At 70.1% G+C, this 115343-nt stretch carries 106 protein-coding genes and 4 tRNA genes (2 of these 110 only partly in view); 32 read left to right on the top strand and 78 right to left on the bottom strand.

Features of this window, described 5'->3' with window-relative positions; genetic code table 11:
- Positions 1-239 carry the 5' end (the start) of an MFS transporter gene (locus tag ABD705_RS09330; protein ID WP_344782832.1) on the bottom strand. 991 nt of this gene lie to the left of the window's left edge, so only the first 239 of its 1230 coding nucleotides appear in the window; the start codon lies at positions 237-239; its stop codon lies beyond the left edge, outside the window.
- A gap of 210 nt (positions 240-449) precedes the next feature.
- On the opposite strand from ABD705_RS09330, the gene ABD705_RS09325 reads away from it, so the two are divergent.
- From ABD705_RS09325 to narI, 4 genes are read left to right on the top strand one after another with little or no spacing between them, the layout of a single operon-like run.
- Complete coding sequence (locus tag ABD705_RS09325) at positions 450-4190, top strand: nitrate reductase subunit alpha (RefSeq protein WP_344782830.1); 3741 nt, start codon at positions 450-452, stop codon at positions 4188-4190.
- Positions 4187-5830 (top strand): nitrate reductase subunit beta, encoded by a 1644-nt coding sequence (gene narH, locus ABD705_RS09320; protein ID WP_344782828.1) that lies wholly within the window; start codon positions 4187-4189, stop codon positions 5828-5830. The genes ABD705_RS09325 and narH overlap by 4 nt, the downstream gene beginning before the upstream one ends.
- Positions 5830-6528: a nitrate reductase molybdenum cofactor assembly chaperone gene (gene narJ / locus ABD705_RS09315; RefSeq protein ID WP_344782826.1), complete on the top strand. Its 699-nt coding sequence runs from the start codon at positions 5830-5832 to the stop codon at positions 6526-6528. Before narH ends, narJ begins: the two co-directional genes overlap by 1 nt.
- Positions 6525-7286: a respiratory nitrate reductase subunit gamma gene (narI, locus tag ABD705_RS09310; protein WP_344782824.1), complete on the top strand. Its 762-nt coding sequence runs from the start codon at positions 6525-6527 to the stop codon at positions 7284-7286. Before narJ ends, narI begins: the two co-directional genes overlap by 4 nt.
- Here the strand turns inward: narI and ABD705_RS09305 are convergent, their stop codons facing one another.
- The 4 genes from ABD705_RS09305 to ABD705_RS09290 are packed head-to-tail and all read right to left on the bottom strand — an operon-like array spanning position 7287 to position 10417.
- A complete protein-coding gene (locus ABD705_RS09305; protein WP_344782822.1) occupies positions 7287-8384 on the bottom strand; it encodes a sulfate/molybdate ABC transporter ATP-binding protein in 1098 nt (365 codons plus the stop codon). It abuts the gene before it with no gap.
- Entirely contained in the window at positions 8381-9190 is an 810-nt protein-coding gene (locus ABD705_RS09300) for an ABC transporter permease (RefSeq protein ID WP_344782820.1), read from the bottom strand. Before ABD705_RS09300 ends, ABD705_RS09305 begins: the two co-directional genes overlap by 4 nt.
- Positions 9187-9990, bottom strand: coding sequence for a molybdate ABC transporter substrate-binding protein (modA, locus tag ABD705_RS09295; RefSeq protein ID WP_344782818.1), 804 nt, complete (start codon positions 9988-9990; stop codon positions 9187-9189). The genes ABD705_RS09300 and modA overlap by 4 nt, the downstream gene beginning before the upstream one ends.
- Positions 9991-10021: 31 nt before the next feature.
- Positions 10022-10417, bottom strand: a complete 396-nt coding sequence (locus tag ABD705_RS09290; RefSeq protein ID WP_344782816.1) for a TOBE domain-containing protein — start codon at positions 10415-10417, stop codon at positions 10022-10024.
- Positions 10418-10788: 371 nt separating this feature from the next.
- Here ABD705_RS09290 and ABD705_RS09285 point away from each other — a divergent pair, with 371 nt between their 5' ends.
- From ABD705_RS09285 to mobA, 3 genes are read left to right on the top strand one after another with little or no spacing between them, the layout of a single operon-like run.
- Complete coding sequence (locus ABD705_RS09285; RefSeq protein ID WP_425562064.1) at positions 10789-11985, top strand: molybdopterin molybdotransferase MoeA; 1197 nt, start codon at positions 10789-10791, stop codon at positions 11983-11985.
- Entirely contained in the window at positions 11982-12467 is a 486-nt protein-coding gene (gene moaC, locus ABD705_RS09280; protein WP_344782812.1) for a cyclic pyranopterin monophosphate synthase MoaC, read from the top strand. The genes ABD705_RS09285 and moaC overlap by 4 nt, the downstream gene beginning before the upstream one ends.
- A complete protein-coding gene (mobA, locus tag ABD705_RS09275; protein ID WP_344782810.1) occupies positions 12464-13132 on the top strand; it encodes a molybdenum cofactor guanylyltransferase in 669 nt (222 codons plus the stop codon). The genes moaC and mobA overlap by 4 nt, the downstream gene beginning before the upstream one ends.
- Before the next feature lie 37 nt (positions 13133-13169).
- Here the strand turns inward: mobA and ABD705_RS09270 are convergent, their stop codons facing one another.
- The gene (locus ABD705_RS09270) at positions 13170-13649 is read right to left on the bottom strand and encodes a MogA/MoaB family molybdenum cofactor biosynthesis protein (protein ID WP_344782808.1); all 480 of its coding nucleotides are present in this window, start codon (positions 13647-13649) and stop codon (positions 13170-13172) included.
- 180 nt (positions 13650-13829) lie between these two features.
- Positions 13830-15722: a helicase HerA-like domain-containing protein gene (locus tag ABD705_RS09265; protein ID WP_344782806.1), complete on the bottom strand. Its 1893-nt coding sequence runs from the start codon at positions 15720-15722 to the stop codon at positions 13830-13832.
- A gap of 47 nt (positions 15723-15769) precedes the next feature.
- On the opposite strand from ABD705_RS09265, the gene ABD705_RS09260 reads away from it, so the two are divergent.
- On the top strand, positions 15770-16270 hold the full coding sequence (locus ABD705_RS09260) for a nitroreductase family deazaflavin-dependent oxidoreductase (RefSeq protein WP_344782805.1): 501 nt from the start codon (positions 15770-15772) through the stop codon (positions 16268-16270).
- Here the strand turns inward: ABD705_RS09260 and ABD705_RS09255 are convergent.
- From ABD705_RS09255 to ABD705_RS09225, 7 genes are all read right to left on the bottom strand, one after another.
- Positions 16267-17247 carry a carbohydrate ABC transporter permease gene (locus ABD705_RS09255; protein ID WP_344782804.1) on the bottom strand — a complete coding sequence of 327 codons (981 nt, stop codon included), beginning with the start codon at positions 17245-17247 and terminating at the stop codon, positions 16267-16269. The two genes, ABD705_RS09260 and ABD705_RS09255, sit on opposite strands and share 4 nt — an antisense overlap.
- Positions 17247-18566: a carbohydrate ABC transporter permease gene (locus ABD705_RS09250; protein ID WP_344782803.1), complete on the bottom strand. Its 1320-nt coding sequence runs from the start codon at positions 18564-18566 to the stop codon at positions 17247-17249. The genes ABD705_RS09255 and ABD705_RS09250 overlap by 1 nt, the downstream gene beginning before the upstream one ends.
- Before the next feature lie 93 nt (positions 18567-18659).
- Positions 18660-19997 (bottom strand): ABC transporter substrate-binding protein, encoded by a 1338-nt coding sequence (locus tag ABD705_RS09245; RefSeq protein ID WP_344782801.1) that lies wholly within the window; start codon positions 19995-19997, stop codon positions 18660-18662.
- Positions 19998-20150: 153 nt separating this feature from the next.
- Positions 20151-21380 carry a multidrug effflux MFS transporter gene (locus tag ABD705_RS09240; RefSeq protein WP_344782898.1) on the bottom strand — a complete coding sequence of 410 codons (1230 nt, stop codon included), beginning with the start codon at positions 21378-21380 and terminating at the stop codon, positions 20151-20153.
- Positions 21381-21615: 235 nt separating this feature from the next.
- Positions 21616-21999, bottom strand: coding sequence for a 50S ribosomal protein L7/L12 (gene rplL, locus ABD705_RS09235; RefSeq protein WP_344782799.1), 384 nt, complete (start codon positions 21997-21999; stop codon positions 21616-21618).
- A gap of 41 nt (positions 22000-22040) precedes the next feature.
- Complete coding sequence (gene rplJ / locus ABD705_RS09230; protein ID WP_344782797.1) at positions 22041-22556, bottom strand: 50S ribosomal protein L10; 516 nt, start codon at positions 22554-22556, stop codon at positions 22041-22043.
- 293 nt (positions 22557-22849) lie between these two features.
- Positions 22850-23155 carry a 4a-hydroxytetrahydrobiopterin dehydratase gene (locus ABD705_RS09225; RefSeq protein WP_344782795.1) on the bottom strand — a complete coding sequence of 102 codons (306 nt, stop codon included), beginning with the start codon at positions 23153-23155 and terminating at the stop codon, positions 22850-22852.
- Positions 23156-23254: 99 nt separating this feature from the next.
- On the opposite strand from ABD705_RS09225, the gene ABD705_RS09220 reads away from it, so the two are divergent.
- From ABD705_RS09220 to ABD705_RS09210, 3 genes are all read left to right on the top strand, one after another.
- Complete coding sequence (locus ABD705_RS09220) at positions 23255-23905, top strand: YqaJ viral recombinase family protein (RefSeq protein WP_344782793.1); 651 nt, start codon at positions 23255-23257, stop codon at positions 23903-23905.
- Between the two features lie 127 nt (positions 23906-24032).
- Positions 24033-25730, top strand: a complete 1698-nt coding sequence (locus tag ABD705_RS09215) for an MDR family MFS transporter (protein WP_344782791.1) — start codon at positions 24033-24035, stop codon at positions 25728-25730.
- Positions 25727-26230, top strand: a complete 504-nt coding sequence (locus ABD705_RS09210) for a MarR family winged helix-turn-helix transcriptional regulator (protein ID WP_344782789.1) — start codon at positions 25727-25729, stop codon at positions 26228-26230. Before ABD705_RS09215 ends, ABD705_RS09210 begins: the two co-directional genes overlap by 4 nt.
- A 15-nt stretch (positions 26231-26245) precedes the next feature.
- Here ABD705_RS09210 and ABD705_RS09205 read toward each other — a convergent pair whose 3' ends face one another.
- Positions 26246-27136 (bottom strand): LysR family transcriptional regulator ArgP, encoded by an 891-nt coding sequence (locus ABD705_RS09205; protein ID WP_344782787.1) that lies wholly within the window; start codon positions 27134-27136, stop codon positions 26246-26248.
- A 71-nt stretch (positions 27137-27207) separates the two neighbouring features.
- On the opposite strand from ABD705_RS09205, the gene ABD705_RS09200 reads away from it, so the two are divergent.
- Entirely contained in the window at positions 27208-27852 is a 645-nt protein-coding gene (locus ABD705_RS09200; RefSeq protein WP_344782785.1) for a LysE/ArgO family amino acid transporter, read from the top strand.
- Positions 27853-27922: 70 nt separating this feature from the next.
- The gene (locus tag ABD705_RS09195) at positions 27923-28198 is read left to right on the top strand and encodes an acylphosphatase (RefSeq protein ID WP_344782783.1); all 276 of its coding nucleotides are present in this window, start codon (positions 27923-27925) and stop codon (positions 28196-28198) included.
- Positions 28199-28263: 65 nt separating this feature from the next.
- Here the strand turns inward: ABD705_RS09195 and ABD705_RS09190 are convergent, their stop codons facing one another.
- From ABD705_RS09190 to gabT, 9 genes are all read right to left on the bottom strand, one after another.
- The gene (locus tag ABD705_RS09190) at positions 28264-29241 is read right to left on the bottom strand and encodes an aldo/keto reductase (RefSeq protein ID WP_344782781.1); all 978 of its coding nucleotides are present in this window, start codon (positions 29239-29241) and stop codon (positions 28264-28266) included.
- 126 nt (positions 29242-29367) lie between these two features.
- On the bottom strand, positions 29368-30057 hold the full coding sequence (rplA, locus tag ABD705_RS09185) for a 50S ribosomal protein L1 (RefSeq protein ID WP_344782779.1): 690 nt from the start codon (positions 30055-30057) through the stop codon (positions 29368-29370).
- Between the two features lie 13 nt (positions 30058-30070).
- Entirely contained in the window at positions 30071-30502 is a 432-nt protein-coding gene (gene rplK, locus ABD705_RS09180; RefSeq protein ID WP_344782777.1) for a 50S ribosomal protein L11, read from the bottom strand.
- Positions 30503-30704: 202 nt separating this feature from the next.
- Positions 30705-31745, bottom strand: coding sequence for a transcription termination/antitermination protein NusG (gene nusG / locus ABD705_RS09175; RefSeq protein WP_344782775.1), 1041 nt, complete (start codon positions 31743-31745; stop codon positions 30705-30707).
- 44 nt (positions 31746-31789) lie between these two features.
- Positions 31790-32059 (bottom strand): preprotein translocase subunit SecE, encoded by a 270-nt coding sequence (gene secE / locus ABD705_RS09170; protein WP_344782773.1) that lies wholly within the window; start codon positions 32057-32059, stop codon positions 31790-31792.
- 47 nt (positions 32060-32106) lie between these two features.
- Positions 32107-32179 (bottom strand) — tRNA-Trp (locus ABD705_RS09165).
- A 189-nt stretch (positions 32180-32368) separates the two neighbouring features.
- Positions 32369-33733, bottom strand: a complete 1365-nt coding sequence (locus ABD705_RS09160; protein WP_344782772.1) for an aldehyde dehydrogenase family protein — start codon at positions 33731-33733, stop codon at positions 32369-32371.
- 8 nt (positions 33734-33741) lie between these two features.
- The gene (locus ABD705_RS09155; RefSeq protein WP_344782770.1) at positions 33742-35211 is read right to left on the bottom strand and encodes an NAD-dependent succinate-semialdehyde dehydrogenase; all 1470 of its coding nucleotides are present in this window, start codon (positions 35209-35211) and stop codon (positions 33742-33744) included.
- A 36-nt stretch (positions 35212-35247) separates the two neighbouring features.
- Complete coding sequence (gene gabT, locus ABD705_RS09150; RefSeq protein WP_344782768.1) at positions 35248-36603, bottom strand: 4-aminobutyrate--2-oxoglutarate transaminase; 1356 nt, start codon at positions 36601-36603, stop codon at positions 35248-35250.
- Between the two features lie 91 nt (positions 36604-36694).
- On the opposite strand from gabT, the gene ABD705_RS09145 reads away from it, so the two are divergent.
- Positions 36695-38218, top strand: coding sequence for a PucR family transcriptional regulator (locus tag ABD705_RS09145; RefSeq protein WP_344782766.1), 1524 nt, complete (start codon positions 36695-36697; stop codon positions 38216-38218).
- Positions 38219-38260: 42 nt separating this feature from the next.
- On the opposite strand, the gene ABD705_RS09140 is transcribed toward ABD705_RS09145, so the two are convergent.
- Positions 38261-39739 (bottom strand): helix-turn-helix domain-containing protein, encoded by a 1479-nt coding sequence (locus ABD705_RS09140; protein WP_344782764.1) that lies wholly within the window; start codon positions 39737-39739, stop codon positions 38261-38263.
- A 133-nt stretch (positions 39740-39872) separates the two neighbouring features.
- Here ABD705_RS09140 and aceA point away from each other — a divergent pair, with 133 nt between their 5' ends.
- Both aceA and aceB read left to right on the top strand, forming a co-directional pair.
- The gene (aceA, locus tag ABD705_RS09135; RefSeq protein ID WP_344782762.1) at positions 39873-41183 is read left to right on the top strand and encodes an isocitrate lyase; all 1311 of its coding nucleotides are present in this window, start codon (positions 39873-39875) and stop codon (positions 41181-41183) included.
- Between the two features lie 80 nt (positions 41184-41263).
- Positions 41264-42949: a malate synthase A gene (aceB, locus tag ABD705_RS09130; protein WP_425562059.1), complete on the top strand. Its 1686-nt coding sequence runs from the start codon at positions 41264-41266 to the stop codon at positions 42947-42949.
- A gap of 124 nt (positions 42950-43073) precedes the next feature.
- On the opposite strand, the gene ABD705_RS09125 is transcribed toward aceB, so the two are convergent.
- Positions 43074-44120 carry a hypothetical protein gene (locus tag ABD705_RS09125; RefSeq protein ID WP_344782760.1) on the bottom strand — a complete coding sequence of 349 codons (1047 nt, stop codon included), beginning with the start codon at positions 44118-44120 and terminating at the stop codon, positions 43074-43076.
- A gap of 214 nt (positions 44121-44334) precedes the next feature.
- A complete protein-coding gene (locus ABD705_RS09120) occupies positions 44335-46047 on the bottom strand; it encodes an acyl-CoA dehydrogenase family protein (protein ID WP_344782758.1) in 1713 nt (570 codons plus the stop codon).
- 101 nt (positions 46048-46148) lie between these two features.
- Between ABD705_RS09120 and ABD705_RS09115 the strand changes: the two genes are divergently transcribed.
- Positions 46149-47348 carry a pyridoxal phosphate-dependent aminotransferase gene (locus tag ABD705_RS09115; protein WP_344782756.1) on the top strand — a complete coding sequence of 400 codons (1200 nt, stop codon included), beginning with the start codon at positions 46149-46151 and terminating at the stop codon, positions 47346-47348.
- A gap of 18 nt (positions 47349-47366) precedes the next feature.
- On the opposite strand, the gene ABD705_RS09110 is transcribed toward ABD705_RS09115, so the two are convergent.
- The gene (locus ABD705_RS09110; RefSeq protein WP_344782894.1) at positions 47367-48821 is read right to left on the bottom strand and encodes an aldehyde dehydrogenase; all 1455 of its coding nucleotides are present in this window, start codon (positions 48819-48821) and stop codon (positions 47367-47369) included.
- Between the two features lie 181 nt (positions 48822-49002).
- Positions 49003-49782, bottom strand: coding sequence for an IclR family transcriptional regulator (locus tag ABD705_RS09105; RefSeq protein WP_344782754.1), 780 nt, complete (start codon positions 49780-49782; stop codon positions 49003-49005).
- A 485-nt stretch (positions 49783-50267) separates the two neighbouring features.
- Here ABD705_RS09105 and ABD705_RS09100 point away from each other — a divergent pair, with 485 nt between their 5' ends.
- From ABD705_RS09100 to ABD705_RS09070, 7 genes are all read left to right on the top strand, one after another.
- Entirely contained in the window at positions 50268-51020 is a 753-nt protein-coding gene (locus ABD705_RS09100) for a CoA transferase subunit A (protein ID WP_344782753.1), read from the top strand.
- The gene (locus ABD705_RS09095) at positions 51017-51688 is read left to right on the top strand and encodes a 3-oxoacid CoA-transferase subunit B (RefSeq protein ID WP_344782751.1); all 672 of its coding nucleotides are present in this window, start codon (positions 51017-51019) and stop codon (positions 51686-51688) included. The genes ABD705_RS09100 and ABD705_RS09095 overlap by 4 nt, the downstream gene beginning before the upstream one ends.
- A 290-nt stretch (positions 51689-51978) precedes the next feature.
- Positions 51979-53763: an ABC transporter substrate-binding protein gene (locus ABD705_RS09090; protein ID WP_344782749.1), complete on the top strand. Its 1785-nt coding sequence runs from the start codon at positions 51979-51981 to the stop codon at positions 53761-53763.
- Positions 53764-53822: 59 nt separating this feature from the next.
- A complete protein-coding gene (locus tag ABD705_RS09085; protein ID WP_344782747.1) occupies positions 53823-54791 on the top strand; it encodes an ABC transporter permease in 969 nt (322 codons plus the stop codon).
- Positions 54778-55653, top strand: a complete 876-nt coding sequence (locus ABD705_RS09080; RefSeq protein ID WP_344782745.1) for an ABC transporter permease — start codon at positions 54778-54780, stop codon at positions 55651-55653. The genes ABD705_RS09085 and ABD705_RS09080 overlap by 14 nt, the downstream gene beginning before the upstream one ends.
- A gap of 110 nt (positions 55654-55763) precedes the next feature.
- Entirely contained in the window at positions 55764-56762 is a 999-nt protein-coding gene (locus ABD705_RS09075) for an ABC transporter ATP-binding protein (protein WP_344782743.1), read from the top strand.
- The gene (locus tag ABD705_RS09070) at positions 56759-57808 is read left to right on the top strand and encodes an ABC transporter ATP-binding protein (RefSeq protein WP_344782741.1); all 1050 of its coding nucleotides are present in this window, start codon (positions 56759-56761) and stop codon (positions 57806-57808) included. The genes ABD705_RS09075 and ABD705_RS09070 overlap by 4 nt, the downstream gene beginning before the upstream one ends.
- 67 nt (positions 57809-57875) lie before the next feature.
- Here ABD705_RS09070 and ABD705_RS09065 read toward each other — a convergent pair whose 3' ends face one another.
- From ABD705_RS09065 to ABD705_RS09035, 7 genes are read right to left on the bottom strand one after another with little or no spacing between them, the layout of a single operon-like run.
- On the bottom strand, positions 57876-58916 hold the full coding sequence (locus ABD705_RS09065) for an amidohydrolase family protein (protein ID WP_344782739.1): 1041 nt from the start codon (positions 58914-58916) through the stop codon (positions 57876-57878).
- A gap of 19 nt (positions 58917-58935) precedes the next feature.
- Complete coding sequence (locus tag ABD705_RS09060; protein ID WP_344782737.1) at positions 58936-60042, bottom strand: zinc-dependent alcohol dehydrogenase; 1107 nt, start codon at positions 60040-60042, stop codon at positions 58936-58938.
- A gap of 60 nt (positions 60043-60102) precedes the next feature.
- Complete coding sequence (locus tag ABD705_RS09055) at positions 60103-61188, bottom strand: hypothetical protein (RefSeq protein WP_344782735.1); 1086 nt, start codon at positions 61186-61188, stop codon at positions 60103-60105.
- Positions 61185-61736 (bottom strand): UGSC family (seleno)protein, encoded by a 552-nt coding sequence (locus ABD705_RS09050; RefSeq protein WP_344782733.1) that lies wholly within the window; start codon positions 61734-61736, stop codon positions 61185-61187. Before ABD705_RS09050 ends, ABD705_RS09055 begins: the two co-directional genes overlap by 4 nt.
- A gap of 37 nt (positions 61737-61773) precedes the next feature.
- Complete coding sequence (locus ABD705_RS09045) at positions 61774-62904, bottom strand: NDMA-dependent alcohol dehydrogenase (RefSeq protein WP_344782731.1); 1131 nt, start codon at positions 62902-62904, stop codon at positions 61774-61776.
- A 9-nt stretch (positions 62905-62913) separates the two neighbouring features.
- Complete coding sequence (locus tag ABD705_RS09040; RefSeq protein ID WP_344782729.1) at positions 62914-64401, bottom strand: aldehyde dehydrogenase family protein; 1488 nt, start codon at positions 64399-64401, stop codon at positions 62914-62916.
- 18 nt (positions 64402-64419) lie between these two features.
- Positions 64420-65586: an NDMA-dependent alcohol dehydrogenase gene (locus ABD705_RS09035; protein WP_344782727.1), complete on the bottom strand. Its 1167-nt coding sequence runs from the start codon at positions 65584-65586 to the stop codon at positions 64420-64422.
- A gap of 153 nt (positions 65587-65739) precedes the next feature.
- On the opposite strand from ABD705_RS09035, the gene ABD705_RS09030 reads away from it, so the two are divergent.
- Positions 65740-66678, top strand: coding sequence for an SDR family NAD(P)-dependent oxidoreductase (locus ABD705_RS09030; protein WP_344782725.1), 939 nt, complete (start codon positions 65740-65742; stop codon positions 66676-66678).
- Positions 66679-66729: 51 nt separating this feature from the next.
- Here the strand turns inward: ABD705_RS09030 and ABD705_RS09025 are convergent, their stop codons facing one another.
- Positions 66730-66969 carry a hypothetical protein gene (locus ABD705_RS09025; protein ID WP_344782723.1) on the bottom strand — a complete coding sequence of 80 codons (240 nt, stop codon included), beginning with the start codon at positions 66967-66969 and terminating at the stop codon, positions 66730-66732.
- A 232-nt stretch (positions 66970-67201) separates the two neighbouring features.
- On the opposite strand from ABD705_RS09025, the gene ABD705_RS09020 reads away from it, so the two are divergent.
- Positions 67202-68041, top strand: a complete 840-nt coding sequence (locus ABD705_RS09020) for an IclR family transcriptional regulator (protein ID WP_344782722.1) — start codon at positions 67202-67204, stop codon at positions 68039-68041.
- An 8-nt stretch (positions 68042-68049) separates the two neighbouring features.
- Here the strand turns inward: ABD705_RS09020 and ABD705_RS09015 are convergent, their stop codons facing one another.
- The 21 genes from ABD705_RS09015 to ABD705_RS08915 form a co-directional block, all read right to left on the bottom strand.
- Complete coding sequence (locus tag ABD705_RS09015) at positions 68050-68883, bottom strand: CmcJ/NvfI family oxidoreductase (protein ID WP_344782721.1); 834 nt, start codon at positions 68881-68883, stop codon at positions 68050-68052.
- Between the two features lie 115 nt (positions 68884-68998).
- A complete protein-coding gene (locus ABD705_RS09010; protein WP_344782719.1) occupies positions 68999-70477 on the bottom strand; it encodes a GMC family oxidoreductase in 1479 nt (492 codons plus the stop codon).
- Position 70478: 1 nt separating this feature from the next.
- Positions 70479-71612 carry a UDP-N-acetylmuramate dehydrogenase gene (locus ABD705_RS09005; protein WP_344782717.1) on the bottom strand — a complete coding sequence of 378 codons (1134 nt, stop codon included), beginning with the start codon at positions 71610-71612 and terminating at the stop codon, positions 70479-70481.
- 1 nt (position 71613) lies between these two features.
- Positions 71614-72021 (bottom strand): MaoC/PaaZ C-terminal domain-containing protein, encoded by a 408-nt coding sequence (locus tag ABD705_RS09000; protein WP_344782715.1) that lies wholly within the window; start codon positions 72019-72021, stop codon positions 71614-71616.
- A 53-nt stretch (positions 72022-72074) separates the two neighbouring features.
- Entirely contained in the window at positions 72075-72521 is a 447-nt protein-coding gene (locus ABD705_RS08995) for an FAS1-like dehydratase domain-containing protein (protein ID WP_344782713.1), read from the bottom strand.
- Positions 72522-72581: 60 nt separating this feature from the next.
- Positions 72582-74546 (bottom strand): acetate--CoA ligase, encoded by a 1965-nt coding sequence (acs, locus tag ABD705_RS08990; protein ID WP_344782711.1) that lies wholly within the window; start codon positions 74544-74546, stop codon positions 72582-72584.
- Positions 74547-74578: 32 nt separating this feature from the next.
- Positions 74579-75202 carry an acetate uptake transporter gene (locus ABD705_RS08985; protein ID WP_344782709.1) on the bottom strand — a complete coding sequence of 208 codons (624 nt, stop codon included), beginning with the start codon at positions 75200-75202 and terminating at the stop codon, positions 74579-74581.
- Between the two features lie 229 nt (positions 75203-75431).
- Entirely contained in the window at positions 75432-76229 is a 798-nt protein-coding gene (locus ABD705_RS08980; RefSeq protein ID WP_344782707.1) for a sulfite exporter TauE/SafE family protein, read from the bottom strand.
- Positions 76230-76241: 12 nt separating this feature from the next.
- On the bottom strand, positions 76242-77495 hold the full coding sequence (locus tag ABD705_RS08975) for an LCP family protein (protein ID WP_344782705.1): 1254 nt from the start codon (positions 77493-77495) through the stop codon (positions 76242-76244).
- Between the two features lie 104 nt (positions 77496-77599).
- A complete protein-coding gene (locus ABD705_RS08970; RefSeq protein WP_344782703.1) occupies positions 77600-79150 on the bottom strand; it encodes an ABC transporter permease in 1551 nt (516 codons plus the stop codon).
- Positions 79150-80199: an extracellular solute-binding protein gene (locus ABD705_RS08965; RefSeq protein ID WP_344782701.1), complete on the bottom strand. Its 1050-nt coding sequence runs from the start codon at positions 80197-80199 to the stop codon at positions 79150-79152. Before ABD705_RS08965 ends, ABD705_RS08970 begins: the two co-directional genes overlap by 1 nt.
- Before the next feature lie 68 nt (positions 80200-80267).
- On the bottom strand, positions 80268-81362 hold the full coding sequence (locus ABD705_RS08960) for an ABC transporter ATP-binding protein (protein ID WP_344782699.1): 1095 nt from the start codon (positions 81360-81362) through the stop codon (positions 80268-80270).
- Between the two features lie 92 nt (positions 81363-81454).
- Positions 81455-82636, bottom strand: coding sequence for a hydroxymethylglutaryl-CoA synthase (locus ABD705_RS08955; protein WP_344782697.1), 1182 nt, complete (start codon positions 82634-82636; stop codon positions 81455-81457).
- Positions 82633-83682 carry a hydroxymethylglutaryl-CoA reductase gene (locus tag ABD705_RS08950; RefSeq protein ID WP_344782696.1) on the bottom strand — a complete coding sequence of 350 codons (1050 nt, stop codon included), beginning with the start codon at positions 83680-83682 and terminating at the stop codon, positions 82633-82635. The genes ABD705_RS08955 and ABD705_RS08950 overlap by 4 nt, the downstream gene beginning before the upstream one ends.
- Entirely contained in the window at positions 83675-84802 is a 1128-nt protein-coding gene (gene fni / locus ABD705_RS08945; RefSeq protein WP_344782694.1) for a type 2 isopentenyl-diphosphate Delta-isomerase, read from the bottom strand. Before fni ends, ABD705_RS08950 begins: the two co-directional genes overlap by 8 nt.
- Positions 84792-85880 (bottom strand): phosphomevalonate kinase, encoded by a 1089-nt coding sequence (locus tag ABD705_RS08940; RefSeq protein WP_344782692.1) that lies wholly within the window; start codon positions 85878-85880, stop codon positions 84792-84794. Before ABD705_RS08940 ends, fni begins: the two co-directional genes overlap by 11 nt.
- Positions 85877-86875 carry a diphosphomevalonate decarboxylase gene (gene mvaD / locus ABD705_RS08935; protein ID WP_344782690.1) on the bottom strand — a complete coding sequence of 333 codons (999 nt, stop codon included), beginning with the start codon at positions 86873-86875 and terminating at the stop codon, positions 85877-85879. Before mvaD ends, ABD705_RS08940 begins: the two co-directional genes overlap by 4 nt.
- Positions 86872-87867 (bottom strand): mevalonate kinase, encoded by a 996-nt coding sequence (gene mvk / locus ABD705_RS08930; protein ID WP_344782688.1) that lies wholly within the window; start codon positions 87865-87867, stop codon positions 86872-86874. Before mvk ends, mvaD begins: the two co-directional genes overlap by 4 nt.
- Before the next feature lie 115 nt (positions 87868-87982).
- Complete coding sequence (locus tag ABD705_RS08925) at positions 87983-88945, bottom strand: SGNH/GDSL hydrolase family protein (RefSeq protein ID WP_344782685.1); 963 nt, start codon at positions 88943-88945, stop codon at positions 87983-87985.
- Between the two features lie 74 nt (positions 88946-89019).
- Positions 89020-90120: a fatty acid desaturase family protein gene (locus tag ABD705_RS08920; protein ID WP_425562063.1), complete on the bottom strand. Its 1101-nt coding sequence runs from the start codon at positions 90118-90120 to the stop codon at positions 89020-89022.
- A 132-nt stretch (positions 90121-90252) separates the two neighbouring features.
- Positions 90253-90486 carry a hypothetical protein gene (locus tag ABD705_RS08915; protein WP_344782683.1) on the bottom strand — a complete coding sequence of 78 codons (234 nt, stop codon included), beginning with the start codon at positions 90484-90486 and terminating at the stop codon, positions 90253-90255.
- A gap of 281 nt (positions 90487-90767) precedes the next feature.
- On the opposite strand from ABD705_RS08915, the gene ABD705_RS08910 reads away from it, so the two are divergent.
- On the top strand, positions 90768-91589 hold the full coding sequence (locus ABD705_RS08910; protein WP_344782681.1) for a DUF1206 domain-containing protein: 822 nt from the start codon (positions 90768-90770) through the stop codon (positions 91587-91589).
- 73 nt (positions 91590-91662) lie between these two features.
- Here ABD705_RS08910 and ABD705_RS08905 read toward each other — a convergent pair.
- The 8 genes from ABD705_RS08905 to ABD705_RS08870 form a co-directional block, all read right to left on the bottom strand.
- Positions 91663-91736 (bottom strand) — tRNA-Met (locus ABD705_RS08905).
- A gap of 32 nt (positions 91737-91768) precedes the next feature.
- A tRNA-Thr gene (locus tag ABD705_RS08900) sits at positions 91769-91840 on the bottom strand.
- A gap of 65 nt (positions 91841-91905) precedes the next feature.
- Entirely contained in the window at positions 91906-93288 is a 1383-nt protein-coding gene (locus ABD705_RS08895; protein WP_344782679.1) for a M23 family metallopeptidase, read from the bottom strand.
- Between the two features lie 261 nt (positions 93289-93549).
- The gene (locus ABD705_RS08890) at positions 93550-94359 is read right to left on the bottom strand and encodes an inositol monophosphatase family protein (RefSeq protein WP_344782677.1); all 810 of its coding nucleotides are present in this window, start codon (positions 94357-94359) and stop codon (positions 93550-93552) included.
- Positions 94360-94405: 46 nt separating this feature from the next.
- Positions 94406-95686: a hypothetical protein gene (locus ABD705_RS08885; RefSeq protein ID WP_344782675.1), complete on the bottom strand. Its 1281-nt coding sequence runs from the start codon at positions 95684-95686 to the stop codon at positions 94406-94408.
- A gap of 150 nt (positions 95687-95836) precedes the next feature.
- Positions 95837-95918: transfer RNA gene (locus tag ABD705_RS08880), tRNA-Tyr, on the bottom strand.
- A 326-nt stretch (positions 95919-96244) separates the two neighbouring features.
- On the bottom strand, positions 96245-97156 hold the full coding sequence (locus tag ABD705_RS08875; RefSeq protein WP_344782673.1) for a PfkB family carbohydrate kinase: 912 nt from the start codon (positions 97154-97156) through the stop codon (positions 96245-96247).
- 52 nt (positions 97157-97208) lie between these two features.
- A complete protein-coding gene (locus tag ABD705_RS08870) occupies positions 97209-99083 on the bottom strand; it encodes a glycoside hydrolase family 13 protein (RefSeq protein ID WP_425562058.1) in 1875 nt (624 codons plus the stop codon).
- A gap of 51 nt (positions 99084-99134) precedes the next feature.
- Between ABD705_RS08870 and ABD705_RS08865 the strand changes: the two genes are divergently transcribed.
- Positions 99135-99623 carry a YajQ family cyclic di-GMP-binding protein gene (locus ABD705_RS08865; protein ID WP_344782669.1) on the top strand — a complete coding sequence of 163 codons (489 nt, stop codon included), beginning with the start codon at positions 99135-99137 and terminating at the stop codon, positions 99621-99623.
- Here the strand turns inward: ABD705_RS08865 and ABD705_RS08860 are convergent.
- The 5 genes from ABD705_RS08860 to ABD705_RS08840 all read right to left on the bottom strand — a co-directional run bounded on the left by ABD705_RS08860 (position 99614) and on the right by ABD705_RS08840 (position 104665).
- Entirely contained in the window at positions 99614-100612 is a 999-nt protein-coding gene (locus ABD705_RS08860; protein WP_344782667.1) for an alpha/beta hydrolase, read from the bottom strand. The two genes, ABD705_RS08865 and ABD705_RS08860, sit on opposite strands and share 10 nt — an antisense overlap.
- Positions 100613-100749: 137 nt before the next feature.
- A complete protein-coding gene (locus ABD705_RS08855; RefSeq protein ID WP_344782665.1) occupies positions 100750-102123 on the bottom strand; it encodes an FAD-dependent oxidoreductase in 1374 nt (457 codons plus the stop codon).
- Positions 102124-102183: 60 nt separating this feature from the next.
- Complete coding sequence (locus ABD705_RS08850; RefSeq protein ID WP_344782663.1) at positions 102184-103245, bottom strand: polyprenyl synthetase family protein; 1062 nt, start codon at positions 103243-103245, stop codon at positions 102184-102186.
- A 42-nt stretch (positions 103246-103287) separates the two neighbouring features.
- Positions 103288-103977 (bottom strand): class I SAM-dependent methyltransferase, encoded by a 690-nt coding sequence (locus ABD705_RS08845; RefSeq protein ID WP_344782890.1) that lies wholly within the window; start codon positions 103975-103977, stop codon positions 103288-103290.
- Between the two features lie 154 nt (positions 103978-104131).
- Positions 104132-104665, bottom strand: coding sequence for a DUF402 domain-containing protein (locus ABD705_RS08840; protein WP_344782661.1), 534 nt, complete (start codon positions 104663-104665; stop codon positions 104132-104134).
- A 117-nt stretch (positions 104666-104782) separates the two neighbouring features.
- Between ABD705_RS08840 and ABD705_RS08835 the strand changes: the two genes are divergently transcribed.
- The gene (locus ABD705_RS08835) at positions 104783-106048 is read left to right on the top strand and encodes an isochorismate synthase (protein WP_344782888.1); all 1266 of its coding nucleotides are present in this window, start codon (positions 104783-104785) and stop codon (positions 106046-106048) included.
- Positions 106049-106075: 27 nt separating this feature from the next.
- Here the strand turns inward: ABD705_RS08835 and ABD705_RS08830 are convergent, their stop codons facing one another.
- Genes ABD705_RS08830 through ABD705_RS08820 form a run of 3 tightly spaced genes read right to left on the bottom strand, consistent with a single transcriptional unit; the run spans position 106076 to position 109133 of the window.
- Complete coding sequence (locus ABD705_RS08830; protein ID WP_344782659.1) at positions 106076-106939, bottom strand: PPK2 family polyphosphate kinase; 864 nt, start codon at positions 106937-106939, stop codon at positions 106076-106078.
- 33 nt (positions 106940-106972) lie between these two features.
- The gene (gene menD / locus ABD705_RS08825; protein ID WP_344782657.1) at positions 106973-108763 is read right to left on the bottom strand and encodes a 2-succinyl-5-enolpyruvyl-6-hydroxy-3-cyclohexene-1-carboxylic-acid synthase; all 1791 of its coding nucleotides are present in this window, start codon (positions 108761-108763) and stop codon (positions 106973-106975) included.
- Complete coding sequence (locus ABD705_RS08820) at positions 108753-109133, bottom strand: PLD nuclease N-terminal domain-containing protein (protein ID WP_344782655.1); 381 nt, start codon at positions 109131-109133, stop codon at positions 108753-108755. Before ABD705_RS08820 ends, menD begins: the two co-directional genes overlap by 11 nt.
- A 79-nt stretch (positions 109134-109212) precedes the next feature.
- Here ABD705_RS08820 and ABD705_RS08815 point away from each other — a divergent pair, with 79 nt between their 5' ends.
- Positions 109213-109638 carry a DUF4229 domain-containing protein gene (locus tag ABD705_RS08815; protein WP_344782653.1) on the top strand — a complete coding sequence of 142 codons (426 nt, stop codon included), beginning with the start codon at positions 109213-109215 and terminating at the stop codon, positions 109636-109638.
- A gap of 6 nt (positions 109639-109644) precedes the next feature.
- Here the strand turns inward: ABD705_RS08815 and ABD705_RS08810 are convergent, their stop codons facing one another.
- The 3 genes from ABD705_RS08810 to ABD705_RS08800 all read right to left on the bottom strand — a co-directional run bounded on the left by ABD705_RS08810 (position 109645) and on the right by ABD705_RS08800 (position 112809).
- Positions 109645-110613 carry a 1,4-dihydroxy-2-naphthoate polyprenyltransferase gene (locus tag ABD705_RS08810; RefSeq protein WP_344782651.1) on the bottom strand — a complete coding sequence of 323 codons (969 nt, stop codon included), beginning with the start codon at positions 110611-110613 and terminating at the stop codon, positions 109645-109647.
- Between the two features lie 23 nt (positions 110614-110636).
- Complete coding sequence (locus ABD705_RS08805; protein WP_344782649.1) at positions 110637-111791, bottom strand: AMP-binding protein; 1155 nt, start codon at positions 111789-111791, stop codon at positions 110637-110639.
- Positions 111792-111906: 115 nt separating this feature from the next.
- Positions 111907-112809, bottom strand: coding sequence for a 1,4-dihydroxy-2-naphthoyl-CoA synthase (locus ABD705_RS08800; protein WP_344782647.1), 903 nt, complete (start codon positions 112807-112809; stop codon positions 111907-111909).
- Between the two features lie 111 nt (positions 112810-112920).
- On the opposite strand from ABD705_RS08800, the gene ABD705_RS08795 reads away from it, so the two are divergent.
- Positions 112921-113316 (top strand): glucose-6-phosphate dehydrogenase, encoded by a 396-nt coding sequence (locus tag ABD705_RS08795; protein ID WP_344782645.1) that lies wholly within the window; start codon positions 112921-112923, stop codon positions 113314-113316.
- Positions 113317-113319: 3 nt separating this feature from the next.
- On the opposite strand, the gene ABD705_RS08790 is transcribed toward ABD705_RS08795, so the two are convergent.
- Positions 113320-114102 (bottom strand): LLM class F420-dependent oxidoreductase, encoded by a 783-nt coding sequence (locus ABD705_RS08790; protein WP_344782643.1) that lies wholly within the window; start codon positions 114100-114102, stop codon positions 113320-113322.
- A 279-nt stretch (positions 114103-114381) separates the two neighbouring features.
- On the opposite strand from ABD705_RS08790, the gene ABD705_RS08785 reads away from it, so the two are divergent.
- On the top strand, positions 114382-115343 hold the 5' portion of the coding sequence (locus ABD705_RS08785) for an o-succinylbenzoate synthase (protein WP_344782642.1). The gene runs 37 nt beyond the window's last position; the window shows 962 of its 999 coding nt (coding positions 1-962); it begins with the start codon at positions 114382-114384; its stop codon lies beyond the right edge, outside the window.

Below are 115343 nucleotides of genomic sequence, written 5' to 3'. Positions count from 1 at the left end.
AGCGCCCCCACCGCGATCCGGCCCAGGGCGCCGACCAGCACCGGCATGGCCAGCAGTATCGAGACCTGCCCCTGGTTCAAGCCCATCGTGGTCGTGTAGATGTTCTGCAGCGGCGCGATCAGCATCCACGCCCAGAACCCCACCGTCGAGGCGACGGTGGCCAGCAGCACCTGGCCCAGCCCACCGCGCAGGTCGGGGACCGCCGACGTCGCCGACGCCGTCTTCATCGCCTCAGCCATGTCGGCTCCTCTCGCTGGCGACAACGCTAATGGGCTTTCCGGCGCCGATTCCACCCCCTCGCCGTGTTTATTCCGGCACCGCGATCGGGCCCCGCCGCGGGCGGACCGGCCCGCCCGTCGCATCCGAGGTATTAAACACGGCGCGGGCGGTAGCGCCGCCGCACGCCCCGTCCCATACTGAGGGGACACCGCGACGCCCGAGGAGTTGAGATGACACCGCGCATCCATACCGATCCTGCTACCGATGGGCCGCTCGCCGACACGCTGCTGTCGCTGAGCCGGTTCGTCAGACCGGGCGAGACCTCATCCGACCTGCGCTCGCTGTTTCTGGAGGGCGGCCGTGCCGGCGACGTGTTCTACCGCGACCGCTGGTCGCACGACAAGGTGGTCCGCTCCACGCACGGCGTGAACTGCACCGGCTCGTGCTCGTGGAAGGTGTATGTCAAGGACGGCATCATCACCTGGGAGACCCAGCAGACCGACTACCCGTCGGTGGGGCCGGACTCCCCCGAGTACGAACCGCGCGGCTGCCCGCGCGGTGCCGCGTTCAGCTGGTACACCTACTCGCCCACGCGCGTGCGCTACCCGTACATCCGCGACACGCTGCTGGAGCTGTACCGTGCAGCCAAACAGGTCCACCCCGATCCGGTGGATGCCTGGGCCTCGATCGTCGAGGACCCCGAGGCATCCCGCTCCTACAAGAGCGTGCGCGGCAAGGGCGGGCTGGTGCGCGTGAACTGGGCCGAAGCCGTCGAGATCGTCGCGGCCGCGCAGGTGCACACCGTGAAGAAGTACGGTCCCGACCGGGTGGCCGGCTTCTCGCCGATCCCGGCGATGTCGATGGTCTCGCACGGCGCCGGCTCCCGCTACATGAACCTGCTCGGCGGCACGATGCTGTCGTTCTACGACTGGTATGCCGACCTGCCGGTGGCCAGCCCCCAGGTGTTCGGCGACCAGACCGACGTGCCCGAGTCCGCGGACTGGTGGAACGCGGGCTACCTGATGATGTGGGGCTCGAACGTGCCGGTCACCCGCACGCCCGACGCGCACTTCATGACCGAGGCGCGCTATCGCGGTCAGAAGGTGATCGTGGTGTCGCCGGACTACACCGACAACACCAAGTTCGCCGACGAGTGGGTCGCCCCGCATCCCGGCACCGACGCCGCGCTGGCCATCGCGATGGGGCATGTCATCCTCACCGAGTTCTTCGTGCGGCAGCGCACGGCGCAGTTCGAGGACTACCTGCGCCGGTACACCGACGCGCCCTACCTGGTCACCCTCGAGGACAACGACGGGCGGCTGGTGCCGGGCAAGTTCGTCACGGCCAGCGATCTGGGCGCACAGGCGGCCACGCCGCGCGGCGAGTTCAAGCCGGTGCTGCTGGATGCCGACGGCACGGTCGTCGTGCCGAACGGCTCGCTCGGGCACCGGTTCACCCCCGAGGACCTGGGCAACTGGAACCTCGACCTCGGCGACGTGGTGCCGCCGCTGTCGATCGCCGATGTCCCGGACTGGGACGGCGCGAGTGCCGAGATCGCGCTGCCGCGCTTCGATGTGGCGCCCGAGCCGGGCCAGGAGCACACCGGCGGCGGCGACGTCGTCAGCCGCGGCGTGCCGGTGCGCACCGTGGCCGGCAAGACCGTGACCACGGTGTTCGATCTGATGCTGGCCCGCTACGGCGCGGCCCGCGAGGGGATGCCGGGGCAATGGCCCACCGGCTACGACGACGCATCCAGCCCGGGCACGCCCGCCTGGCAGGAGGAGATCACCTCGGTCCCCGCCGCCCAGGCCGCCCGGATCGGCCGCGAGTTCGCCGACAACGCGCTGCGCAGCGGCGGGCGCTCGATGATCCTGATGGGCGCCGGCACCAACCACTGGTTCCACTCCGACACGATCTACCGCACGTTCCTGGCGCTGACCATGATGACCGGCTGCCAGGGGGTCAACGGCGGCGGCTGGGCGCACTACGTCGGACAGGAGAAGGTGCGGCCGCTGACCGGCTACAACCAGTACGCCGGCGCGCTGGACTGGACCCGCCCGCCGCGGCAGGCCATCGGCACGGCGTTCTTCTACCTGGCCACCGACCAGTGGCGCTATGACGGGCTGCCCGCCAACCAGCTGGCGTCGCCGCTGGCGCGCGGCGCGTTCGACGGGCGCACGACCGCGGACTGCCTGGTCGAATCGGTCAAACGCGGCTGGATGCCCAGCTACCCGACCTTCTCGCGCAACCCGCTGGATCTGTGCGACGAGGCCGAGGCAGCCGGCAAGGAGCCCGCACAGTACATCGTCGACTCGCTGCAAGACGGCTCGCTGCGCTATGCCTGCGAAGACCCGGATGCTCCGGAGAACTTCCCGCGCGTGATGCTGATGTGGCGCGCCAACGTGCTGGGCTCGTCGGGCAAGGGCAACGAGTACTTCCTCAAGCACCTGCTCGGCACCGACTCGTCGGTGCGGGTCGGCGAGACGCCGGCCGGCTCCCGCCCGCGCGACGTGCGCTGGCGCGACGACGCCCCACTGGGCAAGCTCGATCTGCTGATGACGAGCGATTTCCGGATGACCAGCACGACGCTGTTCAGCGACATCGTGCTGCCGACGGCGACCTGGTACGAGAAGTACGATCTGTCCTCGACCGACATGCACCCGTTCGTGCACTCGTTCAGTCCGGCCATCGACCCGCCCTGGCAGACCCGCACCGACTTCGAGACGTTCAAGGTGCTCGGCGAGCGCTTCAGCGAGATGGCGCGCACGCACCTGGGTGTGCGGCGCGACATCGTCGCGGCCCCGCTGCAGCACGACACGCCCGATGCGATGGCGACCCCGCACGGCCGCGTGCAGGATCTGCCGCTGGTGCCGGGCGTGACGATGCCGCGGCTCGTCGTCGTCGAGCGGGACTATCCCGCCCTGGCCGCGCAGTGGGGCTCGCTGGGCCCGCTGACCGAGAAGCTCGGCATGACCACGAAGGGCGTCACCTTCCACCCCGAGCGCGACGTCGAGATGCTCAAGCGGCTGACCGGCACGGTGGCCGGCGGTCCGATGGCTGGGCGCGTGCTGCTGGACACCGACAAGCGCGCCTGCGAGATGATCCTGGCGCTGTCGGGCACCACCAATGGGCGTCTGGCGGTGCAGGGCTTCCAGCAGCTGGAGGCGCAGACCGGCCAGAAGCTGGCGTTCCTGGCCGCCGAGCACGAGGGCACGCACATCACCTTCGCCGACGTGCAGGTGCAGCCGCGCAGCGTCATCACCTCGCCGGAGTGGTCCGGATCCGAGCACGGCGGGCGCCGCTACACCGCGTTCGCGGTCAACGTCGAGCAGCTCAAGCCCTGGCACACGCTCACCGGGCGCCAGCACTTCTTCCTCGACCACGACTGGATGGAAGAGCTCGGCGAGAACATGCCGATCTACCGCCCGCCGCTGGACATGCACCGGCTGTTCGGCGATGCCCAGCTCGGCGAGCGCACGCGCATCGCCGGGCCGGGTGCAGACGGCCAGACCGAGGTGTCGGTGCGGTACCTGACGCCGCATTCGAAGTGGTCGATCCACTCCGAGTACCAGGACAACCTGTTCATGCTCTCGCTCAGCCGCGGCGGCCCCACGATCTGGATGAGCCTGGAGGATGCCGGCAAGATCGGCGTGCGCGACAACGAGTGGATCGAGGCCTACAACCGCAACGGCGTCGTGGTGGCCCGCGCGATCGTGTCGCACCGGATGCCGGAGGGCACCGTGTACATGTACCACGCGAAGGATCGCACGATCGACGTGCCGCTGGCCGAGACCAGCGGCAAGCGCGGCGGCATCCACAATTCGCTGACCCGCATCCTGCTCAAGCCCAGTCACCTGATCGGCGGCTATGCGCAGCTGACGTGGGCGTTCAACTATCTCGGGCCGACCGGCAATCAGCGGGATGAAGTCACGACGATCCGTCGTCGCAGCCAGGAGGTGCAGTACCGATGAAGGTCATGGCGCAGATGTCGATGGTGATGAACCTCGACAAGTGCATCGGATGCCACACGTGCTCGGTCACGTGCAAGCAGGCGTGGACGAACCGGACCGGCGTCGAGTACGTGTGGTTCAACAATGTCGAGACCCGGCCCGGCGTCGGCTATCCGCGCGGCTACGAGGATCAGGAGCGCTGGGGCGGCGGCTGGGTGCGCACCAAGCGCGGCCGGCTCAAGCTGCGCAGCGGCGGGCGGCTGGCCAAGCTCGCGCACATCTTCTCGAACCCGAACCTGCCGTCCATCCACGACTACTACGAGCCGTGGACGTACGACTACGACATGCTGCTGAACTCACCCAAGGGCGAGCACACCCCGGTGGCGCGGCCCAAGAGCCTGCTCACCGGCAAGGACATGAAGATCTCGTGGTCGGCGAACTGGGACGACGATCTGGGGGGTTCGGCCGAGACGATGGCCGACGACCCGATCCTGAAGAAGATGAGCGAGCAGGTGCACGCCGACTTCGAGCAGGCGTTCATGTTCTATCTGCCGCGGATCTGCGAACACTGCCTGAACCCGTCGTGCGCGGCATCCTGCCCCTCCGGCGCGATCTACAAGCGCGCCGAGGACGGCATCGTGCTGGTCGACCAGGACAAGTGCCGCGGCTGGCGGATGTGCGTGTCCGGATGCCCGTACAAGAAGGTCTACTTCAACCACAAGACCGGCAAGGCCGAGAAGTGCACGATGTGCTACCCGCGCATCGAGGTGGGCCTGCCCACCGTCTGCTCGGAGACCTGCGTCGGCCGGCTGCGCTACCTCGGCCTGGTGCTGTACGACGTCGACCGGGTCGCCGAGGCCGCCTCCGTCGAGGACGAGCACGACCTGCTGGACGCGCAGCGCAGCATCATCCTGGACCCGAACGATCCCGAGGTGGTCGAAGCGGCGCGCCGCGACGGCATCCCCCAGGACTGGATCGAGGCCGCGCAGAACAGTCCGATCTACCGGCTGATCAAGGATTACCAGGTGGCCCTGCCGCTGCACCCGGAGTATCGCACGCTGCCGATGGTCTGGTACGTGCCGCCGCTGTCGCCGGTCGTGGACGTGGTCAGCGGATCGGGCAACGACGGCGAAGACGCGCGGACCCTGTTCGCCGCGATCGACAAGCTGCGCATCCCGATCTCGTACCTGGCGGAGCTGTTCACCGCCGGCGACCCCGCTCCGGTGGATCTGTCGCTGCGCAAGATGGCCGCGATGCGCTCGTACATGCGGGGCGTGAACCTGGGCGACGAGCGCGACGAGTCGATCGCCGCGGCGGTGGGCATGACCGGCACCGAGATCGAGGAGATGTACCGGCTGCTGGCGATCGCCAAGTACAACGACCGATACGTGATCCCGGCCGCGCACGCCGAGCAGGCGCGCGAGCTGGAGGAGCTGGCGTGCTCGCTGGACTACGACGGCGGCCCCGGTATGGGCGGACCGGGCAAGTTCGGCACCTCCAGCGGTCACCCGGTGCCGGTGGCGGTGGAGAACTTCCACGCGCTGGCCAACCGGCAGACCGCCGACAAGGTGCCCGCCCCCGGCCGGGTGAACCTGCTGAACTGGGACGGCAACGGGTCGCCGGACGGCCTGTTTCCGCCCGAAGCATCGAAGGAGAAGTGATGGTCGCCCTGCCCCGGCTGCGGGTCACGCCGCGGCGCAAGCTGCCGCCCGCCCTGGCCGCGCTGCGGCTGGACGGCGCGCAGCGGCGCCGCGTGCAGATGGCCGCGTCGGTGCTGCTGGACTACCCCGACGCCGAGTGGTTCGCCCGGCTGCCGACGGTGCGCGAGCTGGTCGCACCGCTGCCGGAGGCGCTGCGCGATCCGCTCGTGGGGTTCATGGATGCCGCCCTCGCGGCGCAGCCGCACGAGTGGGAGCGCCGGTACGTGGTCACCTTCGACCTGAAGCGCAAGTGCAGCCTGTATCTGACTTACTTCGCCACCGGCGACACCCGCAAGCGCGGCACGGCGCTCGTGACGATCCTGGAGGCCTACCGGGCGGCCGGGTACGAGTTCGCCGCCGCCGAACTGCCGGACTACCTGCCGGCGGTGCTGGAGTTCGCGGCGCTGAGCGATTCCGAGATCGCCGGGGCGCTGCTGGCCAGCCACCGCGAGGGCATCGAGGTGCTGCGCGCCGCCCTGGAGGGCATGTCCAGCGAGTGGGCCGCCGTGGTGCGCACCGTCACGCTGTCGCTGCCGCCGATCGACGAGGCCACCCGCGAGCGGTACCTCGATCTGGTCAGTGAGGGCCCGCCCACCGAGACCGTGGGGCTGAGCTTTCTGGGCAACCTGCCCCCGTATCGTATGAGGGAGGACGCATGAACGCCCTGGACATGCTGCTGTGGGTGGCATTCCCGTACATCGCCATCGCCGTGTTCATCGTCGGGCACATCTGGCGCTACCGCTACGACAAGTTCGGCTGGACCACCCGCTCCAGCCAGACGTATGAGAACGGCCTGCTGCGGTGGGGATCGCCGATGTTCCACTTCGGCATCCTGTTCGTGCTCGTCGGCCACCTGGTGGGCCTGCTCATCCCCCGCGAATGGCTGTACGCGATCGGCATCACCGAGCACCTGTACCATATCGGCGCGACTGCGCTCGGCACGGCGGCGGCCGTGCTCACCCTGGTGGGGCTGACGATCCTGATCTATCGTCGGCGCACCGTCGGACCGGTGTTCCTGGCCACCACGACCATGGACAAGGTGATGTACGTGTTCCTGGGTGCGACGCTCGTGTTCGGCACCCTGGCCACGTTCATGCACCAGCTGTTCGGGCCCGGGTACAACTATCGCGAGACGATCAGTCCGTGGGTGCGCAGCATCATCCTGTTCCAGCCGCAGCCGGACCTGATGGCGAGCGCGCCGTTGATGTTCCAGATACATGCGCTGACGGCGACGGCCCTGTTCATCCTGTGGCCGTTCACGCGGCTCGTGCACGTCTTCTCGGCGCCGGTGCAGTACCTGTTCCGCCCCTACATCGTGTATCGCTCGCGCGACGAGCACCGCAGCGGCGCGCGGCCCACCCGGCGCGGCTGGGACCCGGTCAGCGCTCCCGACCCGCAGCGGCTGCGCCGGCCCTGATCACGCCCGCCCGGCCGGTGTGAAGCGCACCTCGGCCGGATCCACCTGCAGCGCCACGATCCGGCCCGGCGCCAGCCCTGCGGCTGCCACCGCGTCCACCGACACGTCGGCGGCCACCTCGGGGGCACCGGTGTGCACGCGCACGCCGGTCAGGGTCTGCTCGAGCCGGGTGACCCGCGCCGTCCAGCGCCCGGGCTCGGATGCCGGTGCCAGTGCCGCGGCGGGCCTCAGGCGCACGTCGGCCGCGTGCACCAGCGCCACCAGTGGGGCACCGGCAACCTGCGCCGCCCGCAGCGACGCGGCATCGTGCGAGGCCAGGTGCACGGCGGCGCCGTCGGCGCGCCAGAGGCCGGCCTCGGCGGTGCCGGGCAGCCGCTGGATGCCTGCGATCGCCGCGGCGAAACCGGTCTGCGGCAACCGGAGCACTTCGCGCACGGGCCCTTCCTGCGTTACGCGGCCCTGCTCGACGATCACCAGGCGCTCGGCCAGTGAGACGGCGTCCACCGCGTCGTGGGTGGCGATCAGGGTCGTGGTGCCGGTCTCGTCCAGCTGCTCGCGCAGCAGGGTGCGGATCTCGCCGGCCGTGTCGGGATCGAGCGAGGTCAGCGGTTCGTCCAGCAGCAGCACCCGCGGGCCGATCGCGAGTGCCCGAGCCAGCGCGACCCGCTGCTGCTGCCCGCCGGACAGCTGCGCGGGCCGGCGCCGGCCGAGTCCCGCAAGGCCCACGCGCTGCAGCCACCGATCGGCGTCGACCCGGGACTGCTGCCGCGGCATGCGGCGGGCCCGCAGGCCGAACGCGACGTTCTCGCGGGCGGTGAGGTGCGGGAACAGCCGCGGCTCCTGCCCGAGCAGCACGATGCCGCGCCGGTTCGGCGGCACATGCGGACCGGCCGGGGCATCCAGCACCTGCTCATCCAGGCGCACGTGACCGCCGCGCAGCGGCACCATCCCGGTGATCGCGCCGAACAGCGTCGACTTGCCGGCCCCGGACGGGCCCATCACGGCGACGACCTCACCGGGCGCCACCTGCAGGTCGGCCGACAGCGTGTAGCCGCCGCGGTCCACCAGGATGCGCGCGTCGAGCCCGGCGGATATCACCGCACCCCCTCGACGGCGCGCGGGCCCTGACCGGCCGGGCGCCAGGCGCGCACCAGCAGCAGCACGGCGACGGCGGTGATCAGCAGCAGCAGCGACAGCGCGACGGCCGCGCCCTGGCTGACCCCGGCGCCGTTGAAGGCCGTGTAGATCGCCAGCGGCATCGTCTGTGTGACGCCCGGGGCGTTGCCGGCGAACAGCGCCGTGGCGCCGAACTCGCCGATCGCGCGGGCGAAGCACAGCACGACGCCCGACAGCAGCCCGGGCGCGGCCAGCGGCAGCGTGACGCGCCACAGGATCGTCCACCGCCCGGCGCCCAGCTGCGCCGCCGCGCTCTCGTATTCGACACCGGAGGTGCGCAGCGCGCCTTCCAGGGCCAGCACCAGGAACGGCATCGCGACGAAGGTCTGCGCGAGGATGACGGCGGTCGTCGTGAACGGAATCTGCAGACCCAGCCCGCCCCACCATCCGGTGCGTCCGAACAGGAACAGCAGCGACAGGCCGCCGACCATCGGCGGCAGCACCAGCGGCACGGTCACGGCGGCGCGCAGCACCGCGGCGGCGCGGGGCCGGGACCGGGCGATCAGCATGGCCAGCGGCACGCCGAACAGCAGGCACAGCGCGGTGGCGACCAGGCCTGTGGCCACCGACAACCGCAGCGCGTCCATCGCCTCGACCGAGGTGATGTCGCTCCACAGCGTCGGCCACTGCACCCGACCGACCAGCGCGGCCAGCGGGACGACGAGGAAGGCGACGCCGATCACTGCCGGCACGAGCAGCACCGGCGGGGCGAATCCGCGCGTGTTCACGGCCGCCGAAACCCGAACGACGCGAGGATCTGCTGGCCCTGCGGCCCGGTGATGAAGTCGACGAACGCGGCCGCGGCCGCCGGGTGCGGCGCATCCTTGAGCGCGACGATCGGGTAGGAGTTGACGACCTTGCCCGCGCCGGGCGGGTCGATCGCGGTGACCGCGTCGGTCGTCCTCGCATCCGTCGTGTACACAAGCCCCGCGTCGGCCTCGCCGGTGCGCACCTTGGTCAGCACAGCCGTCACGTTCTGCTCCAAGCTGGCCGGCGTCACCGCGACGCCGGCGTTCGCGAGCAGCTGCTGCGACGCCGTGCCGCACGGCACTTGGGGTGCGCACAGCACGACCTTCAGCGTCGGGTCGGCCAGGTCGGCGAGCGTGTGCACGTCGCCCGGGTTGGCCCTGGGGACGACGATCACGAGGGTGTTGCGGGCGAAGACCACGGCACCGGTCGCGAGGCCTGCATCGGTGACCTTGGCCATGTTGGCCTGGTCGGCCGAGGCGAAGACATCCACCGGCGCACCGCCGACGATCTGGGTCGCCAGAGTGCTGGAGCCGTCGTAGCTGACCGTGATGTGCACGTCCGGGTGGGCGGCGGTGAACTGCGTGACGGCCTCGTCGAACGCGTCCTTCAGCGATGCCGCGGCCGACACCGACAGGTCACCGCTCAGCGCGGTGCTGCCGGGCGCGTCCGCGACGGTCTTGCCCGCGCCGGGCTCTGCCGACGCGGTCGTCGACGCGCACCCCGCCAGCAACAGGGCGATCGACGCCGCCGCGGCGGCTACGGCGAGCAGACGGCGCATCCGGTTCCCTTTCGGCTCGGGGGTCAGCGGCTCAGGGGCGCGGGGTCTCGACGATGACCGTCGTGGCCTTCACCACCGCGACCGCGAGAGACCCGACCTCGAGTCCGAGGTCGCGCACGGCCTCCGCCGACATCAGCGAGACGACGCGGTGCGGCCCGGCCTGGATGTCGACCTGCGCCATCACCTCGTCGGCGACGACGCGGGTGACCAGGCCGGTGAAGCGGTTGCGCGCGCTGGAGAGCACGTCGGTCGGATCCTGTGCGACATGGGCGAGTTCGACGGCGCGGCGCGCGAGGGCGTCGCCGGGGATCTCGGCGGGGCTCGCGTCGGTCACCGGCAGCGCGCCCTGGTCCACCGCCCGGCGGATCGTGTCGTCGCTCACGCCGAGCAGGCGCGCGGCCTGCGAGATCTTGTAGCTGGCGACCATGGGCTCATGGTATCACCGCGCCTGCGGTTATATCCCTGTTATTATTCCGCACATGCGCAGGCTTCGTCGGCTCCGGTCGAGCCGATTTGGCTCCGCTCGAGCCGATTTGGCTCCGCTCAAGCCGGGGTCGGCTCCGCTCGAGTCGGGCTCGCTGCGGCTCGTTCTGACCCGCCGAGAACGCGCAGACTGCGCGCTGCGCCGGCAGTTCGCACAGTTTGCGCATTCTCGCCGGCGCTGCCGCGGGCACGAGCCCGGGGCGCCGGCCCTCGGGGGCCGCTGGATCCGAGCCGAGCGGTTCGAACTACGCTGAGGAGATGTCGGCGGTCGCACCCCCGCACCCGACCCTCGTGCCCACCACCGGAGGCTGCGCCATGATCACCGTCGAACAGCATCTGCAGCGGATCCTCGCCGTCGTGAGCGTCGTGGAGGCCGCACCGGTTCCCCTCGAGGCGGCGCTGGGCCGCACGCTGCGCGAGCCGCTGCGGGCGGCGGTGGACCTGCCGCTGTTCGACAACTCCGCGATGGACGGGTTCGCGGTCCGATTCGCCGACGTGGCGGGTGCGTCCGCCGAGCATCCGGTCGCCCTCGTCGTGGTCGCCGACCTGCCGGCGGGCACGGCGCTGGACCCCGCGCTGCGGCCCGGCCAGGCCGCGCGCATCATGACCGGAGCGCCGGTCCCGCACGCCGCCGACACGGTCATCCCGTTCGAAGACACCCGGGCCGGGATCGCGGACTCGCTGGCGCACACCGAGGTCGTGGTCGCACCACCCCGGACGGGCGCGTACGTGCGCCGCCGCGGCGAGGACTGCACCGCCGGCGACGAGCTGCTGCCGGCCGGAGTCGTGCTCGGCGCGCGGCAGCTTGCGGCGGCAGCGGCGGCGGGAGTGGCCGAGCTGACCGTCTCGCGCGTGCCTCGGGTGGCCGTGATCTCGACCGGCGACGAGCTGCGCCCGCCCGGATCGCCGCTGACCTACGGCCAGATCCCGGAGTCCAACAGCACCCTGATCGCGGCGCTCTGCCACGAGAACGGCGCCGAAGTCGTGCTGCGCACCTCGGTCGGCGACGAGGGCGACGGGCTGCGCGCGGCACTGGATGAGGCATCCGCTCTCGGCGCCGACGCCGTGATCACCTCCGGCGGCGTCAGCGCCGGGGCCTACGAGGTCGTCAAGAACGTCGCGGCGATGACGTTCGAGAAGGTCGCGATGCAACCCGGCAAGCCCCAGGGCTTCGGGGCGGGGTCGCCGCTGCTGTTCGGCCTGCCCGGCAACCCGGTCAGTGTCGCGGTGTCGTTCGAGGTGTTCGTGCGTCCTGCGCTGCTGGCCATGCAGGGACGCACCGACACGGCGCGGCGCCGGATCCGGATGCCCGCGCTGACGGGCTGGCGCACCCCGCCGGGACGCCGCCAGTACCTGCCGGTGACGATCGAGACGGGCGGCGTGCGGCCGGCATCCTCCGGTGGATCGCACCTCGCGGCGAGCCTGGGCCGGGCGGACGCGTACGCGATCGTGCCTGCCGAGGTCGCTGCCGTCACCGTCGGCGACGTGGTCGATGTCATGCTGGTGTCATGAGCTTCACGCACCTGGATGACGCGGGCAACGCTCGCATGGTCGATGTCACCGAGAAGCAGCCCACCGTGCGCTCGGCGACCGCGCGCGGATTCGTGCGCTGCGCCGAGCACGTGGTCGCGGCGCTGCGGGACGGGACCGTTCCCAAGGGCGACGTGCTGGCCGTGGCGCGCATCGCCGGGATCCAGGCGGCCAAGCGCACCCCCGAGCTGCTGCCGCTGGCGCACGTGATCGGCGTGCACGGCGCGACCGTGGACCTGCGGGTCGAGGACGGTGGAGTGCAGATCGAGGCGACCGTGCGCACCGCCGATCGCACCGGCGTCGAGATGGAGGCGCTGACGGCCGTGGCGGTGGCCGCCCTGGCCGTGGTCGACATGGTCAAGGGCCTCGACAAGGGGACCTCGTTCACCGACGTGCGGATCATCTCGAAGACCGGGGGCAAGTCGGGCTCGTGGCACCGGCCCGACGAGCCCGCGCAGCCGTGACCGAGCGGCACGCGACATTCGGGGCGATCCTGCTGGCGGGCGGTCGGGCCTCGCGCATGGGCGGCATCGACAAGCCCCGTCTCGTCGTGGACGGGGTCAGCCTGATCGACCGGGCGGTGGCCGCCGTGCGCGAGATCGGCGCCGCCCCGATCGTCGCGGTCGGCCCCAGTCCAGACGAGTCGGACGTCCCAGAGCGGCCGGACGCTCCTGGCATCCCGGACGCTCCACGCACCGCCCAGAGCCGTGCGGACGTGCGCTGGGTGCGTGAGGACCCGCCGTTCACGGGTCCGGCCGCCGCGATCGTCGCGGCGCTGGACGCGATGCCCGCGGACTCCGACCCGGACTGGATGTTCCTGTTGGCATGCGACCTCCCCCGGGTGGATGCGGCCGTGCGGCAGCTCGTACGAGACATTGTGCTGCTACCCTCCGACACCGCGGGGGCGTGCCTGACCGACGCATCCAGCCGGCCGCAGTGGCTGACGGGCGCCTACCGCACGCGCGTGCTGCGCACCGCCGCCGCGGCCCTGCCGGAGGGCGGGCGCGACGCGTCGATCCGCGCCCTGCTGGCCGACCTCGCCATCGCGGCGCTGGCCGACCCGACCGGCAGCGCCGAAGACATCGACACATGGGCGGACCTGGAGCACTTCACCACGGGCGGTGCCTGAGCGGCACGCGGGGCAACCGAGCGGTCAGCGCTGCGGTCTATCCGTGGTCCTCGCCGCGCAGCTGCTCCAGCACATGCGTCGTGACGGAGAGGACCACCGGCATCCCCTCTTCGACCGCCTTCGGCGAGCCGGGCAGGTTCACGATCAGCGCAGCCTCGGCGATGCCGCTGACACCGCGGGACAGCATGCCGGCGGGCTTGGCTGCACTGGCGCGCCGGCGCAGTTCCTCGGCGATGCCGGGCACGCGGCGGGTCAGCACCCGGTCGGTGCCTTCCGGGGTCTCGTCGCGCGGGCCCAGACCGGTGCCGCCGGTGGTCACGATGATCCGGATGCCGTCGGTCAGCGCCGCCCGGAGCGCGGCCTCGACGCCGTCGGCGCCGTCCGGGATGACGATGGGGTCTTCGCACGCGAACCCTGCTTCGCGCAGCGCGGCGACCGCGATCGGACCGCTGGCGTCCGCGCGCTCCCCTCGGCTGGAACGGTCGGACACGGTGATCACGGCTGCCGAATACTGCATGACTCCAGCCTAGGAGCACGCCGGGTGCACAACTCCGCCGAAACACGCAAATGTCGGTCGATCACGGCCGATCCGGGGCCGCACGGCCGTTTCAAGAGGAGTTCTGCCCAGGTGCGGCGCCGCACACGACGCCGGGCGCGCACCGCCCGCCCGCACGGCGGGCGGTGAAGCGCCGCCGGCTCAGCGGCGCCCGTTGCCGAAGATGCCGCGGATCACGCCGCTCAAGATCGTCTGGGTCGTGCGCGAGGTGAGGATCTCTGCCAGTGGCGACTTCTTCTGCCGGGTCGAGGTGCGTGTGGTCGACGAGGTCTTGCGCATGAGCCGGTCGTATTCCGCCTGGGACTTCTTCTGAGCCGCGGCCTGCGCCTTGTCGCTGGCGGCCTGCGTCTTGGCCAGCTCCGCGTCGGACTTGGCCTTGGCGGCGGCGGCCTCTTCGGCGGCGTGCGCCTGCTCGGCAGCGTTCATCTTGGCGGTCAGGATCTCGCGCGCGGACTGCGGGTCGATCGCCGTGCCGTACTTCGCCAGCAGCGGCGACGCCTTGATCGCGGCGGCGATCTGCGGGTCGGGCGTGGGCGACATCAACCCGAGCGGGGCGCGCATCCGCGTCCAGGCGACCGGCGTCGGGGCGCCTTTCTCGCTCATCACGGTGACGATGGCCTCGCCGGTGCCGAGCTCCTGCAGCACCCGTTCGAGGTCGTATCCCGAGGTCGGATAGGTGCCGACGGTGGCGCGCAGCGCCTTCGCGTCGTCGGGAGTGAAGGCGCGCAGTGCGTGCTGCACGCGCGAGCCGAGCTGGCCGAGCACGTCGGACGGGACATCCTTCGGGGTCTGCGTGACGAAGAACACACCGACGCCCTTCGAGCGGATCAGCCGCACGGTCTGGGTGATCGAGGCGAGGAAGTCCTTGGACGCGTCCTTGAACAGCAGGTGCGCCTCGTCGAAGAAGAACACGAGCTTGGGCTTGTCGGCATCGCCCACCTCGGGCAGCATCTCGTACAGCTCGGCCAGCAGGTACATCAGAAAGGTCGAGAACAACGTCGGCTTGTCGACGACCCCGGGCACCTCGAGCAGGCTGATGATGCCGCGCCCATCGGCGGCCGTGCGCAGGAAGTCCTGGACGTCGAATTCGGGCTCGCCGAAGAAGACGTCCGCGCCCGCGTCGGCGAACGTGATCAGCTCACGCAGGATCACCCCGGCCGTCGCCGCCGACAGCCCGCCGATGCCCTTCAGCTCGGCCTTGCCGTCGTCTCCCGTCAGGTAGGTGAGCACGGCGCGCAGGTCGGACAGGTCGACCAGGGCCAGCCCCTGCTCGTCGGCGTAGTGGAAGACCAGGCCCAGACTGGATTCCTGGGTCTGATTCAAGCCGAGCACCTTGCTCAGCAGCAGGGGGCCGAATCCGGTCACGGTCGCACGCACTGGGATGCCCTTGCCGATGCCGCCGAGCGCGAAGTACTCGGTGGGCGATGCCGCCGGCTTCCAGTCCTGACCGATGGCCTTGGTGCGCGCGAGGAGCTTGTCGCTGGGTTCGCCCGGTGTGGCGATGCCGGACAGGTCGCCCTTGATATCGGCGGCGAACACCGGCACGCCGTTCGCCGCCAGCTGCTCGGCTAGCCCCTGCAGGGTGCGCGTCTTGCCGGTGCCGGTGGCGCCGGCGACCAGGCCGTGGCGGCCCAGCATCGCCAGCGGGATGCGGATCTGCGCGGACGGCATCGGGGCGGTGTTCACCAGCGCGCCCAGCTCCAGCGCCGCCTCGGTGAACGCGTATCCGTCGACGATCGCCTGCACCGCTTCGGCGTCCAGGGGGCCGGATGCCGCGGCCGGGGCGTCGGCGTCGGCGGCCGAGGCGTCGGCGGCAGCGGCCGCCGCATCCGGCGCGGCGGCCGCCGCATCCGGCTTCGCGGCTGCCGCCGGCTTCGCGGCCGCACCGGCCTTCGCCTTCGCTGCGGCCGACTCCGCTGCCGCCAGCGCGGCATCAGCCTGGGCGGCGGCGAGCGCGGCCTGCGCCGCCGCGGCCGCGGCCCGCAGTCGGGTGAGTTCGGCATCGGCGGCGGTGACATCTTCGGGCGCAGTCATGCGCTCAGCCTAGTCAGCACGTATCGGCGATGGTGCACAATTGGCGCATGACGACGGTGCTGCAGACGGTGCGCAGACTCGTCGCGCCGCTGACCCAGACGCCGCTGTTCCGCCGCATCGGCCGGGTCGTCATGCCGGCGCTCGAGCGCACGTTCCGGGTGCTGAACGGCGGGCGGATGCCGATCAGCGGTCTGCTGGTCCCCTCGCTCACCCTGCACACGATCGGTGCGAAGTCCGGGCAGCCTCGTGACGTCCAGCTGATGTACACCCCCGACGGCACCGGATGCGCGATCGTCGCCGGAACGAACTTCGCCGGGCCGCGGCATCCGGCCTGGACGGCCAACCTGATCGCCCATCCGGATGCCGAGATCACCGTCCGCGGCCGCATCCTGGCCGTCCGCGCCACCCGCGTGCGCGGCGAAGACCGCGAAGCCGCCTGGGCGCGCATCGAGGTGCAGTGGCCGAACTACCGCTCCTACGAGCGCGAGTCCGGCCGCACCGTGCGGCTGTTCCGGCTGCGTCCGGTGCGCGAGCTCGGCCGCCGCTAGCCCTTCGTGGCGCCGGCCATCAGACCCCGCACGAAGAATCGCTGCAGGGCGAAGAAGACCACCAGGGGCACGATGATCGAAATGAACGTGCCCGCCGACTGCAGGTACCACTGGTTGCCCCAGGTGCCCGAGAGCGAGTTCAGCGTCTGGGTCAGCGGCAGCGACGAGCTGGGGGCGAAGATCGTCGCCACCAGCAGGTCGTTCCACACCCACAGGAACTGGAAGATCGCGAACGAGGCGATCGCCGGCATCGCCAGCGGCACGATCATCCGGAAGAAGATCTGGCCGTGCCCGGCGCCGTCCACTCGAGCCGCCTCGATCAGCTCGCCGGGGATCTCCGAGATGAAGTTGTGCAGCAGGAAGATGGCCAGCGGCATCGCGAAGATCGCGTGCGCGATCCACACGGTCGCGAAGCTGTGGTCGACCTCGCGCAGCGTGAAGCCGGGGAAGATCCCGACCCCGGCGACCGTGAGCCCGCGCGAGAACAGGCTCAGCAGCGGCACCAGCGCCATCTGGATCGGCACGATCTGTAGGGCGAACACGCCGACGAACAGGATGCTGCGGCCCTTGAACGGGATCCACGCGAACGCATAGGCGGCCAGCGCCGCGATCGAGATAGGGATCACGGTGGCGGGGATCGCTATGGCCAGCGAGTTGATGAACGACGCACCCAGGGTCAGCGAGGTGCCGCCGGCCGTCAGCGCATCGAAGTAGTTCGACAGCGTGAAACCGGGGTTGGTGAAGACCGTCCACCACCCAGTCGAGTTCGAGTCGGCACCGGGCCGGAACGAGGTGACGAACAGCCCGAAGGTGGGGATCGTCCAGATGACCGCGATGATGGCCGCGGCCAGGGTCGCGCCCCGGGAGGTGAGCCGCTTCTGCGCATCCTTCTCGTCCTTGCGGGTCTGGCGGCTCTGCTGGCCCAGAGTGCGTGCGGCCCGCGTGCTGACGGGAGGATCGAGCTCGACGGTGGCCATCAGCGGATCTCCTTCTGCTTGCGCATCTGAATCACGTTGTAGACGATCAGCGGCATCACGAACAGGAACAGCACCACGGCCAGCGCCGACGAGTGCCCGTAGCTCTGGAACCGCTGCTGCTGATTGACCATCTCGAAGCCCAGCACCGAGCTGTTGGAGCGGCCGCCGGTCATCACCGCGACGATGTCATACACCTTCAGCGCCGCGATCGTGATCGTCGTCAGCACCACGACCAGCGACGTGCGGATGCCGGGGATCGTGACGTTGAAGAACCGCTGCAGGGCGCTGGCGCCGTCCAGCTGCGCGGCTTCGTGCTGGTCGGCCGGCACCGCCTTGATCGAGGCCGACAGAATCACCATCGCGAACCCGGTCTGGCTCCAGATGAACACCACCAGCAGGCAGATGGTGTTCACCAGCGGCTGCGCATCCAGCCAGCCGACCGGCTCGGCGCCGAACCAGCCGAGGATCGCGTTGAGGATGCCGACCTGCTGACCCTGCCGGTAGTCGTAGACGAACTTCCAGATGATGCCGGCGCCCACGAACGAGATCGCGACCGGCATGAACACCCAGAGCTTGAGGAACTTCTCACCGCGGGCACGGTCGACGAAGGCGGCATAGATCAGGCCGATGCCGGTCGCGGCGATCGGGGCGATCAGCGCCCAGATCAGGGTGTTGATCACCGACCAGAAGCCGTAGGCGTTGGTGAACGTCCAGATGTAGTTCTCCAGTCCGACGAACTCGGTGCCGGTCTTGTCGAAGAACGACTGGAAGATCGTCGAGATCGCCGGGTAGACGAGGCCGGTCAGCAGCAGGATCGCCGCCGGTGCCAGGAAGATGATCAGCTGGAAGAGGTACCCCGTCCCCTGCCGGGACCGGTAGTCGGCGAAGAACAGGATCGCACCGGCCAGCAGAGCGATCGCGACCACGTACACGACGGAGTTCTGGTACGGGCGCATCACCATGAAGGCGATCACCGGGATGACGAAGCAGGCGGCCATCCGCAGCACGCTGTAGCCGCGGCCGGCGCGCGGGGCGTATTCGATCAGCAGCAGGATGACGGCGACCAGGATGGCGAACAGCACCACCACGATCGGGATCTGCACGAGCGGGTGCAGCTGGCCGACCCAGACGAAGAAGCTGTTCAGCGAGAACCCGAGGGTGGTCGGCTTGGCGTTCTCGTCCGGGCCGGAGGTGAGCAGGAACAGCAACAGCGCCACGACCAGCACGGCCGCCGCGGCGAGGATGATGCCGGTGACCCGTCGGGACGCTCCGGGCTTTCGCCGCGGATCGGTGAGCTGGTCGGTCATGGTCGTCGCCATTGTCCTGCCCTCCCGTGGGCGTGCGCTCGCCCACTCATGCTGCGGGGTCGGCAGGACGGGCGCCGTGCACTCGTCCTGCCGACCCGTCGTGCGCTAGTTCTCGTAGCCCGCCTGGATCGCCTCGAGAACCTTGTCGGTGGGCATGCCGTCGATCCAGCTGACCATGCCCTTCCAGAACGATCCCGAACCGACCGTGGCCGGCATCAGGTCCGATGCGTCGAAACGGAAGACCGTGTTCGGGTCCTGCATGATCTTCATCGCCTCGACCAGGAAGTCGCTGGAGGCCAGCGACGCGTCGGCGCCCTTGTTCGCCGAGATGACGCCGCCCAGCTTCACGCGGGCATCGGCGAACTCGGGCGTGGTCATGAACTGCTGGACCTGCTTGGCCGCCGCGGAGTCGGCGAAGCGGGCGACGAACTCGCCGCCACCCTCGATCGAGCTGGCGCCGGCCTCGATGCCCGGCAGCACGAACGCGTACACGTCGCCGTCGGGTGCGACGGTGGGTGTGGCGCCGTCCTTCGTCTTGGCGACGAGGAAGTTCGACGACAGGAAGGATGCCTGGTGCGTCAGAGCGCAGGTGCCGTCGGCGACCTTGGCGGCGACGTCGGCGAACGCCGTCGAGTTGATGCTCTTCACGTCACCGAACCCGGCGTTGACGTAGTCCTTGTTCAGCAGGATCGAGCCGACCGCGTCGAAGGCGTCCTTGATCTGCGGGTCGGTGAACTTCACGTCACCGCTGACCCACTGGTCGTAGACATCCGGCCCGGCCTGGCGCAGCACGAGGTCCTCGATCCAGTCGGTGCCCGGCCAGCCGGACGCGTCACCCGATGCGAATCCGACGCACCACGGGGCCGCGTCGGTCTTCTCCCGGATCGTCTTGGTCAGGGCCAGCACGTCGTCCCAGGTCTTGGGGATCTCCACGCCCCACTTGGTGAACTCGGCCGGTGAGTACCAGACGTAGCCCTTGACGTTGGCGAGCATCGGCGCCGCATAGAAGTCGCCGTCGGCGCTGCCGTAGTTCTTCCAGTCCTTCGACCAGTACTTGTCGACGTTGGCGCTGACGGTCTCGTCGGCCTTCTGCACTTCGCCGGTGAGGATCAGCGACTGCAACAGCCCCGGCTGCGGGACGATCGCGAGGTCGGGTGCCGACCCGCCTTTCACCTTGGTGACGATGTTGCCTTCGAAGCCCTTGTCTCCGGTGTACTCGACCTTGATGCCGGTGTCCTTGGTGAACTGGTCGAACGACTGGTTGAGCAGGTCCGCCTCGGACCCGGTGATGCCGCCCGAGATGTGCACGGTCTGGCCCTTCACGCTGTCGTCGCCGGTGCCGCCTGAACCGGTCTCGGCACAGCCGGTCAGCACCATGCTCGCCACGCCCACCAGTGCCAGCGAGGAAATCACGGAACGTCGCATTGACTTGTCCACTGTCATCCTCCTCGTTCGGAAGCAAGAGGCGGCCCCGGTTCGGGACGCCGCAAGCGCTTACAGCGAACGTACAGGCGTCGCGTGGGCTTTTCAACAAAGGCCCATAACAGGTTGATAACTCATGGGAGCGCTCTCATGGCGTGCCTCCCCCGGAACCGGTCAGGGCGTGAGCTGCGGCACCGTGTGCGGGCGGACGATCAGCCACAGTGCCGCCACGCCGACCACGGCGCATCCGATCATCACGACCGCCATCGTCGACGCGGTGATTCCGGCCTCGTGCGCGATCAAGCCCACGATCGGCGAGATGAAGCCGGCCACGGCATTGTTGGCGAATCCGAGCAGCGAGGCGGCGGTGCCGGCGGCCTTGCCGTGGCGGTCCAACGACAGCACCTGCACGCACGGGAAGGTGAAACCGCACGCGGTCATGAACACGAACAGCGGGATGACGGTGCCCCACAGGCCCGCGCCGGCCAGGTCGCAGACCAGGATCGCCACGGCCGAGAGCACCAGCACCGCGGTCGAGAAGGCGAGCACCCACTGCGGGCCGAACCGCGCGGCCAGCCGTGCCGCGATCTGCACGCCGATGACCAGGCCCACCGAGTTGGCGGCGAACAGCAGCCCGTACTGCTGCGGGGTGAACCCGTAGCTCTCCTGGAAGAGAAACGACGAGCTCGACAGGTACGAGAACAGGCCGCTGAAAGTCATCGCGCCGATGACCAGCACTCCGATGAAGATGCGATCGCGCAGCACGCTGCCGTACCGCTGCCAGATCGTCGTGGTGCCGGCATCGACCCGCCGCGCCCGCGGCAGCGTCTCGGGCAGGACGAAGCTCGCGCAGCCGAGCATCACGATGCCGTAGCCGGCGAGCACGATGAAGATGCCCCGCCAGTCCATCACCACCAGCAGCGCCGAGCCGATCAGCGGTGCGATCACCGGCGCGGCGCCGCTGACCAGGGCGAGCCGGCTGAGCATGACGACCAGCCGCCGTCCCCCGAACAGGTCACGCACCATCGCCATGGCCACGACGCCGCCGGCGGCGGCACCGATGCCCATCAGCACGCGGGCCCCGCCCAGCAGCAGCAGGGTCGGCGCAAGCGCCGCCAGCACGCTGGCCGCGACATGCAGCGCGGTCACGATCAGCAGCGGGATGCGCCGGCCCAGCTTGTCGCTGAGGGGGCCGATGATCAGCTGGCCGAGGCCGAAGCCGATCATGGTGCCGGTCAGGGTGAGCTGGACGGCTGCGGCGGTGGTCTGGAAGTCGCGCTCGAGCACCGGGAAGGCCGGCAGATACAGGTCGACGGTGAACGGCCCGAGGGCGGTGAGTGCCCCGAGCAGGATGATGTAGACGACCCGGCGGGCGGTGGAGATCGCGTCGCCCGGGTGCAGCATGATCGGCGCCGTGGCCGGGTCCGGGCCGAGGGTGCGGATCGCACCGGTGGCCGGCGGCAGGCGCAGCGCCGCGGTCACGGTGCGGATCGATCCGGTCAGCGTGCGGGGGGTGTTCTCATCAGCAGTCACGTAGCGGGGTCCGACCGGTCGTAGGAGTGGATGTTCGCCCTGCGTTCGCAGCAGGACGCGAGAGAGCCCCGGGCACCGGCCCGGGGCTCTCGCAGCGAAGCAGAGACTACTTCAGGGTGACCGTGGCGCCGGCCTCTTCCAGGGCGGCCTTGGCCTTGTCGGCGGCCTCCTTGGTGGCCCCCTCCAAAACTGCCTTGGGCGCGCCGTCGACGACAGCCTTCGCGTCGCCCAGGCCGAGCGAGGTGAGCTCGCGGACGACCTTGATGACCTGGATCTTCTTGTCGCCGATCGTCTCGAGGATGACATCGAAGGAATCCTTCTCCTCGACCTCTTCGGCGGGCGCGGCCGGGGCGCCGGCGGCGGCAACGGCGACGGGGGCGGCGGCGGTGACCTCGAAGGTCTCCTCGAACTTCTTGACGAACTCGCTGAGCTCAATGAGCGACAGCTCCTTGAAGGCGTCCAGAAGCTCGTCGGTGCTGAGCTTTGCCATGATGGTTCTCCTTGCTGAGGGTTGTTATGCCGAGGCCGGGATCAGGCCGCGGACTCCTGCTTCTCGCGCAGCGCGTCGACCGTGCGAACGGCCTTCGACAGCGGTGCGTTGAACAGATATGCCGCCTGGAACATCGAGGCCTTGAAGGCACCGGCGAGCTTCGCCAGCAGGACTTCACGGCTCTCGAGGTCGGCGAGCTGGTTGACCTCTTCCGCGGTCAGGGGGGCGCCGTCGAAGAAGCCGCCCTTGATCACCAGAAGAGGATGTGCCTTGGCGAAGGCGCGCAGGCCCTTCGCGACGGCGACTGGGTCACCGTGCACGAATGCGATGGCTGACGGCCCCTTCAGGTCGTCATCCAGCGACCCGATTCCCGCTTTATTGGCGGCGATCTTGGTCAGCGTGTTCTTCACCACGGCGTATTCCGCGTCCTGACGAATACTGCCCCGAAGCTCCTTGAGCTCGGCAACCGTCAGACCGCGGTACTCGGTCAGCAGAACAGCGGCAGAGTTCTCGAAATGCTTCGTGAGCTCGGCGACCGCCTGGTCCTTCTGCGCCATGGCCACTCCTTGTCTGTATGAGATGCTCCGCGATGGCGGGGCACCGGCCTGAAATCACCGGTCTCCTGACACACAAAAAAGCTCCGACGCAAGCGACGGAGCGGAATCAGCAGAATCCTTCATGTCACCTGCGTGGGCCCCTGCGTGGCAGTGCTTCGATCGGAGTGCTCGCGCACGCCGATGACCGACGGTCTTTGGCTATGCACCAGAATACGCCGATGCCGCCCCCGGCGCCAAATCGCACCGCAGCCGTGCGCCGGGAAGCCCTCAGCCGATCAGGCCGCCGGGCGCGCTCAGGCCGGCTCGGCGCCGATGCCCAGGTCGCGGGCGGCCTGTGAGATCGCCGCGGCCAGCTCGACGTCCTTGCGGGTGACACCGCCGGCGTCGTGCGACGTGAGCCGCACCTGCACCTTCGGGTAGGTGACCTCGACGTCGGGGTGGTGATTCGCGGCCTCGGCGAGTGCGGCGATCGCCTCGAACAGGCGCGCGCCGGTGGCGAAGTCGCCCGTCGTGAACACGGCGCTCACGGCGTCGTCGGCGAATCGCCAGTCGCCGACGCCTGCGGCCGCGCGGAACCCGTCCTGCGTGATGATGTCCATGCCCCCGACTCTGCCACTGTGCGCCGTGAATGCAACCCGGTCCGCGGAGGCCCCGCGTCGCGGACGGGGTCCGTCTGCCACCGGGGATACCCTCGAGAGGTGACCCCCGAGCTTGCCGACCGCATCGTCGCGGATTCGCGCGACCGGGTCGGCTGGCTGCGGGCGCGCTCGCGCGGGATCACGGCGACGGATGTCGCGGCCCTGACCAGCGCACGGGTCATCGCGCGCGCGGCCGACGCCAAGCTGCGCGGCACTGGGTTCACCGGCAACGCCTACACCGACCACGGGCGGCGGCGCGAGCCGGAGATCGCCCGGTGGGTCGCGGCGACGCACGGCATCGCGCCCTCATCGGCGCTGTTTCGCGCAGTGGTCGAGCCGCGGCACCTGGCCACGCCCGACGGCATCGCACAGGATGCCGACGGCCGCATCACCCTCGCCGAGATCAAGACGACCAGCAAGGCCTGGCGCAGCATCCCCCGCTCCTATCTGCGGCAGGTGTGGTGGCAGCAGCACGTGCTGGGCGCCGAGCGCACGCTGGTCGCGTGGGAGCAGCACGAGGACTTCGTGCCGGTCGGCGACGAGCCGCGGTGCGCCTGGGTGGACCGCGACGACGCCGAGATCGCGAAGCTCGTGCGACTGGCGACGAGCCTGATCGACGAGCTGCACCGCCGCACGCATCCACGTCCGGTGCCTGCCGGCCCGGCGGCCCCGGCGCGCGAACCGTACCGCGCCCTGGCCCTCGCCGACTGACCATGCGGACAGGTAGTTGACAGAGGTCAACGATCGACCATACAGTTGACTCTTGTCAACAGTTGACGTTCGTCAACAACCTGCGCCAGTGCCGCCGCATCCACCCCGTCCTCATGGAAAGACTCGGATGACCACTCCCCACCCCGTCGCCGGCGCGAAGCCGGCGATGAGCCACCGGCAGGTGCTCGAAGCCCTGTCCGGCCTGATCCTCGGCATGTTCGTGTCGATGCTCGCCTCGACCGTCGTCTCGAGCTCGCTGCCGGTGATCGTGCACGACCTGGGCGGCGACCAGGCCGCGTTCACCTGGGTGGTCACCGCGACGCTGCTGACCACGGCGATCTCGACGCCGATCTGGGGCAAACTCGCCGACCTGTTCAACCGCAAGCTGCTCTACCAGCTGGCCATCGTCATCTTCGTGCTGGCCACCGCCGCGGCCGGATTCTCGCAGAGCCCCGAGATGCTGATCACCTTCCGCGCCGTGCAGGGACTGGGCGCGGGCGGCCTCGCCGCCCTCAGCCAAGTCCTGATGGCCGACATCCTCAGCCCGCGCGAGCGCGGCAAGTACATGGGCCTGTTCGGCGCGGTGATGGCCGTCGCCACGGTCGGCGGTCCGCTTCTGGGCGGCGTGCTCACCGATGCGTGGGGCTGGCGCTGGAACTTCTACGTCGCACTGCCGGTCGCGATCCTGGCACTGATCATGGTGCAGAAGACGCTGCACCTGGCGGCCGTGGTGCGTCGCAAGGTGTCGATCGACTACCTCGGCATCGTGCTGCTGTCGGTCGCGGTCTCGCTGCTGCTGATCTGGGTGACCGTCGCCGGCACGAGCTTCGACTGGTGGAGCGTGCCGACCCTCCTGATGGTGGGCGGTGCCCTGCTGGCGGCGGTGCTGTTCGTGATCGTCGAACTGCGCTCCAAGGAGCCGCTGGTGCCGCTGTCGCTGTTCCGCAACCGCACCTTCACGCTCGCCGTGGTCGCGTCGATCGCGACCGGGATCGCGATGTTCGGCGCCTCCGTGTTCCTCAGCCAGTACATGCAGCTCGCGCGCGGCGCCACGCCCACCCAGTCGGGGCTCATGACGATCCCGATGATCGCGGGCCTGCTCGCGGCATCCATCGTCATCGGCTGGCTGATCTCGCGGTTCGGGCGCTGGAAGGTGTACCTGATCGCCGGCGGCGTGCTGCTGATCGCCGGCTCGTACACGCTGTCGACGATCCACTACGACACGAACTTCGTGCTGGTCTCGCTCTACATGTTCCTGCTCGGCGCCGGCGTCGGCATGACGATGCAGAACCTGGTGCTGATCGTGCAGAACACCTGCAAGCCCGGTGAGATCGGTGTGGCCAGCTCCGGGGTCACCTTCTTCCGGAGCCTGGGCGGCACGATCGGAGTCGCGGTCATGGGCGCCGCGCTGGCGGCCAAGGTCATCGAGCTGATGAAGCAGCAGATGTCCGACCTGGTCGCGGCCATCACGAGCCTCGGCGATCAGGCGCCATACTGGCAGGCGCAGCTGAGCTCGGGCACGATGCCGCAGGTGTCGGACATGCCGCACGCGCTGCGCGTGATCGTCGAGGACATCTACGCGCAGGGCATCTCGCACTCGTTCCTGTTCGCCGTGCCGTTCGCCGTGATCAGCCTGATCGCCATCGTGTTCATCCCGAACACGCCGCTGACCCGGATGACCAACACCGAGCGTCAGCACGCCGGCGAGGCGGACTTGGCCACCGTCTCGGTGGCCGAGGGCATGGAGGTCCTGACCGCCACCGGCAGCATCCCGGTCGCGGGCGCCACGGCCGAGGCGGGACGCCGGGGACCGGACGAGGGATGACCACCGCCGACGCCGCCGAGCACGCCCCCGCCGCGGGCGCCGACCCTGCGCCCGGAGGGCACCGCGAAGCCGTGCGAGAGCTCGAGAGCGCGTTCACGCTGCTGTTCACCCAGCTGCGCCGCGCGTATGCGCAGGCCGCGGACGCCGTGAGTCCGGGCATGCTCCCCGGCACCTTCAAGGTGCTCACGATGATCGACCAGATCGGCCCGGTGAGCGCCTCCACGCTCGCCGAGCGCATGGAGCAGGACAAGGGCCTGATCAGTCGTGCTGTGACCGAACTGGAGGGGCTCGGGCTCATCGAGCGCACCCCCGACCCGGCGGACGGCCGGATCCGTCTGATCAGCCTGTCCGCCCCGGGCCGGGAGCGCTATGAGGCGGTGCGCTTCCCGTTCGTCGACCAGCTCGAGGGCGCCATGATCGAGTGGCCCCTGGCCTCGATCGAGCGGCTAACCGGGCTGCTGCGGGCACTGGCGACCACCATCGTGCCGCGGGCGGTCTGAACCGCGCATCGCGCGTCACGCCACGAGCACCCGACGCCCTTCGGCGACAACCTCGTCGGCGATCAGCTCGAGCAGCGGCGAGCGCAGATTCCACTGCTGCCAGTACAGCGGCACGTCGACCCGATCGCCGCCGAGGCGGACCAGCGTGCCGTCGGCCAGGCCCGCGGCCGACTGGAACGTCGGCAACAGGCCCCACCCCATGCCCCGCTGCACGGCGCGGGCGAAGTCGCTCGACGCCGGCACATAGTGCCGCGGCGGCGTCGCCCGCACGCCCCGGGCGCGCAGCCAGCCGGACTGCAGGTCATCGCGGCGATCGAAGTCCACGAGCGGCGCGTGCGCCAGCGCGTCGACCACGCTGGCGTCGGTCTCGCCCGGCAGCCAGGTCGCGACATACTCCGGTGTCGCGACCGCTTCGTATCCCATCGTCCCCAGCGGCACGACGCGGCAGCCGGCGACGGGCTGCGCCCGTGAGGTGACCGCGCCCAGCACGGTGCCGGACTCGAGCAGGCCGGCGGTGAAGTCCTGGTCGTCGCGGTGCAGGTCGAACACGAGCGGATGCTGCCGGCTCAGCCGCGTCAACGGGGCGAGGAACCAGGTCGCCAGCGAATCGGCGTTCACCGCGAGGGCGACGCTCATCCGCGTGGTCGCGTCCGGCTCCAAGACGGCCACGACATCCTGCTCGAGCAGCGCGAGCTGGCGGGCGAACCGCACCACCGCGGCGCCGGCAGCCGTCGCCTTCGCGGGCCTGCTGCGCACCAGCACGACCTGCCCGAGCCGCTCCTCCAGCGCCTTGATGCGCTGGCTGACCGCGGACGGACTCACGTGCAGCCGGCGGGCGGCAGCATCCAGCGTCCCCTCGTCGATCACGACGGCGAGGGTCTCGGCCAGCTCGAACGGGATCCGCATCGTAAGGCATACTAATGCAGCATCAGAACCCTGAGCTGTGCTTCAGAGTCGCCGGCTCGTAGCGTCGAGATGTGCTCACCTCTGCTCTTGCCGGCCTCGGACTCGGTCTCTCGCTGATCGTCGCGATCGGGGCGCAGAACCTCTTCGTGCTGCGCCAGGGCCTGCGTCGCGAGCACGTGCTGGCGATCGCCGTGATCTGCACCCTCTCGGATGCCCTGCTCATCGTGCTCGGCGTCTCGGGGATCGGGCTCGCACTGCACGCACTGCCGCAGCTGGTCACGCTCGTGCGCTGGATGGGCGCGGCCTTCCTGCTCGGCTACAGCGCGATGGCGCTGCGGCGCGCGGTGCGCCCGACGGGCGCGGCGCTGCGCGTCCGCGCAGCCGGCACGTCGCCCGCGCCGGGAGGCACCGCCGTCGCGACGCGCACGGCGCTGGCTCCGGCGGTGCTGACCTGCCTCGCGCTGACCTGGCTGAACCCGCACGTGTACCTGGACACCGTGTTCCTGCTCGGCTCGGTGGCGAGCACGCACGGGGCCGGCCGCTGGGCGTTCGCGCTGGGGGCGATGGTGGCCAGTGCGCTGTGGTTCTTCAGCCTCGCGTTCGGGGCGAGGCTGCTCGGCCGCCTGCTGGCGACGCCGCGGGCGTGGCGCGTCCTGGACGCCGTGATAGCGGTGATCATGATCGCGCTGGCCGTGCACCTCGCGTTCCCCGGCTGACCGCCGAGCGCGCCCCGAGCGGATGCCGCACCGGTTGGCCGCGGCCGGGCCATCACGGCACGATAGAGGAATGCGACGCGTGCATGTGGTGGTCACCGGGTCGGTGCAGGGCGTCGGCTACCGCTACACGATGCGCCTTCAAGCGCGGGAGGCGGGAGCCGCCGGCTGGGTGCGCAACCGCCACGACGGCAGCGTCGAAGCCGAGGTCGAGGGCAGCGCTGACCAGGTCGACGCGCTGCTCGCATGGATGGCCGAGGGCCCGCCGGGATCGCGGGTCACCGGTGCACGGGTACGGGATCTGCCGCCCGCCGGGTACGTCGGGTTCGAGGTGCGACCGACGGCATGACCGACGACGCCGGCGGCATCCGCCTGGAGGGAACCGCACGACGCCCGTCCAGGTCACCCGCCCGATCAGAATCCTTCCGGCAGCCGCGGGGTGTATCCGGCCTGCAGTCGCGCGATCTCATCGTCGGTCAGCGTCAGCTCGGCGGCGGCCAGCGCGTCTTCGAGATGCTGCGGCTTGGTCGCGCCCACGATCGGCGCTGAGACGGCGGGCTGCGCCATCACCCAGGCCAGAGCGACCTGTGCGCGGCTGACCTCACGCGTCGCGGCTATCTCGCCGACGACCTCGATGACGGCCCGGTCGGCGTCGTCCTGCTGGTGGTAGAGCGTCTTGCCGTACGCATCCGTCCGGGTGCGGAACGTCTCCGCTCCCCAGGGACGTGCCAGGCGACCGCGCGCCAACGGACTCCACGGGATCACGCCGACCCCCTGATCGAGGCAGTACGGGTGCATCTCCCGCTCCTCCTCGCGCATCAGCAGGCTGTACTGGTCCTGCATCGAGATGAATCGCGTCCAGCCGCCGATATCGGCCGCGTGCTGCAGCGTCGCGAACTGCCACGCGTACATCGAGGACGCCCCCAGATAGCGGACCTTGCCCGCTCGCACGAGATCGTGCAGCGCCTGCATGATCTCCTCCCTCGGCACCCGGGGGTCGAGCCGATGGATCTGGTAGAGGTCGATGTAGTCCGTGCCCAGTCTGCGCAGCGACGCGTCCACCTGCGCGAAGATCGCCGCGCGCGACAGCCCGCTGCCCTTCGGTCCGGGCCCCATGCGCATGGCGACCTTCGTGGCGATGACGACCTCGTCGCGTGAGGAGAATTCGCGCACCAGACGACCCGTGATCTCTTCGCTCGAACCGAGCGAGTACACGTTCGCGGTGTCGAACGTCGTGATGCCCGCCTCGATCGCCCGCCGGAAGAAGGGTCGGGCGGCATCGATGCCGATCGACCATTCGTGCGTGCCGGCATCCGGTTCGCCGTAGCTCATGCAGCCGAGGATGATCTTCGAGATGCGCAGGCCCGAGTCGCCCAGTCGTGTGTACTCCATGGCTCAACGATCCCACGCCCGCCCGACCGGATGCGGCCGCCTGCCGCAGGGCGGACAGGTCCCCTCCGCCGCCGGACACAGAACGGGGCCCCACCCGAAGGCGGGGCCCCGTTCTGCACGTCGGGATCAGATGGCGCCCACATCCAGCGGGATGCCGGGGCCGAACGTGGTCGACACCGCACCCTTCTGGATGTAGCGTCCCTTCGAGCTGGACGGCTTCAGACGCACGATCTCGTCGAGCGCGGTGCGCAGGTTCTCGTCCAGCTGCTCGGCGGTGAACGAGGCCTTGCCGACGACGAAGTGCACGTTGGCGTGCTTGTCGACGCGGAACTCGATCTTGCCGCCCTTGATGTCTTCCACGGCCTTGGCCGCGTTCGGGGTGACTGTGCCGGTCTTCGGGTTCGGCATCAGGCCGCGCGGGCCCAGCACCTTGCCCAGACGACCGACCTGGCCCATCAGCTCGGGCGTGGCCACGGCCGCGTCGAAGTCGGTCCAGCCGCCGGCGACCCGCTCGATCAGCTCGGCACCGCCGACCTCGTCCGCACCGGCTGCGATGGCAGCCTCGGCGGCAGGTCCGGTGGCGAACACGATCACGCGGGCGGTCTTGCCGGTGCCGTGCGGCAGGATGACGGTGCCGCGCACCATCTGGTCCGCCTTGCGCGGGTCGACGGCGAGCTTGAGCGCGACCTCGACGGTCGAGTCGAACTTCTTCGACCCGGTCTCACGGGCGAGCCCGACAGCCTCGGTCGGCGTGTAGAACTTGTCCGCCTCGATCTTCGCGCTCGCGGCGCGGTAAGCCTTGGATTTGGTAGCCATGTTCGTTACTCCCTCAACCCTCGACCGTGATGCCCATGGAACGGGCGGTGCCGGCGATGATCTCCGCGGCGGCGTCGATGTCATTCGCGTTCAGGTCGGGCTGCTTGGTCTCGGCGATCTGACGCACCTGCTCACGGGTGAGCTTGCCCACCTTGACAGTGTGCGGCGTGGCCGAGCCCTTCGCGACGCCGGCGGCCTTCTTGATCAGCTCGGCGGCCGGCGGGGTCTTCAGGATGAACGTGAAGCTGCGGTCCTCGTAGACGGTGATCTCGACGGGGATGACGTTGCCGCGCTGCGACTCGGTCGCGGCGTTGTACGCCTTGCAGAACTCCATGATGTTCACACCGTGCTGACCGAGCGCGGGCCCGATCGGCGGTGCCGGGTTGGCGGCGCCGGCCTTGATCTGAAGCTTGATCAGGCCGGTCACCTTCTTCTTCGGTGCCATTGTGCTTTCCTTTCGTGCGTCCGGGGCGCAGTGCTCCGGAACGCGCTGCCACACACCAGGCGGTTCCTGGCAGTGGTGGGGATGGTGGCGCGACGAGCGCGCAACCACGTAAGTCTACCGGATGCCGCAATACGGCGCGTCCGGCGGCCGAGGCCGGGCATTCCGGGTGGGACCGGCGTGTCCGTGCGGGCGCGGGGGCGCGCTAGAGCATCTTCGTGACCTGCTCGAACGACAGCTCGACCGGGGTCTCGCGCTCGAACAGCGAGACGAGGACGGTGAGCTTGCCGCTCGCGGCGTTGATCTCGCTGATCGTGCCGGGCAGACCCGCGAACGAGCCCTCCTTGATCGTGATGGTCTCGCCGACCTCGAAGTCGATCTCGGCGGGGATCGCCCGAGCAGCGGTCTGGCCGCTCTTGGCGGCGCCACCCTTGACGGTGGCGACATCCTTGATCTCGACGAGGGGCTTGAGCATGTTGAACGCCTCTTCGAAGCGCAGCGGCGTCGGGTTGTGCGCGTTGCCGACGAAGCCCGTGACACCCGGGGTGTGCCGCACCACCGACCAGGTGTCTTCGTTGAGCTCCATGCGCACGAGCACGTAGCCGGGGATCCGAACACGCGTGACCATCTTGCGCTGGCCGTTCTTGATCTCGACGACGTCCTCCATCGGGACCTCGACCTGGTAGATGTCCTCTTCCACCTCGAGCGTCGACTTGCGCTGCTCGATGTTGGCCTTCACCTTGCGTTCGAAGCCGGCGTAAGAGTGGATGACGTACCACTTGCCCTCGAGGGTGCGCAGCTCGGTGCGGAACGCCTCATACGGGTCCTCATCCTCGGCATCCGCATCGTCGTCGTCGGGTGCCGGGCGGTCGTCCTCGCCGTTGATGTCGGGGCCGTCGTAAGGGGTGACCTGGTCGGCCGCGTCGGCGGCGGCCTGCGCCGCTTCGTCGGCCGCGTCGTCGGTGAGGACCTCAGCGGCCGCCTCGGCCTCAGCGGTCTCGTCGATGTGCAGTGCGTCGTTCACGATGGCGTCAGCCTCCGGGTCGTCGATTTCAAGGTCATAGCGCTCGTCCGAGTCATCCGCATCCGCGTCGTCTTCGTCTTCGACGTGCAGCGCACCGTGCTCGGCCGCCTCGACCGCGCGCTCTTCGGACTGCAGGACGTTGCCTTCCTGGGCCTCGTCGTCCTCGCTGGACTGCTCGGCGGCCGTCGCCCAGTCGGCGTCGTCGACATGTCTGTCAGCCACTTGTTGTTTCTCTTCCGTTCGTGTCGTCCGGGGTGCGCAGGTCGTCAGGGTGTCGGCGGTGCGCCGAATACCACGTTGGTCATCCAGCTGAACAGGATGTCCAGCCCGTAGACGATGGCCATCATCACGCCGACGAAGCCGATCACCACAATGGTGTACTTGATCAGCTCCTGGCGCGTGGGCGTGATGACCTTGCGCAGTTCAGCGAAGACCTCGCGGATGAAGATGACGATGCGCTGGAAGACGTTCGCCTTCTGCTCGCCAGATCGATCGCTGGCAGCGATGATCTCGCCGTTCGGCTCGTCCTGGACCATCGACCCCACCTGAATCGTCTTCCGTGAATCAGCAAATCGCTGAAGCGCAGGGCGGACAGGAATCGAACCTGCAACCTGCGGTTTTGGAGACCGCTGCTCTGCCAATTGAGCTACCGCCCTATGGACCCGAAGGTCCCGGGATGCCCTCACTCCTGCGCTGCGACCGGCGATCTGAGGGACGTGCCCTCGGCCCGTGGGCACAGCGAAAGAATGCAGACAATACTGCCTCTCCAGTGTAGGGCATGCCCTCCGCGGCCGCGAACCGACCTGGATGCCGCCGCTGTCGGCACCGGTTGCCGCGCGAACCGGCTACGCCCCGACGCGGATGAGCTTCTTGTTCACGAACTCGTCGGCTGCGAGCAGCCCGAGCTCGCGCGACGTGCCGCTGCGCTTGACGCCGCCGAACGGCAGCTCCGGGCTGTCGGCGAGCACCAGGTTCACGTAGACCATGCCCGCCTGGATGCGGTCGGCCACGCGCTGGGCCTGCTCCGGGTCGGTCGTGAACAGGTAGGAGCCCAGACCGTACGAGGTGTCGTTGGCCAGCGCCACGGCCGCGTCCTCGTCGGCGACCCGGTACAGCGTCGCGGCGGGGCCGAACAGCTCCTGCCGATAGACATCCATCTCGGCGGTCACATCCGCCAGCACCGTCGGCGCGAAGAAGGCGCCCTCGCGGGTGCCGCCGGTGAGCACCGTCGCACCCTGCGCACGGGCACCGTCGATCTGCTCCTGCAGGCGCGCCGCGGCCGCCTCGGACGACAGCGGACCGAGCACGGTGTCTTCCGCGGTAGGGTCGGCCGCCTGCACCGCCGCCATCGCCGCGGTGAACTTCGCCGCGAACTCGTCGTACAGCGCGTCGGCGACGATGAACCGTTTGGCGCCGTTGCAGGACTGCCCGTTGTTGTCGATGCGCGCGTCGAAGGCCGCCTGCACAGTGGCATCCAGATCGTCGGTGGACAGCAGGATGAACGGGTCGGAGCCGCCCAGCTCGAGCGCGACCTTCTTCAGGTTGCGCCCGGCGACCTCGGCCACGGCCGCCCCGGCGCGCTCCGAACCGGTCACCGACACGCCCTGCACGCGCGGGTCGGCGATGATCGCGGCGGCCTGCTCGTTGCTGGCGTAGACGTTGACGTAGCCGCCCGCGGGCAGTCCGGCATCTTCGTAGATCCGCTCCAGGAACGCCGCGGACTCGGGGCACTGCGGCGCGTGCTTGAGCAGGATCGTGTTGCCCAGCACCAGGTTGGGCGCGGCGAACCGGGCCACCTGGTAGGCGGGGAAGTTCCACGGCATGATGCCCAGCAGCACGCCCAGCGGCGAGCGCCGCACCACGGCGGTGCCTGAGCCGACGATGTCGATCGGCTGGTCGGCCGTGATCTTCTCGGCGTTGTCGGCGTAGAACTCGATGATGTCGGCGGCGAAGTCGACCTCGCCGACGGCAGCCGCGGTGGGCTTGCCCATCTCGCGGACGATGATCGCGGCCAGCTCGTCGCGCCGCTCGCGATGCAGCTGCGCGATGCGGCGCACCACGGCGGCGCGCTCGGCGACGGCCGTCTGCGACCAGGTGCCGAAGGCGGCGGAGGCCGCGGCCACGGCATCGGCGATCTGCGCGTCGGTGAACGTGTCGTATTCGGCAACGAGCTGCCCGGTGGCGGGGTTGACGACGGCGTACTCGGTCATGCTGTCTCCTACGGCTCGACGGGGATGAGGGTGTACTTCGTGGACAGGTACTCGGCGATGCCCTCCAGACCGCCTTCGCGACCCATGCCGGACTGCTTGATGCCGCCGAACGGGGCGGCGGCGTTCGAGACGACGCCCACATTCAGGCCCATCATGCCCGATTCGAGCCGGTCGATCATGCGGTGCCCGCGGGCGAGGTCTTGGGTGAACACGTACGAGACCAGGCCGAACTCAGTGTTGTTGGCCAGCCGCACCGCCTCGTCTTCGTCGCGGAAGGTGGCGATGGCCAGCACCGGGCCGAAGATCTCCTCGCGCAGGATGGCGGCGCCGACGGGCACGCCCGCCAGCACCGTCGGCTCGAAGAAGGTGCCGTCGGATTCGATGGCCGATCCCCCGGTGCGCACCGTCGCGCCGTGGCCGACGGCGTCGGCCACCAGCTCGCTCGCCTTGGCGACGGCATCCCCGTCGATCAGCGGGCCGATCTGCACGTCCGCCTCGGTGCCGCGGCCGATCTTCATCGCCGTGACCTTCGCCGTGACCCGGTTCGCGAACTCCTCGGCGATCGACTCGTGCACGATGAACCGGTTCGCGGCGGTGCAGGCCTGGCCGATGTTGCGGAACTTGGCGATCATCGCGCCATCGACCGCCTTGTCGAGGTCGGCGTCCTCGAACACGACGAACGGGGCGTTACCGCCGAGCTCCATCGACACCCGCAGCACGCCTTCAGCGGCCTGCGCGATGAGCTTGCGGCCGACCTCGGTCGAGCCGGTGAACGACAGCTTGCGCAGCCGCGGGTCGGCGATGATGGGGCCCGACACCTTGCTCGAGGTCGTGGTGGAGACGATGTTGACCACGCCGTCGGGCAGGCCCGCCTCCTGCAGCAGGGTCGCGAAGAACATCGTGCTCAGCGGGGTGAGCGCGGCGGGCTTGACGACCACGGTGCAGCCGGCCGCCAGTGCCGGGGCGATCTTGCGGGTGGCCATCGCGAACGGGAAGTTCCACGGTGTGATGAAGAACGACGGCCCCACCGGGTGCTGCGAGACGATCATGTGGCCGGTGCCCTCGGGGTTCAGCCCGTAGCGGCCGCCGATGCGCACCGCCTCCTCGCTGAACCAGCGCAGGAACTCGCCCCCGTAGGCGACCTCGCCGCGCGACTCGGCCAGCGGCTTGCCCATCTCGAGGGTCATCAGCAGCGTCAGGTCCTCCTTGTGCTGCTGCACCAGGTCGAACGCGCGGCGCAGGATGTCGCTGCGGGTGCGCGGCGGGGTGGCCGCCCAGGCGTCCTGGGCGGCGACGGCGGCGTCCAGCGCGCGCATGCCGTCGGCCGGCGAGCCGTCGGCGATCGTGCGGATCACGGCGTTCGTGCTCGGGTCGTGCACGTCGAAGGTCTTGCCGCCTTCGGCTTGGACCCATTGCCCGCCGATGAACAGTCCGGTCGGGACCCGGTTCATCAGTTCGCTCTCTTGCTCGGCGCTCATTGCGCGTTCCTCTCGGTGGTCTCGGTGGTCGGGCTGTCAGTGGGCGGCGAGGGCGGCGGCCACGACATCCAGCCCCTCGCTCAGCAGGCCGTCGCCGATCGACAGCGGCGGCAGGAACCGGATCACGTTGCCGAACGTGCCGCAGGTGAGCACGATCACGCCGGCGGCGATGCACGCCTTGGCGATGGCGCCCGTCAGCGCGGCATCCGGGTCGCCGGTTTCGGGGTCGACGAACTCGGCGGCGACCATCGCGCCCCGGCCGCGCACGTCGCCGATGCGCGGGTCGGACTGCTGCAGGGCGCGCAGCCGCGGCAGCAGGATGTCGCCGATCTGCTGGGCGCGCTCGATCAGGCCGTCATGCTCGAACACGTCGATCGCCGCGACCGCCGCCGCGCACGCGACCGGGTTGCCGCCGTAAGTGCCGCCCAGGCCGCCGCCGTGGGTGGCGTCCATGATCTCGGCGCGACCGGTGACCGCCGCCAGCGGCAGCCCGCCGGCGATGCCCTTGGCCGTGGTGATCAGGTCGGGCTCGATGCCGAAGATCTCGCTGGCGAACATCGCGCCGGTGCGGGCGAACCCGGTCTGCACCTCGTCGGCGATGAACACGACGTCGTGGACGTGGCACCATTCCACCAGCGCCGGCAGGAAGCCGTCGGCGGGCACGATGAACCCGCCCTCGCCCTGGATCGGCTCGATCAGCACGGCGGCCAGGTTGTCGGCGCCGACCTGCTTCTCGATCATCGCGATCGCGCGCTTCGCGGCCTCGGGGCCGGTCAGTCCGTCGCGGTACGGGTAGGACATCGGTGCGCGATAGATCTCACCGGCGAACGGGCCGAAGCCGCTCTTGTACGGCATCGCCTTGGCCGTCAGCGCCATGGTCAGGTTGGTGCGGCCGTGATAGCCGTGGTCGAAGGCGACCACGGCCTGCTTGCGGGTGTACTTGCGGGCGATCTTCACGGCGTTCTCGACGGCCTCGGCGCCGGAGTTGAACAGCGCGCTCTTCTTCGCGAACGCGCCCGGAGTGATGCGGTTCAGCGCCTCGGCGACGGCGACATACGACTCGTACGGCGAGATCATGAAGCAGGTGTGCGTGAACTGCGCGACCTGCTGCTGGACGGCGGCGACGACCTTGGGGTGCGCGTTGCCGACGGTGGTCACGGCGATGCCGCTGCCCAGGTCGATCAGCGAGTTGCCGTCGGCGTCGACGACGACTCCCCCGCCGGCGGCGACGGCCGCGATCGGCGCGGTGTGCGAGACCCCGGGGGCAACGGCGGCGGACTTGCGGTCCAGCAGCTCCTGCGAGCGAGGGCCGGGGATGTCGGTGACCAGACGCCGCTCCTGCGGCAGCGTGGGGCCGCCGACGGGGGTGGCGGTCAGGGTGTTCATGCTCATACCGCGAGCGTAGGCCGACACGGCCCCTGGCGCACTCGACACAACGTACATTCGGTGTGACCACCTGGACTTCACGTATAGACTCTGCGGCATGGAGCAGACCGACGCCACGACCGTGCGCGCCCTGCTGTCACGGCGGGATCTGCATCTGTCGCTGGCGGTCGCCGAGGACGACCTGACGCCGGGCGCGCTGGAGCAGCCGGTGCGGTGGGTGCACAACTCGGATCTGGCGGATCCGACGCCGTTCCTGTCGACCGGGCTGGCGCTGCTGACGACCGGCACGCAGTTCGGCGAGGGCGACGATGCGGGCGCGTACACCGCCTACGTGCAGCGGCTGGTGGGCAGCGGCGTCTGCGCCCTGGGCTTCGGCGCCGACGTCGTGCGCGCCGGCATCCCCCCGCTGCTGACCCGGGCGTGCCGCACCGCCCGCCTGCCGCTGTTCGAGGTGCCCTACCGCACCCCGTTCATCGCCATCGCCCAGGCCAACGCCCAGGCGATCGCCGCGCAGGCGTATGCGCGACGCAGCTGGGCGCTGGCCGCGCAGCGGGCGATCGCGCTGGCCGCGCTGCGGCCGGACGGCCTGAGCGCCACGCTGGCCGAGCTCGCCCGGCAGCTGGACGCCTGGGTCGGCCTGTTCGACGCGGCCGGGGCGCTGGCCCGCGAGCATCCGGCCGGGGCGCTGGACGGCGCGACGGCGGCCGCTGTCGGCGACGAGGTGGCGACGGTGCTGCGCCGCGGCGCCCGCGCGGGCTCGTCGCTGCAGGTCGGCGTCACGCCCTTCACGCTGCAGACGCTGGGCCGGCGCGGCCATCTGCGCGGCGTGATCGCGATCTCGACCGGCAATCTCGACCAGGAGGGCCGCGACCTGGTCACCTCCGTCATCGCGATGGCCGGGCTCGCGCTCGAGCAGAACGAGGGGCTCGCGCGGGCGCGCTCGCTGCTGCGGGCCGGGGTCGTCCAGTCGCTGCTGTCGGACGATCCGACCCTGGCCCGCCGGGTCGCGCGGGACATGTGGGGCGGGCTGCCCGCCGCACCCGTGACCGTCGCGATGACGGATGCGCCGGCCCGCGAGGCGGTGACCGAATGGCTGGAGCTGCGCGCGCACGAGCGCGGCCGGCGGCTGTTCTTCGGCCGCGACGAGCAGAATCTGCTGATCGTGGTGCCCGAAGGCGACGCCGACGACCTGGCCGAGCTGGCGGCCCGGTTCGACCTGCGGATCGGGGCATCCGAACCGGGCGGTTACGGCGCGTTCGCGCGTGCCGCCGACCAGGCCGCGGTGGCGCTGCGCCGCGGCGTCGGGGCGCTGTCGTGGTTCCGCGACGTCGCGTCGTCGGGCGTGCTGTCCACGCTGCACACCGACGCCGCCCGCACCCTGGCGCGCGCGGCGCTGGCGCCGCTCGCGACGCACGACGAGGACGCCGGGACCGCGCTGGTCGAGTCGGTGCGGACCTGGCTCGAGCACGACGCGCGCTTCGACGAAGCGGCTCTTGCCCTCGGCATCCACCGGCACACGATGCGTGCGCGCATCGCCCAGGCGCAGCAGCTGCTCGGCGTCGACCTGGGTTCGTTCGCCGCGCGCGCCGAACTCTGGGTGGCGCTGCGCGCGCTGGCGTGAGCCGGTGCGGCGCACCCGCACACGTGGCGGGCTGCGCACCGGTCACGCCGGGGCGTGGGCCTGCAGGAACTCGTAGACGTCGGTCGTGTCCACACCCGGGAAGGCGCCGGTGGGCAGCGTGGCCAGCAGTGTGCGCGGCGTCGACACATTCGGCCAGGCGTTGTCGCGCCACGCCGACTCCAGCTCGGCCGGTGCGCGCCGGCAGCACACCTCGACAGAGTGCTTCGAGACGCCCCGGTGGGGGGTGTCGCGCCCCAGGAACCACTTGGTGTCGTCGAAGCGCACCCCCACGCTCACCGAGTGCGCCCCTTCGCTGGACGGCTGCACCCGCGCCGTGCACCAGTACGTGCCGCCTCCGGTGTCGGTGTACTGGTAGTACGGGTTGAACTGGTCCTGGATGTCGAACACTTCGCGGCTGGTCCACTTGCGGCAGCACATCTGCCCCTCGATCGAGCCGAGCCGGTCGCTGGGGAAGTTCACGTCGTCGTTCTCGTACGCCTTCGTGATGGTGCCCGATTCGTGCACCTTCAGGAAGTGCACCCGGATGCCCAGATGCACGGTCGCCAGGTTCGTGAACCGGTGCGCGGCGGTTTCGTACGAGACCGAGTACGCATCGCGCAGATCCTCGATCGAGATCGCGCGGTCTTTCTTGGCATCCTGCAGCGACCGCACCGCGTGCTCCTCGGGGATCAGCAGCGCGCCGGTGAGGTAGTTCGTCTCCACCCTCTGCCGCAGGAAGTCGGCATAGCTGGTCGGCTCACCGTGCCCGAGGATACGGCTGGACAGCGCCTGCAGCACGGCCGTGCGCGGGTCGCCCTTGGCCGTGAGCCGACTGGACAGGTACAGCCGTCCGTTCTTCAGGTCGGCGACGCTGCGGGTGGTCTGCGGAAGGTCGGGCACGTAGTGCAGCGTGAACCCCAGATGCGCGGCGATGTCCGACGCGGTGCGCTGGGTCAGCGGGCCGCCCGGGTGGTCGACCGCCTGCAGGATGCCGCGGGCCTGCTGCTCGAGCTCGGGGAAGTAATTGTTCTGGGTGCGCATCAGCCGGCGCAGTGCGACGTTGGCCCGCCGGGCCTCCTCGGGGGTGGCCGCCCGCTCGTCGCGCAGCCGGTCGATCTCGCCCTGCAGCGCCAGCAGCGCCCGCAGTGCGTCGTCGGGCACGGTCTTGCCGATGCGGAACGGGGCGATGCCCAGCGCCTGGAACGTCTGCCCCTTCATCGCCCGCGCCAGTGCGATCTCCATCTCGCTGCGCTCGTCCAGCGGCTCGGACTCCAGCAGCGCGTCCAGCGTCGTCTCCAGCGCCCGCGCGATCGCGCGCAGCAGGCTCAGGCGCGGCTCGCGCCGGCCGTTCTCGATCATCGACAGCTGGCTGGGCGCACGCCCGACGGCCGCTGCGAGCGCGTCCAGCGTCATCGAACGGGCGGTGCGCAGCTGCCGGATCCGGCGGCCGATGGTGAGGGCATCCACCCCTTCATCGTCCATCGCGATCACGGGGTTTTCATCCTCGAGCAGGTCGGTCATGGGGCGATTATCTCACAAACACAGAACTTTCCCGAAACTTCACACCGATTTTGGTCGGATGCTGCCGCCTACTTCACACACAGTGGAGGTACGACCACCGGGCGCCGCAGCCCCGCATCCGAAGGAGAACGCCATGACGACCCACTCCACCCCCGGCCCGCTCCGCGCCGGCGACCAGGTTCAGACGGCCGCCGAACTGCAGGAGATCTGGGACACCGACCCCCGCTGGGACGGCGTCGCCCGCAGCTACACCGCCGCCGACGTCATCCGACTGCGCGGCACGGTCCGCGAAGAGAACACGCTGGCCCGCCGCGGCGCCGAGACGCTGTGGAACCTGCTGCACACCGAGGACTACGTGCGGGCGCTGGGCGCCTACACCGGCGGCCAGGCCGTGCAGCAGGTGCGCGCCGGCTTGAAGGCCATCTACCTGTCGGGCTGGCAGGTCGCCGCCGACGCCAACCTTGCCGGCCAGACCTACCCCGACCAGAGCCTGTACCCGGCCAACTCGGTGCCGCAGGTCGTGCGCCGCATCAACAACGCGCTGATCCGGCAGGACCAGCTCGAGCACGCCGAGGGCACCGTCACCCGGGACTGGCTGGCGCCGATCGTGGCGGATGCCGAAGCCGGCTTCGGCGGACCGCTGAACGCGTACGAGCTCGCGCACTCGATGATCACTGCCGGCGCCGCCGGCATCCACTGGGAGGACCAGCTGGCCAGCGAGAAGAAGTGCGGCCACCTGGGTGGGAAGGTGCTGGTACCCACCCAGCAGCACATCCGCACCCTGAACGCCGCGCGCCTGGCCGCCGACGTCGCCGGTGTGCCGACGGTCGTCATCGCCCGCACCGACGCGCTGGCCGCCGACCTGCTCACCAGCGACATCGACGAGCGCGACCGCGAGTTCCTCACCGGCGAGCGCACCCCCGAAGGCTTCTACCGGGTGCGCCCGGGCATCGCGCCGGTCATCGCCCGGGGCCTTGCCTTCGCCCCGTACGCCGACCTGCTGTGGGTCGAGACCGGCGAGCCCGACATCGAGCTGGCGCGCGAGTTCGCCACCGCCATCCACGCGCAGTTCCCCGGCAAGCTGCTCGCCTACAACTGCTCACCGAGCTTCAACTGGAAGCGCCACCTGGGCGATGCGCAGATCGCGACGTTCCAGGCCGAGCTGGCAGAACTGGGCTACGCCTTCCAGTTCATCACGCTGGCCGGCTTCCACGCCATCAACTACGCCATGTTCGACCTCGCCCGCGGCTACGCGGACCGCGCCATGAGCGCGTACGTCGAGCTGCAAGAGGCCGAGTTCCTGGCCGAGGCATCCGGATACACCGCCACCAAGCACCAGCGCGAGGCCGGCACCGGATACTTCGACGTCGTCGCCACCGCGCTCAACCCGGACAGCGCGACTCTGGCACTGGCCGGCTCCACCGAGGCCGCCCAGTTCCACTGACCCCCAGACCCGGATGCGGGCTGTCGCCGATTGAATCCCTCCGGCAGCCCGCACCCGAACCTCTCCGAAAAGGACACATCATGACCCTCACCGACACCACCATCGATACGGGGCCGAGCATCGGCATCCGTCCCACCACCAACCCGATCCCCACGATGAGCTCCGAGCCCTCGATCGAGGTGCGCGGGCCGCGCCACGACCGGTACGACGAGATCCTCACCCCCGAGGCGATCGCGTTCCTGGGCGCGCTGCACGACCGGTTCGCCGGCCGCCGGCACGACCGGCTCGCCGAGCGGATGCGCCGCCGGTTCGAGATCGGCAACGGGCGCGACCCGCACTTCCGAGCCGACACCGCGCACATCCGCGAAGACCCGAACTGGCGGGTGGCGCCGCCGGCGCCGGGCCTGATCGACCGGCGCGTCGAGATCACCGGCCCGACCGACCCAAAGATGACCATCAACGCCCTCAACTCCGGTGCGCGGGTGTGGCTGGCCGATCAGGAGGACGCCACGAGCCCCACCTGGCGCAACGTCATCGAGGGGCAGCTGTCGCTGCGCGACGCGATCCGCGGGCAGCTGAGCTACACGAGCCCGCAGGGCAAGGAATACCGGGTCACCGCCGAACGCACGCCCACGATCGTGCTGCGTCCGCGCGGGTGGCACCTCGTCGAAGAGCACATCCGGTTCACCGACCGCGCCGGGCGCCAGATGGCGGCATCCGGATCGCTGGTCGACTTCGGGCTGTACTTCGTGAACAACGCGCAGGCGCTGATCGATGCCGGCGCCGGGCCCTACTTCTACCTGCCGAAGCTGGAGAGCTCGGAAGAGGCGAAGCTGTGGGACGACGTCTTCACGTTCAGCGAGCGCTACCTGGGCATCGCGCACGGCACGATCCGCGCGACCGTGCTGATCGAGACGCTGCCGGCGGCGTTCGAGATGGACGAGATCCTGTTCGAGCTGCGCGACCATTGCGCAGGGCTGAACGCGGGGCGATGGGACTACATCTTCTCGATCATCAAGAACTATCGCGGGCGCGGCGCCCGGTTCGTGCTGCCCGACCGCAGCGAGGTGACCATGACGGTGCCGTTCATGCGCGCCTATACCGAGCTGCTGGTGCAGACCTGCCACAAGCGCGGCGCGTTCGCGATCGGTGGGATGAGCGCGTTCATCCCGAACCGGCGCGACCCCGAGGTCACGGCGCAGGCGATCGAGAAGGTGACCGCCGACAAACGGCGCGAGGCCGGCGACGGCTTCGACGGCACCTGGGTCGCCCACCCTGACCTGATCACGACCGCGCAGGCCGAGTTCGACGCCGTGCTGGGCGAGCGCCCGAACCAGATCGACCGGCAGCGCGACGACGTGCACGTCACGGCGCGGCAGCTGATCGATCTGCGCATCGGCCGCCCGATCACGGCGGCGGGCGTGCACGGCAACGTGTCGGTGGGGATCCGCTACATCGAGGCGTGGCTGCGCGGGCTGGGGGCCGTCGCGATCGACAACCTGATGGAGGATGCCGCCACCGCCGAGATCTCGCGTTCGCAGATCTGGCAATGGATCCACCAGGACCGCTCCACCGCGGAGGGGACCCCGATCACCCGGGAGTACGTCGAGGAGCTGATCGACCAGGTGCTGGCCGAGGTGCCGCGGTCAGGCGGCGACCGGTTCGCCGACGCCGCCGAGGTGTTCCGCGAGGTGGCGCTGCGCGAGGAGTTCCCGGCGTTTCTGACCCAGGGCGCGTACGCGCAGTTCCTGTCCGAGCAGGACTGACGCCGCACCGACACGGCCCGTCTCGCGCCGCCGCCTCCTCGGGAGGCGGCGGCGCGAGACGGGCCGTTCGCCGCGTTCAGGCCGCGAACGCCCGACCACCAGCGCGGGCAGCGTGGGCGGCGCTTCAGGAGGACGAACGCGCGAGCAGCCCGAGCAGTGCGTCGGGTGCGGTGAACGCGCGATGTGCCCGATCGATCAGGCGGCGGCAGCCGTCGAGTTCGACCGTGACGCTCTCGCCGCGCGGCGAGAGCGGGACAACACCCGGTGGCGCTGTCGGCGCGACGCTGCCCGCCTGCGCGTCGGTCGGGCCTGCCGCCACGTCGCCCGATCCGGGCGGCGTCGTGCCGCGGGTGGCCGCCGGCGGCACGAGCACGATCAGGCGCGTGGCCGGATCGTCGCACGCGGCGGGCGCAGGACGCGCCGCCGCCGCGACATCCCACAGTGCGGCCACCGCCGCGGCATCCAGTCCCGTCGACCCGGTGAAGGCGGGCGAAGAGACCGAGGCGTCCGGGGCATCCGACTGCGGGAGGTCGGCCTCGTAGCGGCACAGCGCCATCGCACCCGGGTCGGGCAGGGAGGGCACGGCATCGGCCGGATGGCCCAGAACGACGAGCGGCGCGGTCATCGACGGGCAGCCGTCGCGTCGCGCGGCGGCCGAGTCCACCAGCTGGCCGGGCTCGAAATGCTCGTCGACGACCGTGAGCGCGTCGACCGCCGCGAAGACGGCGCCGGTGCGCGGCATCCCGCATCCGTCCTTCGGGTACGCGACCGGCACGAAGCGCCCTCCGTCGTCGCCCAGCCACAGCAGCGGTCCGGCGAAGCCGATCGCCGGGCACGCGCCGTTCCACACCGGCTCGTCGGGTTCGGCGAGCGCCGCCAGCAGCGGGCCGAAGTCGCCCTCGTAGCGGGTCAGACGCGTGCCCGACCACGTGCCCTGGGCGTCGTCGCGCGTCGCATGCGGGTCGCACAGGTACGCCGCAGCGGGTGCGAACCCGTCGGGCACGCTCCCGCCCGCACTGCCGTCGTCGGCCGCCGGGCAGCCCAGTGCCGCCACCGGCGTCGCGTCCGGGCGCGGGATCGGCGACGCGAACGGCCCGCCCGCGCAGGCCGCCAGCACCCCGGCGACCAGCACCGCGAGCACACCGGCCGACACGCGCCGCAGAGCCTCCATGCCGCCACCTCCGTTGCCGGGAGCCTATCCCGGGCGAGGTGCCCGCGCGAGGGCGGGCAGAACTCCTCTCATCCGTGCGGCAGCGGCCGCGAATCGGCCGCTTTGGCGGCCCGAGCCCTCGGATCGACGGAGTTCTGACCGACGACCGCCGCCGCCACCGGCGGCCATCGTCGCCGAACCCGGCCGCGGTTGCGGCTGCCGCAGCGGCAGCCGCTCAGCCGATCTCGCCCGCGGCGACCGTCTCGGCGAGCATGTGGACCCGTGGCAGGTGGTGGGCGCCGTAGAAGTCGGCAGACGTCAGGCGCGCGGCGTCCTCGTCCGACGACCCGTCGTGCGCGAGCACCGCGACGACGGCGAGCGCGTGCATCCAGCCACCGGCGAGCGTCCCCAGCAGCATCAGGTACGGCACGCTGACCGCGTAGGCGTCACGGGGCGCGGCGGCGAAGCCCAGCACCGACGCGGTCGCGCGCCGGGATGCCGCCACCGCCCGGGTCAGTCGCTCGGCGGTGCGGGCGGCCACCGGGTGCTCCTGCCGCTGCAGCTGCGCGATCGTCTGCTCGATCCGGCCGAACAGCACCTCGGCGGTCGCGCCACGGTCGCGGACCACCTTGCGGCCGACGAGGTCGTTGGACTGGATCGCAGTCGTGCCCTCGTAGATCGGCATGATCCGTGCGTCGCGGTAGTGCTGGGCTGCTCCGGTCTCTTCGATGAAGCCCATGCCGCCGTGCACCTGGATCGCATCGGATGTCACCGCCACGGCGTCCTCGGTCGTCCACCCCTTCAGGATCGGGACGAAGAACTCCGCCAGCGCGGTCTCGTCGCGGTCGAACAGGTCGGCCGTGTGCACGCCCAGTGCGCGCATCGCGAAGATCCGGCTCGACATCGACAGCAGCAGTCGGCACACGTCCGGGTGCTCGGCGATCGGCGTGCCGGCAGGGCGGTCGATGACCGCGCCCTGCACGCGCTGCGCGGCATAGCCGGCGGCCTGCTGGTAAGCGCGGTCGGCGATGCCGGTGGCCTGGAAGCCCATCTCGGTGCGGGCCGAGTTCATCATGACGAACATGCCGGCCAGTCCCCCGCCGACCTCGCCGACGAGGTAGCCGGTGGCGTCCTCGTACGCCAGCACGCAGGTCGGCGACCCGTGGATGCCGAGCTTGTGCTCGATCGCGACCGTCGTGATCGCGTTCCGGTCGCCCAGGCTCCCATCGTCGTTCACGAGGAGGCGCGGGGCGACGAACAGCGACAGTCCCTTCGCACCGGCGGGGGCGTCCGGGGTGCGCGCCAGCACGAGGTGCACGATGTTCTCCGCGATGTCGTGGTCGCCCCACGTGATGAAGATCTTCTGGCCGCTGATCCCCCACGTGCCGTCATCGCGCGGCGTCGCGATCGTGCGGATCGCGCCGAGGTCGGTGCCGGCATCCGGCTCGGTGAGGTTCATCGTGCCGGTCCACCGGCCCGAGACGAGCTTGGTCAGGTAGGTCTCGCGGATCTGGTCGGATGCCGCGGCATCGAGCGCGTGGATCTGCCCGGCGGTCAGGAGCCAGCACAGCGCGAACGCCGCGTTGGAGGCGTTCCAGATCTCGCCGAGCCCGGCGCGGACCACTCCGGGCAGGCCGTCGCCGCCGGCCGTCACGGGGGCTTCGGCGGTGATCCAGCCGGCCTCGACGAACGCCTGGTATGCCTCGGCGAAGCCGTCGGGCAGGCGCACGTCGCCGTCCACCAGCCGGGCGCCCACACGGTCGCCCACGGTGTGAAGGGGCGCGAGGACGGAGGCGGCGAATTCGCCGGCGCCGGCGATGATCTCGATGGCGTCGTCAGCAGACAGCTCGCCGCCGGTGGCGCGGTCCACGAGGTCGAGGCCGAACGCCTCGCGGTAGAGGAACGCATAGTCGGACACGGGCGGGACATAGGCGGATTCGGCGGCCATGGCGGGCTCCTCACACAGTGGGTCGGTGGGACTGAGGGCCAGTCTACGCGACACTGAGTCTCATCTTTCCCGGGATGCACGAGGCGGGTTACGCTTTTGGTGTGACCGAACACGCTCCGCTGTCTCGCAAACTGTCCGCCATCGCCGAATCGGCGACGCTCAAGGTGGATGCCAAGGCGAAGGCCCTGAAGGCCCAGGGCAAGCCCGTCATCTCGTACGCGGCGGGCGAGCCGGACTTCGCCACACCGCAGTTCATCGTGGATGCCGCGGCAGACGCCCTGCGCGACCCGAAGAACTTCCGTTACACGCCGGCGGCGGGCCTGCCCGAACTGCGCCAGGCGATCGCCGCCAAGACGCTGCGCGATTCGGGCCTTGCGGTCGACCCGGCGCAGGTGATCGTCACCAACGGCGGCAAGCAGGCCGTGTACGAGGCATTCCAGGCCGTGCTGAACCCGGGCGACGAGGTGCTGCTGCCGGCGCCGTACTGGACGACGTATCCCGAAGCGATCCGGCTGGCCGACGGCATCCCGGTGGACGTGTTCGCCGGCGCCGACCAGCACTACAAGGTCACGGTCGAACAGCTCGAGGCGGCGCGCACCGACAAGACGACCGCCCTGGTGTTCGTCTCGCCGTCGAACCCGACCGGGTCGGTGTACACGGCGGAGGAGACCCGCGCGCTCGGGCAGTGGGCGCTTGAGCACGGCATCTGGGTCATCACCGACGAGATCTACCAGAACCTGGTCTACGACGGGGTGAAGGCGACCTCGATCGTCGAGGCGGTGCCGGAACTTGCCGCGCAGACGATCCTGGTCAACGGCGTCGCCAAGACCTACGCGATGACCGGCTGGCGTCTGGGGTGGATGGTGGGCCCGGCCGATGCCATCAAGGTGGCCGCCAACCTGCAGTCGCACCTGTGCAGCAACGTGAACAACATCGCCCAGCGCGCGGCGATCGCAGCGCTGCACGGCCCGCAGGACGAGTCCGAGGCGTTCCGTCAGGCGTTCGACCGGCGCCGCAAGCTGATCGTCGGCGAACTGTCGAAGATCGAGGGCGTCACGGTGCCGACCCCGCAGGGCGCGTTCTATGTCTACCCCGACGTGCGCGGCCTGCTGAATCGGGAATGGGCGGGCACCACGCCGACCACGTCGCTGGAGCTGGCCGACCTCATCCTCGATGCGGCCGAGGTCGCCGTCGTGCCGGGTGAAGCGTTCGGCCCGAGCGGCTATCTGCGCCTGTCGTACGCACTCGGCGACGACCAGCTGCGGGAGGGGATCCAGCGCCTGCAGCGCCTGTTCGCCTGAGCACGTCCGTCCGTCGCTTCAGCAGTAGATGGATTTCGTCTTGAGGAAGTTGCCGAGTGCCTCGGGGCCGTTCTCACGCCCGAGCCCTGACGACTTGTAGCCGCCGAAGGGTACCGACAGGTCCGGCCGATACCCGTTGATGCCGACCGTGCCGGTCTCGATGCGACGCGCGAGTGCCATCGCCCGATCGTCCTGGGCGGCGAACACCGCGCCGCCCAGACCGTACGTCGTGTCGTTCGCCAAGGCAACGGCCTCGTCCTCGTCCTCGTACGGGGCCACGATCACGACCGGACCGAACACCTCCTCCTGCGCCAGCGCACTGGCGTGGTCGACGTCGACGAAGACCGTGGGCTCGAAGAAGTAGCCGTCCGCGCCGGGCAGGTCGCGTCCGCCGGTCACGGCCCGGGCGCCGTCGGCGATGCCCGCGTCGACGTATCCGCGCACCCGTGATCGGATGCGTTCGGAGACCAGCGGGCCCTGCTCGGTCGTCTCGTCACGCGGGTCCCCGAGCACGAGGCCGGCGGCGACGGCAGCGAGTCCGTCGGTGAACTCGTCGAGCCTCGTGCGCGGCACGAGCACGCGCGACAGCAGGAAGCACGTCTGCCCGCTGTTCATGAACGAAAGACTCTTCAGCTGCTGCAGCGTCTGCTCGGCATTCGCGTCGTCGAGGACGACCGCCGGCGACTTGCCGCCGAGTTCGAGGGTGACGGGGATGAGCCGCTCGCCGCACCGTGCCGCGATGACCCGCCCTGCGGCGGTCGATCCGGTGAAAGCGATCTTGTCAACGCCGCGGTGGTCGACCAGCGCCGCACCGGTTCCACGACCGCCGGTGACGATGTTGATCACCCCCGCGGGCAGACCGATCGCGTCCGCGGCCTCGGCGAGCACGAACGCGTCCAGCGGGGTCTCGGCAGCCGGCTTGACCACGACGGTGCAGCCGACCGCCATCGCCGGAGCGAGCTTTGCAGTCAGCAGCGATTGGGGGAAGTTCCACGGCACGATGAGTCCGCACACCCCGACCGGCTCCGACCGGACGACCGACGAGCCCGCCCGTGTGACGTGGGAGCGCTCCTCTTCAGGAACGAACTGATCGGCGAGATCCGCGTAGTAGCGCATATGGGCGGCTGGTACGGCCCCGTTTGTCACGCGCGACATCGACGTCGGCTGCCCGTTCTCGTTGGTCACGAGACGGGCCGTCGCGGGGCCCCTGCGCTCCAGCTCGTCTGCGAGCCGGCGCATCCACTCCGCTCGTTCGGAGGCGGCCATCCGCGGCCACGGTCCGTGGTCGAATGCCTCCCGTGCTGCCCGGACGGCGACGTCGACATCGACTGCGGAACCATCGCCCACCTCGCCCACCAGGCTCCGGTCGTATGGATTGCGCACCTCGATGCGCGTTGATGTCACCGCCGTCGACCACCGCCCGCCGGCATACACCGCACGGGCGCCGACGAGACGCTCGTCTTCCACCGTCATGCTCACGACATCCTCCTGTCGCGCCTCGTGTTCATCCAGACGCGCAGACGCGTTCTTGCACCCGCTGACCGGGATCTCTCTCCCGGCAGACGCACTCTCATTATCGACGGCTCTCACCCGCCACAAAACAGCACTTCCGCACGGTGGCAACATGATGAGGGGAACAAGTCCAGTTGCCCGCTCAATCCTCGACGGTCTCGATCGCGTGGGTGATCTGCGCCGCCGCCGACCGCACCATCTCGACGTAATCCTCCAGATGCTGTTCAGCGACGTTCACGACGATTCCCACCGCGGCGACCACACGGTCGTGACCGTCGAAGACCGGAGCCGCGATGCCGCCGGTGTTCTCGGTGACCTGGCCGGTGGTGATGATCCACCGTCGTTCGCGTACTAGCTCGAACTCGCCGCGCAGCACTGCCGGGTCGACGTCGCTGAACCGCGTGCGCGCCTCCAGCGGACTCGCGAGATACGCATCCTGCACCGCGGAATCGGCGTAAGCGAGCAGGATGCGCCCGTTCGCGGTCAGATGCAGTGGCATGCGCCCGCCGATGCGGTTCGTGCTGATCGTGCCATGCGCGCTGCGGAACGACTCCACATAGACGGATTCGAACCCGTCACGGATCGAGAGATGAACGACCAGCACACGCAACATCCGGTGCAGGCGCAGCAGTGCGGGGACGGCCCGCTCGCGCAGGCGCAGCGCCGCGCCCGACGACGCTGCGAGCTCGAGCATCTTCGTGCCGAGCCGGTAGCGGCCCTCGTCCGTGCGCTCGACGGCGCCCCAGTCCAGCAGTTCGTGCATCAACCGGTGCGTGGTCGTCATGCTCAGGCTTGCCCTGCGGCTCACCTCAGCCATGCTCAGCGCCGACGACGCCGTGCGGAACACCTCGAAGATCGCGAGCACCCGGCCCGCGGCCGTCGGGCGGGGAGCGGCTGCCTCGTCCTGCATAAGATCGCGCACCTGTGCGCCTCCCCCGTCCGATCTCCCTGTCCGTCCTCGGCATCCATTCTCCGGCGACGATAGTCAGTGTGCCGTAGGGAGGCCACTGTCTTCCGTCGGGTGGAATCGTACGTCCCGCCGACGAAAAGGCCTGATCAGGATTCCGGCACATCAATCGCGGTTTGGACGATGTCGCGCTCGCTCGGGCCGACGCCGACCGGCTACGGCCATGCTCGAGTGCTGACCGACGAGTGCTCGCGCGTCGTGCAGGATCACCCCGTGGATACTCCACCAGATCGCCATACGCCTCGTCGAGCTCATCGCGTACCTATGTGCGCGTGATCAATTCGCCCCACCCCAGATCGCCGCAGTCGTAGGGGCTCACCACTAAGGCGGCTTGCGGCATCCGGCTTCTGCGGCACGGAAGAGTCGGTTCCCCAGCGCCGCCCGATCAGGTTGACTGAGCACCACTCTCTCGAATCCTTGACAGCCACGAAGGACACACGGTGATCGACAAGTTCGCGCCTGACCTCAGGGAGGTGCTGGACATCATACGGTCCGGTGCCTCGATCGCAATCGGTGGATTCGGCAGCTCCGGACGACCGGATGCACTGATCAACGCGCTGTGCGACTTGGACCGTCGCGACCTACACGTCATCGTGAACAACGTAGGGCACGATTTCACCGGCGTCGGCCGTCTCGTCGTGGAAGGCAGAGTGCGACGTGTCACCGCCTCTTTCCCCATCCTTCAAGAGTTCTACGACGAGTACTTCGCAGGCAAGATCGAGTTGGAGCTGATCCCGCAGGGTACTCTCGCGGAGCGCTTGCGGGCGGGAGGCAGCGGGATCGCGGCGTTCTTCACCCCGTCGGGAGCCGGGACGATGCTGGCCGACGGGACCTTCCCGTTGTCATATTGCGATGGCAAGGCTGCGACGTACATACCGGAGAAGGAGACCCGCGAGATCAACGGTCGTCGATACGTGCTGGAGTACGGCATCGTCGCCGACTTCGGCTTCGCCAAGGCCCGTAAGGCCGACCCGAAGGGCAACCTGCGCTTCCACTTGACGGCACGCAACTTCAACCCGCTGGCAGCCATGTCCGGTCGGATCACTTTCGCGGAGGTCGAGCAACTCGTCCCCGCGGGCGAGATCGAACCCGATGACGTGCACCTGCCCGGCATCTTCGTGGATCATGTGGTCATGACTGCCGCACCTGTGCCGGCGAAGCCGGCGCAGACCATGGAAGAGAGCATCGCATGACGGCCGGCCGCACCGAGACCGCGCGCTTTGCAGGTCTGCGCCGCGATGACATCGCTCGGCGCCTCGCAGAGGACTTGGTCGACGGCTACACCGTCAATCTCGGCGTCGGAATCCCGCTTGCCGTGCCGAATTACGTCCCTGAGGACCGCGAGATCCTTCTGCACGCCGAGAACGGCGTCATCGGCATGGGACCGTACCCGGGGGTCAGTCATGAGGACCCCGACCTGACGGACGCCGGCAAGCAGCCCGTCAGCCTGAAGACCGGCGCAGCCATCGTCGATTCGGCGACATCCTTCGCAATCGTCCGGGGTGGCCACCTCGATGTGACGATCCTCGGGGCGCTGCAAGTGTCCGAGGTCGGTGACCTCTCCAACTGGTACGTACCAGGCCGCAACCCTGCAGTCGGCGGCGCGATGGACCTCGTGGCCGGCACCCCCGAAGTCTGGGTGTGCATGGAACACGTCGACCGCAGAGGCGAGCCGAAGCTCGTGCCGCAGTGCACCTTCCCGGTGACGGGCTTTCGAGTGGTCACGCGGATCTATACGAACCTCGCGGTCTTCCACGTCATCGACGGGCATCTGGTCCTCAGGGAATATGCGCCGGGTGTGAGCGCGGCCGACGTGCGGGCCAGCACGTCGGCCGCATACGCCGAAGACCTTTCTCGCTGACCCTCGCCGACGACGACCGTAGGACGGCCCTGCCATGCCGCCCGCTCCGGTTCAGGCCCGTGCTCTGCCCTCACGAACTCGCCTGATTCTCTCCCGTTCACGTCGGCCGACAGCCTGGTCGACGTCGCGAGCCCTGCAATCCGCGCCTCGCCTTTCGCCCGATGGAAGTCGCCTGGATAGAACCTTCGGAGTCGGCGAGACTCCGATGAGTCCGGCCCGCCGTCGAGTCGAAAGCAGTTCGACGCCCATGGCCGGATGCCACCATCCGTCCTGAGCCAAGGGAACATGACATGCCGGAGAATGCGAAGGCAGGGCAGTCAGCCAAACGGCTGTTCGGTGCGCTCGCCTTGTTGGTGAGTTTCGGACTAGCAGCCACCGCCTGTACCGCCAGTCCACCGACGAGCCCAAGCGCGGCGGGGGCCGACGCCGGTACTCCGCAACGTGGCGGAGCCATCACGGTTCTGCTGGACGCCGGCTTCGCCGGAGGCTGGGCAACCGGCCTCGACCCTGCGACCAGCAACACCGTCGGCGCGAACCTTTCTCAGATGTCCGCCATTTATGGCGGCCTGTTCGTCTTGAACGCGGACAAGGATGGCAAGAACGGCAGAATCGAGCCGACCCAGGCCGAGAGCTTCAAGTACTCGAGCGATGGCCTCACGCTGACGATCAAGCTGCGCAGCGGCATGACCTTCAGTGATGGCACCCCCGTCAATGCCGACGCCGTCCTGTGGAATTGGGTTCGAGACCTGGACTCGGGTTCCACCTCCGCCCCGACGAATGTTCTGCTCGCCCGGAACATGAAGCCGAAGATCAGCTCTGAACTCAAGCAGAGCATCCTCGATGCGTTGCCTGCCGGTTACGATCCGGTCAAGGTGGAGCAGGACATGGGGGCCATCGTTCCGGTGGACGATCTCACCGTCGAGGTGCACTTCAGCGCGGTCAATGCCACCTTCATCAACGGCCTGCCGGGCACTAACCTCAATTGGCTCGCCTCGCCGACCGCCTACAAGAAACTCGGGGCCGCGGCCTTCAAAGTGACACCCGTCGGTGCCGGCCCCTTCACCATCGCCAGCAACACGATGAGCCAGAAACTCGCCCTCGAGCGGAACCCGCATTACTTCAAGTCAGGGCTGCCCTATCTCGACAAATTGACCTTCCAGTCGGTCACCGGAGACCAGGTGGCCTACCAGACGCTTCAGGCAGGTCAAGCGGACGCCATCGAAGGCCTCAGCACGGTGTCGCTGATCACCAAGGCCCAGAGCAATCCGGATCTCCAGGTCACGCTGATCCCGCCGACATCACCGTACGTGATCCAGCTGAACACCCGGATGGCGCCGTTCGACAACATCAAGGCCCGGGAAGCGATCTATTACGCGACCGACTGGGCTGCGATCAACAAGGGTGTCTTCAACGGCAACGGTGAGCCCAGTGAGTCCTTCACAGCGTCGGCCGGCCTCTTCTACACGCCGAAGGTTCCCGGCTACCGCACCTTCGACCTGGCCAAGGCCAAGGCCCTCGTCCAAGAGCTCGGTGGGCTGAAGATCGTTCTGAACACGATCAGCACCGGAGTCGCACCGGTGGTGGTCACCGCGCTGCAGACCCAGTGGAAGAAGGCGGGCATCGACGTCGAGTTGAAGACCCAGGCGCTCGGCGACCTGATCAGCACCTTCATCAGTGGCCAATGGCAGTCGTTCCTGCAGACCGCCGGCGCATGGGATCCGGCCACCGGGATCGGCGTCGGGGTCCGCTTCGGTTCGACGTCACCCTTCAGCGGCACCCCATTGCCGAAGGGAGCGGCCAATGCCAAGGACGCGCTGAAGCAGCGACTGACAACGCACCTCGACGATCTGCTGGCCAGCGCGGCGGGGACGCTCGACGTCGCCAAGCGCGGCGACCTGTACAAGCAGGTAGCACAGATCATCTCGGATGAGGCGTACGCACCCTTCGGGTTCGCGTTCTCACCGGCGGAGATCGTACGCAAGGGCGTTCACGGCCCCGGCCTGACCACACCGATACCCGCGGTGGCCGTCAACACCGGAATCCTCTACGACCAGGTCTGGGTCAGCAAGAAGTGACGAGTTCCGCCCTGATTCCGGTTGTCCGGTCCGAGGAGCGCACATCGCTCCTCGGACGGGTGGCCGGATCCCCCCTGGTCAGGCTGGCAGTCAGGCGGCTGCTCGTCTCGGTGCTGATCGTGTTCGCCATCACCGCCATCGTGTTCGCACTGCTGGAAGCGACATCCGGAGACATCGCCCGCAAGCAGGCAGGCATGAGTGCCTCCGAGGAACAAGTCGCTGCCCTCCGTCACCAGATGGGTTTGGACACGCCTCCCGTCGTACGCTATTTCTCGTGGCTGGGAGCGGTCTTCCGCGGCGACTTCGGCCATTCGCTGATCAGCGGACAGCCGATCAGCACCCTTCTCGCAGAGCGCCTTCCTGTCACGATCGAATTGGTCGTGCTGGCGTTCGTGGTCTCACTCGCGGTCGCGGTGCCGATCGCAGTGCTCGCCGCCCACAAGCCCGGTGGCATCTTCGATCGCATCGTGATGGTCATCTCGATGACTCTGCTGGCACTGCCGAACTATGTGCTGGCACTCCTGCTGGTGATCGTGTTCTCCGTTATGCTGCGCATGCTCCCGGCAATAGGGTATGCGCCGCTGGATCAAGGGGTCATTCCGAATCTGATCTCGGTGACGATGCCCGTGCTCGCCCTGTCCATTCCGCTCTTCGCCTTCTACACCAGGTTCCTACGGGGTGACCTGGTAGAAGTCATGAATTCCGAGGATTACGTCGAGACGGCGCGTTCCAAGGGTGCGGGCCCCTGGCGGGTCCTCTGGCAGCATGCGTTCCGCAATTCCTCGTTCGGGATGCTCACCATCGTGGGCCTCAATGTCGGCGGGCTGGTAGGCGGCACTGTGATCATCGAGCAGATCTTCGCCATGCCCGGCCTCGGGGTGACGCTTCTGCAGGGCGCACTTGCAGGCGACAGCCCCGTCGTCTTGGTCTGCGTCATCATCTTCGCAGCGATAGCCGTCGGGGCGAATCTGGTCGTGGATCTGATGTACGCCGTTCTCGATCCGAGGATCCGCTATGGCAGTCACTGAAACCTCCGTCAGCATCGCGCCCGTGGCGACGGTTGCCGGCATGCGTGCGGCGCAGATCCGCCATCGTCTGATGCTGTGGGTTCCCGCGGGGTTCGTCATCGCGCTCATGGCCGTGTGTTTCATCGGCCCGTTCGTCCTGCCCTTGCCGGCTCCGATCGGGGGCGACATCCTCAACAGCAGCCTTCCGCCGGGTGCGCCCGGACATCTGCTGGGCACCGACGCCAGCGGCAACGACATCCTCTCGCGTCTCATCTACGGAGGTCGCTCGTCATTGATCGTCGCGATCACGGTCAACGCGGTCGGCTTGGCGATCGGCGGTCTGATAGGAGCCATTTCGGCCTATGCCGGAGGCGTGACAGACGCGATCATCATGCGCGCACTCGACGTGCTGATCGCGTTCCCCTCGCTGGTGCTGATCATCGTGATCGCGCAGGGACTCGGTCCGAGCCTGTCGACGACGATACTGGCCCTGATCGCGTTCAGCGTCCCTGCGGTGGCGCGCTTGTCGCGTTCGGCGGCGCTCCAGGTCACCAGCATGCCGTTCATCCAGGCCGCACAGTTGAGCGGGAGTCCGGCATGGCGGGTGCTGTTGCGCCACATCGCGCCGAACATCGCTCCGCAGCTGCTCAATTTCCTGGCACTGGGCATGGGCATCATCATCGTTACTGAAGGTGCCCTGAGCTTCCTCGGACTCGGCATTCCGGTCCCCGATCCGAGCTGGGGGAATATGATCTTCGACGGCCAGCAGGCGCTGTCGGCGACCCCTCTGCAGGTGTTGTGGCCAAGCCTTGCGCTGCTCCTCACGGTGCTCGCCTTCAACCTGCTCGGCGAAAACGTGCGAGACGAGATGAGCACCCGATGAATGTGGTGGAGACGGAGGTCGGCGTGGAGGCTCCTGTCGGCATGGCCCCGAGCGGGGCGAGCGGGAGCGGGAAGGAGCCCCGACCGATACTCGAAGTCAACGACCTGCGGGTGACCTTCTCCCGCGCAGGCGCACCACCATTGCATGCGGTCAATGGCCTCTCCTATTCGGTGCGGAGCGGGCGCACACTCGCGATCATCGGCGAGTCCGGATCAGGCAAGTCGGTGAGCGTGCGCGCTCTGATGGGCCTGCTGCCGCCGAGTGCGTTCGTGACGGGTTCGGCCACGCTGAGCGACACCGAGTTGATCGGCATGAATGAGAAGGCTCTGCGTCAGATCCGAGGAAACGACATCGCGATGGTCTTCCAGGATCCCGCCCGGTCGCTCAACCCGACCATGAGCGTCGGAAAGCAGATCGGCGAAGCCGTCCGCATGCATCTCCAGATCGGTCGTAAAGAGGTGGCCGAGCGCGCCGTGGAGCTGCTGAAGCTCGTGCGGCTGCCGGCGGCAGAGCACCGGTACCACGAATATCCCCACCAGCTGTCAGGTGGGATGCGTCAGCGCGTCATGATCGCGATCGCCCTGGCGGCGAACCCGAAGTTGTTGATCGCCGACGAGGCGACCACGGCGCTGGATGTGACGACACAGGCGCAGATCATGGAACTGCTCGTCGATCTGCAGGAACGGCTCGGCACGGCGGTCATCATGATCAGCCACGACCTCGCACTCGCTGCCAGCTACGCGGACGATGTGCTGGTGATGTACGCCGGCAAGATCGTCGAGCGCGCCGACACGAAGACCCTCTTCCGGCACGTACGGCATCCATACACCAAGGCGCTGCTCGAGGCGATCCCGCAGCTGGGGGTCCCCTCGCACACGTCGCTCAAGACGATCGCCGGCGAGCCGCCGGACCTGAGCGCGCTGCCCGTCGGTTGCGCCTTCCGAGCCCGTTGCCCGCGCGCCGTCGACATCTGCGCGATCAAGGAGCCTCCGCTGGACGAACACGAACCGGGCCATCGCTTCGCCTGCTGGAACCCGCATCCGGCATCGGGCGACAAGGACACCGGCATCCCGATCGATATCCGCACGAGGGATGAGGACCTCTCGTGACTGACACCGACCAGATGACGCTCTCGACCACCGCGACGAGGCTTGAGCCGCTGCTGTCCGTGCGCAACCTCGTTCAGGAGTTCGTCAGCAGGGGTCCAGGCGGCGTCAAGACCGGCGTCGTCCACGCCGTCTCGGACGTATCGCTCGACCTCATGTCGGGCGAGACCCTCGGAATCGTCGGCGAAACGGGATCGGGCAAGACCACGCTCGCCCGCTCCATCATCCAGCTGGATCGGCCACAATCGGGCGAGGTCATCTTCGAGGGCCAGAACCTGGTCGGGATGTCGAAGCGTCGGCTCAAGCAGGCCCGCGCGAACATCCAGATGGTCTACCAGGATCCCTTCGGTTCCCTGAACCCACGGTGGCGGATCCAGGATGTGGTAGAGGAGCCGCTGCTCGGTTATACCCGGATGAAGAGTGCCGCGCGCCGTGAAAGGGTGCGAGAACTCCTCGATATGGTCGGTCTGAACCCCGACGTCTACCTGCGACGGCGCCCCATGGAGTTGTCCGGGGGCCAAGCTCAGCGGGTGGCGATCGCCCGGGCGATCGCCCTGAATCCGAAGATCATCATCTGCGACGAGGCGATCTCCTCTCTCGACGTGCTCATCCAGGCACAGATCATCAATCTCTTCGAGAAGCTGCGTGCAGAGTTGGGGCTCTCGTACCTGTTCATCGCACACAACCTGGCCACGGTCAAGCAGGTCAGCGACCGCGTGGCGGTCATGTATCTGGGACGTATCGTCGAGGTGGGGCCGTCCGAGCAGATCTACAACGCACCGCTGCACCCCTACACCCGGGCGCTCTTGGACTCCGTCCCCGGACTTGATCCAGAGACCGGGGTCGCACACCGGCCCGTCGCCCAGGAAGGCGAGACGCCGTCACCGCTGGACCCACCGAGCGGATGTCGCTTCCGCACCCGCTGCCCGTTCGCACAGGATATCTGCGCCGAGGTGAATCCGGCGTTGATCGAACACCGGCCGGGTCACCTGGCCGCGTGCCACTTCCCACTCGACGATCCCGATGGGGTGGCTGCGGCCCTCAAGTGACTGGGTACGCCGATCCGTAAGGCATTGACAGTAGCCGGAGGACCATCTGTCGGAGTCATCCGACCTCTCAGATGGCGGCTTCGACCCGCTTGGCGTGTGCGTCCGTGGTGTCGGGTCCACGGCCCAGCCACCGCAGCGCGTTACGGTGGCTGATGTCGCGCCACTGGTCATCAGGCAGCTTCATGTCGCGCAGAGTCTTCGCTCCAGGCTCTTCCCGCGGCATCGCGGGGAAGTCCGACCCCACCAGCAGCCGGTCGGCACCGAGCAGATCGATCAGGTACCGGATCGCCCGGTGGTCGAACACCATCGAGTCGTAGTAGAAGCGGCGCGCATACTCCAGCGGCGACGGCCCGTCATCGGGCATCACGGCACGCCGCGGGTCGCGGGGCCCCTCGTTCCACGAGCCGCCCCAGAAGTAGTTCGCGCGGGGAACCATGAGTGGGAAGCCCCCGGCGGCATGGCTGAACGAGATGCGCAGATCGGGGCAGGCGGCTGCCGTGCCACCGAGAATCAGGGATGCCGCCGCCAGTGCCCCCTCGATACCCACCACGTATGTTCCCATCGCGGCCGTCGGCAGCCGGTCCGTGGAAGCCGGCATAGCATGGACGAACACCGACAGCCCGAGACGTTCGGCCTCCTGGAAGAACGGCAGGAACCGATCGTCGCCGATCGAGCGCCCGAGAACGTTCGAGGCGATCTCGACACCGGCGAGCCCTCGCGCCCCGATCTCGGCGAGCTCGCCGGCCGCGGCATCCGGATCCTGCAGCGGCACCATCCCGAGCGCGAGGATACGGTCCGGCGCGTAGGCGGCGAGCTCGGCGGCCACATCGTTCACGTGCTGGGCGAGGGCGAGCCCGTCGCGTGCGGGCAGGTCGTAGCGCAGCAGCGGCGGCATAGGACTGACGACCTCGGCATCGATGTCGGAGGCGTCCTGCGCCTCGACGCGGCGCTCGGCAGCGAAGAAGACCTCCCTCGCCGGGAACCGCATCTTGCCGAACACGAGCAGGCGGTCGGCGGACCCCTCGATGGGTTCCATCTGCGGGAAGCACGCCGGCGCGTGATCGGGGTATTCGCCGGGCAGGAAATGGGCGTGGGCGTCGATGATCACGGGCTGTCTCCTGGATGTGTCAGACAAGGCCGGGGTGGACGGACACGTGGATCGCGGTCTTGTCGTCGGTGTCGCCGGCCAGCGTGTCGATCGCGAGTCCGACGTCGTCCAGCCCGAACGTGTGGGTGTGCAGCTTATCCAGGGGGAAGCGACCTGACTCGATCAGCGCGATCGCCTTCTCGTTCGCGGTGGAGTCCACCCCGAACGCGCCTTTGATCGTCAGAGCGCGGTTGATGATGACATCGGTCACCAGCGGGATCTCACGATGGCCCTTGAGCCCGGCGAGCACGACGCGGCCACCGTGGCGAGTGGCCAGGAGTGCATCGGTGACCGGCTGCGCGGCCATCGGGGTGACGTCGAGCGTGACGTCCACGCCTCGTCCGCCGGTGAGGTCCTGGACGGCCTGAACGACGTCGACGGCGTCGTCACCGTCGACGGTGAAGGTGTGGTCGGCGCCCAGCTCGCGGGCGATCGCGAGCTTGTGCGCGTCGCGCTGGAGTCCGGTCACGATGACGGTCTGCGCCCCCGCCGCCTTCGCGGCGATCACGGCGGCCAGACCCCGCTGCCCGGAGCCGAGCACCAGCAGACTGTCGCCCAGGCCCACTTCACCGAGATCGATCGCCCAGCGCACACCTGCGCCGAGCGGGTTGTACATCGCAGCGACGTCGACCGGCAGGGACTTGTCGATCTTGTGCACGATCGTGTTCGGAGACAGGTAGAGGTATTCGGCGAATCCGCCCCACAGGCTGGGCTCGACGTCGACACCGGTCACGCCGTGCCCATACTTGCGGAATGGGCAGGCCTGGTAGTTCCCCTTCAGGCAATCGCTGCAGGCTCGACAGGGCACGATCACCTCGAGGGCGACACGGTCGCCGACCTGCACCCCCCAGCGCGAGGCCGCGCGATCGCCGATCTCCTCGATGATGCCCATCGGCTCATGGCCGGGGATGAACGGGTCGCGGTTCATCCCGATGTGGCCGCGGTAGATCTCGACGTCGCTGCCGCAGATGCCGTTGGCCTCCACGCGCAACAGGCCGTCGTCGGCTCCGGTCACAGGTCGCGCGAACTCGCGCATCTCGATCGTCCGGGGCCCGGTCTGGACCGCGGCGCGCACCATCTGAGGCATCTCTGCTCGCCTTCGTATCGGGTGGTCAGCCGGCCACGGGCAGGCTGATGGGGACAGACATCACCGGGGATCCCGGTGGGAAGCGTGCGGGGCCAGGCCCCCGGCGCCGATCGGCACCGAGGTGCCGGACCAGTCGGCGAACAAGCGCACGACCATCGATATCCCCGCAGTCCGCGATCCGCCGACCGCCACGAGGATGCTCGATTCGGCGCCGTCGGCGATCGTGCGCTGGAATTCCTCCGGGCGGTCGGCGTTGCCGGGCTGGCGTACTCGCGTGTCCACGAGGTCCTTTCCGGCGGCGGCCAGAGCCGCGGTCGTCCGTCCGGACCGTTCGGCGAGCCACCGCTGCACGTCGGCGCGACTGAAGCCCGCGTCGGCCAGCAGATGCGCATGCTCCGGGCACAGGATGACGCCCACGCCGGCGTTCTGGAAGATCCAGGAGCCGGACCGTCCGATCGTGTCGGCGAAGTCCCCAAGCAGCTGTTCGGGGTCGGCGGTGTGGCGATTGTCGACATACTCGCACGTGCGCAGCAGGGTGGTCGTCACCGCGTCACCGGGCACGCCGAGGTCGGTCGCGAGCGGCGGCCACGGGCTGTCCTCCTCGTTCTCGCCGAAGCAGATCGACCATCGTCCGGGCACGCCCTGAGTGGCCTGCTCGAGTTCGTGCGGGATGACTCCGAACACGTTGCGCACGATAAGTCCGATCGTGCGCGCCACCGTCGCATTGGGTCGGAATCCGGGCCCGAAGATCCCGCCGGTGCTGTTGAACCCGAGCTGCTCGCGGATCGGTCCGTTGACGATGATGAGGGGCGCGGGCCCGCTCGTGGACTGCCAGCCGCCGCCCATCGCGGCGCGTTCGCGCATGAGAGCCGCCCATGCCGCCAGCACCACCGGGAAATACTCCGGCTTGCAGCCGGCCATCGCGGCATTGATGGCGGCGAGGTCGACGGTCACCGTCCGATCGACCTGCGGCATCCGCCCGATCACCTCGCCCGGCTCACGGCCGCCCGCGGCGAGGAACTCGTCCACGAGCGATCGCGTGGGCGGCACGAGCGGCAGCCCGTCGCTCCAGCCCTGCGCATAGCAGTACTCGATGGCGCGCTGAGCGGCATCCGGGTCGACGTCGGTCTGCACGGCGGTGCTCATGCGGCTTCTCCCGCCGTCAGCGCCTGCACGATCTCGGGAAGCAGCAGCCGCGCGCGCTCCTTGACCTGATCCGGCGTGAGGACGGCCATGGGATGCTGGGTGGTGATCCACTCGTAGTCCGGCGCCCCCTGCACCTTGGCCATCGTGCGGCCCGTCGTCAGGAAGGCATCGGTGAGCACGACCGCAGCAGGCAGACCCGCTCGCTCGAAGTTGATGCCGTCCGCCACCGCGGCTGCGCTACAGGACCCGCAGTCCCCGACTCCGGTGACCACGACGTCGCACGCACCCTGATAGCGTGCGACGATCTCGTCGTCGATCGGCACCGAGAAGCTCTTCTTCGTCTCGATGATCGACACTCCGGCCGCACCATACTCCGACACGAGCAGGTCGCCGACCTCGGTGAGAAACAGCAGCGCGTTGTGCTTGGTGTTGTCAAGCAGGCCGACACGGGCACCGGTCAGTCCTGACGGGCGCGGCGCATGAGCGCCCTGCACACCGGTATCGGCCACCGCGGCACGACCGGTCGGGTCAAGGATGGTGTGGGACATGGGAACTCCTCTTCTGGCGACCTGAGCCGGCGGCCGGTCAGGCCAGGGCCGGATCGTGGATGATCACGCCACGGATGTTGCGCCCGGCGACCAGATCGTCGTAGGCCTCGTTCACCTGATCCAGCGAGTACTTGCGCGTCACGAGCTCGTCGAGCTTGAGATCACCGGAGTCGTACAGGCGCAGCAGCCGCGGGATGTCGTACAGCGGATTGCAGTCGCCGAACAGGGCGCCCCGGATCTGCCGCTGATAGCCGATGAGCGCACCGGCGTGCACATGCACGGCCTTCTCGGTGAAGTGCCCGACAGCGGTGATCGTCACCTTGCCGCCCTTGCCGGTCATCAGGACCGCGGCATTGATCATCTCTTCGGTGACCGCATCGGGGGTCATGATCGCGTGATCGGCAAGCTGACCCTTCGTCATCGAGCGCACGTAGTCGTGTGCCTCCTGGGCGGTGGCGAAGGCTGCGGTGGCTCCGAAGATCTTGGCGTGCTCGCGCTTGAATTCGATGGGATCGACGACGATGACGTCCTTGGCGCCCGCATACCGCGCGCCCTGCACGGCATTGCTGCCGACGCCGCCGGCACCGAACACCACGACGGTGTCCCCGGCGCGCACACCCGCGGCATAGACCGCCGAGCCCCACCCGGTGGGCACACCGCAGCCGACCAGCGAGGCGATGGGGAACGGAATGTGGTCGGGAAGCGGCACGACCGCCCATTCCGACGCCACGAGGTACTCGGAGAAGGTACCCAATGAGCAGAATCCGCCGTAGTCCTCACCATCGCGATGGAAGCGATAGGTGCCGTCCAGGAACATGCCGGTGCCGGCGTTCAGTCCCTTCACGCACATATTCTGGTGCCCGGTCGAACACGGGCGGCACACGCCGCACGCCGGGATGTAGGAGAGCACCACGCGGTCGCCGGTCTTGACGCGGGTGACGTTCGGGCCTACCGACTCGACGATGCCAGCGCCCTCGTGCCCACCGACCACGGGCATCCGGACCCGGGCATCCCCTTCGGTGATGTGGTGATCTGAATGGCACAGCCCCGACGCGACCAGCCGGATGCGGACCTCATGCTCCTTGGGGTCGTCCAGCTGCAGCTCGGTGAGCTCCCACCCCTCGTGAGCCTGGTGCGCGACTGCCGCGCGTGTCGTTATGGTTGCCATCTCTGCCTCTCAGAACGTCCGGATCGCAGCGGGACGCATCGACACGGTCTTGACCTGGGTCCACTCGAGCACCGAGTCGGCACCCATCGTGCGGCCGAAGCCGCTGCTCTTGTAACCGCCGAAGGGCCCGCCGATGACACCGGCGCCCAGCGCGTTGTTCACTACCACCTGCCCGGCCTGCAGCGACCGGCTCATCCGGATGGCGACACCCACATCGCGGGTCCACACCGAGGCGACCAGGCCGTAGTCGGTGCCGTTGGCGACCTCGACCGCCTCCCGCTCGTCGTCGACGGCGATCACCGACAGCACGGGGCCGAAGATCTCCTCTCGCGCGATCGTCATGTCCGGGGAGACGGCGTCGAACAGCGTCGGCTCGACGAAGAAGCCGTTGCCGTAGTCATCGCCGGAGGGAACCCCGCCACCCGTGACCAGTTCGGCGCCGGCGTCCTTGCCCGCCTCGATGTAGCCGAGCACCCGGTGGTGCTGCTTCTCATTGATCAGCGGCCCCATGTTGACCGGCTGGTGCCAGGGCCCGACCGTGATCTTCTGCATCTGGGTGGCGAGCCGTTCGACGAGCTCGTCGTGGATGCTGCGCAGCACGACCACCCGCGACCCGGCGGCGCAGATCTGGCCGGTGTTCAACGTGATGCCCGACACCATGGCCGGCACGGCGGCATCCAGGTCCGCGTCGGGGAACACGACCTGCGGAGACTTCCCGCCCAGCTCCAGGTGCAGCGACGTCAGATTCTTCGCGCACGCCGCCATGACCAGCGATCCGGTGAACGGCGACCCGGTGAAGCCCATCCGTCGGATCCCCGGGTGCGCGGGCAGCGCGGCCCCGGCCTCGTGGCCCAGGCCCGTGACGACATTGATGACACCGGCGGGGATCCCGGCCTCGATCGACAGCTTCGCGAGCGCGAGCGGCGTCAGCGGTGCGTCCTCTGCCGGCTTCATCACGATCGTGTTGCCGGCCGCGATCGCGGCGCCCACCTCGGTGACGAACATCGGCCCCGGCGCGTTCCAGGGGATGATCGCCCCGACCACCCCATAGGGCTCGCGCAGCGTGAAGCCGAGCGTATCCGGCGAGTAGGTAGGCAGTGAGACGCCATGGACCTTGTCGGCCTGGCCGGCGATGAACCGCAGCTGGCCGGCCATCGGCGGCGGCCCCCAGTGCGGACGACCCACCTCCTGCGACTCGATCTGATCCAGTTCGCTCACGTGCAGGTCGATCAGATCGGCCCAGCGGAACAGCAGCGCCGCGCGCGCGGTCGCGTTCAGGTCGCGCCACGCCGGGAAGGCGCGCTCGGCCGCCTGCACCGCCGCATCGATGTCGGCCGCGTCGCCGCGCGGCACCGATGCGAGACGCTCGCGATTGGCCGGATTGATGACATCGATGGTGCGCCCCGTGGCCGAGGGCACCCACTGGCCGCCGATCAGCTGAACGCCATCGACGACCAGCGACTCGGGCAGAGTCGGAGCGGAACTTGTGAGGGTCATGATCGTGTCCTCCTGGGATCAGCTGTCGTGGTCGATGAGGACGACGCCGCGGATGTTCTTGCCGTCCAGCATGTCCTGGTAGCCCTGATTGACCTCGTCGAGCGAGTAGCGACGGGTGATGAGCTCGTCGACTTTGAGCTGGCCGCTCTGGTAGAGGCTGACCAGTCGCGGGATGTCCACAAGCGGGCTGCACCCGCCGTAGATGCCGCCCTGGATGCGGCGCTGGTACCCGATGAGCATGCCGGGATTCTCGTCGATCCAGCCGTTTCCGACCGCGGTGACGGTGACCTGCCCGGTCTTGCCGACGATGTTGATGGCGTCGTGGATGACCTTGTCGTGCAGGACGCCGACGGTGATGATCGCGTGATCGGCCAGCTCGCCCCGGGTCTCGTGGCGCACGAACTCGGCGGCGTCCTCAGCGTTGTCGAAGGTGTGCGTCGCGCCGAAGACCATCGCCATCTCGCGCTTGAACTCGACGGGATCCACGACCACGACGCGCTCGGCGCCGGCCATCGCCGCCCCCTGCACGGCATTGCTGCCCACGCCGCCGGCGCCGAAGATCACGACGGTCTGCCCCGGCCGGACACCGGCGAGATGCACCGCCGACCCCCATCCGGTGGGCACGCCGCATCCGATCACGGCGCCCACTTCGAACGGCAGATCCTGCGGGACCGGGACCACGGAGTGTTCCGAGACGACGCTGTACTGCGAGAAGGTCCCGAGCACGCACAGCCCGCCGAAGTCCACACCGTCCTGGTGGAAGCGGAACGTTCCATCGGGGAATTCACCGGTGCCGGCGTTCTTGCCCTCGTCGCAGAGATTCTGCCGACCCGTGGAGCAGTACCGGCACTTGCCGCACACCGGTATGAACGAGAACACGACGCGATCGCCGACCTTCACGCGGGTGACCCCGTCACCGACGGCATCCACGATCCCGCATCCCTCATGCCCGCCCACGACCGGCATGCGCATCGGCGCGTCACCCTTCTGAATGTGGTCATCCGAGTGGCACAGGCCCGCCGCGTGGATCTTGACGCGCACCTCGTTCGCGTGCGGCGCATCGAGTTCGAGCTCGGTGACCTCCCACGGCGTGCCGGGGGCTCGACACACCACTGCACGCGTCGTCATGCTCGTGCGTTCCTGCTTCTGACCGTTGTCCGCAACGGTGCGAGTGGCCATGCTCATGTGATCTCCCGGTGGACGGTGCGTCACCGGCGTCGTGGCGTCGGTGCCTGCTCTCTTCCTCTACCGTGTCCCGTGTCGCTCCAGGTGGCCAGAAGGCTTTCACCGCACGGAAGGAAAGCGGCAAACGGCCCCCTCCGCCGGTTGACTGACCACGTGAGCATCGAGGAGGTCCACATGATGGAGAGCGTCGACGGCAAGGTTGCCGTCATCACCGGCGGGTCCAGCGGGATCGGCCGTGGGATCGCGCTGGCCTGCGCGCACGCCGGCATGAAGGTCGTCGTCACCGGGCGCAGCCAGACCCATCTGGCCGACACGCAGGCCGTTTTCGCCGAACACGGACTGGACGTGCACGCGATGTCGGTGGATGTCACGGACCTGGCTGCGATGCATGCGGCGGCAGACGAGATCATGCAGCGGTTCGGCCGCATCGACGTGCTCGTCAACAACGCCGGCATCGGACTGACCGGACCGGTCGCCTCGGCCACCCCGAGCGACTGGGACTGGGTCATCGACGTCAACATCAAAGGCGTCGGCAACGGCATCCAGGCGTTCCTGCCGAAGATCCGAGCCCGCGGTGAGGGCGGCGCGGTCGTCAATACGGCGTCGATGGCAGGCCTCATGCCGATCGTCGCGGGCTTGTACTCGATGACGAAGGCGGCTGTCATCGCACTGTCCGAAGCCCTGCACATCGAGTTGCTCGGCGAGGGCATCTCGGTCTCGGCGTATTGCCCCGGCCCCACCCACAGCAACATCGCCGGTGCGGTGGCCAACCGTCCCGAACGGTACGGGACGTCCGGTTATCCGGTGCCGCCGAAGGAGTTCACTGAGGCCGCGAAGGACCGGCCGTACATGGATGCTGAGGAGGCCGGGGAGCGTGTCCTGGCGGGGATCCGCCGGGGCGACATGTTCATCCTGACCCACCCGGAGTTCAAGTCGGGCGTCGTCGAGCGGCACGCGACGATCGAAGCGGCGTTCCCCGACGAGCCGATCGACCGGGTCCGGGAGGCCGCGATCCCCTTCCTGCTCTCCTCGCCGGTGTACGACACCGACCACCGGCTGCCCTCTCCGCGCGCGGGCGCGCCGGTGGAGTGAGCCGGGTGCGGGATGCTCCGGCCGCCGTTGCGACCGGCACCCCGGATGAGATCACTCGAGCGTGTGCACGTCCACCGGGTAGTGCACATCGATCCGGTCCGCGCTCACGCCCAGCAGCGGCGACAGCATCTGCCGCATGAAATCCTTCGGGACCAGGCACTCGGCGCAGGCCTGTGGGCCGGCCTGGATGCGCGCGACGGCCGACTCGTCGCCGAGCTCCACCGACAGGTGGTAATCATCTGCCTCGAGCGCCCTGCGGAACTCGTCGAGACTGGTCTGGTCAATGCTCACGTTGTGCTCTCCTGGATCTTGATCCTCGGTCCCAGGTTAGGACGCTCGCAAGAATCAGGCCTTTCTGGATCCCATCAGGCGGAAGGTTGTGGGGTGCATGGCGGCGACCTCATCGACTGGCGCGGACGCCCTTCCACCAGGCGGAATGGGTCGACTGCGTCGGAATGCATGTGCGCAATCATGATGGCACCCCCGCTCTGGGAGACGACGACGTTCCGGAGGTAGGACGGCTATGACCGTGCACTCGATTCACTCCACCCAGTCTGCGCGCTCCTGCGCCCCAGACGACGGCAGTCAGAGGACCGCCGCCCAGCGTGTGCTCGCCGTTCTGGAGGCATTCGACGAAGAGCATCTCACCCTCACGCTGAGCGAGATCAGCCGGCGCGTGGGCCTGAGCCTGAGCACGGCGCACCGCCTGGTCGGAGAGCTGCGCCAGTGGGGTGCGCTCGAGCGCTCCGCCGAGGGCCGGTACGCGATCGGCATGCGGGTCCTGGAGCTGGGCTCGCTGGAGCCGCAGGGTCTGCGGCTGCGCGAGGTCGCCCTGCCGCATCTGGGGGACCTGCAGGCGGCCCTGAACGCGGGCGTGCACCTCGCGGTCCGGGACCGCTATGACACCGTGTACGTGGAATATCTGCGCGGCCGTGATGGGGCGAACGTGCTCAGTCGACTGGGCGGCCGGTGGCCGTTGCACGCCACGGGCACCGGCCAGGTGCTGCTCGCGAACGCGCCGCAGGCGTTCCAGGACGAGGTGCTGGCCATGCCGTTGCAGAAGTACACGCGCAAGACCGTCGTCGACCCTCGGGAACTGCGCCGCACGCTGGCGGAGGTGCGGCGGACCGGAGTCGCCATCGCGGACGAATCGATCACCCAGCACGCCGTCGCCGTGGCGGTCGCGATCCGCGGCCCCCGCGACCGGGTCGTCGCCGCGCTGAGCGTGACCCTGCACCGCGACGCGTGGACCCCCACGGCCGCGCTGCCGGCCCTCACCACGGCTGCGCGGGCGATCTCGCGTGCCCTGGGTGCTCCGTCGGCACGCCGCATGCCCGCCACTGCGGGCGTCGCGGTCGGCTGAGTCGCCGATCAGCGGAAGTACGCGATCGACCGGAACTCGAGGCTCTGGCGCGAGACGGCCGGTTGCGCCTGCGCATCCAGGAAGGTCGTGCGCATGACTCGCCATGGGCGTGAGTGGTCGCTGTCGTGCACGACGAAGAAGAGCACCTCGTCCGGCGTCATGTCGGGGTAGACCCACCAGCGATGCGTTGAGCGGAAGCGGAACCTGGTGTCCCGCGCCGACGCGGCGTCGACGTCCCCCGGATCGACCCATACGGTCTTTCCGGCGCGACCGGGCACGCCATCGGCATCGGGCACGCTGCGGTAGTCGCACAAGGCGAGCGGCCAGTCCTGGGGGGCCGGCGTGATCGGACGCCAGCACACCGTAGTCACGGCCCGGCGGAACCCCGCCTCGCTCGGGAACCGGACCGCGAACACCCTCCGGGCCTGTTCGAGTGCGTCCTCGGCAGTGAGCTCGACGTGCGCGACAGGCAGGTCATGTGCACCACCCTTCTCCATCTCGGCGGCGTCCTCCAGGCATGCGCCCAGCAGAGCGACGTGCGCGGCACCCAGCCGGGCCGCGACGAATTCCTCGACCTCACGGGTGTACACCCGGTCGATCTCGTCAGGGTCGGCGAAGTCACGGACGGCGCTGGGCCAGTGCACCAGTTCGAACCCGTTCTGCTCCACGCTGAACGGACGGTGCACGGCCCGCGCGTCGTACATCTGCAGCGCATACGCCGCATACGACCCGCCTTCACCGGAAGTGTCGGATTCCCGCCGCACGTCGCCGACGACGTCGTCGGACAGATAGTTGATCACCCCGGGGAGGGCCGGGACCGTGGTCGGCCGGTCTGTGCGCATCTCGCCCCTCACCATCGATGGTCTACGCGCCATGAGGAACGCGTACGAGCCGTAAGCGTACTGAGCATCCGGGAACGGGTGCGCGCCGGTTCCATGAGGCGGAAGTGGGCGCGGCTCACTCCTGGGCGATCAGCTCGGCGATGCGCTCGCCGATCATGACCGCGGTCAACGCCGTGCCCCGCGAGGGGACCATCGGCAGCAGGGACGCGTCTGCGATGCGCAGCCCACTCGTGCCGTACACGCGACCGTGGGCGTCGGCGACGGCATCCGCATCGGCCACATCGCCCATGCGCGCCGTGCCGCACGAATGCAGTGCGGTGCTCACATGCGCACTCGCCGGCTCCGTCGGGCCGCGGCCGTCGATCCAGTCGGGCAGGTCCGCCGCGGCCACGACATCGGCCATCTCTGACGCGCGCAGCACACGTGCCGCGACGCGGATGCCGTCGCGCAGCGCCTCCCGTTCACCGGCGTCCGACAGGTAGCCGTAGCGCACGACGGTGCCGCGGTCCAGACCGATGCTCCCGCGCGAGGACGGGTCGGCGAGAGTGACGCGCAGCTTGTGCGCGCCTCCGGCGCTGCGGTCGCCCGACTCGATCACGCTGGAGGGCAATGCGGCGAACAGCAGCTCGATCGCGTGCGACGCCACGGTCCCCGCCGGGGCGTTCCAGGCCGCGGTCCATGCCGCGGGCAGGTCGTCGACGGCGACATCCGGGCGCACCCGCCAGGGCACATCGACGGCGACGTGGTCGGACAGGTTGCGCCCCACGCCGCGTCGGGCGGACACCGGTTGCACCGACGAGTCACGCCGCCCGGAGTCCCCGATGCCCGATCGCAGCAGCAGCCGGGGCGTCTCGATCGCGCCGGCGGTCAGGATCACCTCGTCGGCCGGAACGAACTCCGCAGCCGTGCCGTGGTCGATCTCGACGCCGATCGCCGCGCCGCCTCGGAACCGCACCGTGTGCACGTGCACTCCGGCTCGGATCTCGACACCGGCCGTGCGCAGAAGCCCCCAGTAGGCGCGATCGACGCCCCACCGCTGCACCCCGAGCGCATTGCGGGGCAGCAACCCGGCTCCCGACGCACCGCCGGCGTTCTTGTCCGCCTCGATGATCGCCCCGGCCGCACCGGCCGCGGCGAGGAAGGCCTGGGTCAGCCGTTCCCGCGCGCCGCTCCGACGCACGGGCATCGGGCCTGCCCAACCGTGCACCGGACTGTCCGGGAAATCCAGGTCGGACTCCAGTCGGCGCAATGCCGGCAGGCAGGCGGCATACGACCACTCGTCGCCTGCGACCGCGGCCCAGGCCGCGAAGTCGTCCGGGTGCGGTCGTTGGAAGTAGGCGCCGTTGACGGCCATGCTGCCACCGAGCACCCGGCCGCGGGCGATGCGCCATGGCTTGCCCGGCCAGAGCTCGGCCCGGTACGTCCAGGTCAGCGGACCGTCCGGAAGTCCGCCGTGCACGGTCCAGGCTTCACCTCCTGCGCCGGGAGAGGCGGGTCCCGATTCCAGCAGGACGACGTCATGCCCCGCCTCGCCCAGGCGTGCTGCGAGCGGGATGCCCGAGCCGCCGGCACCGATGATGACGACGCGCGGCATGCTACAGCTCGACGCCCACCAGCACCGGTTCAGGCTGCAGCAGCAGGCCGAACTCGGAATGCACGCGCAGCCGGATGTAGCGGGCCAGCTCGGCCAGCTCGGCCGCCTGGGCTCCCCCGCGGTTGGTCAACGCGAGCGCGTGCTTGCCCGACAGGGCCGCGCGCGAGCGCGGCAGATGGAACCCCTTGCTGAACCCGGCGTGCTCGATCAGCCACGCCGAGCTCACCTTCACGCCGGGAGTCGGCCCGCCCAGCGCCGGCGCGACGCCGGCATATGCCTCCAGCGGAATCACCCGCACCGGGTCGGGGTCGGGTGCGATCGGCCACCGCGGACACTCGTCAGGCAGGGTACGGGCGAAGGATGCCGTGACCACGGCATTCTGGAAGAACGACCCGGCACTGTAGGTATCGGGGTCGGCGGCATCGAGCACCATGCCCTTGCGTGCCCGGATGGCCAGGATCTGCTCGCGAACCTGAGCCAGTGCGATGGCGTCCTCGGGCTCCAGCCCGAGCGCCGTGCGCAGCTGCTCGCCCGGAACGCGGTGCGGGGCATCCTGCCGGCGCAGCTCGAGGGTCAGTGACAGGATGACGGCGTGCCGGCGCGGCACCGACCCGTAATGGTGCTTGAGCACCGACGTGCGGAAGCCGAGACCGAGTCCTGCCGCCGGAACGGTGGACACCGTACCGGTCGCCTCGTCGATCAGCTCCACCTCGACGAGGGTCTGCACGATCTCCTGCCCATACGCGCCGACGTTCTGCACCGGCGCGGCGCCGGCGGTGCCGGGGATGCCCGACAGCGCCTCGATGCCGGCAAGGCCGTGACTCACGGCGAATGCAACCACCCGGTCCCAGCCGTGCCCGGCCTGGATGCGCAGCCGCTCGAACCCCTCGCGCAGCGCCGGCAGCCGCTCGATGCCCTCGGTCAGCACCCGCACGACCGACCCGTCGAACGGGTCGTCGCCGACGAACAGGTTCGACCCGCCGCCCAGCACGAACCAGTCGTCGCCGCCGGACCACACCTGCCCGAGCACGTCGATCAGCTCGGCACGCGTGCGCGCCTCGAACATGCGATCGGGGGCGGCACCGGTGCGCAGCGTGGTCAGCCGCGACAGTGGCACGGGTGGCACTTCGGTCATGTCAGTCGAGCCGCACGCGCACCTGGGCCTTGCCCAGGACGGTGGTGTCAGCGTGCGTGACGGTCAGGTCGATGCGGGCGGCGCCGTCGTCGACGACGCCCACCTTCGCGACGACGGTGACGTCCGCACCGGTCTCGGCGTCGACGACGACCGGGCGGGTGAACCGCACGCCGTATTCGAGGATGCGCCCGGCGTCGCCGAGCCACTGCACGACGACCGAGGATGCCAGTCCCATCGTCAGCATGCCGTGCGCGAGCACGCCGGGCAGGCCCACCCGGGCGGCGACGTCGTCACGGTAGTGGATCGGGTTGAAATCGCCGGACGCCCCGGCATAGCGCACGAGCGACTCGCGGGTCAGGTGCACGGTGCGCTCGGCGACCACGTCGCCGACGGACACGGCTGGGCCCACGCGCCCGGAGGCTCCGGGCGACGCGCCAGCGGCGTCTGGAGTGGGCGCGGGGATCATTCGTCTCCCCCGATCAGCAGCACGGACGTCGCGGTGACGACATGCGCACCGCCGGCATCCGAGATCTCAGCCGTGCTGGTGACCATCGCGCCTTTGCCGACCGCGCGCACCCCGGTGATCGACAGCCGCGCGACGAGCTCGTCGCCGGCGACGATCGGGCGGGTGTAGGAGAAGCGCTGCTCGGCGTGGATGGTGCGCTCCAGCGCGATGCCCGAGTCGGGCTCGGCCAGCAGCTGCTGCAGGGTGAGGTCCTGGATGACCATCGCGAAGGTCGGCGGTGCGACCACGTCGGCATAGCCGAGGGCAAGCGCGGCGCCGACATCGGTGTGCTGCGGTGCGGTGGCCAGCACGGCCCGGGCGAACTCGCGCACCTTCTCGCGGCCGACCAGATACGGCGCGGTCGGCGGGAAGGCGCGACCGACGAGCTCGGGGTTCACTGGCACCCGGCAAGTCTATCCGGGCAGGCCCGCACAGGCCCCGTCGTGTCCCCGAGCTCGGAGCGGTCAGTCTTCGACGACGAGTGCCGCGCGGCGCTGGATCTCCTCCACAACCGTCGGGTCGGCCAGCGTCGTGGTGTCACCGAGCGTCTTGTTCTCGGCGACGTCCTTCAGCAGTCGCCGCATGATCTTGCCCGAGCGGGTCTTGGGCAATTCGGGCGTGAACACGATGTGCGCCGGCTTGGCGATCGGGCCGATGACCTTCGCAACATGGTCGCGCAGCTCTTTCGCCTTCGCGGCATCCCCGTCGACCCCGCCCTTGAGCGTGACGTACGCGACGACGGCGCGCCCCGTGATCGGGTCGGGCTTGCTGGTGACCGCCGCTTCGGCCACCTCCTGATGGTCGACGAGCGCGCTCTCGATCTCGATGGTGGACAGCCGGTGACCCGACACGTTCATCACATCGTCGATGCGCCCCATCAGCCAGAAGTCGCCGTCGGCATCCACCCGGGCCCCGTCGCCGGACAGGTACCGCCCCGGGAACTTGCTCCAGTACACGTCCTGGTAGCGCTGGTCGTCGCCATAGAGGCTGCGCAGCATCGACGGCCACGGGCTCGTGATGGTGAGGTATCCCGCGCCTGCTCCGGGCGGGATCACCTGGCCCTGCTCATCGACGACCTCGGCGACGATCCCCGGGAACGGCCGCAGAGCCGCGCCCGGCTTGAGCTCGGAGACGCCCGGCAGCGGCGTGATCAGGATCATTCCGTTCTCGGTCTGCCACCACGTGTCCACCACCGGCGTCTTGCCGCCGCCGATGTTGTCGCGATACCAGATCCACGCCTCGGGGTTGATGGGCTCGCCGACCGACCCGAGGATCTTCAACGAGCTCAGGTCATGGCGCTGCGCGTACTCCGGCCCCCACTTCATGTGGGTGCGCACCGTGGTGGGCGCGGTGTACAGCACCGTCGCCTGGTACCGCTCGATGATGTCCCACCAGCGATCTTTGTCGGGGAAGTCCGGTGTGCCCTCGTACATGATGGATGTCGTCGCGTTCACCAGCGGCCCGAACACGATGTAGCTGTGCCCCGTGATCCAGCCGATGTCGGCCGCGCACCAGTACACGGTCTCGGGTTTGATGTCGAACACGTAGTAGTGCGTGGTCGAGGTGCCCAGCAGGTACCCGGCGGTCGTGTGCATGACGCCCTTGGGCTTGCCCGTGGTGCCGGAGGAGTACATCACGAAGAGCAGGTCTTCGCTGTCCATCGGTGCGCACGGGCAGGATGCGGCATCCTCACTCTTTCCGTCGACCATGTCGTGCCACCAGATGTCGCGGCCGTCGTGCCAGACCACGTCGTTGCCGGTGCGCTTGACGACGATGTTCGTCACCACCGATGGGCAACTCTCGATCGCGGTGTCGGTGTTGCCCTTCAGATCGAACACCTTGCCGCGCCGCCACGACCCGTCCTGGGTGACCACGTGCGTGCACTGCATGTCGTTGATGCGGCCGGCCAGCGAGTCCGGGCTGAAGCCGCCGAACACGACGGTGAACGCGGCGCCGATGCGCGCCAGGGCGAGCATCGTGACCGGCAGTTCCGGGATCATGCCCATGTACACGGCCACGTGCGATCCGCGCTCGATGCCGACGCTCTTGAAGCCGTTGGCGGCGCGGACGACCTCGCGCTGCAGGTCCGCATAGGTGATGCGGCGCTTGTCATCGGCGGGCTCCCCCTCCCAGAAGTACGCGACCTTGTCGCCGAGCCCGTTCTCCACGTGCCGGTCGACGCAGTTGTAGCAGGCATTGATCTTGCCGCCGGTGAACCACTTCCAGTGCGGCGCCTCGCCTTCGCGCAGGGTCGTGTACGGGGTGAACCAGCTCAGTCTGCTGTTCGCCTCGGTGGCCCAGAACTCGTCGGGGTCCCGGTCGTAGATGTCGGCCTTGGCGTTCGCGTTCGCTGCGAGGTCGGCGGGCGGCGCGAAGGTGCGCGCCTCGTGCAGCAGGTTGGCGATGTTGGTGTCTTCGGTGTCTGCCATGACTGTTCCTTGTCTCCTTCGTCTCGGTGCGGTCAACGGGCCGTCGGCGCCAGCGGCTTGACGGGTAGCACGGTGCGCTTGAACGTGAAGTTCGTCACGGTGGCGAACGAGCCGTACCACGCGAAGATGGCGGTGAGCACGCCCAGGTAGCCGCCCAGGATGCCCAGCCACGACGCCCCGGCGAGGTCTCCGATGGCCAGCGCGAAATACGTCAGCGTCAGCGCGATGAACACCAGGAAGACCACGAGATTCGTCTTGCTGGCGGCGACCGTCATGTACAACGTGAAGATGCCCCACGCAATGAGGTAGATGCCGACGGCCTTGCCCTCGACGTCCGCGGGCAGCTTCGTCGCGGTGAGCAGATACCAGAACGACAGCCAGAACGCGCCATATGAGCTGAACGCGACCGCCCCGAAGGTGTTGTGGTTCGCGAATTCCCACATGCCGGCGGCCAGCTGGGCGATGCCGCCGTAGAACAGCGCCAGCCCGAGCACGACGCCGGATCCGGCGGCGGCGAACCAGCCCGCGTTGTAACAGCTCAGCACAAACGTGGTCATTGCGAAGCCCGCCAGTCCGAGGCCGGCGGGGTCCCCGAAGGGGATCGATGCGGCGGGGGCGGTGGGAGGTACCTGCGATCGTTGCAGTGGTACTGACATCCTGTCATCTCCTAGTCGAACCGGCTGCGTCGCCGGCTCTGCGGGTTCATGCTACGCCGTGCAGGCCGGCTCGATAAGGGGCCTTCCAGACAGCGCCCCGGGCGCCGGCGGCGGCCTCATCCCCACGTTGCCGAACCCATCCATCGTCGAGCCCATCCCCTGTTGCCGAGCCCACAGACTGTAGCGTGTGGGGTCGGCAGTGGAGGGTGGGTTCGGCGGAGAGCGGCGCTCACTGCCCGCGGGCGGCGCGTCCGCCGCCCCACGCCTTGACCGCCATCTGCGCGGCGATGAAGACGACGAACACGGCGAACAGGATGTTGCCGGCCACCGGGTCGATCAGCTCTGAGATCGTCGCGCCCAGAGCCGTGGTGGCACAGGCCGAGACGCCGATGAGCACGGCGGCGAGGATGTCGACGTTGCCGCGCCGCAGATTGCCGGCGGTGCCCGACAGCGCGGTGGGGATCATCATCATCAGCGACGTGCCCTTGGCGATCAGGTCGCTGGCGCCGAAGCCGAGCATCAGCGCCGGCACGATGATCACGCCGCCGCCCACGCCGAGCAGGCCGGAGAGGGTGCCGGTGACCAGGCCGGTCACGATCAGCCCGAGCGTGGACAGCAGCGTCAGCTCGAGCTGCGCGTCACGGGACGGGATGATGAAGAACAGCCCCACGATCACGACCACCAGGAATGCGACGAAGATCCAGCGCAGCACCGTGACCGACATGCGCGCCAGCAGCGACGTGCCGATCTGGGCGCCCACCACGGCCGCGGCGGCCAGGATCAGCGCCGGAATCCACGCGACTGCGCCGTGCACGGCATACGAGATCACTCCGACCGTGGCGATCGGCACGATGGCGGCCAGCGACGTGCCGGCGGCCAGTCGATGCTCGAACCGCGCGAAGATCGTCAGCAGCGGCACGATCACGGTGCCCCCGCCGACACCGAACAGGCCCGACATGAGGCCGGCGGTCAGCCCGATGGCGATCAACAGCAGAATGGACTTCGCGCCGCGCCCTCGAATGCCCATCGATCGACAAGCCTAGCGCTGCGGCACGGTGCAGGTGACCTGGTCGGCGGTGGTGCCGGTGATCGAGCCGGGCAGCGCGACGGCGTCAGACGGTGAGCTGGACGGCCCGGGCGTCGCGGTGCCGGTGGGGCCCGGGGTCGGTGCGACGACGTCGCCCTCGACCTTCATGCCGTCGGCCGGACTGGCCTTGCCGGTGAGGGTGAGCGCCTTGTTCTCCTTCAGCGCCGTGAACAGCACGTCGGCGGCACTGGTCATCGGCAGCACCCGGTTGTTGTTGGCGGCGTCATAGTACGACGGGTACTGCACGAACACGATGTCCTTGTAGGGCACCGACTTCATCGCGAGCGCGATCTGCACCATGCGCGTCGGGTTGGCGAGGTTCTTATCGAGCACGAGCTGCTTCTCGGCGACCTGCTGGACGGCGGTCGTGGCCAGGCTGAACAGCTTGGTGGGGTCGCCCAGCACGCCGCCGGACTGCAGCTTGCGCACCAGCGACGACATGAACTGCTGCTGGTTCGAGATGCGGTTCAGGTCGGAGCCGTCGCCGATGCCATGCCGGATGCGCAGGAATTGCAGCGCCTGCGCACCCACCAGGGTGTGCTCACCGGCGGTCAGATGCAGACCGGTGTTGCGGTCGTTGATATCGCCGGTCACGCAGACGTTGACGCCGCCGATCGCGTCGGACATGTGGATGACGCCGGTCCAGCGGATCGCTGCGGCGAACTGGATGTCCACGCCCGTCAGCTGCTGCACGGTCAGGGCCGTGCACGCCAGCCCGCCGTAGCTGTACGACACGTTCATCATCTGCGCGCTCATCGCCGAGTACCGACCGCCGTCCGGCGACGGGCACGAGGGGATCGGCACGATCATGTCGCGCGGGAACGAAACCACGGTCACCCGGCGCGGATGGTCGCCGATGTGCACCAGCATCGTGACGTCGTTGCGCTCGCCGCCGTCGTCGTGCTTGCAGCGCGGGAACAGCTTCAGATCCTGGCCCTGGCACGAGTCCGTGCCCACCAGCAGTAGGTTCACCCCGCCCTCGATCTCGCCGATGGACGGCGGCAGCGACTTGGAGTGCTCGAGCGTGACGGCCTGATCGCTGATCGTGGTGGTGGTGTTCCACACCGCGAACGCCGCGGTGCCGGCAAGACCCAGCACCACCACCGCCAGGACCACTCCGACGATCGTGGCGATCTGCGCGAGCGGGTGCGGCGAACGAAGGCGCCCGTGCTGCGCCAGCGGCGCGCGGGTCGGCTTCGCGCTCATTCGTGGTCCTCTCGGGCCTGGGGGAAAACTGCTCCCGAATTCTACGTGACCCGCCTTCGCGCGGCGTCAGGATGCTCCCAGGATCGGCCTGGGACCGGCTGCGCTCACACGACGTAGCGCACCGTGCGGCGGGCGATCAGATAGACCGGCGCCGACCCGAGGATCAGCAGCGCCAGCGCATACGGGGCGGCCGCAGTGAAGTCTAGGGACTCGCCGCCGGTCGTGCCCCACAGCCCGGTGGCCAGGGTCTGCACATTGAACGGCAGCAGCATCAGCGTGGTGGTGAGCTCTTTGCTGGCATCCAGCCCCACCAGCAGCGCGCCGGTGGCGATCCCCGGCAGCGCGATCGGCAGCGACACCCGCCACAGCCGCTGCCACGCGCGCTGGCCGAGCGAGGCGGCGGCCTCTTCGTACCGCACGAATGCCGCCTGCAACCCCACCGCCTGGTTCGAGATCGCCAGGGGCAGGAACATGATGACGTACGCCACGATCAGCAGCATCGGGGTCTTGTACAGCCCGGGCACCAGCCGGGTTGCCAGAAAGACCAGCGCCAGGGCGAGCACGGCGTTGGGGATCGAGTGCGCCAGCCACACCGACCGCTCGGTCAGATGCGAGGCCGGGGACGGCCGGCGGCCCACCCACCACACCACCGGCAGTGCCGCGACGGTGGCGACCAGGCCGGCCGCGACGCCGTAGCCGAGGGTGACGGCGGCGGCCGAGCCGACCTGCGACCAGGCCTGCCCGGTGGCACGGTGCGGCGATGCCAGCCCCCGTGCCGTCATGAAGACGGTCGGTCCGATCGCCGCCAGCGGAATCAGCAGCGCCGCGATCAGGACCGGCCCCCGCGCCCACGCCAGCTGCGCGCGCCGTGCCGGGCGCACGGCCTGCGAGCCGATGCTGAGCTGGTCGGTGCGGCCCGAGACGGCACGGCCGCCCAGCAGCAGCAGCAGCGCGAGCCCGGCCAGCAGCAGCGAGATCGATCGCGCCGACGCATAGTCGCCGTAGTCGAGCATCTCGGCCATGATCGTCGTGGTCAGGGTGCGCTGTCCCAGCTGCACCATCGCGCCGTATTCGCTGAGCACGTGCAGCGCCACGATCAGCAGACTGCCCGAGATCGCGATGCGCAGCTGTGGCAGAGTGACCCGCCAGAACACGCTCCACCGCCCCGACCCGAGGCTGCGGGCGACCTCTTCCTGTGCCGGGTCGGCGTTGCGCACCGCGATGACGCACGCCAGGAACACATACGGGTACAGCGTGAGGGCCAGCACCGCCGTGGCACCGCCGAACGAGGTCACGATGTTCAGCCGCGGCGCGAACACGAGGTTCATCGAATACGCGGCATAGGCGCTGACGAAGCCGGGAACCGCCAGCGGCGCGGCCAGCAGCACGGTCAGCACGCGGCGCAGCGGCACCGTCGTGCGCACCACCACCAGCGCCGTGACCAGGCCCGTCACCAGGCAGGCCGCCGCCACCGAGACGGTGAGGCCGATCGTGCGCCAGATGTCGGGAACGGTCGTGGGGTAGCTGAACAGCTGGGTGATGTCGGTGGCCGAGAAGCCGGCCAGGAACAGATAGGCCAGCGGCAGCAGCGACAGCACGCCGACGGCCACCGCGATGACCGCGATGGCCGTGCGGCCGCCGACCGCGCTGCGCATCAGCTGGACATGCCGAGGCTCTTCAGCAGATCCTGCGCCTGCGTCTGGTCGGCATAGATGCTCATGTCGTATTTCGGCGACTGCACATCGGTGATGCTGCCCACGATGCTGCTGGACGTGCCGACCCCGACCGGGTACTGCCCCTCGGACACGTCGATGCCGCCGTCGGCGATGATCTTCTGCCCGCCGTCGGGGTCGGTCAGCCATGAGATGAACCCCGCTGCGGCGGCCTGATGCTTGCTGTTCTTCAGGATTCCGGCGCCGGAGGAGAGCACCAGGTTGCCGGCGTCGACCTCGGGGAAGTGATAGATCTTGCTGGTCATGTGGTCGGGTCCGCCCACTTCGCCGGCCTTGACCCACCAGTAGTAGTGGTTGGACAGCCCCATGGCGTGCTTGCCGGCCTCGACGGTGTCGCGCACATTGCCGTTCTTGTGCTCGTTGACGCCGTTGGCCTTGACTGCCTCGAGGAACGTGCGGGTCTTGTCCACGCCGATCGTCGAGATCAGATACTGCGTGGTCGCCACGAACGCCCCCGATGGCGCCCACGCGAACTTGCCTTTGTACTGCGGCGCGACGATGTCCAGCAGCGTCTTGGGCAGATCCGCCTCGGCGATCAGGGTCGGGTTGTAGTAGAGCACCCGGGCCCGCGCAGCGTAGGCGACCCAGAGGTCCTGCGGCGAACTGAGCCCCGGCTGCACGTGCGCCATCGTGGCGGCGTCCAGCGGCGTCAGCAGCCCGGCGGCACCCAGCTGCGCGGCGGGGGCGGGGTCCTCCGAGAGGAAGACGTCGGCGGGCGACGCGGCGCCCTCGGCCTGGATCTGCCCGACCGTGGCATCCTGCTGGATGTCGAAGCCGACACCGGTCTTCTTCGTGTATGCGGCCGTCAGCGCCTTCACGAGCGCGGGATGCTGGTCGGTGTAGACCGTCAGAGTGCCCGGATCGCTGCCGGACGGGCCGGGGGCCGGCGATGCCGAGCAGCCGGCCAGCAGCGCGACGGCGGCCGCGGCGGTGATGGCGATCGAGGTGCGCAGGATGGTGCGGTGTCGCATGAAGTTCCCTTCTCGGTGCATGGTCATAGGCATGGCGATAGTGGCCGAACGGCGCTCTCGCGTGCAGCTCAGGCGGCGGCGCGTTCGATCGGATAGGTGCTGACGGAGCGTTCCACGGTCAGACGGACGTCATCGCCCACCCGGTGCGGGTGGTCGCCGAGGACACGTACCGTGACGTCCCCGCCCAGCTGCGCCACGTGCACGCGCAGCAGCCCGTCATGGCCGTAGAACGTCTGCTCGCGGACGGTGCCGACCAGCCCCGGTGAGCGGGTGTCGGCGACGTCGCCGATGCGGATGTTCTCGGGTCGGATCAGCACGTCGCACGGGCCGGTGCAGCCGTTGGCCATCGCGACCGGCAGCGTGCCGAAGGCACAGGACACACAGGCCCGATCGGTGCCCGCACCCACCAGTTCGCCTTTGATGACGACGGCTTCGCCGAGGAACCGGGCCAGCTGCAGGTCGGCGGGCTGGAAGTAGGTCTCGCGGGGCGGGCCGACCTGGATGACGCGCCCGGCGCGCATCACGGCGACCCGATCGCCCATCGCGAGCGCCTCTTCCTGGTCGTGGGTGACCATGATCGTGGTGGTGCCCAGCCGGGTCAGGAGCGCCCGGACCTCGCTGCGCAGGTTCTCACGCAGGTATTCATCCAGCGCCGAGAACGGCTCGTCCAGCAGCACGACCTGGGGGCGCGGCGCGATCGCACGGGCCAGCGCGACCCGCTGCTGCTGACCGCCGGACAGCTCGTGCGGGCGCCGCCGGCCGAACCCGGCGAGGCCCACCAGCTCGAGCGTCTCGGCGACGCGGTCCCGGCGTTCGCACGGGTGCAATCGGCGCAGGCCGAAGCCGACGTTCTGCGCGACCGACAGGTGCGGGAACAGGGCGCCCTCCTGCGGCACCAGGCCGATGCCGCGCGCGTGTGCGGGCACGGTGCGCGCCCCCTCGGCGACGATCGGGCGGCCGGCCACCGTCACGGTCCCGGAATCCGGCGTCTCGAAGCCGGCGATCACCCGCAGCAGCGTCGTCTTGCCGCAGCCCGAGGGCCCCAGCACCGTCATCAGCTCACCTTCGGCGACATGGAAGTCGACGTCGTCCAGCGCGAGGATCGATTCCTGCGCGCCGACGGCACGTCCGAAGACCTTCGTCAGGTTGTGGGTTTCGAGCACTCAATCACTGTACCAGATAGGTAAGGCTCACCTTATCTAACCGCCTGCGTCGCTTCGGTCTGCCCCTCGTCAGGCTGCGGGGCACCGCCCGGTCAGCACCGCTGATACTGCCGCGCGTGCTCGACGACCCCGGCGAACCGGAACGGGCCGGGCGTCTCGACGGCGGTCTCGTAGTCCTCGCCCTGCACCGCGTCGACGTTCTCGTGCAGCGCCCGATAGCGCGCGTAGTCGATCGGGGTGCGGCCGGCCAGTCGCTGCCGGTCGTCGGCGTCTCGAAGCAGAGCGCGGTAGCCGGGCTGCACGATGCCGGTGAACAGCTCCGAGACGCTGCCCGAGCCATAGCTGAAGAAGCCGATCCGCTTGCCGGCCAGGTCGGCCTCGTCGCGTTCGAGCAGCGAAATCAGGCCGACATAGATCGAGGCCGTGTAGCTGTTGCCGGTGTGCCGGTTCATCGCCAGGCTGGCGTCGATCTGCGCGCGACGCTGGTCCGCGTCCAGATCCGATCCGGTGATCGTGCACAGCCGGTTGTGCGCCTTGACGGCCATCTTCGTGAACGGCTGGTGGTAGCAGAATCGGTCGATCTGGTCGATGTCGACACCGCCGCGCGAGCGGAACTCGCCCCACGCGCCCTCGAGCGAGCGGAGGTAGGCGCCCAGCGAGTACTTGCCGTCCACGAGCGCGGTGGACAGGTAGTTGGGCCGCCAGAAGTCGTGGATGTCGTCGGTGTGCAGGCCCGTGATCGGCTCGATCTCCACCAGCGCCGGGTCGGCGGTGACCAGGAACGCGACGGCGGCGGCGCCTTGCGTGGGCTCACCGCTGGAATCCAGCGCGTAGCGGGCCACGTCGCTGGCGATCACGAGCACCTTCTCGCGGCTGTCGCGGGCGACCACGCCGAGCGCGAACTGCAGCGCTGCGGTGGCTGAATAGCAGGCCTGCTTGAGTTCGACGACGCGGCAGTTGGGCCCCATGCCCAGCAGCCCGTGCACGAACACGCCGGCCGACTTGGACTGGTCGATGCCGGACTCGGTGGCGAACAGCAGCGTCCGGATGCCGTCGGAGCCGTGCCGTGCCAGGATCTGCGCGGCGGCCTCGGCGCCCATCGTGACGATGTCTTCGTCGGCGGTGGCCACGCTCATCTCAGACTGCCCGATGCCGACATAGTACTTGTTGACGTCGATGCCGAAGTGGTCGGCGAGCTGCTGCAGGTCCAGGCTGAAGTGCGCGGTCGCGAAGGCCAGGTCGGTGATGCCGATCGGTGCGGATGCCCCGGTCATCGCGGGTCCTTCCTCTCGAAGGTCAGGTGCGCCGACATCAGCTCACCGGGATTGGTCAGCGCGGCCATGAGCGACAGTTCGCCGCACAACACGGTCGCCGCGCACAGCACGGCCAGCCGGCGCGCGTTCTCGCCGGGCTCGCGCGGTTCGATGCACCCCAGTCGCTGCAGGTTCTCCGCCACGAAGGCGAGATCCTTCCCGTTGCCGACGGTTCCGACGATGAGGTTGGGCAGTGTGCAGGAGAAGTAGAGGTCGCCGCCGCGCACTTCGGCGTGCGTGATGCCCTGCGAACCCTCGACGATGTTCGCGGCATCCTGCCCCGTGGCCAGATAGAAGCCCAGCAGCATGTTCGCGTAGTGCGCGTTGCCCGAGCGCAACCCACCCGCGACCATCGTGCCGATCAGGTTCTTGCGCACGTTCAGGTCGGCGATGGCCTGCGGGCTGGTGTGCAGCCGACGCCGCACGACCTGTTCGGGGATCAGCAGCTCGCAGACCACGTTCTTGCCGCGCCCGAGAATGCCGTTGACGGCGGTGGCCTTCTTGTCCGAGCAGTAGTTGCCGGACACCGACCCGTAGGCCAGACCCGGCACGGTGCGCAGGATGTGGTCCATCAGCCGATCGCTGGCCAGGGTCACCATGTTGTGCCCGGACGCATCGCCCGAGCTGATCTCGAACCGGACGAACAGCAGATTGCCGACGATCTGATGATGCACGTCGAGCAGCTTCGCGTACCGGCTGGCTTCGGACACGACCCGCGCGAGCTCGTCGTGGTGCTCGGCCAGGGCGCGCACCGCGGCCAAGGCGGCACCGGCATCCTCGGCCTCGAACAGCACCGAGCGACTCATCCGCTCGTCGACCAGGGTCGCGACGATGCCGCGTTCGGTGAGCGTGGAGATCTTCGCACCCCGACCCACCGACGGCCACAGCGGGCTCTCGTAGGTGGCCAGCGGCACCTCCTGCAGCCCGGTCATGACGTTGCCGCTGATCGAGATCGGCCCGACCCACTTCATCGGCACCGGAGCGGCGCTCATCGTGCGATCAGTCATCGTCATCCCCTGCGCTCGCATTCGGAAGGCGGGGGGCGCGGCGGGCCCCGGCACGTTGGCTGCGTCGGCTGTATCCCGCGGCGTCGATGCCGCGCAGCCCGCAGAATTCGCGCACGCTCCCCCGCAGCAGCACGTCGGTGTCACCCAGATCCGCCACCGTCACGGCACCCAAAAGCGCCTGCAGCTGCGCGATCTGCTCCAGCCAGGTGCGGATCAGCGCGATCAGCGCATCCTGCCCGTCGCGCAGCAGCGCGTGCAGGAACACGCCCGAGACGCCGACGGCGCGTGCGCCCAGCGCGAGCGCGCGCACCACGTCCAGCGGGGTGCGCACGCCGCCCGAGGCCAGCAGCGCCGGCAGCGCGCTGCCGGCGGGCGCGTCGGCGCCGTCGAGCAGACAGCAGACGGCGGATTGGCCCCAACCGGCCATGTAGCCGAAGTCGCCGCCGTCGCGGCGGGAGTTCTCGATGCGCGCGAAGTCGGTGCCGCCCGAGCCGCTGACGTCGGCGACGGTCACGCCCAGGTCGGCGAGCTGCTCGAGCGTGGCGCGGCTCAGCCCGAAGCCGACCTCTTTGACGATCACCGGCACGTCGACGGCGTCGATGATGGCGGCGATCGCGTCGGGCCAGGCCGAGAAGGCGCGATCGCCTTCGGGCATGACGGTCTCCTGCACGCTGTTCAGGTGCAGCTGCAGCGCGTCGGCGCGCACCAGTTCGATCGCGTGCGCCGCCTGGTCGGGGCGCGCGTCGGCGCTGAGGTTGGCCATCACGAAGCCGTCCGGATTCTGCTCGCGCAGCACCTGGAACGTGCCCGCCGTCGATGGATCGCGCAGCGCCATGCTCATCGATCCGGACGCGATCGCGACGCCGGTCTCGCGCGCGGCGATCGCCAGCGAGCGGTTGATCTCGCCGGTGCGCGCGCTGCCGCCGGTCATGCCGTTGATGTAGAGCGGTGCGCGCCACGACACTCCGGCGAACTGGGTGCGCAGGCTCACCCGATCGCGGTCGATGCCGGCCAGCGCGTGGTGCATGAACCGCACGTCGTCGAAGTCGTTGCGCGCCGGCGGCTCGGCGTGCTGCGCGTCGGCCAGCGTGACGTGCTGGTCCTTGCGCTCACTGCTCATCGATGGCCCCCTGCGCGGTGTGCACCTCGATCGCGAGATGCCGGATGTCGTGCTGTTCCCACTCTGTCAGCATTCCGTGCACATCGGCCCCCGCCGGTGCCAGCACGATGCCGCAGTCGCCGCCGCCGGCGCCGGACGACTTGCCGGCCGCCCCGGCGTCCGCCGCGGCCGCGCACAGGGCCGCAAGACCAGGGGTCTCGATCTCGATGCCGGCGTGGCGGGCCAGATCCCCCAGCGCCATCCGGGCGCTGCGGATCGCGGCGAGGGTCGCGGCAGCATCCTGCTCGTCGAGGGCGGCGATCAGGGCCTGCACGGCGCTGCGGCTGTCGGCGAGGAACTCACGGTATCGGGTCTCGCCGCCGCGGATGCGACCCTGCAGGCTGCCGACGAGCCGCTCGGTGGACGCGGGCTGCCCGGTCCAGCCGACCAGCAGCCGCAGCCCGGCCGGTGCCGGCAGCCGGCGCACCGACAGTCCCGGCCACGGGCGATCCAGCAGCCGCTGCACGCCGTCCGCTTCGGCGGCGGCGTGCAGCTGCACCCGGTCGGGCGCGCTGTAGGCGATCCACCCGCCGAACGCCGAGGCGGCCAGGTCGCCGCCGGAGGATGCCGGAGAGACCCGCACCGTGGCGATCAGCGCGGTCTGGAAGATCTGCAGCGCGGTCAGACCGAGGCCGTAGAACCGGTCCAGCGCGCGGATCGTCGCGATCGTGACTGCGGCCGAGGAACCGAGCCCGAACTTGCGCCCCGAGACGTCGTCGAGCTGACTGGAGATGCGGATGTCGTAGAACCGGGGCGCGATGGCGCGCTCGGCCGCGAGCTGCTCGATGACCTGGATGGCCGAGAACACATAGTCGAACGGCCGGTGGTCCTGATCGGGGACGACGCCGTCTTCGCTGCGCGTCCACAGCAGCGGCTGCCGGCCGTACTGGTCGGACGAGATGCTGCCCCGCTCCCGGCCGGGCTCCAGCTCGACGGTGACGTAGCGGTCGACCGCCACCAGCACGGCCGGCTCCCCCGGCTCGACGACGGCGTACTCGCCGGCGATGAACAGCTTGCCCGGCGCCTGCTCGCGGATCACGCGGACACCCCTGCCGGGGCCGGGTCGGATGCCGGCACGAGCCGGGCACCGGGACCTGCGTGTGCGGCGATCAGGCGGTCGGCGGGCAGTCCGGTGCGCTCGCGCAGCGCGTCGCGCACGGCGGCCACATCGCCGTCCCGGCACAGCAGCACCACGTTCGGTCCGGCGTCGGCGGTGGCCCAGGCGTCCAGCCCGTCGGCGCGCAGAGCTGCGGCGGCATCGAAGAGCGCGATGCTCTGCGGGGTGAGATAGCGGATCGGCGGCCGGCTCGCCATGATCGCAGCGTGCATCCGCAGTGCGTTGGACTCGGTCAGCTCGCCGATCGCGGTCACATCGGCGCGGCCGAACGCGGCGAGCATCTCGTCGAGGTCGGCGGCGGTCGCGGTCGCCCATGCGTCGGCGTACGGCGAGGTGTCGCGGGTGCGGCGCATCGCTTCGCGGCTGGAGACGGCCTTGGTCCCGGCATCCACCACCGCGATCACCATGCCCAGCGCGGGGCCGGCGACCGGCTCGGCGAACGAGGTCGCGTCGTCGGTGCCGGCGTACCAGACGGCGGTGCCCGAGATCACCGAACGGCAGGCCGAGCCCGATCCGCGCCGGGCGAGCCGGCTCAGGTCGCGCTCATCCAGCGCCAGCCCGTAGGCGTCGGCGGCGGCGACGGCCAGCGCCGCGAACCCGGATGCCGACGAGGCGAGTCCGGCACCGGTGGGCACCGAGTTGCGGGTGTCGACCCGTGCCCGCGCCGTAATGCCCGCCTGCGCGCGCACCAGGTCGAGAAAGGCGGTGATCCGACGTGCCGCGCTGCCGGTGGCGACGGCGCCGTCGAAGGTGATCGCGTCGGCGGCGGCATCCGCGTCGGCGGTGAGGGTGGTGGTCGTCGGGAATACGTCCAGGGTCAGCGAGAGGCTGCCGGTGCAGGGCAGGATGAGGTCTTCATCCCGCTTGCCCCAGTATTTGATCAGGGCGATGTTCGGGTGGGCGACGGCGGTGCTCATGCGGCGAGGTCTCCGGGATGCAGCAGCCAGGTGCGCTCGGCCCCCGCGGCGCGCAGGGCGGCGGCGACCCGAGTCGCATCGGCGTCGGTGTCGGCCAATGCCAGCAGGCAGCCGCCGCGTCCGCCGCCGGTGAGTTTGGCGCCGAGTGCGCCGGCGGCGTGTGCGGCGGCGACGAGGTGGTCCAGCTGCGGGCTGCTCACGGTCAGTGCACGCAGCAGCTCATGGGTCTCGGCCATCCGCCGGCCCAGCGACACCCGGTCGTCGGCGGCGAGGTCGCGGGCCGCGGCGGTGGTGTGCGCGTCGATGCGCGCGAGGATGCCGCCGATGCGCGCAGGCTCGGCGGCCTTGAGCGCGGCGACATCGGCGACCGCGCCGCGGGTGCCGCCGGTCTGACCGGTGTCGGCGATCACGAAGACGCCGCCGAACGTGCTGCCCAGTCGCCGCACCTGCCCGGCGCGGAACCACATCGCCGTCTCGGAGACGACCGAGCGCGCGTCCAGTCCGCTCGGGTTGCCGTGTGCGACGCGTTCGGCGGTCTGCACCAAGGCGAACAGGGCCTGCTCGTCGAGTTCGACGCCGCAGCTGCGCGCGACGGCGGCGCTGATCGCGGCGGCGACGGCGGCGCTGGAGCCCAGTCCCCGCTCGGCGGGGATCTCGCCGTCGATGCGCACAGCCAGGCCGGCGTGCGGGGCACCGAGCGCGGCCAGGGTCGCGGTGATCGCGGTGACCGGGGCGTTCAGCTGTGCGGGGGCGGCGGCGACCGGGCCGCGGTAGAGCACCGAGTCGATCCACAGCGGGCGGTCGGTGCGGGTCACCGACGCCGTCAGAGTCAGACTGTGCACCGGCAGTGCGACGGCGGGACCGCCGTAGACGACGGCGTGCTCGCCGAGCAGAATCACTTTGGCATGCGCACTGGCCGACACCTGTGCGACCACGCGCTGCGCCGCGGTGTCGGGGCCGGGGTCCTGGAGACGACCTGACAAGCGGGCCATGTGTCGTCTCCTGGGGTGCGGTGTGATGCGCCCTGACGGCGGCGCGCTCTCGATTTTATCCGCTGCCGACAACCTCCAGCTGAGACCTCGCCGAATGGGCGCGGCGAACGCCGCGTCACGCCGCGGTCGTGCGGGTGCTCTCGGCGGCGGTGAGGCGCATGCCGACGCGGCGCGAGGCGCGGAACGCCCACCACGCCAGCGGATGCCGGCTGCCCTTGCGGTACACCCGGTGCGGCACGTGCTCGTCCTGCGGGCGCGGGCAGCCGGCGGCCGCGCAGACGCTCGGCAGGATGACCGCGCTGGCGGCTTCATAGCCGACGTTGGACGGATGCAAGTGGTCGTGGGCGGAGAACATGTCCTTCGGGTCGCGCCGGAACAGCGGCCCCAGCGTGTCGGCCAGCGACACGGTGCGCCCGCCCGCGCGCAGCACGACGATCGCCTGGCTGGTGGCCATCAGCCGCGTCGCCCAGTGCGCGAAGAATCGCAGCGGCTGCGAGAACGGCTGCACGGTGCCGAGGTCCGGGCAGGTGGCGACCACGACCTGTGCGCCGCCGTGACGGAGCTGGCGCACCACCTCGGCCAGCGGCCACAGCGCATCGGTGAGGCGTTTGAGGTGCATCACGTCGTTGGCGCCGATGATGATGACCACCACGTCCGGGGTGATGGCCTCGCGCAGGTGGTCGAGTTGGGCCACCAGCGCGGTGGACTCCGCGCCGACCACGGCGACGTTGGCGAGCTGGACGGGTCGGCCGGATGCCTCGACCAGCCCTTGGGCGAGCAGGGGGCCCGGGGTGCGAGTCGGGTCGTCGGCGCCGTAGCCGACCGCCAGCGAGTCGCCCATCATGCCCAGCTGGATGGGCACGCCCGGCAGGTCTGCGCCGAACTCACCGCTGCGCGGCATCACCGGGCCGATCCGCGTGGGCGCCAGCTTCTCGCGGACGAACAGGCCCTCGGCGGTGGTGACGGCGCCGATGATCACCAGCGTGCCGATCAGGGAGCCGGCGGCGAGCGCGACACCGCGCAGCATCCGCAGCGCTGTCGGCATCCGCCCGGCGCCTTCCCAGCCACCTGCGCCCATGATCTTCAGGCTAGCGCGGCACGCGACGGTGTGGGGCGCCGTCGTATGCAGCCCGCCGCCGGCGGCATCCGGAGTCAGCCGCGACGGTACTGCGACGCCATCGGGCAGTCGAACGGGTCGCGTGCGGCGAGTCCGACGCGGTTCAGGTAGGCGATGACGATGGCGTAGGAGCGCCACAGACTCGTCTCGGTGTAGGGCACGTCGTTGGTGCGGCAGTAGTCGCGCACGATGCCCCGTGCGTGGGACAGATACGGCCGGGCCATGCCGGGGAACAGGTGGTGCTCGACCTGATAGTTCAGGCCGCCCATCAGCCAGGTCGCCCACCAGCCGCCGCGGATGTTGCGGGAGGTGCGCACCTGCTTGCTGAAGAAGTCGAGCTTGGCGTCCTTCGCGATGATCGGCATGCCCTTGTGGTTGGGGGCGAAGGTCGCGCCCATGTAGACGCCGAACACCGCCAGCTCCACGCCCATGAAGGCGAAGGCCATGCCCAGCGGCAGGAACAGGAACACCGGCACGAGCACGGCCGCAAAGCGCAGGGCGAGCATGCCCAGCTCGGACCAGCGGGTCTTGATCTTGCCGCGCGAGGCGAGGTGGCGGACGCTGAGCAGATGCAGGTTCAGGCCCTCCAGCGTCAGCAGCGGGAAGAACAGCCACCCCTGCTTGCGCGTGATCAGACGCTGGATGCCACGGGCCTTGGCCGCGTCCTCGTCGAGGAACGAGATCGTGTCGATCTCGATGTCGGGGTCTTTGCCGACCTTGTTGGGATTGGCGTGGTGGCGGGAGTGCTTGGAGTCCCACCACGAGTAGCTCATGCCGACGATGCCGCCCAGGATCAGCGCGAGCCGGTCATTGCTGGGGCCGGTGCTGAGGATCGCGCGGTGCGCCGCCTCGTGCGCGAGGAACGCCACCTGGGTGAACAGGATGCCGAGGGCACCGGCGATCAGGAGCTGGTACCAGCTCTCGCCGAACAGGATGAATCCGGTGATGCACCCGCCGAACCCGACGGCGATCGCGGCCGCGACGACGATGTAGAACCACAGTGCGCGGCGCATCAGCTTGCTTTCGCGGACGACGCGTGCGACCTGGGTGTAGGCGTGGGCTACCGGGGGAAAGGTCTCGGTGCCGGCGTAGGTCTGGCGGACGGGTCCGAGTCGGGCCGGAGTGCCGGTGGCGATGGTGGCGATGATGCACCCGATTTCGATCGTGACCGCGCTGTGCGGGGTCGTGGCAAAGCCAAGGGCGGCTGCCGATCGCTTACCTTACGGTACGCCCCCACACATACGCCGGGCGGCATGTGCGGCGGATGCTCAGCGCAGCACGCGGGCACGATGCCGACGCGGGCGCGCGGCCTTCGGTGCCGCCGCGCGGGCGGCGAACGGGCGCGTCACGGGCGCGTCGGACCCTGCGGATGCCGTGACCTCGGCCAGCGCGGCACGGGCGGCACCGAGCGTCGAGCGGAAGGCCACTCGGTGGCCGGTGCCGTCGTGCACGAGGAAGCCGGCGCCATGGCCGGCGACGTAGCCGGCGAACTCGCCGTTCACGGTTGCGACATGGACGTCGTCATCGGCTTGACGCCAGGACAGGCGCGCGGAAGGAAGCGGGGATGCGGTTACAGCAGAGATGATCATTCGATTCGTTGAATGCAATCGACGCCTTCTTCGGCGGATTGCGAGAAGCAGAAGCAGCAGCGCGGGGGCGCTATGACACGGGATCCGGATCACGGACCACATCGCGTGCTTCAACTATAGCGGATGACCCGCGGCCGGTGTCATGCTGACCTGAGATCCAGCCGAGACGGCAGAGCAGACCGGAGCCTGTGCAGATGGCAAGCACCTCAACCAGGAAGGCGGCACGGGCCGCGGAGTCGAGCCCGTTGGTGCGGGGGCTCGCCCGGGGCGGGTTCGCCGCGAACGGCGTCGTGCACGCGCTGATCGGAGCGATCATCTTCGTGATCGCGTTCGGCGGCCGGGCGGAAGGGGATCAGACCGGCGCGTTCAAAGCCATCGCCACGGCGCCGCTGGGGTTCGTCGCGTTGTGGGTGATGGCGACCCTGCTGGCCGGGCTGGGCGTCTGGCACGGCCTGGAGGGAGTGCTCGCCCGGGGCCGCCCGGACGATGTGAAGAGCACGGCGAAGAAGTGGGGGCGGCGCGTCTCGCAGTGGGGGCAGACGGCCGTCTATCTTGCGCTGGCGGTGGTGTCGGCCTCGGTCGCCCTCGGGGCGCGGCCGAACAGCACGAAGACGGCCCGGGGCGCGAGCCATGCGGCACTGCTGCTGCCGGGCGGCCCGATCGTGCTCGGCCTCGTCGGGTGCGTCGTGACGGCGATCGGCATCGGGTTCGTCGTCCGCGGGATCCGCCGCGGCTTCCGCACCCAGCTGGCACTGCCTTCCGGCCCGCTCGGCACCGGGATCGTCGCTCTGGGCGCCGTCGGCTACATCGCGAAGGGCGTCGCCCTGGCCACCGTCGGTGTTCTGCTGGTCATCGCCGCCGTGCGCGTCGACCCCGGTGCGGCAGGCGGACTCGACACCGCGATCACGGCGCTGATAGCACTGCCGTTCGGGCCGTGGCTGGCGGGCATAGTCGGGATCGGCTTCGTCGCCTATGGCCTGTTCTGCCTGTTCCGCGCGCGCTACGCGCGGCTGTGAGGCCCGCCACCGGTCCGTGGCCACAACGGGTCTGACACGACAAAACCCCCGGAATTCCGGGGGTTTGAATCCGTAGCAGGAGAGAGATTCGAACTCTCGACCTCACGATTATGAGTCGTGCGCTCTCACCAACTGAGCTACCCTGCCGCAAGGCATCCGGGCGAGCCGGAATGCATGCGAGCCCCGAGTCAGGATTGAACTGACGACCCCTTCCTTACCATGGAAGTGCTCTGCCACTGAGCTATCGGGGCGCGGCCCGAATCGCTTCGGGCAACCAGAAAAGAATATCAGAGCCGCACGGTGGTGCCGAACCGGCTCAGCACTTGTTGTGCGCCCGCAGCCACGGCAGCGGGTCGATCGGCGTGACGCCGTTCTGCAGGATCTCGAAGTGCGTGTGCGCACCGAACGAGAACCCGGTATTGCCCGTGCGTCCGAGGTACTCGCCGACCTGCACCTTCTGCCCGACGCGCACCTGAATCGACCCGTATTCCATGTGCGCGTACCGGCTGGCCCAGTGCTGGCCGTCGATCTCGTGGTCGAGCACAACGGTGACGCCGTACCCGCCGCCGCTGTTGGTGGCGATGCGCACGACGCCGTCGGCGATCGCCTGGATGTGCGCGCCCCGACCCGGAGTGAAGTCGACGCCGGTGTGGAACTCGCCGGGCCGCGGACCGAACCCGTAGGAGATCGGAACGCCCACGGCGAACGGCCACTGCACGGCGCATGCCGTGTTGTTCGTGAAGACCCGGTTCGACAGATTCGAGATGCCGGTCGTGCCGGCCATCACGGCCAGCCTCGCGGTGGTGTAGTTCGCCGACCGGTCGAGGTCGGTCGGCGCCGGACCCGAATCGGCCGGAGCCACGTAGGCCTGGATCTCGCCGCTCGCGCTGGCGCTGACATCACCGGCGCGCTGCGCACCGGCGGCCCCGACGAGGTGGGTGGACGGCGACGCGACCGCTTCGGCCGGCAGGGTCGCGCCGACGGTGAGCAGGCCCACCGCGACGACGGCGCTGAACGAGAGGGATGCTGCGGCCAGCCGCTTGATCGCGGTGTGCTTCCTCTTCGGCCGCGCGGCCTTCGGCGCCGGTGCCGACTCGTCCGCGTCGACGCGTGGCTCGGGCCGCACCTGGGTCGGACCGGTGAACGAGAGCCGCCGCACTGCCTCTTCGAATTCGTCGGCGGTCGGAACGGGCACCGCCTGGTCAGGGGTCGCGTGCGGGGCTGTCACGGTTGCCGGCGACACCGTCGCGGACGCCGCTGCCGGCACGACGGCCCTGGGCAGGTCGGTCGCGGGTGCGACCGTCATGGGCAGTGCGGTCGAATGCAGCTGCGCCGACGCCGACCGCTCGGGCTGCAGCACGGTGGTCGACAGGACCGGCGTCACCGCCGCGGTGCGCTGGCGCGCACGGCGCCGCGTCAATGGGACAGCCGCCCCTGCGGGGGCGGCCGGCGAGGTGGTGCTGGCGTCTGCCGAGGGGGCGGCCGCCACGTCGGAGGAGGTGGCGCGGGACGCGACGGCGACCTCGGACGCGGTCGACTGCGCGACGATGCCGTCGTCGACGACCGGCTGCGCAGCGGCATCCATGGTCTCAGGCACGATCACCGCGATCGTGCCTGCCGATGTCCCGTCGACGCGCCCCACGGCCACCGGAGCCGCCTCACGGGACTGCTCCTGTCGGCGCGCCTGCGCACGGGTCATCGCGACCGGCTGTGCCGTCTGCGCGCGCGCTACCGAGGCGCGGGCTGCGCGGCGCGTCAAGGCGGCGTCAGCCTGGGGGGCATCAAGGGACAAAAGGGAGGAACTCTCGGGTCGTGTCGCGGGCAACGGTCTTACGTCGGGCTCTGATCACCCCGCCGCTCGGGTCAGCGAAGGTAACGAATAGGTAAACACTAGCGCCGGTTCGCTGGGAACGCCATGCACACCGCCGATATATCACTATCGATGTCGCTATCCACATCACTACCGATCGTCGATGGCGCCCCTCAGCCGGTCGAACAGGGCAGTGCCGGCGGCGATGGTCATGGTCTTGCCGGGGCGTCCACCCGGGGTGCCGCCCACTCGGCCACCGGCTTCTTCGACCAGCAGCGCGCCCGCCGCGTGGTCCCACGGGTTCAGGCCGCGTTCGAAGTAGCCATCCAGCCGTCCTGCGGCGACGTAGGCGAGGTCGAGCGAAGCCGCGCCGGCGCGGCGGATGTCGCGCGCGAGCGGCATCACCCGGGTGAGGCGGGCGAGGTCGCCCACGTGCGTGGCGGGGTCGTAGCCGAAGCCGGTCGCCAGCAGGGCGCCTGCGGGGCCGGTGTGCTCATTGACCGCCAGCGCGTGTCGCGCGCCGTCGACCTCGAGCCACGCCCCCTGACCGCGGGTCGCGCCGAACTGCTCGCCCAGCGCCGGGGCGACGACGGCGGCGGCCAGCGCCTGCCACTGGGCGGGTTCGGGCTCGCCCTGCACCGCCGCGATGCTCACGGCATAAGAGGGGATGCCGTAGGCATAGTTCACGGTGCCGTCGATGGGATCGACCACCCAGGTGATGCCCGTCGTGCCCTGCTGCGCGCCGGACTCCTCACCGAGAAATCCGTCGCCGGGCCGCTCGCGCGCGAGCCGCTCGCGGATCAGCGCTTCGACCTCGCGATCCGCCGCCGTGACGATGTCGGCGAGTGCCGATTTCGTCGCCGCGATGTGCACGCCCTCGGCGCGGCGCAGCTTCGCGAGGCCGGCTGCGTCGCGCGCGATGTCGGCGGCGAGGTGGGCGAGGTCGTCTGCGGGTGCCATATGCCCACGGTAGCGCCGTAGCGCGACGCCGGTGGCCGCCGCCGGGCTACTGCTGAAGCGGCTGCGGCGGGAGGTCGGTGGCCGGTCGGCTGCTGCGGCGGGATGCCGGTGGCCGGCCGCCGGTCCACTGCTGCTGCGGCGGCAGCGGCGGCGCGGGCGGGAAGCCGGGGCCGCCGGGCATCGGCGGTTCGGCCGGCGGCGCCGGCGGCATCGGTCCCGGAGCGGGCTCGGGAGCCGGCCAGCCGGGTGCGGGCTCCGGCGCGGGTGCCGGCCAGCCGGGTGCCGGCTCCGGCGCGGGTGCGGGCTCCGGCGCAGGTGCCGGGGAAGGCCAGGGCTCCGGTGCGGGCCCCGGCGTCGGGTCGGGCACACCGGTCGGCGCGGGCCAGTCCGCATGACCCCCCGGCGCGGCATAAGCAGGCGACGGCGTGGACCCGCCCGCGGCGGCCTGCCACGAGGCATCCGGAGCCGCACCATACTGCGGCTGGATCGCCGGGGCCGGCTCGGTGGCCGCCCACGCCGTCCCCGGTTGGCCCCACCCGTCCCGCCCGGCGGGCGCCGGCGGGGCGGTCGGGCGCCCGGTGTAATAGGCATTCCAGTCGGGCTGACCATCCGGCAGCACCGGCAGCGGAGTGCGGCCATCTGAGTAGGTCGGCCATGCGGCAGCGGCCGGCGGCGCGGCGTGCGGCAGGCGCGGCGCGAACAATGCGTTCACGAGCGGCACCAGCGCGGTGCCGACGGCGGCGAGGATGGCGATCGACACCGTCAGCCGCCAGTAGATGTCGTGGAAGTGCACCCATTCCTTGAGCATCAGCGGGAACACCAGCGCCAGCGCGAGCAGGCCGACCAGCACGATCGTCGCCCACGCCACGGCGCTCGTGAACGTGGTCGCGTGCCGCTCCCATGCCTTGACGTACAGGCGCACGTGCAGCACCGCCAACTGCAGGATCAGTACGATCAGCAGGAACGACATGAAGCGTCCGCCGCCGCCGCCGAAGTCGTCCAGCGCGCTGTCGCGGAACGGCAGCCAGATCATGACGGCGCCGATCAGCAGCGTCACGACCCAGACCACCATGCTGGTCAGGGCGAACCAGACCGGGCGACGCGGAGCGAGATAGGTGTCCATCAGCGCGACGCCGGCGAAGGCCACCATCAGCAGGATCGTCAGGAACGCGCGCCCGACGATTCCGCCGGCGGTGCCGACGAGCACCATGATCACGCAGACGATCGCAGCGGCGATGAGTGCGCCGATCGCGACCCAGATCGCCGCTCTCAGGATCTTCGAGTTCGACGCATCCTGATCGGATCGCATCGCACGGGGCCCAGTCATGGATGTCCTCTCGTCGGCGGGCGTCGCCCACCCGTCCATCCTGACATGCCGACCCCTGTCCTGCGAGATTCCGTGCAGGCTGTGGATGGACGCCGCCACGGGCACGCTGAGACGACGAAAGGCCCCGCGGGGGCGGGGCCTTTCGGAACGTGGCGAGTGAGGGATTCGAACCCCCGAAGTCGAAGACGGCTGATTTACAGTCAGATCCCTTTGGCCGCTTGGGTAACTCGCCAAGTGCGCACCCGCCCAGCTTGTCCAGTCGACCGGAGGCGCGAGCATCCATATTACCCGGTGTGACACCCGCCCGTGAACCACATCGCACCCGTCCGCGCACCGCCGAGGTGGTGCTTCGCACCGCGAGAAGGCGCGTCCTACGCCGAGGTGGTCATCCCACCGCCGAGAAGGCGTGCTCTGCGCCGAAAAGGTGCGTTCCACGCCGAGAACGCCTGCTCTGCGCCGAGAAGGTGCGCACCACCTCGGCGCACAAAGGACCTTCTCGGCGGAATAGGGACCTTCTCGGCGGGCAAACCACCGGCGCGTCGGAGTGAGGCGGCGGGATCAGGTGCCGAGGCGGTCCAGGTCCATCGCGACGGCGTCGGGCAGGCGCAGCAGCGCGCCGTGGAACCGGACGGTCGCGGCGGCGATGCGCAGCGCACGCTCGAGCGCATCCGCCCAGGCCGGGGCACTGGCCGGGGCATCCTGCACGATCGAGGCCACCAACGCGGCCAGCACGGCGTCACCACCGCCCATCGTGTCGATCACCGGGCCCGGCAACTGCGCCACCGGTGCCGTGATCTGGTCGCCCCCGGCCTGCAGCGCCGCACCGGCGGCGCCGGCCGTGGCCACCACCACCTGGGCGCCGGCTTCGGCCAGGCGCACCCGCAGGGCGTCCAGGGCGCTCGAGTACAGCAGCGCGGCGTCGTCGTCACCGACCTTCACCAGCGTGCACCGGGGTACGAGCGACTCGAAGCCGTGCACGAACTCGGTCCGGTCGGCCAGCATCCCCGAGCGCGGATTCGGGTCGATTGCCAGCGGGCGCTCCCCCACCGCATCGGCCAGCTGGCGGGCCTGCGCCGCGTCGTCGAACGGAAAGCAGCTCACCACCGTCATCGGCGCCGCCTCGATCGCCGCGCGCTCGGCCGCACCGAACTCCACCCGGCGCGCCCGTGCGGCAGCGTTGAACTCATAGACCGGTTCGCCGCCAGTTCGCAGCGACACCGCCCGCGACGAGCCCAGCGCAGACGGGGTCGCCAGCAGCGACACGCCGTAATCCCGCAGGTATGCGCGGATGTGCTGGCCCGCCTCGTCGTCGCCGACCATCGCGATCAGCGTCGCCGGCACCCCCAGCCGCACCAGTCCCACGGCGACGTTCAACGCGGCCCCGCCCACGAGCTCGGTGACCGAGCTGCCCTCACGCAACTCGTCGATCAGTGCGTCGCCGATCACGACGACCGGGGCATCCTGTTCCATGCGCGCCAGTCTAGACAGAAGCCCCGGCCGGGCCGGGGCATCCTGTTGCGGCCTACACGGTAGCGGGCGTCGCCGCCGCGGTCGCCGCCGGTGCGACAACGCCCGGCAGGCTCCACGCCGCGAACACCGGCCCCTCGGCCGACAGCAGCACCGCCCCGTCGTCGGCGGTGCCGAGCGTCGCGGCGCCGAACACGCTGACGGCGGCCGCCGCGCCGAGCACCAGCGGTGCCGGCAGCTCGAGGTCGACATCGCCGCGCGAGGCGAGCACCAGCACGGCGTCGTCGGCGCTCTCGCGCACGAACACGATCGTCTCGTCGTCCACGTGCAGCCAGCGCAGCCCCCCGGTGCGCAGCGCGTCGAATCGGTGCCGCAGCCCGATCAGGCCGCGGTACAGCGCGATGCGCGCGGCGATCTCGGGCTCGTCGATGCGATCCCACGGGATCGGTGTGCGACTCATCTCGCCGTCCACCCCGGTCAGCCCGAACTCGTCGCCGGCGAACACCACGGGCAGGCCCGGCAGGGTCATCGCCAGCCCGACAGCCAGCGGCACCGTGCCCGCGGCCGCGTGCGTGGCGAACCGGGCGGTGTCGTGGGTGTCCAGGGGCTGCATGCAGCCCAGCCGCACCCGCCACGGCACTTGGGAGGTGAACCGCTGCAGCTGGTCGACGAACTCCCGCGCGGTGTAGCGCGGCATGCCGGTCGGGATGCCGAAGAACCAGGCATCCGCGGTCGGCTCGGACAGCCACGCCCAGATGCCGCGCGTGAATGCCGGGTAGGTCATCGCGCCGTGCCAGGCGTCGCCCTGGATGTCGCTGGCGGCGTCGTTGGTCGACTCCGCCAGCAGCAGCGTGTCGGGATTGGTCTCGACCATGGTGCGGCGCAGCGTCTGGCGCACCTGCGCGTTGAGGTCTTCGGCGCCGAGGCGCCCGGTCATGTTGGCCACGTCGATGCGCCAGCCGTCGGCACGGTACGGCTCGGCCAGCCACTTGGCCACCACCGAGTCGGATCCTTCGATGAACCGGCGCCGCAGCTCGGTCGAGTTCCAGTTGAACTTCGGCAGGCTCGGCACGCCCAGCCACGACTCGTACTCGGTCTGTGCGGCATCGCGGAAGTAGTAGAACGCGCTCTCGGGCGCCCCGGGGTGCCGAAAAGCGGCCTGGAACCACTCGTGCGCGTCGCCGGAGTGGTTGCTGGTCAGGTCTCCCATGATGTGCAGCCCGCGCTCGTGCACCGCGTCGATCAGCCGCAGATACGCCTCGTCGCCGCCGAGCAGCGGATCGACCCGATCGAAGCTCGAGGCGTCGTAGCGGTGGTTGGACCGGGCCGGGAAGATCGGCGTGTGGTACACGATCGTGAAGCCGAGGTCCTGGATGTGGTCGAGGCGGTCCACGATGCCATCGAGGTCGCCACCGTAGAACTGCCCGCTGCGCCCCGGCGGCAGCGGGTCGAGTGGAGTGTCCCAGCCGACCGGGATCGCCCAGTCCGGTATCGGCCGCGTGTCGGCGGCGGCCGAGCGCGCGAACCGGTCCGGGAAGACCTGGTACATCACGGCGTGATCCAGCCACGCCGGCGGCGCGTTGCCGGCGACCAGCGCGAAGTCGACCGCGTCGAGGGCCTCCAGGTGGGTGAAGCCGCCCTGGGTGAGCGTGCCGGTGGTGCCGTCGGCGAAGATCAGCTGCCAGCGGTAGCCGTGCCGCGGGTTGGCGACCGTGATGACCGCCGACCACCATTCCCAGCCGTCGGCATCGCCGTCGCGGGATGCCTCGGCCCACACCGGCTCATGGTCGGGGTTGGAGCGCACCAGCGCCCGCGCGATCGGCGCGGCACCGGTCGGCACCCGCAGCCGCACCGTGACGCGGTCGCCGAGGGCCGGATGCCGGGTGGAGACGTGCAGGGGCGAGCCGTCGTGGTGCGGGTGCAGGGTCACGCCGTCCATTCTCCCCACGTCTGCGCACTCAGCGCTCAGTAGGATGAGCGCATGGCTGACTCATCCTTCGACATCGTCTCCACCGTCGATCACCAGGAGGCGGACAACGCCCTGAACCAGGCACGCAAAGAGGTCGAGCAGCGCTACGACTTCAAGGGCACCGGCGCGTCGATCACGTGGAGCGGCGAGCAGATCCTGATCACGGCGAACACCGAGGAGCGCGCGAAGGCGGTGCTGGATGTCTTCCAGACCAAGCTGATCAAGCGCGGCATCTCACTGAAGAGCCTGGAGTCGGGTCAGCCCGAGGCCAGCGGCAAGGAGTTCCGCATCTCGTCGAGCCTGAAGGACGGCATCTCGCAGGAGAACGCGAAGAAGATCAGCAAGATCATCCGCGACCAGGCGCCGCGCGGCGTGAAGTCGCAGATCCAGGGCGACGAGCTGCGCGTGCAGTCCAAGAGCCGCGACGACCTGCAGGAGGTCATCCGGGTGCTCAAGGCCGCCGACCTGGACGTCGACCTGCAGTTCACGAACTACCGATAGAGCACCGGCGCCATGCGCAGCGCGCGCGGCAGCCAGTGCGCCATCACGCCGTAGGCGGCCGCACGCGGTTCCGGGTAGGACAAGAACACGTCGTGCAGCGCCCCCTCGATGCGGCTGACGGTGACCAGTCGGCCGAGCCGGGTGGAGACCCGGGCGATGTCGTCGACCACGAGCACCGAGTCGGTCGTGGTCATCTGTTCCGACCACGACAACGGCGGGGTCGACCGCGCCGACAGCAGCACGAGCACCGGGCAGCCGGCATCCATCCCCGCGGCGATGCGACGATGGCCCTCCAGCACCGCACCGAGCCAGGCCGCATGCACTCGGAACCCGCGGGCGGGGCGCCAGTCCGCACGGTATTGCGTGCCGGCCACGGCGCCCACCTCGTGCTGTGCCCGGGTGTACAGGCCGAGATCGACGGCCGGCAGCGGCGCATGCGGGTCGAGGTGCGCTCGGGCCTGCACCAGCGGCATCAGCGCATTGCGGCCCATCGCTCCCAGCTGCAGCTCGAGCCACGGGCTGTTCAGGATCAGCGCATCGGCCCGGCCCGGGTGCCGTGCCGACCAGAGCGCGAAGATCAGCCCGCCCGTGGAGTGCCCCTGCAGCACGAGCCGGCGACGCGACGGCGAGCCGGCACCGTGGCCCATCGCCGACAGGGCCGCGTCGATGTCGGCGTCGTACCACTGCAGGTCCGCGATGTCGCCGGGAGTCTGCTCGGGGCGCAGGCTGCGCCCGTATTTGCGCAGGTCCACGGCGTAGAAGCGGGCGCCGCGCGAAGTCCAGAAGCGCGCCAGCTCGGTCTGGAAGAAGTAGTCCGACCAGCCGTGCACGCTGAGCACGTCGACGTCGGAGAACGGACCGCGCCCCCGTGCGAGCAGACCCGGCAGGCTGCGCACCAGGGTCGCCACGACATGTCCCTCAGAGTCCTGGCCGAGGCTGAGCGTGCGCTGTTGGAACGACGGACCGAGGATGTCAGGCTCCCACTGCATAGCCCCACAGTAGAAGCTGCAGGCTCACGCCGTCGCCGGACCGGAGGCGGCGCGCCGCGGGCGGGCGGCGCCGCGCAGCGCCGCCCGCAGCGCGATCACCGCCGTGGGCGACCAGAAGTCGGGAGTGAGTCGGTGGATCATTCGGCGCGGGAGATGCGCACCATCTCCTCACGCGGCACGACCTTCACGCGAGCCCGCTGGAACGGCTCGCCGAGGGCGATCTCGTGCGCGTCCAGCCGGTGCCAGCCCTCCAAGTCGGTCCAGGCGACGCCGCGCTGCGCCAGCAGCGCCGGGATCGCCTCGAGCCCGGGGTGCGCCGGGTTCCACCACGACGCCTGGTCGTTGATGATGTGGCGCACCGTCTCCATCGCGTCCGACTTGGTGTGGCCGATCAGGCCCACCGGACCGCGCTTGACCCACCCGGTGACATACACGCCGGGCACCTTCTCGTTGGAGTCCTTGCGCAGCACCTGTCCCTCGCGGTTGGGGATCACGCCGTGGCGCTTGTCGAACGGGATGCCCGGCAGCGGCGTGCCGAAGTAGCCGATGGCGCGGTAGAAGCCCTGCACCGGCAGCTCGCGCAGCTGCCCCGTGCCGGTCACGCCGCCGTTGTGATCGGACTGGGTGCGCTCGTACACGAACGAGTGCACCTGGCCGAAGGCGTCCGTCTTGATCTCGACCGGCTTGGCGTAGAAGTGCAGATGCAGACGACGGGATGCCTCTCCCCCGGCGTTGTTGGCACTCGGGCGTGCGCGCCAGGACTGCAGGATGCGGTCGATGACCATGACCTGCTTGTTGCTGGCGATGGCGGCCTTGGCCGCATCGTCGTACTCGAAGTCCTCGTCGTAGAGCACGATGTCGACATCGCGCAGCTCGCCCAGCTCGCGCAGCTCGAGCGGCGTGAACTTCACCTGCACCGGACCGCGGCGGCCGAAGATGTGCACGTCGGTGACCTTGGAGGCGGCCATATCGTCGTGCACGTTCTGCGGGATCTCGGTCGGCAGCAGGTCTTCGACGTGCTTGGCCAACATTCGGGCGACGTCCAGTGCGACATTGCCGTTGCCCACGACTGCGACCGACTCGGCATGCAACGGCCACTCGCGCGGCACGTCAGGGTGCCCGTCGTACCAGCTGACGAAATCGCCGGCACCGTGCGAGCCGGCCGCGTCGATGCCCGGGATCGGCAGCGGCGCATCGTGCACCGCGCCGGTCGCGAAGATCACGGCGTGATAGTGGTCCTTCAGGTCGTCCAGGGTCAGGTCGCTGCCGAACTCGACGTTGCCGAAGATGCGGATGTCGCCGCGGTCCAGCACGTCGCGCAGCGCCGTGATGATGCCCTTGATGCGCGGATGGTCGGGCGCGACGCCGTAGCGCACCAGCCCGTAGGGCGCGGGCAGCTTGTCGAACAGGTCGATCGAGACGTCGAACTTGCGTTCTGCCTTCAGCAGGTTGTCGGCGGCATAGATGCCGGCCGGTCCGGCGCCGATGATGGCAAGCCTGAGCTTGGTCATGGAATCCTTTCAGGTGGGCGGTCGCGGGCGCGACGAGCTGCGCCGCGGGCGATCGCCGGGTCAGCTGCTGCGGTCGGCGACGGCCTCGGCGAAACGCGTGAGCGCCTCGCGCACCGGCCCGTCCGGCAGCGGCTCGATGGCGGCGATCGCCGCTTGGGACCATTGCCAGGCCAGTCGCCTGGTCTGTGCGGTGGCGTCGTGGTCGCGCAGCGCGGCGAGCGCGTCGTCGAGGATGCCGGGGTCGGCGCCCGCGGCGATCTCGGCCACGCCCGCATCGATGCGCTGACGCAGGTCGACGGCTGCGGCATCCGTCCGCTGCGCGAGCAGCAGGTAGGGCATCGTCGGCACGCCGGCGCGCAGATCGGTGCCGGGCACCTTGCCGGTGTGGCCCGGGTCGTCGCTCAAGTCGATGACGTCGTCGAGCAGCTGGAACGCCACCCCGGCTTTCTCACCGAACTGGACGACGGCCTGCTCGTACTCGGCGGGGCCGTGGCTGAAGAGCACACCGGCCTGGGCCGATGCCGCGATCAGCGAGCCGGTCTTGTCGGCCAGCACCTGCAGGTAGAACTCGACCGGGTCATCGCCCGGCTGCGCGCCGATCGTCTCGTGCATCTGCCCGAGCACCAGGCGCTCGAACGTGTCGGCCTGCAGCTGGATGGCCCGCTCGCCGTTGCGCGCCATGATCTGGCTCGCGCGCGAGAACAGCAGATCGCCGGTGAGGATCGCGATGTTGTTGCCCCAGACCGAGTGCGCCGCCGGAACCCCGCGCCGCACGTCTGCGTCATCCATCACGTCGTCGTGGTACAGCGAGCCCAGATGGGTCAGCTCCAGCGCCGTGGCCGCTTCGATGACGGCGTCGGTGACGCCGTCGCCGAGCTGGCACGTCAGCAGCACCAGCATCGGCCGCACCCGCTTGCCGCCGGCCTCGTACAGGTAGCGCACGGTGGCGTCCACCAGCGGGTCGGTCATCCGCAGCTCCGCGGCCAGGTTCTGCTCGACGCGCGCGAGGCCGTCTCCGACGGTGCGCATCAGCTTGCGGGAGCGGGCGCCGGCGAACACGCGTTCGGTCAGGCCGAGACGACTCGCCACGCGCGAGCCCGGCGCGGAAGAGCTCGGGGTCACGTGTTCCAGCCTACCTGGCGCAGGATGGGCGATTCGCGCGGCTCAGGCCCCGGTGACGGGCTCGGTCGGCGCTGCGCCGGGCTTGGACGCCCGGTGCAGCGCGACGATGCCGAAGGTGAGATCGCGATAGGCCACCCCGGTCCAGCCGGCATCCCGGATCCAGCCGGCCAGCGCCCGCTGGCCCGGCCAGTCGCGGATGGACTCGTTGAGGTATTCGTACGCCTCGGCGTTGCTGCTGACAGCCCCCGCGACCACCGGCAGGATGCGGTTGTTGTAGAACGCGTACAGGCCGCCGAAGACGCGCGACTGCGGGTGCGAGAACTCGCAGATGACCAGCCGGCCGCCGGGCTTGGTGACCCGCAGCATCTCGGCCAGCGCCCGCCTCGGGTCGTGCACGTTGCGCAGCCCGAAGGAGATCGTCACGGTGTCGAACGTGTCGTCCGCGAACGGCAGGGCCGTGGCATCCGCCTGCTCGAACGTCAGGTTCGCGACATCCGCATGCCGGCGGCGGCCTTCGGCGATCATGCCCGGCGAGAAGTCGGCGGCCACGACGGCGGCGCCGCGGCGGGCGAGTGCGACGGAACTGGCGGCGGTGCCGGCGGCGAGGTCGAGGATGCGCTGACCTGCGCGCGGCGCGACGGCGCGGGCGGTCGCAACGCGCCACAGCTTGTCGTTGCCCAGGCTGAGCACGGTATTGGTGCGGTCGTACCCCGCCGCGACCTGGTCGAACATGCCGCTGACCCGGCCCGGGTCCTTGCCGAGGTCGGCCCGATTGGGCACGGCGGCGCGCGGGTCGCCGCCGCGCGGATCGGTGCTGCCGGGGTCGGTGCCGGGCGGTTCAGTGCTCACCCGTCGAGTCTATGCGGGGCCTGGCACGGTGCTGCGGCTACGGCGCGAGCGCGGCGAGGGCCGTCAGCCAGTCGGTGCCGGTGGCCGGGTCGAAGGGCGGGGCGGATGCCTCCACCCGGTGTTTGAGGTCGGCGGCCAGCGGCGGCAGTGCGGCGACGACGTCGGGCGGATAGCCCAGCTGCGTCCGGTGCTGATCCCACTCGTCCTCGTCGTCGATCCAGATGCGGCCGTCCGGGGTGCGGACGACGTCGAGGTCCATGTCGATGCCGGTGGGAAGGCTGTCCTGCCAGTGGAGATCCCAAGCCAGATCGATGTAGATGAGATAGGTCGACGCGGTGTTGACGGTCACTGCATAGGTGCCTGTCGGTGGGATCAGCGTCACGTTGGGCCCGGCGGCGATCAGCTCGCGGCCCGGCCGGGTGCTGCGCATGCCGGTGCGCTGCCCGACCCAGTCACCCCACCGGTCGGCGCCGAGGTACACGCACTCGTGCTGCCAGTGCGGGGACCCGTCCCACTTGCGCCAGGCGAACATCAGCCGGCTGCCGGGTGCGGGCCGCGATGGGTCGCTCACGCCCCCAGCCTAGGCCTGCCCGCGTGCCGGGCTGGGCCGGGCCCGCGGGCGCGGGGCGGGCAGGGCGGACCGCGACGCCGGGGCGGGCGGGCATCGTAGGCTTGACGGGTGACCGGAATGCCCGCCCCGCGCCTGCACGTGCACACCCGCGAGGTGGACCCGATGCCCGATCTGCTCGAGTTCGCCGATCCGGGCGCTCCGCTGGCGTGGCTGCGCCGCGGCGAGGGCATGGTCGGCTGCGGCATCCGCACCCGCATCGACATCTCGGCCGCCGAGCACGAGCCGCGCACGCCGGCGCTGGCGCGCGCGTGGACGCTGCTGTGCGCAGACGCTGTCGTGGACGACGAGGTCGATCTGCCGGGCACGGGGCTGATCGGGTTCGGCGCGCTGACCTTCGACGAGCGCTCGGCGGCGGCCAGCTCGATCGTCGTGCCCGCGTTCGTGGTCGGCACCCGCGGCGGGCGCGGGTGGGTGACGAGCATCCAGATCGAGGGCGCCGAGGCGGAGGCGGACGCCGCGGGTGCGCCGCAGTCGATTCCCTACGGCCCGCATTGGGCCGGCACGCTGGGACCGGGGGCGCTGGATGCCGACGGCTACCAGAACGCCGTGCGTCAGGCGCTGGCGGCGATCGCGACCGGTGAGGCGGGCAAGGTCGTCGTCGCGCGCGACCTGGTCGGCACCGTGCCGGAGGGCGCTGACCTGCGCCGGCTGGTGCATGAGCTGGCGACCGGCTACCCCGACACCTGGGCATATTCCGTCGACGGCATAATCGGCGTCAGCCCCGAAACGCTGGTGACGGCCCGGCACGGCCTCGTGACCGCACGAGTGCTGGCCGGAACCCGACCGCGCGGGGCCGACGCACCCGAAGACGCCGAGGCATCCGCCGCCCTCGCCGCCAGCGCGAAAGACCTCGACGAGCACGGCTACGCCGTGCACAGCGTGCTGGATGCACTGGCCGGGCACACCACGACGCTGCGCGCCAGCGAGCAGCCGTTCACGCTGGAGCTGCCGAACGTCTGGCATCTGGCCACCGATGTGGCCGGCGAGCTGTCGGACGGCTCGAGCGCGCTCGACCTGATCCAGGCACTGCACCCCACCGCGGCGGTGGCGGGCACGCCGACCGAGGCCGCGCTCGAGGTGATCCGCCGGGTGGAGCCGTTCGACCGCGGCCGCTATGCCGGCCCGGTCGGCTGGATCGGCGCCGACGGCGACGGTGAATGGGCGATCGCGCTGCGCTGCGTGCAGGTCGAGCCGGAGGCCGTCGGCGGCGTGATTCCGGTGGTCGCGCACGCCGGAGCCGGAATCGTGGCCGGCAGCGACCCCGAGTCGGAGCTGCTCGAGACCCGCGTCAAGTTCCGCCCTATCATCGACGCGATCGCCTGACCCGCGCGGCGCACGCCGCCGAGGCGGTCACGTCGCGCGCAGGCGCTCCTTCTCGACCTCGACGTCGAAGCCGGCGGCCGGCCAGCGCGGGCCGATGTCGTGCAGGGCGTCCAGCATCAGCGACTGCACGGCCAGGCGCGCGTACCACTTGCGGTTGGCCGGCACCACGTACCAGGGCGCGGCAGCGGTCGAGGTGCGCTCGAACACGGTCTGGTAGGCGGCCATGTACTTCGGCCACAGCATCCGCTCGTCCACATCGGAGGGGTTGTACTTCCAGTGCTTGTCGGCCCGGTCCAGCCGCTCCATCAGCCGGTCGCGCTGCTCGCGCGGCGAAATGTGCAGCATCACCTTCACGATCCGGATGCCGCGGCCGACCAGCTCGGATTCGAAGCCGTTGATCGCCCCGTAGCGCCGCTCGATCTCGTCGGCCGGTGCGAGCTCGCGCACCCGGCCGATCAGCACGTCCTCGTAGTGCGACCGGTCGAACACGCCGATCATGCCGGGCCCCGGCACCTGGGCGCGGATGCGCCAGAGGAAGTCGTGCTCCAGTTCTTCGGGCGTCGGCTTCTTGAACGCGGCCAGTGACACCCCCTGCGGGTCGACTGACCCCACCACGTGCCGGATGATGCCGCCCTTGCCCGCGGTGTCCATCGCCTGCAGCACCAGCAGCACCGCGGCATCCGTGCCCGGCGCACGGCTCGCGGAGAACAGCCGCTCCTGCAGCTCGCTGAGCTCATCGGCGCCGTCGACGAGGTCTTCGATCGAGTCGCGCTTGCGCCGGCCGTACCCGGGAGTGGCCTCCGCGTCGACGCGGTCGAGGCGGAACCCGGAATTCACGCGCAGCAGCGACGAGACGTCGCCGGTCCAATGCTTCTGGCTCTTCGAGGTCATGAGCCCATCATGGCCGTCCGTGTCGGGCTCGCGCTACCGCGGCAGCGGCACCTCGATGATGCGGCGGTCACCGGCGGTGCCGGTCAGCGCCTGATCCAGCTCGGCACGCGTCGTCGCCCGCTGATACTCCCAGCCGTAGCCGGCGGCGAGCTGCTCGATCGCGACCTCGTGCGGCGTGTACAGCACGCGGTCGATCGCGGCGGCATCCGCCGTGGCCCCGACCTCGAGCCCGTCGAAGATCGTGCCGCCGCCGTCGTTGCCGACGATGATCTGGATGCGCAGGTCCGGCTCGGCCGCCGACAGCAGCAGCGCGCCGATGTCGTGCAGCAGCGCCAGATCGCCCAGCAGCACGCGGGTCAGTCCCGCGCCGCCGTCGGCCTGACTGGCCGCGGCGATGCCGATCGCCGTCGCGATCGTGCCGTCGATGCCGGCCAGGCCCCGATTGGAGTGCACCGGCACCTTCTTGCCGGGCAGGATGCCGTCGGCGACCCGCACGAGCCGCGACGAGCCGAACACCAGCCGGTCGTGCGGCCAGGTCGCACGCCACACGCCGTCCACGAGAAGCTCCCGGGTCAGCGGGGTGCGCATGAGCTCGACCTCGGCCGACAGCGCGGTCAGCCGCACCTTCGGCACCGCCGACGACAGGCCGTCGGCGTCCGGCGCACGGGGGGCGACGTCGACGGCGTGCGCGCGCGAGGCCCGCAGCCACTGCCCGAGCCAGTCCCGATCGGCCGGCCCGTCGGCGACGGTCGCCGCGTCGATCGGCACGGTCGCGCCGTTGAGGTTCAGCGCCTCGCCGGGCCCGCGCACGGCGAGCACCTCGATCCCGCTCCGTTGCAGCAGCGCCGTGACCTCGCGGGACAGCGTCGGATGCCCGAACACGACCGCCCGCTGCACCCGGCCGCCCAGCTCCGGTTCGCGCAGCAGGTCGCGGTAGCCGTGCACGAGGTGCCGGCCGAAGCGTGCGCCGCTGACGATCTCGGCCACCAGCGGCCAGCCGCCCGCGTAGGCGAGGTCTTCGGCGCCGGGGCCGGCACCGGCCCCGGCGATCACGATGGTGCGCGGGCCGCGGTCGAGGACGACTTCGGCCCTGGGGCGAGCGCGGCGAGGCGCGACGTCACCCGCGCGGCGTCTCAGCTCGGTCGCGGCCCTCCCCCGTTCAGCGGCCGAGGAGACATCGCTCCCCCGCCGGGCGGCCGAGGCCAGCCATGCGGGCAGTGTGCCCGACAGCGGTTCGCGATACGGCAGGTTCAGGTGCACCGGGCCGGGCGCGCCGTCGCGGGCGAAGCCGAGCGCGGCATCCATCGCCTCGTCGGCGACCGCGCACAGCGCCGCGGCCTGGGCCGACGACCCGGTGTCGTCCACCTCGGTCGGCACCGCCAGGTCGCGCTGCCAGCGCACGTGGTCACCGTAGATACCGTGCTGGCGGGTGGTCTGGTTCGCGCCGATGCCGCGCAGCTCGGGCGGCCGATCGGCGGTCAGCAGCACCATCGGCACGCCGGAGTGGTCGGCCTCGAGCACGGCGGGCAGCAGGTTCGCGGTCGCCGTTCCCGAGGTGCAGATCACGGCCGCCGGCATCCCCGTCTCGCGACCGATGCCCAGTGCGACGAAGCCCGCGACGCGCTCGTCGATGCGCACGTGCAGGGCGATCGTGCCGCGGCGCTCCAGCTCGGCGGCGACCAGGGCGAGTGCCTGCGAGCGCGAGCCGGGGCTGAGCACGACGTGCCGGATGCCACGGCCGACCAGGTGCGCGAGCAGCGCGGCGGCGGCATCGGTGGCCGGACTCGGCTGAGCTCGCGCCGCCGATTCGGGCTCAGTGCCCACGTCGGGGGCCGGAACCGGGGTGCGGATCGTCGTCGTCGGTGTCGAGCCGGGACAGCTCCTGCTCGAGCTTGCGGATGCGCTCCTCCTGCTCGGCGCGGGCGCGGTGATCCGCGCGCACGGTCGGATGTCCGCCGCCGAGGCCGCGCAGGAACTCGGGGTCGTCGTCGGGTGCGCGCACGGCGGCGGCGCCGGCCCGGCCGACGGCGAACCAGAGGATGCCGCCCAGGATCGGGAAGATGATGACGATCAGCATCCACACCGGTTTGCTCACACCGCGATGGCGCCGCGGGGGCTGCACTGCGGCATCCACCACCGTGAACACCCAGAAGATCACCGCCACCAAAGCGAGGATCAGAAGCAGCCGAGCCATGCTCTCATCCTAAGCCGACGGGCTGTGCGCGGCCCCGGCGCCCGGCATCCTCACGGGTGCGGTGCGTAGGATGGAAGGCGTGAAGACCCGCTCCGCCATCGTCTATTCGGTGCTGCGTCTGCTTGTGTTCCTGGTGCCGCTGGGGATCATGATGCTGTTCCCGATCTTTCGGGACATGTACTGGATCGCGCTGATCTTCGCGACCCTGATCGGCATCTCACTGTCGATCATCTTCCTGCGCCGCCCGCTGAACGACGTGTCGCAGGGTCTGGCCGAGCGCCGCGCGGCCCGCACCGCGACGCACGCCAAGACGGCCGCCGAGCAGGATGCCGACATCGAGAACGCCGCCAACGATGCCGCCCGGGGGGTGGCCGATCCGGCGACGGACGCCGCAGCCCCGGCGCCCTCGGAGCACGGTGCGCCGACCCAGTCCGTGCCGGACGCCGGCGCCCCTGGTCAGACGGTGCCGGATCGCCGGCATCCGGCGAAGTCCGACCGCGCCTGATCCGGTTCAGCCGAAGAACGCCCACATCAGCAGCGCGCCGTAGGCCAGCGCGGTCAGCGAGGTCACACTCAGCGCGACGACCAGTTCGCGCGGCTCCCGGTAGGTCCACATGATCAGCAGCGCAGGCAGACCGCCCAGCAGCGCCATCATCACCAGCCACGCGACCGGGTAGAACACCGCGATCAGCGCCGCGATCGCGAACGCCAGCACGATGCAGGCGGTGAACAGGATCTGCGAGCCGCGCCGCCCGATCAGCACCGACAGGGTGCGCTTGTCGGCGGCCCGGTCCTGGTCGATGTCGCGCAGGTTGTTGGCCACCAGCACTGCGACGGCCAGGAGTCCCGCGCCGATGCCGCCCAGCCAGGCCTCCTGCGGGGCGGACTGCACCTGGATCCACGTCGTGCCCAGGGTGGCGACCAGGCCGAAGAAGACGAACACGAACAGCTCGCCCATCGCGTGGTAGCCGTATGGCCGCTTGCCGCCGGTGTAGAACCACGCCGCGACGATGCAGACGGCGCCCACCGCCAGCATCCACCACTGCCCGGTGCGGATCACCAGCGTCAGCCCCACGATCGAGGCCGCCGCGAAGAAGGCCAGCGCGACGATCAGCACGGTGCGTGCGGGCACCCGGCCCGAGGCGGTCAGGCGGGTCGGCCCGACGCGGTAGTCGTCGGTGCCCCGCACGCCGTCGGAGTAGTCGTTGGAGAAGTTCACGCCGATCTGCAGGAAGACCGCGACCAGCAGGCAGCCGAGGGCCAGTGCCCAGTGGAAGCGGATGTCGATCACATGTGCCGCACCGGTGCCGATGAGCACGGGCGCGACCGCCAAGGGCAGCGTGCGCAGCCGGGCGGCGCCGATCCAGTCGCCGACGGTCGGAGGGAGGGTCTGCCGCGGCGCGGTCTTCGCGGGGTTGCCGCGAGCCTGGCGCCGGGCGGCTGCGGTGCGCGGGCGGTTCTTGTTCGGGGTGCGGGCCACGAGGGGAAGTCTAGGCGACGCGCTCAGCGCGTCACGGCCCGAGCGATCGCCGCGCGGTCGGGCTTGCCGCTGTGCAGCGTGGCCATCTCGTCCACGAACACGAGCCGGGCGGGTCGGGCATGCGGGCCGATCTGGTCGGCGACGGCGCGGCGGGCCGCCTCCAGCAGGTCGGCCTCGGTGTCGCGGGGTGCCGCGCGCGGGTCGGCATCGGGGGCCACCGCGCCGCGCGCGACCACGATGACGGATGCCTCGCCCCAGCGCCCGTCCGGCACCCCGACCACGACGGCACCCGCAAGACCCGCGACGTCGCGCACGACGCGCTCGACCCGATCGAGCGAGATGTTGATGCCGCCCGAGATGATGACGTTGTCGATGCGGCCGTGAACGCGCAGCACGCCGGCGTCGACGGCTCCGGCGTCGCCGGTGCGGTACCAGCGGGTGCCGTCGGCGTCCCGCGGAAAGGCGGCGTCGGTCAGCGCCGCGTCATCCAGGTAGCCGTCCGCCAGGACGGGGCCGGACAGCTGCACCTCGCCGGCTGCGACACGGATCGTGACGCCGTCCAGCGGCACCCCGTCGTAGACGCAGCCGCCGCAGGTCTCGGTGGCGCCGTAGGTGCGCACGATGCGGGCACCGGCATCCTGCGCGCGCCGGCGCACGAGGGCCGGCAGCGCCTGCCCGCCGACCAGGATCGCGGCGAACACGCGCAGTGCCGCCGCGACCGCGTCGTCGTGCTCGGCGGCATCGAGCAGCCGGGTCAGCTGGGCGGGCACCAGCGAGGTGTACAATCCGCCGGCGGGCATCGCGAGCGCCGCCGCGGCGAAGGCCTCGGGACGGAACGACCCGTCGAGCAGCACCGGCTCATGGCCGGCCAGCAGCGAGCGCGACAGCACCTGAAGACCCGCCACGTAACCGGGCGGCAGGGCCAGCAGCCACGGTCCGGCGCCCACCCGGGTCGCGGTCGCGGTGCCGCTGGCGATCAGCGCGGCGCGGCTGAGCACGACGCGCTTGGGAATGCCGGTCGATCCCGACGTCGTGATGACGGCGGCCGTGCCGTCCGCGACCGTGGTGGTCGCATCCCGCGTCGTGCCCAGCCCCAGCGCGGGGCCGCTGCCCTCGAGCATCGCGTGCAGCCGCGGCAGCACGTCGGCGGCGGTGCCGTCGACCGCTTCGAGCCTCATGCGCGGCCGTCCCCCCGGTCGCAGAAGCAGGCCCGATCGCGGCCCCGCGCACCCAGACGGCCGCGAAGCCGCATTCCCGCCTGCTTCTGCGACACCCGGCGCCCGACCCCGCGCATCAGAACTGCCAGGGGTAGGGCGACCAGTCGGGCTCGCGCTTCTGCAGGAACGAGTCACGGCCTTCGACGGCCTCGTCGGTGCCGTAGGCCAGGCGCGTCGCCTCGCCGGCGAACACCTGCTGCCCGACCATCCCGTCGTCGACGGCGTTGAACGCGAACTTGAGCATCCGGATCGCCGTGGGCGACTTGGTCAGGATCGTCCGGGCCATCGCGACGGCCTCGCGCTCGAGGTCGGCGTGCGGCACGACCCGGTTCACGGCGCCCATCTCGTAGGCGCGGTCGGCCGAGTACTCCTGGGCGAGGAAGAACACCTCGCGGGCGAGCTTCTGCCCGATCTGGCGGGCGAAGTACGCCGACCCGTAGCCGGCGTCGAACGAGCCGACGTCGGCGTCGGTCTGCTTGAACCGGCCGTGCTCGCGGCTGGCGATGGTCAGGTCGCACACCACGTGCAGCGAGTGCCCGCCGCCGGCTGCCCACCCCGGCACCACGGCGATGACGACCTTGGGCATGAACCGGATCAGCCGCTGCACCTCGAGGATGTGCAGCCGCCCGGCGCGGGCCGAGTCGTGCACGGCGGCCTCGTCGTCGGAGTACTTGTAGCCGTCGCGGCCGCGGATGCGCTGGTCGCCGCCGGAGCAGAACGCCCAGCCGCCGTCCTTCGGGCTCGGGCCGTTGCCGGTCAGCAGCACGGCGCCGATCTTCGGGTTCTGCCGAGCGTCGTCCAGCGCCGTGTACAGCTCGTCGACGGTGCGGGGCCGGAAGGCATTGCGCACCTCCGGCCGATTGAACGCGATCCGGGCGATGCGGCCGTCGGTCGAGACGTGCGCGGTGATGTCGGTGTACGCCTCGGCACCCGGCGCGAGCTGCCATTGCGCGGGGTCGAACAGGTCGGATACGCTCATCCGTCCAGCCTACGCACCCGGCCCGGCCCGGCCCGCGCCGGGCAGGTATCCCGCCGCGCGTGCGAGACTGGATGACGGACGCCGCCTGTCGGCGGCCTCCGGAAGGCAGGCATGAAGATCACCCGGTCGTCGGACTGGCGCAGCGACCTCCCCTTCGAGACGCCGATGATCGCCGACACCGTGATGCCCGGCGATCCGGCCCGCTGCACGACGTGCGGCATCGGCTCCGAGCTGCTGCCGCGCACCGCGCTGTGGGCGGTCAAGCATCGGCATCCGCACGACCCGGCCGGGACGGTGCGCCTCTACTGCGCCGCACACACGCCCCAGGTCCCTGCTGCGGCTGCCGTCACCGCCGAGCGCCGCGCAGCGGCGCCGCGCACACCGCGTGCCCCTCGGGCGCCGCGGAGAACCCCGCAGCCCGAACGGGTCGCGGCGGTGTGCCCGAACTGCTTCGTCGAGGTGCCGCCGACCGGTGTGTGCGGTATGTGCGGCGAGCGCGTCGCCTGACTCTCAGCGGTTGTGCGCGTCGCGCCAGGCCAGCCACCGGGCGACCAGGCGGTGATCGAAGTCGGGCCCCTGCAGCGCGAGCGTGAACAGCCGCACGCCGGCGTCGTAGAGCCCATCGGCGTCGTTCTCGTCGCGCCGGTGCAGCTCGTTCGAGATCACCAGGTCCGAGACATCCCGCCCCTCGCGCTCGGCCCAGCGCTCGATGACTCCGATCTTGTGCCCGAGGCCGTCGGCGGGCACGAAGCTGTGCCAGATGTCGGCGTGGCGGGCGACCAGGCGCAGCGTCTTCTGCTCGCCCTTGCCGCCGATCATGACCGGGATGCGCCGCGTCGGCGGCGGATTCAGCACCGTCCACCGCGCCTGGATGCGCGCCAGGCCCTCGGCGAGCGCGTCCAGGCGAGTGCCCGGCGTACCGAACGCGTAGCCGTACTCGTCGTAGTCGCGCTGGAACCAGCCCGCACCGGTGCCGAAGATGAACCGCCCGCCGCTGATGTGGTCGAGCGTGCGCGCCATGTCGGCCTGCAGGTCGGCGTTGCGGTAGCCGTTGCAGTTGACCAACGTGCCGAACTCGATGCGCGAGGTGCTCTCGGCCCAGGCGCCGAGCATCGTCCACGCTTCGAAGTGGGTGCCGTCCGGGTCGCCGTAGAGCGGAAAGAAGTGGTCCCAGTTGAACACGATGTCGACGCCGGCGTCCTCCAGGGCGCGCACCGCGTCACGCAGATCGGCGTATTGCACTTGTTCGGGCCGCAGCTGCACGCCGAGGCGCACCGGGGTGTCGAGGAGCATCCCCTCAGCCTACGAGCCGTGCGCACCCTCGCGCCGTGACGCCACCCGCCGGCGGCCCGGCTCTCCGTTCGGTCGTCGCATATGGCGGGTTCCGCGCCGACCAGGTCGCCATATGCGGCGACTCAACGCGGAGCCCCACGCACACGCCTGCTCCGGTCGTCGCATATGGCGGGTTCCGCGCCGACCAGGCCGCCATATGCGGCGACTCAAGCGGGCCGGGCTCACCCTGCTGCCGCGCACCGCGCGAGGCGCTGCGCGCGAGGGCGGAAGCGGGGCAGGATGGATGCTGTGACCCTGCCTGCGATCGAAGAACTGCGCGATGTCGCGCGCGTCGTGGCCCTGCCGATGGCGACCCGTTTCCGCGGCGTGACGGTGCGCGAAGCGCTGCTGCTGCACGGGCCGGAAGGCTGGACCGAGTTCTCGCCGTTCGTCGAGTATGACGACGCCGAAGCGGCGGCGTGGCTGGCCGCGGCGATCGACTTCGGGTGGAACCCGCAGCCGGCGCCGGTGCGCACCGAGATCGGGGTGAACGCGACCGTGCCGGCGGTGGCGGCAGCGGATGTCGCCGCGGTGCTCGCACGGTTCGACGGCTGCCGCACCGCGAAGGTGAAGGTCGCCGAGCGCGGCCAGAGCCTGTCCGACGACCTGGCCCGGGTGGCCGCCGTGCGCGCGGTGATGGGCCCCGAGGGGCGGGTGCGCATCGATGCGAACGGCGGTTGGAACCTCGACGAGGCCGACCGCGCCATCCACGCCCTCGCCGACCTCGATCTGGAATACGTCGAGCAGCCCTGCGCCACCGTCGACGAGCTCGCCGAGGTGCGCTACCGCACCAAACACCTGGGCGTGCCGATCGCCGCCGACGAGAGCGTGCGCAAGGCGACCGACCCGCTCGCGGTGGCCCGCGCCGGCGCGGCCGACCTGATCATCGTCAAGGCGCAGCCGCTGGGCGGCGTCGCCCACGCGCTGCAGATCGTCGCGGCGGCGGGGCTGCCTGCCGTGGTCTCCAGCGCGCTGGACACCTCGATCGGCCTGGCGATGGGCGCCGCCCTCGCCGCCGCGCTGCCCGAGCTGGACTACGACTGCGGGCTGGGCACGGCATCTCTGTTCACGATGGATGTCGCAGCCCCGCCGCTGGTCCCCCGCGGCGGCGTGCTGCCGGTCGGCCGGGTGGAACCCGACGCCGCCCTGCTCGACGCGGCCGCCGCCTCGCCCGACCGACAGGCCTGGTGGCTCGCACGCCT

Origin of the sequence: Microbacterium kribbense, assembly GCF_039537285.1 — a bacterium.
Lineage (GTDB): Bacteria > Actinomycetota > Actinomycetes > Actinomycetales > Microbacteriaceae > Microbacterium > Microbacterium kribbense.
The sequence above is the reverse complement of the archived record's forward strand: the minus strand, read 5'-3'. Positions and strand labels throughout refer to the sequence as shown.

Coding starts and splice junctions, on each gene's coding strand:
- ABD705_RS08895 (WP_344782679.1), bottom strand. CDS start 93,288: ATGACCCGTGCGCAGGCGCGCCGACAGGAGCAGTCCCGTGAGGCGGCT.
- ABD705_RS09120 (WP_344782758.1), bottom strand. CDS start 46,047: ATGGCCGCCGAATCCGCCTATGTCCCGCCCGTGTCCGACTATGCGTTC.
- ABD705_RS08860 (WP_344782667.1), bottom strand. CDS start 100,612: ATGCAGTGGGAGCCTGACATCCTCGGTCCGTCGTTCCAACAGCGCACG.
- ABD705_RS09285 (WP_425562064.1), top strand. CDS start 10,789: ATGATCACCGTCGAACAGCATCTGCAGCGGATCCTCGCCGTCGTGAGC.
- mvk (WP_344782688.1), bottom strand. CDS start 87,867: ATGGCCCGCTTGTCAGGTCGTCTCCAGGACCCCGGCCCCGACACCGCG.
- ABD705_RS08805 (WP_344782649.1), bottom strand. CDS start 111,791: ATGAGGCTCGAAGCGGTCGACGGCACCGCCGCCGACGTGCTGCCGCGG.
- ABD705_RS09050 (WP_344782733.1), bottom strand. CDS start 61,736: ATGTCCCACACCATCCTTGACCCGACCGGTCGTGCCGCGGTGGCCGAT.
- ABD705_RS09265 (WP_344782806.1), bottom strand. CDS start 15,722: ATGACTGCGCCCGAAGATGTCACCGCCGCCGATGCCGAACTCACCCGA.
- ABD705_RS09125 (WP_344782760.1), bottom strand. CDS start 44,120: ATGGAGGCTCTGCGGCGCGTGTCGGCCGGTGTGCTCGCGGTGCTGGTC.
- acs (WP_344782711.1), bottom strand. CDS start 74,546: ATGGCAGACACCGAAGACACCAACATCGCCAACCTGCTGCACGAGGCG.
- ABD705_RS09325 (WP_344782830.1), top strand. CDS start 450: ATGACACCGCGCATCCATACCGATCCTGCTACCGATGGGCCGCTCGCC.
- ABD705_RS09010 (WP_344782719.1), bottom strand. CDS start 70,477: ATGCCGCGCGTCGTCATCATCGGTGCCGGCGGCTCGGGCATCCCGCTC.
- ABD705_RS09260 (WP_344782805.1), top strand. CDS start 15,770: ATGACGACGGTGCTGCAGACGGTGCGCAGACTCGTCGCGCCGCTGACC.
- rplK (WP_344782777.1), bottom strand. CDS start 30,502: ATGGCACCGAAGAAGAAGGTGACCGGCCTGATCAAGCTTCAGATCAAG.
- ABD705_RS09245 (WP_344782801.1), bottom strand. CDS start 19,997: ATGACAGTGGACAAGTCAATGCGACGTTCCGTGATTTCCTCGCTGGCA.
- ABD705_RS08800 (WP_344782647.1), bottom strand. CDS start 112,809: ATGAGCGTATCCGACCTGTTCGACCCCGCGCAATGGCAGCTCGCGCCG.
- ABD705_RS08985 (WP_344782709.1), bottom strand. CDS start 75,202: ATGTCAGTACCACTGCAACGATCGCAGGTACCTCCCACCGCCCCCGCC.
- ABD705_RS09005 (WP_344782717.1), bottom strand. CDS start 71,612: ATGACCGAAGTGCCACCCGTGCCACTGTCGCGGCTGACCACGCTGCGC.
- rplJ (WP_344782797.1), bottom strand. CDS start 22,556: ATGGCGCAGAAGGACCAGGCGGTCGCCGAGCTCACGAAGCATTTCGAG.
- ABD705_RS09255 (WP_344782804.1), bottom strand. CDS start 17,247: ATGGCCACCGTCGAGCTCGATCCTCCCGTCAGCACGCGGGCCGCACGC.
- ABD705_RS08970 (WP_344782703.1), bottom strand. CDS start 79,150: ATGCGCAGCGCGGTCGGCGGCCGCACGGCCATCGCGGTCATCGCGGTG.
- narH (WP_344782828.1), top strand. CDS start 4,187: ATGAAGGTCATGGCGCAGATGTCGATGGTGATGAACCTCGACAAGTGC.
- ABD705_RS08795 (WP_344782645.1), top strand. CDS start 112,921: ATGAAGATCACCCGGTCGTCGGACTGGCGCAGCGACCTCCCCTTCGAG.
- ABD705_RS08975 (WP_344782705.1), bottom strand. CDS start 77,495: ATGAGCGCGAAGCCGACCCGCGCGCCGCTGGCGCAGCACGGGCGCCTT.
- ABD705_RS09250 (WP_344782803.1), bottom strand. CDS start 18,566: ATGGCGACGACCATGACCGACCAGCTCACCGATCCGCGGCGAAAGCCC.
- ABD705_RS09140 (WP_344782764.1), bottom strand. CDS start 39,739: ATGACCGACCTGCTCGAGGATGAAAACCCCGTGATCGCGATGGACGAT.
- narI (WP_344782824.1), top strand. CDS start 6,525: ATGAACGCCCTGGACATGCTGCTGTGGGTGGCATTCCCGTACATCGCC.
- ABD705_RS09155 (WP_344782770.1), bottom strand. CDS start 35,211: ATGAGCGCCGAGCAAGAGAGCGAACTGATGAACCGGGTCCCGACCGGA.
- ABD705_RS09190 (WP_344782781.1), bottom strand. CDS start 29,241: ATGGAGTACACACGACTGGGCGACTCGGGCCTGCGCATCTCGAAGATC.
- ABD705_RS08885 (WP_344782675.1), bottom strand. CDS start 95,686: ATGACTGGGCCCCGTGCGATGCGATCCGATCAGGATGCGTCGAACTCG.
- ABD705_RS08875 (WP_344782673.1), bottom strand. CDS start 97,156: ATGGAACAGGATGCCCCGGTCGTCGTGATCGGCGACGCACTGATCGAC.
- ABD705_RS08965 (WP_344782701.1), bottom strand. CDS start 80,199: ATGCGACACCGCACCATCCTGCGCACCTCGATCGCCATCACCGCCGCG.
- rplA (WP_344782779.1), bottom strand. CDS start 30,057: ATGGCTACCAAATCCAAGGCTTACCGCGCCGCGAGCGCGAAGATCGAG.
- moaC (WP_344782812.1), top strand. CDS start 11,982: ATGAGCTTCACGCACCTGGATGACGCGGGCAACGCTCGCATGGTCGAT.
- ABD705_RS08950 (WP_344782696.1), bottom strand. CDS start 83,682: ATGACTGATCGCACGATGAGCGCCGCTCCGGTGCCGATGAAGTGGGTC.
- ABD705_RS09095 (WP_344782751.1), top strand. CDS start 51,017: ATGACGGCCGGCCGCACCGAGACCGCGCGCTTTGCAGGTCTGCGCCGC.
- ABD705_RS09160 (WP_344782772.1), bottom strand. CDS start 33,733: ATGACCGAGTACGCCGTCGTCAACCCCGCCACCGGGCAGCTCGTTGCC.
- ABD705_RS08890 (WP_344782677.1), bottom strand. CDS start 94,359: ATGGCACCCGCAGACGACCTCGCCCACCTCGCCGCCGACATCGCGCGC.
- ABD705_RS09270 (WP_344782808.1), bottom strand. CDS start 13,649: ATGCAGTATTCGGCAGCCGTGATCACCGTGTCCGACCGTTCCAGCCGA.
- narJ (WP_344782826.1), top strand. CDS start 5,830: ATGGTCGCCCTGCCCCGGCTGCGGGTCACGCCGCGGCGCAAGCTGCCG.
- ABD705_RS08790 (WP_344782643.1), bottom strand. CDS start 114,102: ATGCTCCTCGACACCCCGGTGCGCCTCGGCGTGCAGCTGCGGCCCGAA.
- ABD705_RS09145 (WP_344782766.1), top strand. CDS start 36,695: ATGGAGCAGACCGACGCCACGACCGTGCGCGCCCTGCTGTCACGGCGG.
- ABD705_RS09210 (WP_344782789.1), top strand. CDS start 25,727: ATGACCACCGCCGACGCCGCCGAGCACGCCCCCGCCGCGGGCGCCGAC.
- ABD705_RS09110 (WP_344782894.1), bottom strand. CDS start 48,821: ATGACGGTGGAAGACGAGCGTCTCGTCGGCGCCCGTGCGGTGTATGCC.
- ABD705_RS09055 (WP_344782735.1), bottom strand. CDS start 61,188: ATGAGCACCGCCGTGCAGACCGACGTCGACCCGGATGCCGCTCAGCGC.
- ABD705_RS08835 (WP_344782888.1), top strand. CDS start 104,783: ATGCCCGCCCCGCGCCTGCACGTGCACACCCGCGAGGTGGACCCGATG.
- rplL (WP_344782799.1), bottom strand. CDS start 21,999: ATGGCAAAGCTCAGCACCGACGAGCTTCTGGACGCCTTCAAGGAGCTG.
- ABD705_RS09080 (WP_344782745.1), top strand. CDS start 54,778: ATGGCAGTCACTGAAACCTCCGTCAGCATCGCGCCCGTGGCGACGGTT.
- ABD705_RS08855 (WP_344782665.1), bottom strand. CDS start 102,123: ATGACCAAGCTCAGGCTTGCCATCATCGGCGCCGGACCGGCCGGCATC.
- fni (WP_344782694.1), bottom strand. CDS start 84,802: ATGAGCAGTGAGCGCAAGGACCAGCACGTCACGCTGGCCGACGCGCAG.
- mvaD (WP_344782690.1), bottom strand. CDS start 86,875: ATGAGCACCGCCGTCGCCCACCCGAACATCGCCCTGATCAAATACTGG.
- ABD705_RS09225 (WP_344782795.1), bottom strand. CDS start 23,155: ATGGACATCATCACGCAGGACGGGTTCCGCGCGGCCGCAGGCGTCGGC.
- gabT (WP_344782768.1), bottom strand. CDS start 36,603: ATGAGCATGAACACCCTGACCGCCACCCCCGTCGGCGGCCCCACGCTG.
- aceB (WP_425562059.1), top strand. CDS start 41,264: ATGACCCTCACCGACACCACCATCGATACGGGGCCGAGCATCGGCATC.
- secE (WP_344782773.1), bottom strand. CDS start 32,059: ATGGTCCAGGACGAGCCGAACGGCGAGATCATCGCTGCCAGCGATCGA.
- ABD705_RS09020 (WP_344782722.1), top strand. CDS start 67,202: ATGACCGTGCACTCGATTCACTCCACCCAGTCTGCGCGCTCCTGCGCC.
- ABD705_RS09040 (WP_344782729.1), bottom strand. CDS start 64,401: ATGACCCTCACAAGTTCCGCTCCGACTCTGCCCGAGTCGCTGGTCGTC.
- aceA (WP_344782762.1), top strand. CDS start 39,873: ATGACGACCCACTCCACCCCCGGCCCGCTCCGCGCCGGCGACCAGGTT.
- ABD705_RS09060 (WP_344782737.1), bottom strand. CDS start 60,042: ATGCCTCAGATGGTGCGCGCCGCGGTCCAGACCGGGCCCCGGACGATC.
- ABD705_RS08980 (WP_344782707.1), bottom strand. CDS start 76,229: ATGGGCATTCGAGGGCGCGGCGCGAAGTCCATTCTGCTGTTGATCGCC.
- ABD705_RS09090 (WP_344782749.1), top strand. CDS start 51,979: ATGCCGGAGAATGCGAAGGCAGGGCAGTCAGCCAAACGGCTGTTCGGT.
- ABD705_RS09045 (WP_344782731.1), bottom strand. CDS start 62,904: ATGGCAACCATAACGACACGCGCGGCAGTCGCGCACCAGGCTCACGAG.
- modA (WP_344782818.1), bottom strand. CDS start 9,990: ATGCGCCGTCTGCTCGCCGTAGCCGCCGCGGCGGCGTCGATCGCCCTG.
- ABD705_RS09290 (WP_344782816.1), bottom strand. CDS start 10,417: ATGGTCGCCAGCTACAAGATCTCGCAGGCCGCGCGCCTGCTCGGCGTG.
- ABD705_RS08865 (WP_344782669.1), top strand. CDS start 99,135: ATGGCTGACTCATCCTTCGACATCGTCTCCACCGTCGATCACCAGGAG.
- ABD705_RS08830 (WP_344782659.1), bottom strand. CDS start 106,939: ATGACCTCGAAGAGCCAGAAGCATTGGACCGGCGACGTCTCGTCGCTG.
- ABD705_RS08955 (WP_344782697.1), bottom strand. CDS start 82,636: ATGACCGGGGCATCCGCACCGATCGGCATCACCGACCTGGCCTTCGCG.
- ABD705_RS09240 (WP_344782898.1), bottom strand. CDS start 21,380: ATGCTGCACCCGGGCGACGCGATCTCCACCGCCCGCCGGGTCGTCTAC.
- ABD705_RS09015 (WP_344782721.1), bottom strand. CDS start 68,883: ATGCGCACAGACCGGCCGACCACGGTCCCGGCCCTCCCCGGGGTGATC.
- ABD705_RS09205 (WP_344782787.1), bottom strand. CDS start 27,136: ATGCGGATCCCGTTCGAGCTGGCCGAGACCCTCGCCGTCGTGATCGAC.
- ABD705_RS08925 (WP_344782685.1), bottom strand. CDS start 88,945: ATGGGCGCAGGTGGCTGGGAAGGCGCCGGGCGGATGCCGACAGCGCTG.
- ABD705_RS08910 (WP_344782681.1), top strand. CDS start 90,768: ATGGCAAGCACCTCAACCAGGAAGGCGGCACGGGCCGCGGAGTCGAGC.
- ABD705_RS09215 (WP_344782791.1), top strand. CDS start 24,033: ATGACCACTCCCCACCCCGTCGCCGGCGCGAAGCCGGCGATGAGCCAC.
- ABD705_RS09195 (WP_344782783.1), top strand. CDS start 27,923: ATGCGACGCGTGCATGTGGTGGTCACCGGGTCGGTGCAGGGCGTCGGC.
- ABD705_RS08820 (WP_344782655.1), bottom strand. CDS start 109,133: ATGGCTCGGCTGCTTCTGATCCTCGCTTTGGTGGCGGTGATCTTCTGG.
- ABD705_RS08845 (WP_344782890.1), bottom strand. CDS start 103,977: ATGTTCGACCAGGTCGCGGCGGGGTACGACCGCACCAATACCGTGCTC.
- ABD705_RS09035 (WP_344782727.1), bottom strand. CDS start 65,586: ATGAGCATGGCCACTCGCACCGTTGCGGACAACGGTCAGAAGCAGGAA.